This is a genomic window from Novosphingobium sp. PhB55 (assembly GCF_004368805.1).
Classification (GTDB): Bacteria; Pseudomonadota; Alphaproteobacteria; order Sphingomonadales; family Sphingomonadaceae; genus Novosphingobium.
On the sequence record NZ_SODQ01000001.1, the window covers coordinates 1 to 112,812 of the forward strand.

106 protein-coding genes, 3 tRNA genes and 1 pseudogene (1 of these 110 only partly in view) are annotated in these 112,812 nt (G+C 65.8%); 55 read left to right on the plus strand and 55 right to left on the minus strand.

The window, feature by feature from the left end:
• Positions 1 to 270: 270 nt before the first annotated feature.
• The 7 genes and pseudogenes from istB to EDF57_RS00035 all read right to left on the minus strand — a co-directional run bounded on the left by istB (position 271) and on the right by EDF57_RS00035 (position 4,965).
• Positions 271 to 999 (minus strand): IS21-like element ISSsp4 family helper ATPase IstB, encoded by a 729-nt coding sequence (istB, locus tag EDF57_RS00005; protein WP_134092671.1) that lies wholly within the window; start codon positions 997 to 999, stop codon positions 271 to 273.
• The gene (gene istA / locus EDF57_RS00010) at positions 986 to 2,500 is read right to left on the minus strand and encodes an IS21 family transposase (RefSeq protein WP_134092672.1); all 1,515 of its coding nucleotides are present in this window, start codon (positions 2,498 to 2,500) and stop codon (positions 986 to 988) included. The genes istB and istA overlap by 14 nt, the downstream gene beginning before the upstream one ends.
• Before the next feature lie 37 nt (positions 2,501 to 2,537).
• Positions 2,538 to 2,708: pseudogene (locus EDF57_RS00015) on the minus strand (tyrosine-type recombinase/integrase); the annotation flags it as partial.
• Positions 2,709 to 3,251: 543 nt separating this feature from the next.
• Positions 3,252 to 3,467: a DUF2842 domain-containing protein gene (locus EDF57_RS00020; RefSeq protein WP_134092673.1), complete on the minus strand. Its 216-nt coding sequence runs from the start codon at positions 3,465 to 3,467 to the stop codon at positions 3,252 to 3,254.
• 1 nt (position 3,468) lies between these two features.
• Positions 3,469 to 4,071 (minus strand): 5-formyltetrahydrofolate cyclo-ligase, encoded by a 603-nt coding sequence (locus EDF57_RS00025; protein WP_243840804.1) that lies wholly within the window; start codon positions 4,069 to 4,071, stop codon positions 3,469 to 3,471.
• 317 nt (positions 4,072 to 4,388) lie between these two features.
• Positions 4,389 to 4,745, minus strand: coding sequence for a cell division protein ZapA (locus EDF57_RS00030; protein WP_134092675.1), 357 nt, complete (start codon positions 4,743 to 4,745; stop codon positions 4,389 to 4,391).
• 4 nt (positions 4,746 to 4,749) lie between these two features.
• Entirely contained in the window at positions 4,750 to 4,965 is a 216-nt protein-coding gene (locus tag EDF57_RS00035; protein WP_132262146.1) for a hypothetical protein, read from the minus strand.
• A 236-nt stretch (positions 4,966 to 5,201) separates the two neighbouring features.
• Between EDF57_RS00035 and tkt the strand changes: the two genes are divergently transcribed.
• From tkt to EDF57_RS00065, 6 genes are all read left to right on the plus strand, one after another.
• On the plus strand, positions 5,202 to 7,190 hold the full coding sequence (gene tkt / locus EDF57_RS00040) for a transketolase (RefSeq protein WP_132262148.1): 1,989 nt from the start codon (positions 5,202 to 5,204) through the stop codon (positions 7,188 to 7,190).
• Between the two features lie 16 nt (positions 7,191 to 7,206).
• Positions 7,207 to 8,214: a type I glyceraldehyde-3-phosphate dehydrogenase gene (gene gap / locus EDF57_RS00045; RefSeq protein ID WP_132262150.1), complete on the plus strand. Its 1,008-nt coding sequence runs from the start codon at positions 7,207 to 7,209 to the stop codon at positions 8,212 to 8,214.
• 75 nt (positions 8,215 to 8,289) lie between these two features.
• Complete coding sequence (locus tag EDF57_RS00050; RefSeq protein WP_134092676.1) at positions 8,290 to 8,724, plus strand: MOSC domain-containing protein; 435 nt, start codon at positions 8,290 to 8,292, stop codon at positions 8,722 to 8,724.
• Positions 8,721 to 9,920, plus strand: a complete 1,200-nt coding sequence (locus EDF57_RS00055; protein ID WP_134092677.1) for a phosphoglycerate kinase — start codon at positions 8,721 to 8,723, stop codon at positions 9,918 to 9,920. The genes EDF57_RS00050 and EDF57_RS00055 overlap by 4 nt, the downstream gene beginning before the upstream one ends.
• A 146-nt stretch (positions 9,921 to 10,066) precedes the next feature.
• The gene (locus EDF57_RS00060) at positions 10,067 to 11,158 is read left to right on the plus strand and encodes an acyltransferase (RefSeq protein ID WP_134092678.1); all 1,092 of its coding nucleotides are present in this window, start codon (positions 10,067 to 10,069) and stop codon (positions 11,156 to 11,158) included.
• A gap of 79 nt (positions 11,159 to 11,237) precedes the next feature.
• The gene (locus EDF57_RS00065) at positions 11,238 to 12,149 is read left to right on the plus strand and encodes a fructose bisphosphate aldolase (RefSeq protein ID WP_134092679.1); all 912 of its coding nucleotides are present in this window, start codon (positions 11,238 to 11,240) and stop codon (positions 12,147 to 12,149) included.
• A 99-nt stretch (positions 12,150 to 12,248) separates the two neighbouring features.
• Here EDF57_RS00065 and EDF57_RS00070 read toward each other — a convergent pair whose 3' ends face one another.
• Entirely contained in the window at positions 12,249 to 12,653 is a 405-nt protein-coding gene (locus EDF57_RS00070; protein WP_207912790.1) for a hypothetical protein, read from the minus strand.
• 325 nt (positions 12,654 to 12,978) lie between these two features.
• Here EDF57_RS00070 and thiE point away from each other — a divergent pair, with 325 nt between their 5' ends.
• Positions 12,979 to 13,614 carry a thiamine phosphate synthase gene (thiE, locus tag EDF57_RS00080; RefSeq protein ID WP_134092680.1) on the plus strand — a complete coding sequence of 212 codons (636 nt, stop codon included), beginning with the start codon at positions 12,979 to 12,981 and terminating at the stop codon, positions 13,612 to 13,614.
• A 142-nt stretch (positions 13,615 to 13,756) separates the two neighbouring features.
• A complete protein-coding gene (locus EDF57_RS00085; RefSeq protein ID WP_134092681.1) occupies positions 13,757 to 14,599 on the plus strand; it encodes an arylamine N-acetyltransferase in 843 nt (280 codons plus the stop codon).
• A 74-nt stretch (positions 14,600 to 14,673) separates the two neighbouring features.
• Here EDF57_RS00085 and moaB read toward each other — a convergent pair whose 3' ends face one another.
• From moaB to EDF57_RS00100, 3 genes are all read right to left on the minus strand, one after another.
• Complete coding sequence (gene moaB, locus EDF57_RS00090; RefSeq protein WP_134092682.1) at positions 14,674 to 15,201, minus strand: molybdenum cofactor biosynthesis protein B; 528 nt, start codon at positions 15,199 to 15,201, stop codon at positions 14,674 to 14,676.
• Positions 15,191 to 16,927: a lytic transglycosylase domain-containing protein gene (locus EDF57_RS00095; protein ID WP_208324784.1), complete on the minus strand. Its 1,737-nt coding sequence runs from the start codon at positions 16,925 to 16,927 to the stop codon at positions 15,191 to 15,193. Before EDF57_RS00095 ends, moaB begins: the two co-directional genes overlap by 11 nt.
• 136 nt (positions 16,928 to 17,063) lie before the next feature.
• Positions 17,064 to 17,864, minus strand: a complete 801-nt coding sequence (locus tag EDF57_RS00100) for a uracil-DNA glycosylase family protein (protein WP_134092684.1) — start codon at positions 17,862 to 17,864, stop codon at positions 17,064 to 17,066.
• Positions 17,865 to 17,956: 92 nt separating this feature from the next.
• Between EDF57_RS00100 and EDF57_RS00105 the strand changes: the two genes are divergently transcribed.
• The 8 genes from EDF57_RS00105 to EDF57_RS00140 all read left to right on the plus strand — a co-directional run bounded on the left by EDF57_RS00105 (position 17,957) and on the right by EDF57_RS00140 (position 27,086).
• Positions 17,957 to 19,606: an electron transfer flavoprotein-ubiquinone oxidoreductase gene (locus tag EDF57_RS00105; protein ID WP_134092685.1), complete on the plus strand. Its 1,650-nt coding sequence runs from the start codon at positions 17,957 to 17,959 to the stop codon at positions 19,604 to 19,606.
• Between the two features lie 148 nt (positions 19,607 to 19,754).
• Positions 19,755 to 20,576 (plus strand): 4-(cytidine 5'-diphospho)-2-C-methyl-D-erythritol kinase, encoded by an 822-nt coding sequence (locus tag EDF57_RS00110; RefSeq protein WP_134093228.1) that lies wholly within the window; start codon positions 19,755 to 19,757, stop codon positions 20,574 to 20,576.
• A complete protein-coding gene (locus EDF57_RS00115; RefSeq protein ID WP_243654037.1) occupies positions 20,573 to 21,325 on the plus strand; it encodes an N-formylglutamate amidohydrolase in 753 nt (250 codons plus the stop codon). The genes EDF57_RS00110 and EDF57_RS00115 overlap by 4 nt, the downstream gene beginning before the upstream one ends.
• Positions 21,326 to 21,388: 63 nt before the next feature.
• Positions 21,389 to 21,955 (plus strand): DUF805 domain-containing protein, encoded by a 567-nt coding sequence (locus tag EDF57_RS00120; protein ID WP_134092686.1) that lies wholly within the window; start codon positions 21,389 to 21,391, stop codon positions 21,953 to 21,955.
• A 137-nt stretch (positions 21,956 to 22,092) separates the two neighbouring features.
• Entirely contained in the window at positions 22,093 to 23,949 is a 1,857-nt protein-coding gene (gene ilvD, locus EDF57_RS00125; RefSeq protein WP_132262170.1) for a dihydroxy-acid dehydratase, read from the plus strand.
• Between the two features lie 113 nt (positions 23,950 to 24,062).
• Positions 24,063 to 24,437: a hypothetical protein gene (locus tag EDF57_RS00130; protein ID WP_243840805.1), complete on the plus strand. Its 375-nt coding sequence runs from the start codon at positions 24,063 to 24,065 to the stop codon at positions 24,435 to 24,437.
• Complete coding sequence (locus EDF57_RS00135) at positions 24,409 to 25,827, plus strand: NAD(P)H-hydrate epimerase (protein ID WP_134092688.1); 1,419 nt, start codon at positions 24,409 to 24,411, stop codon at positions 25,825 to 25,827. Before EDF57_RS00130 ends, EDF57_RS00135 begins: the two co-directional genes overlap by 29 nt.
• Positions 25,824 to 27,086 carry a class I SAM-dependent RNA methyltransferase gene (locus EDF57_RS00140; protein ID WP_243840806.1) on the plus strand — a complete coding sequence of 421 codons (1,263 nt, stop codon included), beginning with the start codon at positions 25,824 to 25,826 and terminating at the stop codon, positions 27,084 to 27,086. Before EDF57_RS00135 ends, EDF57_RS00140 begins: the two co-directional genes overlap by 4 nt.
• 54 nt (positions 27,087 to 27,140) lie before the next feature.
• On the opposite strand, the gene EDF57_RS00145 is transcribed toward EDF57_RS00140, so the two are convergent.
• The 5 genes from EDF57_RS00145 to EDF57_RS00165 all read right to left on the minus strand — a co-directional run bounded on the left by EDF57_RS00145 (position 27,141) and on the right by EDF57_RS00165 (position 30,675).
• Positions 27,141 to 27,404 (minus strand): hypothetical protein, encoded by a 264-nt coding sequence (locus tag EDF57_RS00145; protein ID WP_134092689.1) that lies wholly within the window; start codon positions 27,402 to 27,404, stop codon positions 27,141 to 27,143.
• 41 nt (positions 27,405 to 27,445) lie between these two features.
• Entirely contained in the window at positions 27,446 to 27,676 is a 231-nt protein-coding gene (locus EDF57_RS00150; RefSeq protein ID WP_132262177.1) for a hypothetical protein, read from the minus strand.
• A gap of 126 nt (positions 27,677 to 27,802) precedes the next feature.
• A complete protein-coding gene (locus tag EDF57_RS00155) occupies positions 27,803 to 28,780 on the minus strand; it encodes a pyridoxal-phosphate dependent enzyme (RefSeq protein ID WP_134092690.1) in 978 nt (325 codons plus the stop codon).
• 16 nt (positions 28,781 to 28,796) lie between these two features.
• Positions 28,797 to 29,441, minus strand: coding sequence for a class I SAM-dependent methyltransferase (locus tag EDF57_RS00160; RefSeq protein ID WP_132262181.1), 645 nt, complete (start codon positions 29,439 to 29,441; stop codon positions 28,797 to 28,799).
• A gap of 10 nt (positions 29,442 to 29,451) precedes the next feature.
• Positions 29,452 to 30,675: a BtaA family protein gene (locus tag EDF57_RS00165; protein WP_132262183.1), complete on the minus strand. Its 1,224-nt coding sequence runs from the start codon at positions 30,673 to 30,675 to the stop codon at positions 29,452 to 29,454.
• A 232-nt stretch (positions 30,676 to 30,907) separates the two neighbouring features.
• Between EDF57_RS00165 and EDF57_RS00170 the strand changes: the two genes are divergently transcribed.
• The 5 genes from EDF57_RS00170 (at position 30,908) to EDF57_RS00190 (ending at position 35,790) form a co-directional block, all read left to right on the plus strand.
• Positions 30,908 to 32,119: a saccharopine dehydrogenase family protein gene (locus EDF57_RS00170; protein WP_134092691.1), complete on the plus strand. Its 1,212-nt coding sequence runs from the start codon at positions 30,908 to 30,910 to the stop codon at positions 32,117 to 32,119.
• On the plus strand, positions 32,119 to 32,559 hold the full coding sequence (locus EDF57_RS00175; RefSeq protein ID WP_134092692.1) for a hypothetical protein: 441 nt from the start codon (positions 32,119 to 32,121) through the stop codon (positions 32,557 to 32,559). Before EDF57_RS00170 ends, EDF57_RS00175 begins: the two co-directional genes overlap by 1 nt.
• A 7-nt stretch (positions 32,560 to 32,566) precedes the next feature.
• Positions 32,567 to 32,917: a DMT family protein gene (locus tag EDF57_RS00180; protein WP_132262188.1), complete on the plus strand. Its 351-nt coding sequence runs from the start codon at positions 32,567 to 32,569 to the stop codon at positions 32,915 to 32,917.
• 88 nt (positions 32,918 to 33,005) lie between these two features.
• On the plus strand, positions 33,006 to 34,184 hold the full coding sequence (locus EDF57_RS00185) for a carboxynorspermidine decarboxylase (protein WP_132262190.1): 1,179 nt from the start codon (positions 33,006 to 33,008) through the stop codon (positions 34,182 to 34,184).
• Positions 34,185 to 34,566: 382 nt separating this feature from the next.
• The gene (locus tag EDF57_RS00190) at positions 34,567 to 35,790 is read left to right on the plus strand and encodes a type III PLP-dependent enzyme (RefSeq protein ID WP_134092693.1); all 1,224 of its coding nucleotides are present in this window, start codon (positions 34,567 to 34,569) and stop codon (positions 35,788 to 35,790) included.
• 104 nt (positions 35,791 to 35,894) lie between these two features.
• On the opposite strand, the gene EDF57_RS00195 is transcribed toward EDF57_RS00190, so the two are convergent.
• The 4 genes from EDF57_RS00195 to murI all read right to left on the minus strand — a co-directional run bounded on the left by EDF57_RS00195 (position 35,895) and on the right by murI (position 40,179).
• Positions 35,895 to 36,995 (minus strand): NADH:flavin oxidoreductase/NADH oxidase, encoded by a 1,101-nt coding sequence (locus EDF57_RS00195; RefSeq protein WP_134092694.1) that lies wholly within the window; start codon positions 36,993 to 36,995, stop codon positions 35,895 to 35,897.
• Between the two features lie 163 nt (positions 36,996 to 37,158).
• Positions 37,159 to 38,373: a 5-aminolevulinate synthase gene (hemA, locus tag EDF57_RS00200; RefSeq protein WP_132262196.1), complete on the minus strand. Its 1,215-nt coding sequence runs from the start codon at positions 38,371 to 38,373 to the stop codon at positions 37,159 to 37,161.
• Between the two features lie 49 nt (positions 38,374 to 38,422).
• Positions 38,423 to 39,307, minus strand: a complete 885-nt coding sequence (locus EDF57_RS00205; RefSeq protein ID WP_208324764.1) for a hypothetical protein — start codon at positions 39,305 to 39,307, stop codon at positions 38,423 to 38,425.
• Positions 39,304 to 40,179, minus strand: coding sequence for a glutamate racemase (gene murI / locus EDF57_RS00210; RefSeq protein ID WP_243840807.1), 876 nt, complete (start codon positions 40,177 to 40,179; stop codon positions 39,304 to 39,306). The genes EDF57_RS00205 and murI overlap by 4 nt, the downstream gene beginning before the upstream one ends.
• Before the next feature lie 182 nt (positions 40,180 to 40,361).
• Here murI and plsY point away from each other — a divergent pair, with 182 nt between their 5' ends.
• The 4 genes from plsY to EDF57_RS00230 all read left to right on the plus strand — a co-directional run bounded on the left by plsY (position 40,362) and on the right by EDF57_RS00230 (position 45,112).
• Positions 40,362 to 40,949: a glycerol-3-phosphate 1-O-acyltransferase PlsY gene (gene plsY, locus EDF57_RS00215; RefSeq protein ID WP_134092695.1), complete on the plus strand. Its 588-nt coding sequence runs from the start codon at positions 40,362 to 40,364 to the stop codon at positions 40,947 to 40,949.
• Positions 40,946 to 42,100, plus strand: a complete 1,155-nt coding sequence (gene dprA, locus EDF57_RS00220; protein WP_134092696.1) for a DNA-processing protein DprA — start codon at positions 40,946 to 40,948, stop codon at positions 42,098 to 42,100. Before plsY ends, dprA begins: the two co-directional genes overlap by 4 nt.
• Before the next feature lie 196 nt (positions 42,101 to 42,296).
• Entirely contained in the window at positions 42,297 to 44,936 is a 2,640-nt protein-coding gene (gene topA, locus EDF57_RS00225; RefSeq protein WP_134092697.1) for a type I DNA topoisomerase, read from the plus strand.
• Entirely contained in the window at positions 44,933 to 45,112 is a 180-nt protein-coding gene (locus tag EDF57_RS00230; RefSeq protein WP_132262204.1) for a hypothetical protein, read from the plus strand. The genes topA and EDF57_RS00230 overlap by 4 nt, the downstream gene beginning before the upstream one ends.
• A 39-nt stretch (positions 45,113 to 45,151) precedes the next feature.
• Here EDF57_RS00230 and EDF57_RS00235 read toward each other — a convergent pair whose 3' ends face one another.
• Positions 45,152 to 46,666: a hypothetical protein gene (locus tag EDF57_RS00235; protein ID WP_134092698.1), complete on the minus strand. Its 1,515-nt coding sequence runs from the start codon at positions 46,664 to 46,666 to the stop codon at positions 45,152 to 45,154.
• A gap of 185 nt (positions 46,667 to 46,851) precedes the next feature.
• On the opposite strand from EDF57_RS00235, the gene EDF57_RS00240 reads away from it, so the two are divergent.
• The gene (locus tag EDF57_RS00240) at positions 46,852 to 48,252 is read left to right on the plus strand and encodes an MFS transporter (RefSeq protein ID WP_134092699.1); all 1,401 of its coding nucleotides are present in this window, start codon (positions 46,852 to 46,854) and stop codon (positions 48,250 to 48,252) included.
• On the opposite strand, the gene EDF57_RS00245 is transcribed toward EDF57_RS00240, so the two are convergent.
• The 4 genes from EDF57_RS00245 to lepB form a co-directional block, all read right to left on the minus strand.
• Entirely contained in the window at positions 48,249 to 49,316 is a 1,068-nt protein-coding gene (locus EDF57_RS00245; protein ID WP_134092700.1) for an SGNH/GDSL hydrolase family protein, read from the minus strand. The two genes, EDF57_RS00240 and EDF57_RS00245, sit on opposite strands and share 4 nt — an antisense overlap.
• Positions 49,316 to 50,209 carry a GTPase Era gene (gene era / locus EDF57_RS00250; protein WP_132262211.1) on the minus strand — a complete coding sequence of 298 codons (894 nt, stop codon included), beginning with the start codon at positions 50,207 to 50,209 and terminating at the stop codon, positions 49,316 to 49,318. The genes EDF57_RS00245 and era overlap by 1 nt, the downstream gene beginning before the upstream one ends.
• 134 nt (positions 50,210 to 50,343) lie before the next feature.
• Positions 50,344 to 51,012, minus strand: coding sequence for a ribonuclease III (gene rnc / locus EDF57_RS00255; RefSeq protein ID WP_132262213.1), 669 nt, complete (start codon positions 51,010 to 51,012; stop codon positions 50,344 to 50,346).
• On the minus strand, positions 51,013 to 51,909 hold the full coding sequence (lepB, locus tag EDF57_RS00260; protein ID WP_132262214.1) for a signal peptidase I: 897 nt from the start codon (positions 51,907 to 51,909) through the stop codon (positions 51,013 to 51,015).
• Between the two features lie 189 nt (positions 51,910 to 52,098).
• Here lepB and pgi point away from each other — a divergent pair, with 189 nt between their 5' ends.
• Positions 52,099 to 53,619, plus strand: coding sequence for a glucose-6-phosphate isomerase (pgi, locus tag EDF57_RS00265; RefSeq protein ID WP_134092701.1), 1,521 nt, complete (start codon positions 52,099 to 52,101; stop codon positions 53,617 to 53,619).
• Positions 53,620 to 53,723: 104 nt separating this feature from the next.
• Here pgi and EDF57_RS00270 read toward each other — a convergent pair whose 3' ends face one another.
• Entirely contained in the window at positions 53,724 to 54,371 is a 648-nt protein-coding gene (locus tag EDF57_RS00270; protein WP_134092702.1) for an alpha/beta hydrolase, read from the minus strand.
• Between the two features lie 243 nt (positions 54,372 to 54,614).
• Between EDF57_RS00270 and gor the strand changes: the two genes are divergently transcribed.
• The 10 genes from gor (at position 54,615) to EDF57_RS00320 (ending at position 66,662) form a co-directional block, all read left to right on the plus strand.
• On the plus strand, positions 54,615 to 55,961 hold the full coding sequence (gene gor, locus EDF57_RS00275; RefSeq protein WP_134092703.1) for a glutathione-disulfide reductase: 1,347 nt from the start codon (positions 54,615 to 54,617) through the stop codon (positions 55,959 to 55,961).
• A gap of 327 nt (positions 55,962 to 56,288) precedes the next feature.
• Positions 56,289 to 57,815, plus strand: coding sequence for an acyl-CoA carboxylase subunit beta (locus EDF57_RS00280; RefSeq protein ID WP_134092704.1), 1,527 nt, complete (start codon positions 56,289 to 56,291; stop codon positions 57,813 to 57,815).
• Positions 57,816 to 57,918: 103 nt separating this feature from the next.
• The gene (bktB, locus tag EDF57_RS00285) at positions 57,919 to 59,100 is read left to right on the plus strand and encodes a beta-ketothiolase BktB (protein WP_134092705.1); all 1,182 of its coding nucleotides are present in this window, start codon (positions 57,919 to 57,921) and stop codon (positions 59,098 to 59,100) included.
• A complete protein-coding gene (mce, locus tag EDF57_RS00290; protein ID WP_134092706.1) occupies positions 59,097 to 59,534 on the plus strand; it encodes a methylmalonyl-CoA epimerase in 438 nt (145 codons plus the stop codon). The genes bktB and mce overlap by 4 nt, the downstream gene beginning before the upstream one ends.
• 50 nt (positions 59,535 to 59,584) lie before the next feature.
• Positions 59,585 to 61,735, plus strand: coding sequence for a methylmalonyl-CoA mutase (gene scpA / locus EDF57_RS00295; RefSeq protein WP_208324765.1), 2,151 nt, complete (start codon positions 59,585 to 59,587; stop codon positions 61,733 to 61,735).
• 89 nt (positions 61,736 to 61,824) lie between these two features.
• Positions 61,825 to 62,877: a biotin synthase BioB gene (bioB, locus tag EDF57_RS00300; RefSeq protein WP_134092708.1), complete on the plus strand. Its 1,053-nt coding sequence runs from the start codon at positions 61,825 to 61,827 to the stop codon at positions 62,875 to 62,877.
• 64 nt (positions 62,878 to 62,941) lie between these two features.
• Positions 62,942 to 63,253, plus strand: coding sequence for a DUF1311 domain-containing protein (locus tag EDF57_RS00305; protein ID WP_279587436.1), 312 nt, complete (start codon positions 62,942 to 62,944; stop codon positions 63,251 to 63,253).
• Between the two features lie 230 nt (positions 63,254 to 63,483).
• Positions 63,484 to 65,508 carry an acetyl/propionyl/methylcrotonyl-CoA carboxylase subunit alpha gene (locus EDF57_RS00310; RefSeq protein WP_134092710.1) on the plus strand — a complete coding sequence of 675 codons (2,025 nt, stop codon included), beginning with the start codon at positions 63,484 to 63,486 and terminating at the stop codon, positions 65,506 to 65,508.
• Positions 65,509 to 65,880: a tRNA-binding protein gene (locus EDF57_RS00315; protein WP_134092711.1), complete on the plus strand. Its 372-nt coding sequence runs from the start codon at positions 65,509 to 65,511 to the stop codon at positions 65,878 to 65,880. It begins immediately after the preceding gene.
• On the plus strand, positions 65,880 to 66,662 hold the full coding sequence (locus tag EDF57_RS00320; RefSeq protein WP_134092712.1) for a thioesterase family protein: 783 nt from the start codon (positions 65,880 to 65,882) through the stop codon (positions 66,660 to 66,662). The genes EDF57_RS00315 and EDF57_RS00320 overlap by 1 nt, the downstream gene beginning before the upstream one ends.
• Positions 66,663 to 66,787: 125 nt before the next feature.
• Here EDF57_RS00320 and EDF57_RS00325 read toward each other — a convergent pair whose 3' ends face one another.
• From EDF57_RS00325 to EDF57_RS00335, 3 genes are all read right to left on the minus strand, one after another.
• On the minus strand, positions 66,788 to 68,182 hold the full coding sequence (locus EDF57_RS00325) for a peptide MFS transporter (protein WP_134092713.1): 1,395 nt from the start codon (positions 68,180 to 68,182) through the stop codon (positions 66,788 to 66,790).
• Between the two features lie 343 nt (positions 68,183 to 68,525).
• The gene (gene aroB, locus EDF57_RS00330; RefSeq protein ID WP_134092714.1) at positions 68,526 to 69,638 is read right to left on the minus strand and encodes a 3-dehydroquinate synthase; all 1,113 of its coding nucleotides are present in this window, start codon (positions 69,636 to 69,638) and stop codon (positions 68,526 to 68,528) included.
• Positions 69,629 to 70,216, minus strand: coding sequence for a shikimate kinase (locus tag EDF57_RS00335; RefSeq protein ID WP_132262242.1), 588 nt, complete (start codon positions 70,214 to 70,216; stop codon positions 69,629 to 69,631). The genes aroB and EDF57_RS00335 overlap by 10 nt, the downstream gene beginning before the upstream one ends.
• A 58-nt stretch (positions 70,217 to 70,274) precedes the next feature.
• Between EDF57_RS00335 and EDF57_RS25345 the strand changes: the two genes are divergently transcribed.
• From EDF57_RS25345 to EDF57_RS00350, 4 genes are all read left to right on the plus strand, one after another.
• On the plus strand, positions 70,275 to 70,448 hold the full coding sequence (locus EDF57_RS25345) for a hypothetical protein (protein WP_166675155.1): 174 nt from the start codon (positions 70,275 to 70,277) through the stop codon (positions 70,446 to 70,448).
• Entirely contained in the window at positions 70,445 to 72,367 is a 1,923-nt protein-coding gene (locus EDF57_RS00340; protein ID WP_134092715.1) for a hypothetical protein, read from the plus strand. Before EDF57_RS25345 ends, EDF57_RS00340 begins: the two co-directional genes overlap by 4 nt.
• A gap of 5 nt (positions 72,368 to 72,372) precedes the next feature.
• The gene (locus EDF57_RS00345) at positions 72,373 to 73,251 is read left to right on the plus strand and encodes a tyrosine recombinase (RefSeq protein WP_132262245.1); all 879 of its coding nucleotides are present in this window, start codon (positions 72,373 to 72,375) and stop codon (positions 73,249 to 73,251) included.
• Between the two features lie 79 nt (positions 73,252 to 73,330).
• A complete protein-coding gene (locus tag EDF57_RS00350) occupies positions 73,331 to 74,836 on the plus strand; it encodes a M48 family metalloprotease (RefSeq protein ID WP_134092716.1) in 1,506 nt (501 codons plus the stop codon).
• Between the two features lie 216 nt (positions 74,837 to 75,052).
• Here the strand turns inward: EDF57_RS00350 and EDF57_RS00355 are convergent, their stop codons facing one another.
• Both EDF57_RS00355 and EDF57_RS00360 read right to left on the minus strand, forming a co-directional pair.
• Entirely contained in the window at positions 75,053 to 75,247 is a 195-nt protein-coding gene (locus EDF57_RS00355) for a Flp family type IVb pilin (RefSeq protein WP_134092717.1), read from the minus strand.
• A 126-nt stretch (positions 75,248 to 75,373) separates the two neighbouring features.
• On the minus strand, positions 75,374 to 75,562 hold the full coding sequence (locus tag EDF57_RS00360; RefSeq protein WP_134092718.1) for a Flp family type IVb pilin: 189 nt from the start codon (positions 75,560 to 75,562) through the stop codon (positions 75,374 to 75,376).
• Positions 75,563 to 75,674: 112 nt separating this feature from the next.
• Between EDF57_RS00360 and EDF57_RS00365 the strand changes: the two genes are divergently transcribed.
• The 4 genes from EDF57_RS00365 to EDF57_RS00380 all read left to right on the plus strand — a co-directional run bounded on the left by EDF57_RS00365 (position 75,675) and on the right by EDF57_RS00380 (position 76,471).
• Positions 75,675 to 76,112, plus strand: coding sequence for a (deoxy)nucleoside triphosphate pyrophosphohydrolase (locus tag EDF57_RS00365; protein WP_279587435.1), 438 nt, complete (start codon positions 75,675 to 75,677; stop codon positions 76,110 to 76,112).
• A 44-nt stretch (positions 76,113 to 76,156) separates the two neighbouring features.
• Positions 76,157 to 76,233 (plus strand) — tRNA-Arg (locus EDF57_RS00370).
• Between the two features lie 41 nt (positions 76,234 to 76,274).
• Positions 76,275 to 76,351, plus strand: a tRNA-Arg gene (locus tag EDF57_RS00375).
• Between the two features lie 43 nt (positions 76,352 to 76,394).
• A tRNA-Arg gene (locus tag EDF57_RS00380) sits at positions 76,395 to 76,471 on the plus strand.
• Positions 76,472 to 76,629: 158 nt separating this feature from the next.
• Here EDF57_RS00380 and EDF57_RS00385 read toward each other — a convergent pair.
• The gene (locus EDF57_RS00385; protein WP_132262253.1) at positions 76,630 to 77,235 is read right to left on the minus strand and encodes a hypothetical protein; all 606 of its coding nucleotides are present in this window, start codon (positions 77,233 to 77,235) and stop codon (positions 76,630 to 76,632) included.
• Positions 77,236 to 77,697: 462 nt separating this feature from the next.
• Between EDF57_RS00385 and EDF57_RS00390 the strand changes: the two genes are divergently transcribed.
• The 3 genes from EDF57_RS00390 to EDF57_RS00400 all read left to right on the plus strand — a co-directional run bounded on the left by EDF57_RS00390 (position 77,698) and on the right by EDF57_RS00400 (position 81,461).
• Positions 77,698 to 79,164 (plus strand): phospholipase D-like domain-containing protein, encoded by a 1,467-nt coding sequence (locus tag EDF57_RS00390; protein WP_347876944.1) that lies wholly within the window; start codon positions 77,698 to 77,700, stop codon positions 79,162 to 79,164.
• Positions 79,161 to 79,769, plus strand: a complete 609-nt coding sequence (gene folE / locus EDF57_RS00395) for a GTP cyclohydrolase I FolE (RefSeq protein WP_132262257.1) — start codon at positions 79,161 to 79,163, stop codon at positions 79,767 to 79,769. The genes EDF57_RS00390 and folE overlap by 4 nt, the downstream gene beginning before the upstream one ends.
• 264 nt (positions 79,770 to 80,033) lie before the next feature.
• Positions 80,034 to 81,461, plus strand: coding sequence for a hypothetical protein (locus EDF57_RS00400; protein WP_134092721.1), 1,428 nt, complete (start codon positions 80,034 to 80,036; stop codon positions 81,459 to 81,461).
• A gap of 2 nt (positions 81,462 to 81,463) precedes the next feature.
• Here EDF57_RS00400 and EDF57_RS00405 read toward each other — a convergent pair whose 3' ends face one another.
• The 7 genes from EDF57_RS00405 to EDF57_RS00435 all read right to left on the minus strand — a co-directional run bounded on the left by EDF57_RS00405 (position 81,464) and on the right by EDF57_RS00435 (position 88,885).
• Positions 81,464 to 82,477, minus strand: a complete 1,014-nt coding sequence (locus EDF57_RS00405) for a type II secretion system F family protein (protein WP_132262259.1) — start codon at positions 82,475 to 82,477, stop codon at positions 81,464 to 81,466.
• Positions 82,478 to 82,496: 19 nt separating this feature from the next.
• Positions 82,497 to 83,468 carry a type II secretion system F family protein gene (locus tag EDF57_RS00410; protein WP_134092722.1) on the minus strand — a complete coding sequence of 324 codons (972 nt, stop codon included), beginning with the start codon at positions 83,466 to 83,468 and terminating at the stop codon, positions 82,497 to 82,499.
• A gap of 28 nt (positions 83,469 to 83,496) precedes the next feature.
• Complete coding sequence (locus tag EDF57_RS00415) at positions 83,497 to 84,783, minus strand: pilus assembly protein CpaE (protein WP_134092723.1); 1,287 nt, start codon at positions 84,781 to 84,783, stop codon at positions 83,497 to 83,499.
• A 3-nt stretch (positions 84,784 to 84,786) separates the two neighbouring features.
• Positions 84,787 to 85,449, minus strand: coding sequence for a CpaD family pilus assembly protein (locus tag EDF57_RS00420; RefSeq protein ID WP_208324766.1), 663 nt, complete (start codon positions 85,447 to 85,449; stop codon positions 84,787 to 84,789).
• Positions 85,450 to 85,463: 14 nt separating this feature from the next.
• Complete coding sequence (locus EDF57_RS00425; protein ID WP_134092725.1) at positions 85,464 to 86,987, minus strand: type II and III secretion system protein family protein; 1,524 nt, start codon at positions 86,985 to 86,987, stop codon at positions 85,464 to 85,466.
• A 59-nt stretch (positions 86,988 to 87,046) separates the two neighbouring features.
• Entirely contained in the window at positions 87,047 to 88,066 is a 1,020-nt protein-coding gene (gene cpaB / locus EDF57_RS00430) for a Flp pilus assembly protein CpaB (protein WP_134092726.1), read from the minus strand.
• Positions 88,067 to 88,225: 159 nt separating this feature from the next.
• Positions 88,226 to 88,885 carry a prepilin peptidase gene (locus EDF57_RS00435; protein WP_243840809.1) on the minus strand — a complete coding sequence of 220 codons (660 nt, stop codon included), beginning with the start codon at positions 88,883 to 88,885 and terminating at the stop codon, positions 88,226 to 88,228.
• 185 nt (positions 88,886 to 89,070) lie between these two features.
• Between EDF57_RS00435 and EDF57_RS00440 the strand changes: the two genes are divergently transcribed.
• Together EDF57_RS00440 and EDF57_RS00445 are read left to right on the plus strand one after the other, a co-directional pair.
• Complete coding sequence (locus EDF57_RS00440; RefSeq protein WP_134093231.1) at positions 89,071 to 90,060, plus strand: alpha/beta hydrolase; 990 nt, start codon at positions 89,071 to 89,073, stop codon at positions 90,058 to 90,060.
• A 7-nt stretch (positions 90,061 to 90,067) separates the two neighbouring features.
• Positions 90,068 to 91,156, plus strand: coding sequence for an FAD-binding oxidoreductase (locus EDF57_RS00445; RefSeq protein ID WP_134092728.1), 1,089 nt, complete (start codon positions 90,068 to 90,070; stop codon positions 91,154 to 91,156).
• Between the two features lie 37 nt (positions 91,157 to 91,193).
• Here EDF57_RS00445 and EDF57_RS00450 read toward each other — a convergent pair whose 3' ends face one another.
• The 4 genes from EDF57_RS00450 to ispH all read right to left on the minus strand — a co-directional run bounded on the left by EDF57_RS00450 (position 91,194) and on the right by ispH (position 94,756).
• A complete protein-coding gene (locus tag EDF57_RS00450) occupies positions 91,194 to 92,252 on the minus strand; it encodes an FUSC family protein (protein ID WP_243840810.1) in 1,059 nt (352 codons plus the stop codon).
• Positions 92,253 to 92,341: 89 nt separating this feature from the next.
• The gene (gene rnhA / locus EDF57_RS00455) at positions 92,342 to 92,779 is read right to left on the minus strand and encodes a ribonuclease HI (RefSeq protein ID WP_134092729.1); all 438 of its coding nucleotides are present in this window, start codon (positions 92,777 to 92,779) and stop codon (positions 92,342 to 92,344) included.
• The gene (thrB, locus tag EDF57_RS00460; RefSeq protein ID WP_134092730.1) at positions 92,776 to 93,765 is read right to left on the minus strand and encodes a homoserine kinase; all 990 of its coding nucleotides are present in this window, start codon (positions 93,763 to 93,765) and stop codon (positions 92,776 to 92,778) included. Before thrB ends, rnhA begins: the two co-directional genes overlap by 4 nt.
• 16 nt (positions 93,766 to 93,781) lie before the next feature.
• Positions 93,782 to 94,756, minus strand: coding sequence for a 4-hydroxy-3-methylbut-2-enyl diphosphate reductase (ispH, locus tag EDF57_RS00465; protein ID WP_134092731.1), 975 nt, complete (start codon positions 94,754 to 94,756; stop codon positions 93,782 to 93,784).
• A gap of 67 nt (positions 94,757 to 94,823) precedes the next feature.
• Between ispH and EDF57_RS00470 the strand changes: the two genes are divergently transcribed.
• Positions 94,824 to 95,486: a hypothetical protein gene (locus EDF57_RS00470; protein WP_132262283.1), complete on the plus strand. Its 663-nt coding sequence runs from the start codon at positions 94,824 to 94,826 to the stop codon at positions 95,484 to 95,486.
• Between the two features lie 84 nt (positions 95,487 to 95,570).
• Here EDF57_RS00470 and EDF57_RS00475 read toward each other — a convergent pair whose 3' ends face one another.
• From EDF57_RS00475 to EDF57_RS00500, 6 genes are all read right to left on the minus strand, one after another.
• Positions 95,571 to 96,365, minus strand: coding sequence for a lysophospholipid acyltransferase family protein (locus tag EDF57_RS00475; RefSeq protein WP_134092732.1), 795 nt, complete (start codon positions 96,363 to 96,365; stop codon positions 95,571 to 95,573).
• Positions 96,362 to 96,799, minus strand: coding sequence for a Fur family transcriptional regulator (locus EDF57_RS00480; protein ID WP_132262286.1), 438 nt, complete (start codon positions 96,797 to 96,799; stop codon positions 96,362 to 96,364). Before EDF57_RS00480 ends, EDF57_RS00475 begins: the two co-directional genes overlap by 4 nt.
• A 121-nt stretch (positions 96,800 to 96,920) precedes the next feature.
• Complete coding sequence (locus EDF57_RS00485) at positions 96,921 to 97,367, minus strand: MucR family transcriptional regulator (RefSeq protein WP_132262288.1); 447 nt, start codon at positions 97,365 to 97,367, stop codon at positions 96,921 to 96,923.
• Between the two features lie 148 nt (positions 97,368 to 97,515).
• On the minus strand, positions 97,516 to 97,989 hold the full coding sequence (locus EDF57_RS00490; protein ID WP_132262290.1) for a GNAT family N-acetyltransferase: 474 nt from the start codon (positions 97,987 to 97,989) through the stop codon (positions 97,516 to 97,518).
• Positions 97,990 to 97,996: 7 nt separating this feature from the next.
• Positions 97,997 to 98,659: a tRNA (adenosine(37)-N6)-threonylcarbamoyltransferase complex dimerization subunit type 1 TsaB gene (tsaB, locus tag EDF57_RS00495; protein ID WP_134092733.1), complete on the minus strand. Its 663-nt coding sequence runs from the start codon at positions 98,657 to 98,659 to the stop codon at positions 97,997 to 97,999.
• 22 nt (positions 98,660 to 98,681) lie between these two features.
• On the minus strand, positions 98,682 to 99,260 hold the full coding sequence (locus EDF57_RS00500) for a NifU family protein (protein WP_132262293.1): 579 nt from the start codon (positions 99,258 to 99,260) through the stop codon (positions 98,682 to 98,684).
• 200 nt (positions 99,261 to 99,460) lie between these two features.
• Between EDF57_RS00500 and EDF57_RS00505 the strand changes: the two genes are divergently transcribed.
• Together EDF57_RS00505 and EDF57_RS00510 are read left to right on the plus strand one after the other, a co-directional pair.
• The gene (locus tag EDF57_RS00505; RefSeq protein ID WP_132262295.1) at positions 99,461 to 102,391 is read left to right on the plus strand and encodes a M16 family metallopeptidase; all 2,931 of its coding nucleotides are present in this window, start codon (positions 99,461 to 99,463) and stop codon (positions 102,389 to 102,391) included.
• 240 nt (positions 102,392 to 102,631) lie between these two features.
• Positions 102,632 to 104,005 carry a 3-deoxy-7-phosphoheptulonate synthase class II gene (locus tag EDF57_RS00510; RefSeq protein ID WP_132262297.1) on the plus strand — a complete coding sequence of 458 codons (1,374 nt, stop codon included), beginning with the start codon at positions 102,632 to 102,634 and terminating at the stop codon, positions 104,003 to 104,005.
• 90 nt (positions 104,006 to 104,095) lie between these two features.
• On the opposite strand, the gene EDF57_RS00515 is transcribed toward EDF57_RS00510, so the two are convergent.
• Positions 104,096 to 104,296 carry a hypothetical protein gene (locus tag EDF57_RS00515; protein WP_132262298.1) on the minus strand — a complete coding sequence of 67 codons (201 nt, stop codon included), beginning with the start codon at positions 104,294 to 104,296 and terminating at the stop codon, positions 104,096 to 104,098.
• A gap of 209 nt (positions 104,297 to 104,505) precedes the next feature.
• Between EDF57_RS00515 and EDF57_RS00520 the strand changes: the two genes are divergently transcribed.
• Both EDF57_RS00520 and EDF57_RS00525 read left to right on the plus strand, forming a co-directional pair.
• Positions 104,506 to 104,778 (plus strand): hypothetical protein, encoded by a 273-nt coding sequence (locus EDF57_RS00520; RefSeq protein ID WP_134092734.1) that lies wholly within the window; start codon positions 104,506 to 104,508, stop codon positions 104,776 to 104,778.
• Positions 104,779 to 104,869: 91 nt separating this feature from the next.
• Positions 104,870 to 106,768: a CocE/NonD family hydrolase gene (locus EDF57_RS00525; protein WP_134092735.1), complete on the plus strand. Its 1,899-nt coding sequence runs from the start codon at positions 104,870 to 104,872 to the stop codon at positions 106,766 to 106,768.
• Between the two features lie 45 nt (positions 106,769 to 106,813).
• Here the strand turns inward: EDF57_RS00525 and EDF57_RS00530 are convergent, their stop codons facing one another.
• The 5 genes from EDF57_RS00530 to dld all read right to left on the minus strand — a co-directional run.
• Positions 106,814 to 108,568: a chloride channel protein gene (locus EDF57_RS00530; protein ID WP_132262303.1), complete on the minus strand. Its 1,755-nt coding sequence runs from the start codon at positions 108,566 to 108,568 to the stop codon at positions 106,814 to 106,816.
• Positions 108,569 to 108,751: 183 nt separating this feature from the next.
• The gene (locus EDF57_RS00535; RefSeq protein WP_134092736.1) at positions 108,752 to 109,546 is read right to left on the minus strand and encodes an SDR family oxidoreductase; all 795 of its coding nucleotides are present in this window, start codon (positions 109,544 to 109,546) and stop codon (positions 108,752 to 108,754) included.
• Positions 109,547 to 109,719: 173 nt separating this feature from the next.
• The gene (locus EDF57_RS00540; RefSeq protein ID WP_134092737.1) at positions 109,720 to 111,147 is read right to left on the minus strand and encodes a globin-coupled sensor protein; all 1,428 of its coding nucleotides are present in this window, start codon (positions 111,145 to 111,147) and stop codon (positions 109,720 to 109,722) included.
• A 161-nt stretch (positions 111,148 to 111,308) separates the two neighbouring features.
• The gene (locus EDF57_RS00545; RefSeq protein ID WP_134092738.1) at positions 111,309 to 112,172 is read right to left on the minus strand and encodes a BadF/BadG/BcrA/BcrD ATPase family protein; all 864 of its coding nucleotides are present in this window, start codon (positions 112,170 to 112,172) and stop codon (positions 111,309 to 111,311) included.
• Positions 112,169 to 112,812, minus strand: partial view of a D-lactate dehydrogenase gene (gene dld, locus EDF57_RS00550; RefSeq protein ID WP_134092739.1) — the end only. The gene runs 1,102 nt beyond the window's last position; the window shows 644 of its 1,746 coding nt (coding positions 1,103-1,746); the start codon falls outside the window, past its right edge; its stop codon occupies positions 112,169 to 112,171. Before dld ends, EDF57_RS00545 begins: the two co-directional genes overlap by 4 nt.

Sequence of the window (112,812 nt, forward strand, 5' to 3'; positions counted from 1 at the left end):
AGCGCCAGATGTTCGGGCGCGCTAAAATCGACCTGCTCAAGGCAAGGGTCATGGCACCAGCATGATACCAAGTGCACGGAATTTGAGTCAGACCCCAAAGTTGACCCCATCTTTGAGCAGTCCGGCGGTTATCCCGGTAGCCCATAGGAGGGGCCCACGGACGACGACGCGCACCGTCAGGTGTGCTGGCGGCGTCGTCCGTGGGAGGTCCCCTGTGGGCCCACCGGGTTAACCGCCGGGGATGGGGGTCCGGGGGAAGGGGTTTGGAGATCAGTTCCGGTTTTTGAACCGCCAGCTGTCGTTGCCCGTCTCGATGATGTCGCAATGATGCGTGATGCGATCGAGGAGTGCGGTGGTCATCTTGGCATCGTGGAAGACGCTCGGCCATTCGCCGAAGGCGAGATTGGTCGTGATGATCACCGAGGTCTTTTCGTAAAGCTTGCTGATCAGGTGGAAGAGCATCTGTCCGCCAGATCGAGCGAACGGCAGGTAGCCCAGTTCATCAAGAGCGACGAGGTCGAGCCGTGAGAGCTGGGCAGCAAGACTGCCGGATTTTCCCTGTCGGGCTTCCTCTTCGAGCCGGTTCACTAGGTCGACCGTGTTGAAGAACCGACCTTTGGCACCGGCGCGGACCACGGCCGCGGTGATGGCTAGCGCCAAGTGGGTCTTGCCCGTGCCAGTTCCGCCGACCAGCACAATGTTGCGCCGTTCCGGCAGGAAGGATCCCGCATGGAGCGAACGGAGCAATCCTTCGTTGATCGGTGTGCCGTCGAACACGAACCCATCCAGATCCTTGATCGCCGGCAGCTTTGCAGCGGTCATGCGATAGCGGATCGACGCTGCGTCCCGATGTGCGGTCTCTGCGCGTAGCAAGTCGCCCAGCATCTCCATGATCGTTCTGTCGCGGCGGATACCGTTGGTGACGGCATCATCGAAGGCAGTGACCATGCCCTTGAGCCCCAGCCCCTTGAGAGCTGCGACGATCTCATGCCGCTGCATCGAGACCTCGCGGCTTATCGTAGCGCGCACAGTCGGCAACCGGCGGGTATCTGAGCTTCAGGTTCACGACCACATCCATGGTCACGGCGTCCTGAGGTTCGCGCCGGCGCGACAGAATATTGAGAATGACCTCATCGCTGACAGTGCCTGCCCTGAGAGCTTCGCGTACAGCGGCCTCCACAGCCTCAAGGCCGTCATCAGGAACGGCAGCCAGCACCTTGACGAAGCGTCGATCAGCTTCGTCTCCCTTGCCCAGTTTGCGGCGTAGCTGGGCAAGCGCAGGTGGAAGATCCCAGTCCTGGAAGGGAGCGCCGTTACGCAGTGCCCCGGGCTTGCGGGCAAGGACTGGAAGGTAGTGCCAGGGATCATGGACAGTCTGGTTCCGGCCGAAGACCCGATCATGTTCGGCCACGACAGCACCCTCGCTGCGGATCACGACGCGTGTTGCATAGGCCCGCACTTGCACAGCCTGATGGGCCGCCTTCGCCATCACAGAGTAGCGATTGCGGTCGAAGCTCACCAGGCACGTCGAACTTGCCACGTGCTCGCTCTCGAAGAATCCATCGAACAGCGCCGGAAGCGCCTGCAGCATGCCGCGCTCCGTCTCCAGCGCCTGCGCGATCGTAGCATCCTCCAGGTCTGGATGCGTGTTCCGCTCTGCCCAGCGTCGGCACTCGGCTTCCAGCCAGATGTTCAGTTCCTCAAGGCTGGCAAAGCGCAGCCGCGGCTTGAACAGACGCTCTCTGCTGGTCTGAACCTGGTTCTCCACCTGGCCCTTCTCCCATCCCGCAGCAGGGCTGCAGGCCACTGGTTCGACGCCATAGTGATCCGTCATGATCAGGAACCGCCGATTGAACAGCCGCTCCTTGCCTGTGAAGACCGTCGTCACCGCCGTCTTCATGTTGTCGTAGATGCCGCGCATCGGGACCCCGCCGAAGAAGGCGAAGGCACGGGCATGCGCATCGAACAGCATATCCTGCGTCTCGCGAGGATAGGCCCGGACAAATGGCGCTCGCGACCAGCAAAACCGCATATGCGCAACCTTCACGCGCATCGGTTTACCAGCGATCTCCACGTCCTCGTGGCTCCAGTCGAACTGGTAGGCCTCACCGGGCCGATACATCAACGGGATGAAGACCTTGCTCATATCCCCCGCATCAACACGCCGCTCGCGCTTCCAGCGGGCCGCGTACCGCCGCACTGCATCATAGGAACCGCCGAACCCTTCTCGCTGAAGCAGATCGTGGATCCGCGTCATCCGCAGCCGATCGCGGCGGGGCAAATCTTCATTCTGCTCGAGGAGTGCCTCCAGGCGTGCGCTGAATGGCCCGGTCTGGGGGCGCGGCTGATCAATCCGCCTGTAACTGGCATCCGCATCAGGTGCGCGCACCGCCTTGCGTACCGTGTTGCGCGACAAACGCAGATCCCGCGCGATCTCCTTGATTGGCTTCCCGTCTTTGTGCTCCCGACGGATTCTCGCAATCGTCTCCACTACCAACATCCCTATCCCCGCCGTTCGGAAACCCAAACGGCGGCGCCTCACAACGGATGATCATACGCTCGCTGTCGATGTCTCCAACCTTTAGGTAAGTGACCTCCGACACACGCAGGCCGGCGCCGTAGGCCACGCTGAAAATCGCTTTGTACTTGATGCCTGGAGCTGCCTCGTTGAGCCGCGCGGCCTCTTCGACGCTCTGGACATCTTGCAGCATCCGCTGGCGCAGCGAACCGATTGGGGCGGCGGTAATCGTGGTGTCCATGGTGAGTTCCTTTGCGTTGAAGGAACCTCACAATCTCATGGCGACTCCGCGCGCCCCAACACCGCGCTATTACGGAGCAACCTCGCGCCAAACGCCATTCCCGCGCAGCGGTTTCGTCCCTGTCCCGGGACGAGACTGAGAGAACGATTACCGTCCCAAACTGTAAGTCTGCGCAAGAGTGGGTGCTGCTCGCGTAATGGCTCAAACGATGAGTTCAAATTCGGTGTGAGGCGACTCGCCAAACCTTGGTCGGTTCGGCGTTCATCAAGCAATGAATTTCTCCGCCGACCGATCGCGCTGGGCTGCCACAGCCTCCGGAATGCCGGCGATTATCGACAAGAGAACGGAAGGCCGAATCGGTGCCGTAAGCCAATCAATGAACGATTCGCCGACCTTAATTGTTCGCTCGCATCCGCGACAGGTTATTTGACGGATATTAGACGAATCAGTGGGAAGAAAATTTAAGTCTAGGAATCTAAAGGAAAAAATCGTTCATTCCCAGCGTCCAGTCTCCATCCAGATCAGGAACCGCTTCAGCGGCAATATCCATACGATGCCGAGGGCTAGGTAGACCGGCGTCTGCAGCAGCACATGCCAGTTGCCGATCACCGGCGGCAGGTAGCGCGCCAGCAGCAGGCCGTAGACGCAGAGCGCCGCAAACAGCGCGAGCACCCCGATGGGGATTCGCCAGGTCGGGGTTTCGCGCAAGTCAGATCTCTCCCTCGTAGATTCTGGTCGGCGTCACGATCGCGTCGAGAATGCGGTCGTGCGGCTCCAGGGGGAGAGTTTCGGCCAACTGGCAGTCCCAGGCAAGGCCGATCGCGGGAACGTCGGGATTGGCTTCGAGCCAGCGGTCGTAATGGCCGCCGCCCTGGCCGAGGCGATGGCCCTGGGCCGTGAAGGCGAGCAGCGGCACCACGACGATGGCCGGGACCACCGGCCGTGCGTCGGGAAGGGGCTGAAGAGCGCCCCAGGGGCCGATCGTCAGCTGTTCCTCGTCGAAGGGATTGGCCCATTCCCGAAACTCCATCGCGCTTTCGCGCTCCGAGAACCAGGGCAGGGCGATGCGCCGGTCGTGTTCGGACAGCCATCGCGCCCAGCCGAAAGCCGGGGCTTCGTCACGCACGGGGGCGTAGAGGCCGATCGTCAGCCCCTCGGGCATCATTTCCGCGACAGGCGCGGGCGGGCGATTGAGGACGAGCGCCCGCATGCCCTGCGGCAGCGAGGCGACATGCTCCGCACGCGCGGCGCGATGCGCCTTGCGCAAGGCGCTTTTCTCGATCGTGGGGGAGAGAGGAGGCGACGAATCCACCGTGAGTCCCATTCTAGAATATCAGGCCAGAAAGTTCGGAACCGCGACAATACCACCGAAGCGCCTTCGCGGCACGGCGGAATTCGGGCATCTGGCGTGCCGAAAGGATAAGGCCGGAAGCGGGCCTTCGGGGGCCTGTGCGGAGTGGGTGACGGGTCCACCTTGGGTCGTTGCCTAGAAATCCTCTGACGCCTCGACGTCAGGTGGGGACCATGTGCGTCGGACCACGGTCCGGGCAGGGACAGACCCCATTGGATTGCTTATAGCCTCAGGGATGTTCGAACGGCTCGTGCCGGGCAGATCCCGTCATCCCCTAGTTAGGCGTTCGAAGCGCTCTGCTCAAGGAGGTCCGCAAGTTTTTCGACATGATCGGCGATCCGCGCCAGTTCCTCGACCAGCACCTCGGGAATTTCCGGTACCGGCGCGGGAGCGGGCGGCGGGGTGGCGACCGGCGCCGCCGCGGGTTGCTGGGCGCGCTGGCGCAGCTCGTGCAGTTCGTCGGCCAGCATCAGCGAGGCGAAGAGCAGCATGCGCGGCTCGGTCTGCCCCACCGCGCCGGCCTGCGCCAGCTTTTCGTCGATCATCTCGGCCAGGCGGGTGAGGTGAGCCTCTTCGCCGTCCGCGCAGGCGAGCATGAATTCGCGCCCGCCGATCATCAGGGAGATGTTTGCCATCGGCTCAGGGCTTCTGCTGCGGGGGGAGATGCTGGGGCTGGCGGTGCTGCGCCAGCAGCGCGTCGATCTCGCCCAGCGTGTCCTCCACCGTGCCGCGCAGGCGGCCGTGGCGGTCCTGCAAGTCGCGGCTATGCGATACCGCGCTTTCCAGCCGCGCGAGTGCGGCCCGGATCCTGTCGATTGCCTGCTCTGTAGCGGCCTCGTTCGTCACCTTTTCCATTGCCGCCTGCGCTACCGTGAAAACGCCAAAAGGCAATCAATTGCCCCGCCTTGTTCACAGTGCATTCGATCAGACGAGACGAATGTGCCACCATATGATTGGCGCATCCCTGTACAAGTCCTCATGTAGGCGGCAGGCCAATCCTCCTTAGGTGAACTTGACGGGAGACGGCCTCGCCCTAAAGGGGGTCGGCAAGTTCGAATCGTCCCATTCTTTCCGTTTCCGGAGCCTTCACGATGACCCTTGCTGCTGACCGTCTCGCGCCGATGGCCAATGCCATCCGGGCGCTGTCGATGGACGCGGTCCAGGCGGCCAACAGCGGCCACCCTGGTATGCCCATGGGCATGGCCGACGTCGCGACCGTCCTGTTCTCGAAGTTCCTCAAGTTCGACCCCGCACAGCCCAAGTGGGCCGACCGCGACCGCTTCGTGCTGTCGGCCGGCCATGGCTCGATGCTGGTCTACTCGCTGCTCCACCTGACCGGCTATGCCAGCCCGACGATGGACGACATCCGGAACTTCCGCCAGCTCGGCTCGGTCTGCGCCGGTCATCCGGAAAACTTCCTGATCGAAGGCGTGGAATGCACCACCGGCCCGCTCGGCCAGGGCCTGGCCATGGCCGTGGGCATGGCGATGGCGGAACGTCATCTCAATGCCACGTTCGGCGACGATCTTGTGGACCACAAGACCTGGGTCATCGCGGGTGACGGCTGCCTCATGGAAGGCATCAACCACGAGGCCATCGGCCTCGCCGGAAATCTCAAGCTGGGCCGCCTCAAGGTGCTGTGGGACGATAACCACATCACCATCGACGGCGATACCGCGCTCTCCACCAGCGAAGACATCCCCGCGCGCTTCCGCGCCGCCGGCTGGGAAACGCTGGACTGCGACGGCCACGACTTCGCGGACATCGAACGCGCGCTGGCCGCTGCCGCCGCTTCGGACAAGCCCACGCTCGTCGCCTGCCGCACGGTGATCGGCAAGGGCGCGCCCAACAAGCAGGGCGGTCATGACGTTCATGGCGCCGCCCTGGGCGATGCCGAAGTCGCCGCGGCCCGCGAATACCTTGGCTGGACCTCGGCTCCCTTCGAGATCCCGGCAGAGATCCTGGCCGACTGGCGCGCCACGGGCGAAGCCGGCGCGGCTGCCCATGTGGAATGGTTCGGCCGCCTGGCCGCTTCCGACAAGGGCGAGGAATTCAGCCGCCGCATGGCCGGCGAACTGCCGGAAGCCGACGCGATCCGCGCCAAGCTGGCCGAATGGCTGGAGGGCGAATCCACCGTCGCCACCCGCAAGGCTTCGGAAAACTGGCTGAACGTGCTGGCCCCGGCCATCCCCGAGATGATCGGCGGCTCGGCCGACCTCACCGGCTCGAACAACACCAAGGCCAAGTGCCAGGATCCGTTCAATCCCGAGAACTACGGCGGCCGCTACGTCTATTACGGCATCCGTGAATTCGGCATGGCCGCGGCCATGAACGGCATGGCCCTGCACGGCGGCGTGATCCCCTACGGCGGCACGTTCCTGATCTTCTCGGACTACTGCCGCAATGCGATCCGCCTCTCGGCGCTGCAGCAGACCCGTGTGATCTACGTGCTGACGCACGATTCGATCGGTCTCGGCGAAGACGGTCCGACTCACCAGCCGGTCGAGCATGTCATGTCCATGCGCCTGATTCCGAACCTCTACGTGTTCCGCCCGGCCGACGTGATCGAGACGGCGGAGTGCTGGAACATCGCGCTCGAATCCGAGGAAACGCCTTCGGTCCTGGCCCTTACCCGCCAGAACCTGCCGCAGCTTCGCAGCAGCGGCGACATGCTCTCGGCCCGCGGCGCCTACACGCTCCGCCATGCCGGCGCCGACCGGAAGGTGATCCTGATCGCCACCGGTTCGGAAGTCGAACTGGCCGTGAAGGTGAAGGACGCACTGGAATCGCAGGGCATCGGCGCCGATGTCGTCTCGATGCCGTGCATGGAACTCTTCGCCGCGCAGGACGAAGCCTACCAGCACGAGATCCTTCCCCATGATGCGTCGATCCTGAAGGTCTCGATCGAGGCCGGAACGACCATGGGCTGGGAACGCTATACCGCACAGAGCCGCAATGGCGGCCTGAACATCGGTCTCGACCGCTTCGGCGCCTCGGCCCCGGCCAAGGACCTGTTCGCGCGCTTCGGCTTCACCGTCGAGGCGATCGTTCCGAAGATTCTCAACAAGCTCAGCGTTTAAAGAGGAGATTATTGCAATGGCGACCAAGGTTGCGATCAACGGTTTCGGACGTATCGGGCGCAATGTCGCTCGCGCCATTCTCGAACGCACGGACCATGACCTCGAGCTGGTTTCGATCAACGACCTGGCGGACGCCAAGGCCAATGCTCTCCTGTTCAAGCGCGACAGCGTCCACGGTACTTTCGAAGGTACCGTGGAAGTTGACGGCACCGATCTCGTCATCAACGGCAAGCGCATTCATGTGACGGCCGAGCGCGATCCCGCCAACCTGCCGCATGCCGCGCAGGGCGTGGACATCGTTCTGGAATGCACCGGTTTCTTCACGAACAAGGAATCGGCCTCCAAGCACATCGACGCGGGCGCCAAGCGCGTGCTCGTCTCGGCGCCTGCCAAGGGCGTGGACCTCACCGTCGTCTACGGCGTGAACCACAAGGAACTGACCGCCGATCACGTCGTCGTGTCGAACGCCTCGTGCACCACCAACTGCCTGGCGCCCTTCGCCAAGGTTCTGCATGAGAAGATCGGTATCGAGCGCGGTCTGATGACCACGATCCACTCGTACACCAACGACCAGAAGATCCTCGACCAGATCCACAGCGATCCGCGCCGCGCCCGCGCCGCCGCGATGAACATGATCCCCACCAGCACCGGCGCCGCCGTTGCCGTGGGCCTCGTTCTTCCGGACCTGAAGGGCAAGCTCGACGGTTCGTCGATCCGCGTGCCGACCCCGAACGTCTCGGTCGTCGACCTGACCTTCGTGCCGAAGCGCGACACCACGACCGAGGAAGTCAACGCGCTGCTCAAGGAAGCGGCCGAGGGCGAACTCAAGGGCGTGCTCGCCTTCACCGAAGAACCGCTGGTCTCGATCGACTTCAACCACGACGCCCATTCGTCGACCATCGACAGCCTTGAGACTTCGGTCCTCGAGGGCAAGCTGGTCCGCGTCCTGTCGTGGTACGACAACGAGTGGGGCTTCTCCAACCGCATGGTCGATACGGCCGGCGTGATGGCCAAGTTCCTCTGATGCGCCTGCTCTGAGGCGTTGATGGAGGCGGGCCGCCTCATCGGTATCGCGCGGCGCAAACGGCCGCGCGCGCCGATGGAGGAATTACGGTCCGCCGCCGTAACTGCCGCCGCGGGAGTCCAGGGGGACTTTCGCGGCGCGGTGCGTCCGGGCCGGGTGCCGCGCCGACAGGTCTCGCTGCTGGCAGCCGAAGACTGGCTGGCCGCGCTGCGCGACCTGGGATTGGCGGAGGGCGATTGTCCGCCCTGGCATGCACGGCGCGCCAACTTGCTGGTCGAAGGCCTGCGGGTGAACGGGATGCACCTTCCGCGCGAGAAAGGCTGCGTCATCGCCATCGGCGAAAGCCTGCGCATCGCAGTGACCATGGAATGCGACCCATGCAGCCGCATGGAAGAAGTGGTGCCGGGGCTCATGGCCGCGCTCCTGCCGGATTGGCGGGGCGGCGTGCTGGGCACGGTGCTGACAGACGGCACGATCGCCGTCGGTGACGAGATAAGGATCGAGCAATGAGCGCTTTCAAGACCCTTGACGACCTTGGTGATGTGACGGGCAAGGTCGCGCTCGTGCGCGTCGACCTCAACCTGCCGATGAACGACGGGCAGGTCACGGATGACACTCGCATCCGCGCCGCGGCGCCGACAGTGCTGGAACTGGCCGAAAAGGGCGCCAAGGTGCTGCTGCTGGCCCACTTCGGCCGCCCCAAGGGTGAGCGCGTCTCGACCATGTCGCTGTCGATGGTGGTCGGCGCGGTCGAAAAGGTGCTCGGCAAGGAAGTGATGTTCGTGCCGGAGATCGCCGGCGACGTCGTCAAGCAGACGGTCGGCATCCTGCGCGCGGGCGACATCGCCATCCTGGAGAACACGCGCTTCTGGAAGGGCGAGGAAAAGAACGACCCCGAGTTGGTCAAGGCCATTGCCGCCAATGCCGACTTCTACGTGAACGACGCCTTCTCCGCCGCCCACCGCGCCCATGCCACGACCGAGGGTCTTGCCCATGTGCTGCCCGCTTATGCCGGCCGCTCGATGCAGGCCGAACTCGAGGCGCTCGACAAGGCGCTCGGCAAGCCCGAGAAGCCCGTCGCGGCCGTCGTCGGCGGCGCGAAGGTCTCCTCCAAGCTCGACGTGCTCAAGCACCTCGTCACCCAGGTCGATCACCTCATCATCGGCGGCGGAATGGCCAACACGTTCCTGGCCGCCAAGGGCGTGGACGTGGGCAAGTCGCTCTGCGAGCACGACCTTACCGGCACGGCCAACGAGATCCTCGACGTGGCCGACCAGTCGGGCTGCACCGTCCACCTCCCTTACGAAGTGGTCGTCTCGAAGGAATTCGCCGCCAATCCGCCCAGCTTGCGCACCTGCAACGTTCATGAAGTGGCCGCTGACGAGATGATCCTCGACGTCGGCCCGCTGGCCGTCGAAGCCCTGGGCGACGTGCTCAAGACCTGCCGCACGCTCGTGTGGAACGGGCCGCTGGGTGCGTTCGAGACGGTTCCCTTCGATGCGGCCACCGTGGCCCTGGCAAAAACCGCTGCCGCGCTGACCCGCGAGGGCTCGCTGGTTTCGGTTGCCGGCGGCGGCGATACGGTTGCGGCGCTTCACCACGCGGGCGTGGCGGAAGACTTCTCGTACATCTCGACGGCAGGCGGCGCCTTCCTCGAATGGATGGAAGGCAAGGAACTTCCGGGCGTGGCCGCGCTTTCGGCCTGAGTCGATTACACCATCGGTCCCGGACCTGATCCGGGACCGATGACAGGTCTTTGGGCGGGGATGCGAAGCGCGCCGCCGCGAAGGGGCCGTTCAGGGCCGGCGGTCCCGGATCAGGTCCGGGACGTCGAGAGGGGGATGCCGCAGGAATGAGCCACCGTGACCAAGTCGCGCCGCCGTGGCACGGGCGTTACGTCACGTTGGACGGCATGCGCGGGATTGCCGCGCTGGCGGTGGCGCTGTTCCACTTCAACATCTCCCAGGCACCGCACGGCTACGTCGCGGTGGATTTCTTCTTCGCGCTCTCGGGCTTCGTGCTTTGCACCAGCTACCTGCCGCGCTGGCAGGGAGGCATGGGCGCGGGCGACTTCATGACCAAGCGCCTGGTCCGGCTCTATCCGCTGTTTCTCGTCGGTGTGCTGCTGACGACCACGGTGGGCCTGGTCCGCCACTATACCGGCGGTGACACTTCGCTGCGCGTGCCCACGATCGTGATCAGCACTGCCGTCAATGCGCTGATGCTGCCGTCCCCGCTGACGAACACCCTGTTTCCGCTCAACGTCCCGGCCTGGTCGCTGTTCTACGAGCTTGTCGCCAATCTGGTGATGATCCTGGTGCTGTTCCGCCTGCCGCGGTTCGCCCTGCTGGCGGTCTGCGCGGCTTCGGCATGGTGGTTCGCCCCGGCGGTATTGGAGAACGGCTCGGGCAATATCGGTGCGATCTGGAACGAGTGGTCGGTGGCGCTGGCCCGCACGCTCTACTCCTTCTGCGCCGGCATGCTGATCGCGCGCCTGCGCCAGCCCGCGCACCGGCCGGCGACGCTCGGCGGGCTGGCCTGCCTCGCCGCGATCGCTGCAATTCTGCTGGCCGATCCTCACTGGCTATCGGCCAGCCACTACGACCTTGCCTGCACGCTGTTGCTGTCCCCCTTGCTGGTCTGGCTGGGATCGCGCGTCGAACCCTCGCGAAAGCTGGCGCCTGCGGCCTGGTTCGTCGGCGAGGTGTCGTTCGCGCTCTATGCCGTGCACTGGGCGCTGATAGAGCCGATGCGCTACTTCAAGGACGACCTCCATTACAACGAAGTGCTGATGGCCTTCGCGTTCCTGGGCGCGTGCCTCCTCGTCGCCTGGTTCTGCGTGCGCTGGATCGACGTTCCCGCGCGCATGCTGCTGTCCGACATGCTGCGCCGCCGCAAGCGCGCGCGCGTCTTCGCCGGAACGGATCACCCAACCGACGGATAGCCTTTTGCCGCAGTTGCGAAACGGTGGCTCGGGGAATAAGCCCGTTTCAGGTTGTCGATACAACTAGGAGGAGAAAACCATGCAATATTCGGAAATGGCGGCCAAAATGGCCGGCGGGAACGGCTTTATCGCCGCGCTCGACCAAAGCGGCGGCTCCACGCCCAAGGCCCTGAAGGGCTACGGCATCGAGGAAGGCGCCTGGTCGAGCGAAGAGGAGATGTTCGGCCTGATCCACCAGATGCGCGCCCGCATCATCGCCTCGCCGGCCTTCACCGGTGACAAGGTGATCGGCGCGATCCTGTTCGAGCGGACCATGGATGGCGAAGTCGCCGGCGTGCCCACTCCGCAGGCGCTGATCGCCAAGGGCGTGGTTCCCTTCATCAAGGTCGACAAGGGCCTGGAAGACGAAGCCAACGGCGTTCAGCTGATGAAGCCGATGCCGACCCTCGATGCCCTGCTGGAGCGTTCCAAGGCGCTCGGCGTGTTCGGCACCAAGGAGCGTTCGGTGATCAATTCGGCCAATGCCGAAGGCATCGCCGCGGTGGTGAAGCAGCAGTTCGAGATCGGCAGCCAAGTGCTTTCGCACGGCATGATGCCGATCATCGAGCCGGAAGTGAACATCAAGAGCGAGACTCGCGCCGAGTGCGATTCGCTGCTCCTGGCCGAAATCCTCAAGAACCTCGATGCCCTGCCGGAAGGCACGCGCGTCATGCTCAAGCTTTCGCTGCCGATCGTGCCGGGCACGTTCGACCCGCTGGTCTCGCACCCCAAGGTGCTGCGCGTGGTGGCGCTTTCGGGCGGCTACAAACGCACCGAAGCCTGCGCCGAACTGGCAAAGAACAAGGGCATCATCGCCAGCTTCAGCCGCGCGCTGCTGGAAGACCTGCGCTCGCAGATGAGCGACGCGGAATTCGACGCCGCGCTGAGCGAGGCGATCGACGAAATCTTCGCGGGCTCTACCGAAAAGGTCGACGCGGCCACCGCCGCCTGATCCTGCCCGCGGATTTTCGCTTGAAGGAAGGGCGGTGCCGCAAGGCGCCGCCTTTTTCCGTTACGGCCTTTCGTCAGGTCCTTGGCTGCTTGGCAGCGGTCAGAGGCCGCCCATGAAACGGAAGCCGAACTGATAGGCGAAAGGCGCCGGTTTCCTGCCCGCAGTGGGCCGGGGCAGGGCATCCAGCAAGTCGAGCTGTCCATCCGCGATCTGCACGGGCTGTCCCAGCGTCATCTCCACTTCGCGCGGCCCCGAACCCAGGTCCACGCGAACGCGAACTCTCAGGCGGCCGGCCCAGACGCATTGGGTGCCTTCGGCGCAGCGGCTGTCCTCCAGCAGGGCGAGCGGGGTCACCTTGGGGCCGTCGACGAAGACCGTCTCGCCGATGCGGGTATAAGCGAGCGGTGGTCCCTCGTAGGGCGCGCGCGGCGGGGGGGATTGCGGGGTGTAGAAATCGGTGGCCGGTGGGCCGCCTGCATGGACATCCGGTTCGGGGGCCAGCACTTCCGGCTCCGCGGCGGTCGGCGGCGGGAGCGGGGCAGGGGCCGATGCTGGTGCCGGAGTCGAGGCGGGCGCATGGGGCCGCACAGGGGAGGCTGGAATGATCCGGCAGGCAGACAGCGCGACCAACGCGGTCGCGAGCGAAAGAGCAGTCGTCAGGGCGCGGCTTCTCATGATCCTCACACGATAGGGGGAGAGGGACTTGGGGCGGCTCCTCGCCGAGAAACCGCATCGCGCCTGAACCTTGCCCGAACTGAAGCCCTTGCGCCAATGCCTCATCGGACGAGGAAGCCTTTTCCTGAGCCCGAGGACGCGCTAGGGCCGCGGCATGGACGAAAACGAACGCGAACCGACGCAGCTTTACCTTATCTCGCCGCTCGAAGTGGGCGGCGGCTTTCCCGATCGCCTGGCGCGTGCGCTGGATGCGGCGCCGGTCGCGGCGTTCCAGTTCCGGGTCAAGGACCTCGACCAGCACGAGGCCGCGCGGCTGGCGGAACCACTGCAGAAAATCTGCGGGGAACGGGACGTGGCGTTCATCGTCAACGATTCGATCAGCCTGGCCAAGCGTCTCGGCGCCGATGGGGTGCACATCGGCCAGGAAGACGGCACGGTGGAAGAGGCGCGCAATGCGCTCGGCCGCGATGCGCAAGTCGGCGTGACTTGCCACGACAGCCGCCACCTGGCCATGGATGCGGGTGAGGCCGGCGCGGACTACGTGGCGTTCGGGGCCTTCTTCCCTACGACGACCAAGCAGGTGAAGCACATGGCGGGCGTCGACCTGCTCGAATGGTGGCAGGCGATCTTCGAGATCCCTTGCGTGGCCATCGGCGGGATCACGCCTGAAAACTGTGCTCCTCTGGTGAAGGCCGGCGCGGACTTCCTGGCCGTATCGGGCGCGGTCTGGAACGGCGACGAAGCCGCCGCGATCAAGGCTTTCCACGAAGCGCTGACCGCCGCGAACTGATCCTGCCGGAGGGGGCGGGGCGAAGCGGGAAACCCACAGGATTTCCACTGTCGCTCCACCGGCTTTCCACGGCCAGTCCCCAGGCTTTGCACAGCTTATCCACAGGCTTGCCCCGCGGGGGCGAGCGGCGCAGAAACGGCACATGGACATCGATCGTTACTTCGCCCGTATCGGCCTTTCCGAGATGCCGGCCCGCTCTTCGGACGGGCTGGGCGCGGTGCAGATGGCGCATCGCCAGTCGATCGGTTTCGAAAACCTCGCGATACCGCTGGGACAGGGCATCCGCATCGACAGTGCCAGCGTCTTCGAAAAGCTCGTGACGCGCGGTCGCGGGGGCTATTGCTTCGAGCAGAACCGCCTCTACGCCGACGCGCTTTCGGCCATGGGGCTGGTCAATCGGCCCCTGCTGGCCCGCGTGCTGCTGGGGTTGGGCGAGGGCGTGGTTCCGCCCCGTACCCATACCCTGCTGCTGGTCAATCTGGACGGCGAGGCATGGATTGCCGATGCCGGCTTCGGCGGCAGCTACGTTCCGCCGCTCCCGCTAGAAGACGGCGCGCAAGTGCAGACCGGCGACGGCGCCTGGCACAGGCTTCTGCGCGGCGGAGAACGCGGATCGTTGGGCGGTGAATGGCGGCTCGAACGCGCCGGTCCGGCAGGCGCCACCGATGGACGCGGCGCTCCCCACGGCGACTGGCAGCCGCAATATGTGTTCGATCTCGATGATGTCGCGCAGGACGACCTGGAGATGAGCAACCACTGGACCTCGACCCGGCCCGGCACGCGCTTCACCACGCTCTGCGTCGCCAGCGTGGTGCTGGAAGGCGGCTTCGCGTCCCTGAGCGACCGGCAGTTCACGATCGGCCGTCACGGCAAGAGCGAAGTTCGCCAGATCGAAACCGCTGCCGAATATGCCCGCCTTCTGGGCGAGACGTTCGGCATCGCGCTCAGCGAGGAAGACGCTGCAAAACTGCCGATTTTCGCCTGAGCAAGCAGTCCCTTACGAGAGGCTCATTTTGTCCGCCAAGCGGTGATGCGCCGGGCGGCTGAGAGGCGCCCAGCTTACTTCTCTCGCAGCCTCGGCATCAGTTCCACGAAGTTGCAGGGCCGGTTCCGGCTGTCGAGCTGCTCGGCCAGAATGCCGTCCCAACCGTCCTTCACTGCACCGTTCGAGCCGGGGAGAGCGAAGAGGTAAGTGCCGCGCGAAACGGCGGCGCAGGCGCGGGACTGGACGGTGGACGTGCCGATGGTCTTGTACGAAAGCCAGCGAAACAGCTCTCCGAACCCCGGAATGTCGCGCTCCTTCACCCGGTCGATGGCCTCGGGCGTGACATCGCGCCCGGTGAGCCCGGTCCCGCCGGTGGAGACGATGGCGTCCACGTTCGGATCGTCGATCCAGGCGTTCAACCTTGCGGCGATCACGTCGGCATCGTCGCGCTCGATCGCGCGGTCGGCCAGGGCATGGCCGGCGTCGCGAATGCGCTGAACGAGGATGTCGCCCGAAGTGTCGTTTTCGGGGCCGCGCGTGTCGGAGACGGTCAGGACGGCGATGTTGATGGGCTTGAAGACACGCTCGGGATCAATGGCCACGCACGATTGCCCCGTTGGCCGTCATCCGGACGGCCTGCGAGCCCGAGAGGCCGGGGAACGTCGGCCACATATCCTGCGCCAGCGCCATGCGGCTTTCGGACTGGCCGCCGGCCTGACGCTCGTACATCCAGTAATTGCGCAGCACGATGTTCACGTAACCGCGCGTCTCCCAGTACGGCAAGGATTCGATCCAGAGCAGCGGATCGCCCTGGCAGTTCACTTCGGAGTTCCAGCGGCGCACCGGCAGCGGACCGGCATTGTAGGCGGCCATGACCTTTGGCAGCAGGCCCTGCGTACCCGGATCGTTGCGCAGCATCTCAAGATGGCGTTGGCCGAAGGCAAGGTTCACTTCCGGCTTGTTGAGATCGGAAGCGTTGCCGGTGTAGCCGAGCGAATTGGCATGATCGCGCGCGGCCGCGGGCATGATCTGCATCAGGCCGCGCGCGCCCGCCGGGCTGACGACGCTGGTCTGGAAGATCGATTCCTGAAGGGCATGGGCATAGACCAGTGCCGGATCGACCTTCCAGCCGCCCACCGGGTTCCACTTGGGGGTGGGGAACCGGCTTGCCGGCTCGGGCTTGCCGCCGAAGGGCGCGTTATAGGCCATCCAGAGCTGGGTGGAGGGCAGGCCGAGATCGCGGGCAAGGCGCGTGATCGAGGCATATTGGTCCGGCGTGCCGATGCGGGCCTGGTGGCGCAGCACTTCGTCGGCCAGGCTGTCCTCGCCGATCTCGGCGAGTTCCACGGCCGTGCGGATGTTGGTGTTGGTGCGCAGCACCTGCCAGTCGTTCTGGGTGAAGTCCGCCGCGGCATGCTGTTCCGGCAGCTTCATGCCCAGCTGCTCGGCGGCCAGCATGCCGTAAAGCGTCTCGTCGCGGGCGGCGGCGAGGCGCAGGGCTGCCGAAGCCTGTTCCGGCTTGCGGCAACGCACGAGCGCGCGGCCGCGCCAGTAGTGCGCCGCGCTGGTCAGTTCGGCGTTCTCGGAAGACTTGGCGGTCTTGTCGAACGCGTCGGCCGCGCCGTCGCAGTCGCCCAGACGCCAGGCGGCCAGGCCGGCGGTCCACCACGCTTCGCCGACCCAGGGACCAGTGCCCATCGCGGCAAGCTGCGCCAGCTGGTAGGCCTGCGCATCCTGGTTCTCGATATAGAAGCTCCAGGCTACCTTCTGGCGCCATTCGGCTCGTGTCGAGGGGCTGAGGCCAGCGTCGATGCCGTCCAGCAGCATGCGGGCGCCGGTGGGATCGTCGGCCTTGATGCGGTCGTTGATGCCACTTGCGATCATGGCGGGCATCGTGCCGTCGTCGATCGAGGAGGGCCGCACGCGCTTCACCATGGTCGGCAGGCGGGCGAATTGCTGCTCGGCGGGAAGCGAAGGCACGTTGAGCGCGCCGCGCTTCAGGGCCAGGCGGCTGATCTGGTCGGCGCCGGGCAGGTCGGTGCCTTCGGCCAGCCACGATTGCAGCGCGGGAAGCTCGATCTTGGGAGAGCCGGACGCAAGATAGTAAGCGGCGCGCAGCTGCTGGTGGAGCGGGCCCTCGGGACGGTCTGCCAGCAAGCGCTGGACCGTGGACCAATCCTTGGAGTCCACGGCGTCGAAAGCCTGCTTGTAATAGGCGCGGTCATCCTGGCTCAGCAGCGAGGGAACCGCGGTATTGTCCGCGCGCGAGCGAAAATATTCCACGGCCGCGCTGTTGGCGATGGCCGGGCTTGCGCCCAGGACGGACATGACGGTGAGAACGGCAAAAGTGACGCCTGTGGCTGCGCTGGCGCGCCAGGGTCCCTTGCGGTTTCTCTCCATGCCGGATCTTTTCAAATTCATTCCCCGCATCGTGCGACCTAATCGCCGGCGGAAATCGGTCCTTTCAGGACTTCTGATCCTCCGGCGCGGTTGATACCGACTTGTCAGTTTCAGACTTTGACCACTCTAGCCAGGCGCTCCAGAAGCTCGCCTTCGCGCGCGGTTGTTGCATCAGCGCGGCGAGCCCCCACCCGGCCAGAAGCGGTATAACACATCCTTCATGATGAAATTGTCTTAAAACGGCAGCGCGTTGCGGCGATTCGTGGCCAATGAGCGACAGGACGTTTCCGCCCAGCACCATGAGTCGCTGCGGGGCCACAAGGTTAACGTGCCGGGCCAGCGCATCGCCCAGGCCGCGAGTCTCCGCGGCGCGCCAGTCGGGCAGGGCGTCGTGGCGGGGCAGGGCGCTGGCGAGGTAAACTTCCTCGCGCCGGGTGCCGAAGGCGGCCAGCATCGCGTCCAGCAGCTTGCCCTGGGGCCCGGTCAGCAGCGTCTCGCGGTCCTGCGGCTCGGGAGTCTCGACGACGATCATGAGCGGCGCGCCGCTTTGCCCCGAGGGCAGGATGCGCCCGGCGGATCCGCCGTCGTCCAGCAGCGATTCGCGCATCCACCAGTCGCGGAAGGCCGGAAGGTCGGCCGGCAGCAGCGCCGGATCGATCCGCGAAGGCAGGGCCGGCGGCGCGTCGACTTGCACCGGGGGGCGCCGCCGCGGGGGAATCCGGCCGCCGTTTTCGTCGCGTTCTTCCTCGGGCACGATCCACTGGCGCGGCGTGTCCAGGAAGTCGAAATCGACCCCAGCCTCGCGCCACCAGTCCAGCGCACCTGTGATATCGTCCAGAAATTGCCGATTTGAGGCCTGATCCATCGGCTGGGTCTTGACCTCTTGGCTTCCACCAATCAAGGCAATTCGAGAAAATTAATCGAGCGACTAAATTAGGGGCAGGCTCAGTGGACGCAATGATTGAACGCGAAGAGATGCCGTATGACGTCGTCATCGTCGGCGGTGGGCCTGCCGGCCTTGCCACGGCGATCCGGCTGAAGCAGGTCGATCCGGCGCTGTCGGTCTGCGTGCTGGAGAAGGGGTCGGAGATCGGCGCGCACATTCTTTCGGGCGCGACGATCGATCCCAGGGCGCTCGACGAACTGCTGCCCACCTGGCGTGAGGACGGCTGCCCGCTGGCGGAAACGCCGGTGACCGACAACTGGCACTGGCATCTCACGAAGAAGAAGAATTTCGGTCTGCCGCATCTGGTCATGCCGCCGTTCATGTCGAACGAGGGCAATTACACCGGCTCGCTGGGCAACCTCTGCCGCTGGCTGGCCGAACAGGCCGAGGCGCTGGAGATCGAGATCTTCCCGGGCTTCCCGGCGGCCGAGATCCTCTATGACGAGAGCGGTGCCGTGATCGGCGTGCAGACCGGCGACATGGGCGTCGACCGCGAGGGCAATCCCAAAGCCGACTTCCAGCCGGGCATGAACCTGCTGGGCAAGTACACCGTGTTCTGCGAAGGCGCGCGCGGCCACCTGACCAAGCGGCTCAAGGCCAGGTACGACCTGGAGGCGGATTGCCAGCCGCAGATCTACGGTATCGGCATCAAGGAACTCTGGGATATCCCCGCCGACAAGCACGTCCCCGGCCGGGTCATCCACACCCAGGGCTGGCCGATGAGCGAGACCGACAGCTGGGGCGGCGGATTCCTCTACCACCAGGCCAACAACCAGGTGGCGCTCGGCTTCGTGACCGCGCTCGATTACAAGAATCCCTACGTCTACCCGTTTGAGGAATTCCAGCGCTGGAAGCAGCACCCGGAAATCCGCGCGATCCTGGAGGGCGGCAAGCGCGTGGCTTACGGTGCGCGTGCGATCAACGAGGGTGGCTGGCAGTCGGTGCCGATGCTGGCCTTCCCGGGCGGCGTGCTGGCAGGTTGCTCGGCCGGTTTCGTCAACGTGCCGCGCATCAAGGGCACGCACACCGCGATGAAGAGCGGCATGCTGGCGGCCGAGGCGATGGCCGCGGCGATCAACGCGGGCCGCGCGCAGGACACGCTGGGCGAATACGATACGGCGGTGCGCGAAAGCTGGATCGCCAAGGAACTGAAGCTCGTCCAGAATGCCGAGCCGATGGTCGCCAAGTGGGGCGGAGAAATCGGCACGGTGCTGGCCGGCGCCGACATGTGGCTGCGCACGCTGTTCGGCTTCGGCCTTGCCAAGCCGATGAAGCATCACACCGATGCCTCGACCCTGCAGCGCGCCGATCTCTACCAGCCGATCGCCTATCCCAAGCCCGACGGCGTCATCAGCTTCGACCGCCTGACCAGCGTGTCCTACTCGTTCACCAATCACGAGGAAGACCAGCCGGTCCACCTGAAGCTCAAGGATGCCAGCATCCCGACCGCGATCAACCTGCCGCTCTATGCCGGGCCGGAAGCGCGCTATTGCCCGGCCGGCGTCTACGAGTTCGTCGATCCGGACGGTGCGGGCGCCAAGCTCCAGATCAACGCGCAGAACTGCGTCCACTGCAAGACCTGCGACATCAAGGACCCCACCCAGAACATCGAATGGGTGACGCCGGAAGGCGGCGGCGGCCCGAACTATCCGAATATGTGATCGAGAAGGGGAAGGCCAGGCCTTCCCCTTTTTCGTTGCCGGTCGGGTGACGGAAGCAGTCTGTCGGTGCGTATTGGCGAATAATGCGGAGTACCGGCCGGCGAAGCTCAACTTGCCTCTCCGCGCGCGGCGCGGCATGGACGGTGCGATGCTGACCGAAATCGCCTACGCCAAGATCAACCTCGCGCTTCATGTCCGCAGGCGACGCGAGGACGGCTATCACGAGCTGGAAACCCTGTTCGCTTTCGTCGATGCGGGGGACGCCCTGGCTGCGACCCCAGCAGAGGCGGACCGGCTGACCACGCACGGCGAATTTGCCGGGAAGATCGACGATCCTTTCGGCAATATCGTCGCCAAGGCGCTGCTGGCGCTGCCGCATGGCGAGGGGAAGCAGGGCTGGGCGGTCGATCTCGAAAAGCGCTTGCCGGTTGCGGCGGGGCTGGGCGGCGGATCGGCCGATGCCGGCGCGGTGTTCCGCATGGTCGAGCGTGCCCATGGCCTCCCCGAGGATTGGCATGCGCGGGCGGCAAGACTGGGCGCGGACGTGCCCGCCTGTGTGCTGTCGCGGCCCTGCATCGGCACCGGCACGGGCACCGACCTTGCCGAAGTGGCGGAGAACGACCTCGAAGGCTGCCCCGTCCTCCTGGTCAACCCGCGGGCGCCCGTGCCGACCGGGCCGGTGTTCAAGGCCTGGGACCAGCGCGACCGCGGGCCGATGCAGAGCGGAACCTTGCGGCAGATCGCCCTGGCCGGTCGTAACGACCTGGAAGACCCGGCGATCGCCCTATGCCCGGTGATAGCCGAAGTGCTCGCGGCCTTGCGGGACACCGCGCCGTTCCTGGCGCGCATGTCCGGCTCCGGCGCGACGTGCTTCGCCCTCTATGAGAGTCAGGAAGCCTTAAGCCAGGCCGCGGCAAGGATCGCGGCAGACCATGCCGATTGGTGGCAATTATCCGGGAAGCTGCGTTGAAAACTTCCGATATTTCAGACCCCGAAGCGGCGGGTGAAGTCTACCGGGTGCTCGGCACGCCGGCCGCGGGCGGCATTCTCGTCGTGGCGGACCATGCTTCGAACCATGTGCCGGAGGGGATCGATCTCGGTATTCCCGCCGAGCTGATGAACCAGCACATCGCCATCGACATCGGCGTGGCAGGAGTGGCGCAGCGCATGGTGGCTCCGGGCGTGTGGGGCTGGCTCGCCGGGATCAGCCGCCTGGTCTGCGACCTGAACCGCGATATCGGCATGCCCGGCATGTTTCCCGAGATTTCGGACGGCTATGCGATCCCCGGCAACATGATCGGCGATGAAGGCCGGGCAGCGCGCGTCGCGGCCTATTTCGATCCCTATCACACGGCGCTCGAACAGGCGCTGGAGCAAGCCGCGCCCGCCCTGATCGTCTCGCTTCACAGCTTCACGCCCGGCCTGGCGACGTGCGACAAGCCGCGCCCCTGGGAAATCGGCATTCTCTACAACGAGGACGATCGCGCCGCCCGTCTCGCCATTCCGCTGCTGGAAGCCGAAGGCCTGACAGTGGGCGACCAGGAGCCTTACTCTGGCAGGGTGCTCAACGCCTCGATGAACCGTCACGCCGAAAGGCATGGCCGCCCCTACCTTTCCATCGAGATCCGGCAGGACCAGATCGCCGATGCGGCAGGGCAGGCGGTCTGGGCGGAACGGATGACCCGTATCTGCAGCGCGGTCGCCGACGGGCTGCGTTGATTCGTCCGGGTTGTCGCGAAGGCGCGGCGCGGATAGGCTGCCGGAGATTGATCCGGGGGCAACATGATCGGCTATCACCTTGTGCGACTGGCGAAATTCTCCGGTCGTGAAACCCGCGCGGCATTCTGGCCATGGGCGGCCGTGGTGGTCGGGCTGGTCCTCCTTGGCGGCGTTGCCGCGATGACGCCGAAAGTGCTCGCGTCCATGGCGAAGATGCGCAAGTTCGCGCTGGAGCACCCCGATCAGGCGACGATCACTTCGGGGCCGGGCCACTATGAGATCAGCATAGAGGGCCATCATCCGGAACTGATGCCCGACATGGGCCCGTTCGTGGTGGCGCTGGAGGGTATGATGGCCGTGTTGATCGTGCTGATCGCCGCCGCTGCGGTGCGCCGCCTGCATGACACGGGGCGTTCGGGCGCCTGGGCACTGCTGCCCTTGCCGTTCCTGTTTTTCGGCTTTTCCAGGATGCCCGTGCTCTTTGCCGATCCGGTGTTCGACACTCGGCTGTTCGGACTGCTGTTCCTCAACAATCTCTGCTATCTTGCAGCCCTTGGCGCGCTAATCCTGCTGCTCGCCCGGTCCGGCAAGCCCGGTGAAAACCGTTTCGACCCGGAGCCGCGAGGCTAGTTCCGCACGATCCGAAAAGCGAAAAGCGCGTTTTTGGAAATTTTATGCCTCGCAAAAGCCAGGCACTTGTCGTAGGGGCGCGGTCGAGACGGTAGCTGTCCCGCGCCGTGCCCATGAAAAATCCCGGAGTTCGCACAATGCCCGCCTATCGTTCACGCACTTCCACTCACGGCCGCAACATGGCGGGCGCGCGTGGCCTCTGGCGCGCGACGGGGATGAAGGATGGGGACTTCGGCAAGCCGATCATCGCGGTGGTGAACTCGTTCACGCAGTTCGTGCCCGGCCACGTCCACCTGAAGGACCTGGGCCAGATGGTCGCGCGCGAGATCGAGGCGGCCGGCGGCGTCGCCAAGGAATTCAACACCATCGCGGTGGATGACGGCATCGCCATGGGCCACGACGGCATGCTCTATTCGCTGCCCAGCCGCGACCTGATCGCCGACAGCGTGGAATACATGGTCAACGCTCACTGCGCGGACGCCATGGTCTGCATCTCCAACTGCGACAAGATCACGCCGGGCATGCTGATGGCGGCGCTGCGCATCAATATCCCCGTCGTTTTCGTTTCCGGCGGCCCGATGGAAGCGGGCAAGGTCGTTCTGCGCGGCAAGGAGCAGGCGCTCGATCTGGTGGACGCCATGGTCGCCGCCGCCGACGAGAGCTACACCGACGAGGAAGTCCAGGCGATCGAGCGTTCGGCGTGCCCGACCTGCGGCTCGTGCTCGGGCATGTTCACCGCCAATTCGATGAACTGCCTGACCGAAGCGCTGGGTCTCTCGCTGCCGGGCAATGGCTCCACCCTGGCCACCCACTCCGATCGCCAGCGCCTGTTCCTGGAGGCCGGCCGCCTCGCCGTGGACCTGTGCCGCCGCTATTACGAGCAGGACGACGAGACGGCCCTGCCGCGCAATATCGCCAGCTTCGGCGCGTTCGAGAACGCCATGAGCCTGGACATCGCGATGGGCGGATCGACCAACACCGTGCTCCACCTGCTCGCCGCCGCCGTGGAGGCGGGCGTGGACTTCACGATGGAGGACATCGACCGCCTCAGCCGCAAGGTGCCGTGCCTGTCCAAGGTCGCGCCGGCGAAGAACGACGTCCACATGGAAGACGTCCACCGCGCCGGCGGCATCATGGCGATCCTCGGTCAGCTTGACCGCGCGGGCCTGCTGCACACCGACCTGCCGACCGTTCACGCGCGCACCCTGGGCGACGCGCTGAACCACTGGGACATTTCGCGCACGAACGCGCCTTCGGTGCAGGAATTCTTCAAGGCCGCGCCGGGCGGCGTGCCGACGCAGACCGCGTTCAGCCAGAGCCGCCGCTGGGAAGAACTCGATCTCGACCGCGAGAACGGCGTGATCCGCAGCAAGGAGCACGCGTTCAGCCAGGACGGCGGTCTTGCCGTGCTCTACGGCAATATCGCGCAGGACGGCTGCATCGTGAAGACGGCGGGCGTGGATGACAGCATCCTGAAGTTCACCGGCACCGCGCGGGTCTACGAATCGCAGGATGCGGCTGTTGCCGGCATTCTTGGCGCGCAAGTCGGCGCGGGCGACGTGGTCGTGATTCGCTACGAAGGGCCGCGCGGCGGGCCGGGCATGCAGGAAATGCTCTATCCCACCAGCTACCTGAAGTCGAAGGGCCTGGGTAAAGCCTGCGCGCTGCTGACCGATGGTCGCTTCTCGGGCGGCACCTCGGGCCTGTCGATCGGACATGCTTCGCCGGAAGCGGCCGAGGGCGGGGCCATCGGGCTGGTCGAGAACGGCGACACCATCGAGATCGATATCCCCGGCCGCACCATCAACCTGATGGTTTCGGACGAGATTCTGGCCCATCGCCGCGCCCAGCAGGAAGCACGCGGGGCCGATGCCTGGTCGCCGGTGCATCCGCGCCCGCGCAAGGTTTCGGCCGCGCTCCAGGCCTATGCCGCGATGACCACCAGCGCCGCCAAGGGCGCGGTGCGCGACGTGACCCAGCTCAAGCGTCGCTAAGGCATGCATGCCGCCTCCCCGGATGCGATCCGGGGAGGCGGTGTCCCATTTTGGTCTGCCTTGCACATGGCGTTGGCGCCGCGCTGCTCGCGCCTGTAGCAAGGCGCATGGCCATGAAATTCCTCACCGTCCTGCCGCTTTCCCTTGCTCTTGCGGCATGCTCTGCCGGGCATGAGGTGCCGGAGCAGGCCGAAGGCGGAGAGCGCATTCCCTGCGCCGTCGCCGGTTCGGCGGAACTTAAACCGGTCTGCGCGGTAGAGCGCGTGCGCGAGCAGGACCGGTTGGTGCTGGTGGTCCATCATCCGGACGGCGGGTTCCGGCGCTTCATGGTCATGACCGACGGCAGTGGGCTGGCGGTTGCCGATGGGGCGCAAGTGGCGGTAACAAGGCTGGACGGTGATCGGCTCGACGTCAGCCTCGGGGCGGACCGTTACCTGTTCCCGGTCACGAGGAAGCCCCATGCCGCAGAGTCCAAGCCCGCACGATAGCCAGATCCTCACCGTGTCGCAGATGCGCGGCGCGGAGGAGGCGTTGATGGCGGCGGGTTCTTCCGTCGATGCGCTGATGCAGCTGGCGGGGCGCGGCGCGGCGGAGTGGATCTGGCGGATTTGCGCCGGGCGGCGGGTCACGGTGCTGTGCGGCCCGGGGAACAACGGCGGTGACGGATATGTCATGGCCGAGGCCATCCGCGAGCGCGGGGGCCAGGTCGCCGTGGTGGCCGCCGGCGAGCCGAAGTCCGATGCAGCGCGGCATGCGCGCGCGCTCTATCAGGGCCGGGTGCTGGACGCCGGACAGGCGGGCGCAGCCGAAGGCGATGTCTTCGTCGACTGCCTTTACGGCAGCGGGCTGACGCGGCCGCTCTCGGCGGAACAATTCGCGCTGCTGAACCGTCTGGCCGAGGCGCATCACCACCGGGTCGCCATCGATCTGCCCAGCGGCGTACAATCCGATACCGGCATGGTGCTGAACGAAGTGCTGCCGCGCTATGACCTCACCCTGGCGCTTGGGGCATGGAAGTTCGCCCATTTCCTGATGCCGGCGACCGCCAGGATGGGGGCTTTGCGCCTGGTGCCGATCGGTGTCGAACCGGTGTCGGGCGCGGCCACGGCCGTGAGCAAGCCGCGGATTTCGGCGCCCGGGCCTGACGCGCACAAATATCGGCGCGGCTTGCTGGCCGTGGTGGGCGGCGCAATGCCCGGCGCGGCCGTACTGGCGAGCCTGGCCGCGCAGGGAGCAGGAGCGGGCTATGTGAAGCTGTTCGCAGACAGCAAGCGCAATGTTCCCGCGGACCTCGTGGTCGACCAGGGCAAGTTGATCGACGTACTGGCCGATGATCGCAACACGGCCATTCTCGTGGGACCGGGCCTCGGCCGCGACACTGCCGCGCGCGAACGACTGGCGATCGCCCTGGCCGATTCGGCGGCGGCCCTGGTGGATGCCGATGCCCTGGTGCTGCTGGGCCCGCGCCATCTGGCTGAGCGCAAGGCGGCGACCGTGGCGACGCCGCACGAGGGCGAACTGCTGGCGCTCGAACGTGCTTTCGGTCTCGACGGCACGGGCAGCAAGCCGCGCCGAGCGCTGGCGCTGGCGAAAACGGCGGGGCTGGTGGTCGTCGCCAAGGGGCCGGATACGGTGATCGCCGCGCCCGATGGCCGACTGGCCTGCGCCCCGCGCGCGACATCGTGGCTCTCCACGGCCGGAACCGGCGATGTGCTGGCCGGCTGCATCGCCAGCCGCCTCTCCGCCGGAGCGGATGGCTTTGCGGCCGCCTGCGAGGGCGTCTGGCTCCACGGAGAGGCCGCGCGGCGGTGTCCGCCTGCCTTTACTGCCGGTCAGCTTGGACAAATGGTCCCGGCTGCGCTAGCGGCCTGCCTGTGACTACCGAAACCGAAGAAATCCTGAGAATCGCCTCCAAGGGCGACGGCGTAACCGCGAGCGGGCGTTTCGCCTGGGGCGCCGCGCCGGGCGACCTGCTGCGCGAAGACGGCACCCTGGAATGGGGGCCGCACCATATCCAGGCCGCGTGCACCCATTTCGGCCGCTGCGGCGGCTGCCAGCTCCAGCAGCTGGACGAGGAAAGCCTGGCCGCCTTCGTCGAAGGGCGCGTCGCCAATGCCTCGGCCTCGCAGGAACTGGGCGCGGAGACGATCTCCGCTCCGTACTTGTCCCCACCGGGCGCGCGCCGACGCGTGTCGCTGCGCGCCGAAAGCTCGGGCGGGCGCATCGTCATCGGCTTCCGCGAGGCAAAGTCCCACCGGCTGGTGGAGCTCGACGAGTGCCCGGTCATGGCGCCGGAGCTTTTTGCCGTGCTCGGTCCGCTGCGCAAGCTGCTCATCATGATGGGCAAGGCGGCACCGGCGAAGAAGGGCGGCAAGCCCGGCAAGTCGGCCCGGCACCAGCAGGCGCGCATGGCCGCCGATATCGAGATGACCCTGACTGACCAGGGCGTGGACCTTGGCGTGAAGGGACTCACTGCCGAGGGGTTGGCCGCGACCGAAGCGATGCTCGACTTCTCGCGCGAACATGGGCTCGCGCGCCTTACCATGGACGGCGGCTACGGCTTCGAAACCGTGTGGGAGCCGGTGCCGGTCACCGTGAAACTCGGCGGCGTGCATGTGCCGTTTCCGCCGGGCTCGTTCCTGCAGGCGACGGTGGACGGCGAGGAAGCGCTGGTCGAAGCGGCGCGCGGCTGGCTTCAGGGCGCCGCGACCGTTGCCGATCTCTTTTCCGGGCTTGGCACTTTCGCGCTGGCATTGGCCGGACCGCAGACCAAAGTGCTGGCAGCCGAAGCCGCGCGCGATGCGCATCTGGCCTGCAAGTCTGCCGCTGACCGGGCCCAGCTGCCGGTGTTCAGCGCGCACCGCGACTTGTTCCGCAACCCGCTCCAACCCGACGAACTGAGCAAGTTCGAGGCCGTGCTGCTCGACCCGCCGCGCGCCGGTGCGCGCGAGCAGGTGGAATGCATCGCCGGGTCCACGGTGAACCGCGTCGTCTATATCTCGTGCAATCCGTCGAGCTGGTCGCGCGATGCCGCGCGGCTGATCGAGGCGGGCTTCAGATTGGTGGAACTGCGCCCCGTGGGCCAGTTCCGCTGGTCCACCCACGTCGAACTCGCGAGCTATTTCGAGCGCGCCTGAAGCTGCGGGTTACCTGAAGCGCGGATGTGTGCTGACTGAACCGGCGGCGCCGGATCAGTCAGCCTGTTGCGCTTTCGCCATCATGTCCATGAAATCCCGCGCGGCGTTGCGGTCCTCATCATTGTCGAAAGCGACGTCGAGGTCCGGCGAGGCGTTGAACAGATAGAGCAGGGACCACAGCGCGAACCGGCGGCTCCGGTCCTTCTCCATGCCCAGATCGACGCGCATGCGATCGATGCCGGTTTCCAGCGTGGTGGGTGCGATGGTCGAAAGGTCGTCGGTGCCGAAATAGCGGCGGAGCTGATCGTCGAAATCCATGCCCCGGCCCTAGCACCGGAAGATCGGATCGCGAAGACCCGTCAGGAATCGCCGTCCTTTTCGGCCATCTGGGCCGCGACGAGCTGGTAGATCACCAGAGCCCAGGTGCTGCCGATCATGCCCACGAAGAAAGTCGACCAGCTAAGTCCCCAGTCCGCGTCCAGCAGATTATTGGTGAGCGCAGCCAGCGTGACCAGCACCAGAAGCGTTTCCAGAGTAGCGAAACCCCAGCGCATGGAGACGACCGAATATGACTCGCTGCGTGTGCTCACGCCCGTCTCCCAACCCAAAGTTATCCCTTTGGGGCAAGAATAATACGGAGCAGGGGCCTCGTCCAGAAAATACGTTCAGATGAAAGCATCTCGAAACGGGATTCCGCCAAAGGCGGAGCGCTGGGTTCAGGTGTCTTCTTGAAGGACGCGTGCGAAGGCTTCGGCATCGGTATTGCCGCCCGAGAGGATCACGGCGGTGCGATCGGTCAGGTCGACTTTGCCTGCCAGCACGGCCGCCAGCGCCGCGGCGCCGCCCGGTTCGATCACGAGACGCAGTTTGGCGAAGGCCAGGCGCTGGGCAGCGCGGATTTCGGCCGGCGTCGCCACGAGGCCAAAGGGGCAGCGGGCTTTCATGATCTCGAAATTGACGGGCCATGTCGCCGGCGTCTGCAGAGCGTCGCAGGCGGTGGGAGGGGCATCGGCGGCCACGCGCTGGATCTCTCCCGCCGCCAGACTGCGGCAGACATCGTCCCAGCCTTCCGGCTCGACCGGGACGATCCGGGCGTCCGGCAAGGCGAGGGCGAGGCCGGCCGTGAGGCCACCGCCGCCGCAGGGCGCCACCACCTGATCGGGGGCCTCAAGGCCCAGTTCCGCCATTTGCGCGGCGATTTCTGTGCCGGTGCTGCCCTGTCCCTCGATCACCCAGGGGTCGCCGAAAGCATGGACGAGGGTGGCGCCGCGGGCGGCGCAGATCCGACCGGCCACCGCATCGCGGTCCTCGCCGCCGGGGCGATCGTAGAGGATGACTTCGGCGCCCAGGGCGCGCGTGTTCTCCAGCTTCACGGCGGGCGCGTCGATGGGCATGACGATGGCAGCGGCAATGCCCAGGCGGCGCGCGGCCCAGGCCACGCCTTGCGCATGGTTGCCGCTGGAGACGCCGACGACGCCGCGCGCCCGCTCCGTTTCGCTCAATGCGGTGAGCCGGTGCCAGGCGCCGCGGATCTTGAAGGCGCCTACGGGTTGAAGGCTCTCGGCCTTGCACCAGATCGTGCGGCCCTCGACCTCTAGCGGAAGCAGGGGCGTGCGCGGCAGGATTTCCGCGACTTTGCGGGCAGCCAGGGCCACGCCTGCGGCAGTGGGGCGATAGTCGGGCGAGTGCGTCATGCCCGGGGGCATAGCCTCAGCGGATCAGGCGCACCATCTGATAATAGCCAAGCGGTCCGCGCTGGACCTCGATCCGCAGGCCATGCTCCCCCGCGAGGCGCGCAGCGACCATCGGCAGGTCCAGGCGCGGGGATACGTGGAATTTCCCCAGCCAGGCCCTGAGCGCCGCGCGCAAGGGAGAGGGCAAGCCGGAAAGATCGCCGAAATCGACCGCATGGAGGACGCCGCCGGGCGCCAGCGCCGCGGCAGCCTGCGTCAGCGCCGCCTGCCAGCCGGGGATCATCGAGAGGGTGTAGGAGAGCACGACCCGGTCGAAGCCTGTTCGCCCGAACAGCGCTTGCGAATCGAACCGCGTTGCATCGCCCAGCGCCAGCTGCGCCTGCGGGCCCAGCCGGGCGCTCGCGCTTTTCAGCATCTCGCTGGAGATGTCGAAGCCGTGGCACTGCACGTCCGGCCATGCCGCTGCGATCAGTTCGAGATTGCGGCCCGTGCCGCAACCCACTTCGAGCACGGCCATTCCGGGGCGCGCATCGAGTTCGCGGATCAGGCGATCCCGGCCGAACAGGTAATATTTGCGCGTGAAGTCGTAGATGTGGCGCTGGCCGCGATAGACTTTGTCCATCAGGGCCGCATGATCCTGCGAAACGGCGGTTCCGGTCATCGTCCGGCGCTCAGCCGCGCAGCACGTAGAGGTGGACGCCGCCATAGATCGACGAGCGATCCGCCTGGGTTGCCGCCCGCGATTCGTCCTCGCGATAGTCCCAGCGCGACAGGATTTCCTCGGGCACACGGCCCGGCAGGAGCGTCGGCTCCGCGGCCGTGCGGAACAGCACGCGCGAGCCGGGGCGGGCGGTGCGGGTGATTTCGCTCCAGAGTTCGGTCAGCTGCGCGTCGCTCATCCAGTCCTGCGCGTCGAGCAGGATATAGCGGTCGAGCGAGGCTTCGGCGCTTTCCTTCAGCACCTGGGTGAAGTTCGCGTGGCGCAAGGTGAGCCGGCCCAGCCGTTCGCGTACCAGCTCGACATTGGCTTCCTGCAGATAGGGGGGCAGCGGCGCCTTGGCCTCACGGCCATAGCCACGGCCAAAGGCCTGCCAGGCGAAGTAGTTGTCATCGAGCGGGAAATGGCAGGCCAGCTTCTCCAGCCGCGCGCGCAGCACGTCAGCCATGCGGTTGCCGCCGGCCAGCGCGTCGTATTGCGCAGGCGGGATGCCAAGGCCGAAGAGCGAGGCTGGCTGGTCGGTCAGCCAGCGCACGAGCTTGCGCTCGAAGATCGGCGCGAAGCGTTCGTCGAACACCCGGCGCTGCTCCTCCAGCGTTTCCGCGCCGAGGATCTCGCTCGGGTCGATCTTGTAGAGCTTGGCAAGGACGTGGGCGGCGCCGATGAAGTGGCCGAGCAGGCCCTGCTTGTAGATGCCGCGCGTAAAGCCCTTGATGCGCCGGCGGCCCACCAGGTCGCGGCCTTCCCAGTAGCGGCGGGTGGCCTCGTCGAGATGGGGCGCAAGACGCTCGCGATAAGTCGCGAAATTGCCGGGATGGTCGGCCTCGCCGATGAAGCGGCGCAAGTCCGCATAGTCCGTCAGGTTGCGGATCGCAGCGATCTTGAGGCGGCCGAGCGCGATATGCGCGGTGTTGAGGTCCACGCTGGTGATCGCGGCCGGGTCTGCCGTGAGATAGGACAGTGCGTTGCAGCTGCCGCTGGAAATCGTGATGATCCGGCTGTCCGGCCCGATCTGCAGGGCTTCCATGTCGGCGACGGGGTCCTCCCAGATCTGCGCGTAGACCAGGCCCTTGAAGGCGAGCGCGAAGGCCTTGTCGAGCAGGCGCGCACCGCGCCTGGTCTCCTGCCGGACGACGGCGCCTTCGATCAGGTTGGATGCGGGATGGGCATTGGACATCGTTCGGCGGACCCCCGGGCCGTAAGAAGCTTGTGCGGCTCCAATGCCTCCGCGGCGTGACCGCGCGATGACGGGACGATGGCGGATTATGACAGTCTTTTGTTTGGTACCCCTGCGACCTCCATCGTTTTTGCCCCGACCGCCAGTTCGGGCAAAAACTCTCACAGTTGAGTTGTCACACAGGGCCTCTATATGCGGCTGTTCGCGAGCATCGCGTTAAGGAGACAGATTGGTGAGCAAGGTTCTGGTGATCGGCGCAGGCGGCGTCGGTTCGGTCGCGGTCCACAAGATGGCGATGAATCCCGACATCTTCTCGGACATTCACCTCGCGAGCCGCACGGTCTCCAAGTGCGAGGCGATTGCCGAGTCGGTCAAGGAGCGCACCGGCGTTTCGATCAGCACGTATGCGATCGACGCTGATGACGTGGCCGCGACGAGCGCGCTGATCCGCTCGATCGGGCCGGAACTCGTCGTCAACCTCGCGCTGCCTTATCAGGATCTCGCGATCATGGACGCCTGCCTGGCGACCGGCGTGAACTACATGGATACCGCGAACTACGAGCCCAAGGACGTGGCCAAGTTCGAATATCACTGGCAGTGGGCCTACCAGGACAAGTTCAAGGAAGCGGGCCTCACGGCGCTGCTCGGCTCGGGCTTCGATCCGGGCGTGACCTCGGTCTTCGCCATGTGGCTGAAGAAGCACAAGCTCAAGACCATCCGCACGCTCGACATTCTCGACTGCAACGGCGGCGACCACGGCCAGGCTTTCGCCACCAACTTCAACCCGGAAATCAACATCCGCGAAGTGACCGCGCCGGCCCGCCACTGGGAGAACGGCCAGTTCGTCGAAACCCCGGCGATGGGCGTGAAGCAGAGCTTCGACTTCGAAGCCGTCGGTCCCAAGAACATGTACATGATGTATCACGAGGAACTGGAAAGCCTCGCGAAGTTCATCCCCGAGATGGAGCGCGCGCGCTTCTGGATGACCTTCGGCGATGCCTATATCCAGCACCTTACCGTGCTGCAGAACGTGGGCATGACCCGCATCGACCCGGTGATCTACAACGGCGTCGAGATCATCCCGCTCCAGTTCCTCAAGGCCGTGCTGCCCGAGCCTGCTTCGCTCGGCCCGACGACCAAGGGCAAGACCAACATCGGCGACATCGCCACCGGCGAGGCGCTCGACGGCTCGGGCGAGAAGACGTTCTACATCAAGAACATCTGCGACCATGAAGATGCCTATGCCGAAACCGGCAACCAGGCCGTCAGCTACACCACCGGCGTTCCGGCGATGATCGGCGCGGCCATGCTGCTGACCGGCAAATGGAGCGGTGCCGGCGTGTTCAACATCGAGCAGTTCGATCCCGATCCCTACATGGACATGCTCAACCAGCATGGCCTGCCGTGGACGGTCGAGGAACTCGACGGACCGCTGGCGTTCTGATGGCAGGGCTGCGGACCGTCCTCGTCGCGGCCTTCGGCGCTCTCGCGCTGGTCGGCTGCGCGCCGCAGGACGGTCCGCAGCCGCCTTCCACCCCGGCACCCGCCACCCCGACACCGCCGACCCAGCCGGCCGGACACAAGGGCGAGGGGCAGGACTATAACCGCGACATGAGCGCGGACGATCGCGCAGCCTGCCAGTCCGCAGGCGGCACCGTGCAGCGCCGCGGCATGCTGGGCATGGAGCAATGCGTCCATCCCTACGCCGATGCGGGCAAGCCCTGCACCGATTCCGCGCAGTGCCAGGGCAAGTGCGTCGGCAGTGCGGGCGCCTTGTCTCCGGACAGGGCCGCGAGCGGGACCTGCCAGGCCGACGACAAGCTCTATGGCTGCTATGCCGAGGTCAAGCAGGGCAAGGCGGTCAACGCCATCTGCGTCGACTGAGGCGGCCGTGAACTGGACCTTCGTTGCGCCCGTGGCCATGCTGGCGGGCTCCAATATCTTCATGAACACCGCCTGGTATCTCCATCTCAAGATGCCGGGCAAAGCCTTGTGGGTGGCCGTGGCGATGAGCTGGGGCATTGCCTTCTTCGAATATTGCCTGGCCGTGCCTGCCAACCGGATCGGCAGCCAGGTCTATTCGCTGGGCCAGCTCAAGGTGCTGCAGGAGGCCATGTCGCTCATGGCTTTCGTCCTGGTGGCCTGGGCGCTGTTCGGTCAGAAGCCGGGGTTGAACGAGATCGTCGGCTTCGCGCTGGTCGGGGCAGGGGCCTGGTTCATCTTCAAGGGCCCGTTCGGCTGACGTGTTCTTGAAGCCGTGCGCAGGCAGGGCCATCTGGTTGCAAATTCGGCTCCCTTCGCGGGGGCCATCCGAAAAGGACTGAACGAACATGGAAACCCGCGCCGGTGATCCGGGAGCTTTCGCCCATTTCGACCTGTCGCGCGTCGACAGCCCCAGTTTCGTGGTCGATGCGGCCCGGCTGCGCAGCAACCTGCGCGTGCTGGCCGATGTCGGCGAACGATCGGGCGCCAAGGTCCTGTCCGCGCTCAAGGCCTTCTCGATGTGGTCGACGTCGCAGATCGTCGGCGAATATCTCGACGGTGTCTGCACCTCGGGCCTGTGGGAAGCCCGTCTTGCCTCGGAATTCTACGATGGTGAGATCGCGACGTATTGCGCGGCCTACAAGGAACAGGATCTCGACGAGATACTGCGCCTGTCGGACCATGTGATCTTCAATTCACCGATGCAGATCGAGCGCTTCTGGGCGCAGATCGAGGCGGCGCGCGCGCGCGGAGAGGACTTCGACATCGGTCTGCGCGTCAATCCGATGCATGCCGAAGGCGAAGTGCCGAAGTACGACCCCTGCGCACCGCATTCGCGCCTGGGCTTCCCGATTGACCAGCTCACCGAAGAGCATGTCGAGATGATCGACGGCATCCACATGCACACATTGTGCGAACAGGACTTCGAGCCGCTGCGGCGGACCTGGGACAAGGCCTTCGATTACCTCGAACCGTTCTTCGGCCAGTTCAAGTGGATCAACCTGGGCGGCGGCCACCACATCACCCGCGCCGACTATCAGCGCGACGAGCTGGTGGAATTCCTGATCGACCTTCAGGAGGACACCGGCGCCGAAGTCTATATCGAGCCGGGTGAGGCCGTCGCGCTCGATGCGGGCATCCTGGTGGGGTCCGTGCTCGACGTGGCGCATAACGGAATGCCCGTGGCGATCGTCGACATTTCCGCGACCTGCCACATGCCGGACGTGATCGAAGCGCCCTATCGGCCCGCGATGCTCGGGGAAAAGGAAGAGGGCGAAGGCGAGCCGGTGCGGCTTGGCGGGCCTTCGTGCCTGGCCGGCGACGTGATCGGCGATTACGTCCTGCCCGTCGCGGCCGAGCCCGGAGCACGTTTCGCGTTCCTCGATCAGGCCCACTATTCGATGGTGAAGACCACGACCTTCAACGGCGTTCCGCTTCCCTCGATCTGGCTCTGGGATTCCGAGACCGACTCGCTCGAATGCATCCGCCGCTTCGGTTACGAGGATTTCCGCGACCGTCTCAGCTAAGGGAAGCCCCTGAAATCAACGCGGGACGGCTCGATCCGTCCCGCGATTCCCCCACTCGGTCCCCTCCTGGTCGACTCGAAAGAACTCGGCCGGTCTCTCCTGCATTGTAGCTGTGAAACCGGCATATCCAGGTGTCTCTTTCATGACGGATGACCGGTTAGGGTTGCGCGAGCTAACGCTCTGTAAAGTCGCAGAAAAACCAAGTGGAGAGGCGGCATGGTTTCACGCCCAATTTCCGATTATGACGTTTCTGTGAAACGGACCTTTTTTCACTTGCGATTCAGCTTGAGAGCCCTATATCCCGCCCCTCGCTGCCCCATGGGGACTTCCAAACCGCAAGGCAGCTCTTGTCATTAACAATTCCGTTTGGGGGTCCCTTGAGTTGCTCGAATTTCTTGACGCACCGGCTGTAGCGCGCGCAATCGCGCCCGACGAACCCGTTATTCTCAACCGCCCGCATGCTGCTGCGCGCGCGGCCCGTTTCTTCGCAACGAAGTTTCCGGGCAAGGCGCTCTATGCCGTGAAGGCGAACCCGTCGCCGGATCTTATCAAGATCCTCTGGGCGAACGGCATCACGCATTACGACGTCGCTTCCATCGGTGAAGTGCGCATGGTTCGCGGGGCACTGCCCGACGCGACCCTGTGCTTCATGCATCCGGTGAAGACGGCCAGCGCGATCCGCGAATCCTACTTCGAACACGGCGTCCGCACCTTCAGCCTCGACACGATCGAGGAAGTCGAGAAGATCCTCGAAGCGACCACCGACGCGGAAGGCAACCGCGCGACGGACCTGCGCCTCTGCGTGCGTCTGCGCGTCTCTTCCGAATATTCGGAACTGAGCCTCGCCTCGAAGTTCGGTGTCGATCTTGCCGATGCCGGAGAGCTGCTCCAGGCCACCCGTCAGGTTGCTGACTGGCTGGGCGTATGCTTCCACGTCGGTTCGCAGGCGATGACGCCTTTCGCCTACGTCCAGGCTCTCGAGCGCGCACGCGCCGCGATTGCCGACGCCGGTGTCGTCATCGACATGATCGACGTTGGTGGAGGTTTCCCCTCGGTCTATCCGGGCATGGAGCCGCCGCCGCTGGAAGACTATTTCCAGGTCATCCACCGTCACTTCGAAGCCCTGCCGATCGCCTACAACGCCGAACTGTGGTGCGAGCCCGGTCGTGCGCTCTCGGCCGAGTACAGCTCGATGATCGTCAAGGTCGAGAAGCGCCGCGGTGATGAGCTTTACATCAACGAGGGTGCCTATGGCGCGCTCTACGATGCCGCCCACGTCGCCTGGCGCTTCCCGGTGAAGTGCATCTCGCGCGAGGCCGCCGTCGGTGGCGAGCGTTCGGACGATCTCGAGGGCTTCTCGTTCTACGGCCCGACCTGCGACGACGCGGACTTCATGGAAGGCCCGTTCATGCTCCCGGCCGACATCAAGGCGGGCGACTGGATCGAAGTCGGCATGCTCGGCGCTTACGGCGCGGCCATGCGCACGGCCTTCAACGGCTTCGGCACGGGCGAAGTGCTGAACGTCGCCGACGAGCCGATGGCGAGCCTCTACACGGGCGAGCGCAAGGATCCGCGCGTCTCCGACAACGTGGTGTCGCTGCGCTGATCTGAGCCGTCCGGTTACAGAAAAGCCCGCCGGGAGCAATTCCGGCGGGCTTTTTCATGGTTGCTGCCGCCCTCCCGGATCGCGTCCGGGACGGCGGCGCTGCCTCAGGCCTGGACGAACAGCTCCTTGTAGGCGCGTGGCTGGCTGCGCAGGAACTGCGGGGCCGCCTTGACCTTGGCGCCCAGGGCCGCGGCCGCATGCCAGGGCCAGCGCGGATCGTAGAGCACGGTGCGGGCCAGCGCGATCATGTCGGCCTCGCCCGTCGCGATGATGGCTTCGGCCTGCTCGGGCTCGGTGATGAGGCCGACGGCGATCACCGGCATCGACACCGCGTCCTTGACCTTGCGGGCAAGCGGAACCTGATAGTTCGGGCCGACCGGGATCGTCTGCGCAGCGTCCAGTCCGCCGCTGGAAACGTGGTAGGCGGCGCAGCCGCGCGCTTCCAGCGCCTTGGCGAATGCGATGGACTGTTCCACGTCCCATCCACCCTCGACCCAGTCGGTACCGGAAACGCGCATCGTCACCGGCTTGTCGGCCGGGAAAGCGGCGCGAACGGCATCGTAGACTTCGAGGGGGAAGCGCATGCGGTTTTCCAGGCTGCCGCCATATTCGTCCTCGCGCTTGTTGGAGAGCGGCGAGAGGAACTGGTGAAGCAGATAGCCGTGAGCGCCGTGGATCTGCACGGCATCGATGCCGAGGCGGGCAGCGCGGCGGGCGGCGTCGGCGAAGGCGTCGCGAATGCGGGCCAGCCCTTCGCGGTCGAGCGCTTCGGGCGGGTTCTCGTCGAGCAGGAACGGCAGGTCCGACGCCGAGACGGTCTGCCAGCCGTTCTCGTGATCGGGCGCGATCTGCGCGCCGCCGTCCCAGGGCTTGGCCGTGCTGGCCTTGCGTCCGGCATGGGCAAGCTGGATGGCAATCGGCATGTCGGACCAGCGGCGCACGCTTTCCAGCACCTGGCCCATCGCCTGTTCGGTGGCATCGTCCCACAGCCCGACATCAGCGTAGGAAATGCGGCCCTCGGGGCTGACGGCGCTGGCCTCGATCGTCAGGATGCCCGCGCCGGACTGCGCCAGATTGCCGAGGTGAATGGTGTGCCAGTCCGTCATCCGGCCATTTTCGGCGGAATATTGGCACATCGGCGCGATGACGATGCGGTTGTCGAGAGTGAGGTTGCCGATGGTGATCGGCTCGAACAGCTTGGCCATGGAAGTCCTTCTGGTCACGTCGTCGCGGGGGAAGGCGTCGGGAGAGACGCGGGGAGGCGACGGGAGGAACTTGGGGGCCGATGCGCAAATGAAAAGGGCTCCGCCGTGCGAACGGGGAGCCCTTTGCAAAAGAAAATGTTGCGACTGCGAAAGCGCGCGGCGGTCAGGCCGCCAGGCGCATTTCCAGCCGTTCCCAGATTTCGACGAGGGCTTCGGTGAGGCTCTGCATCATCGCCTCGGTATGCGCCGGGCCGGGCGTGAAGCGCAGGCGTTCGGTGCCGCGCGGTACGGTCGGGAAGTTGATCGGCTGCACATAGGCGCCATATTCCGCGAGCAGGATGTCGCTGATCTTCTTGGCTTTCACCGGATCCCCGACCATCAGCGGCACGATATGCGTGGTCGAATCCATGACCGGCAGGCCCGCATCGCGGAACATCTGCTTCATCAGGGCGGCGGACCGCTGCTGGCCTTCGCGCTCGGCGCTGGAGCCCTTGAGGTGCTTCACCGAGGCGAGCACGCCCGCAACGAGCACCGGCGAAAGCGAGGTGGTGAAGATGAAGCCCGGTGCGTAGGAGCGGATGCAGTCGATGATCTTCTGGTTGGTGGCGATATAGCCGCCCATCACGCCGAACGCCTTGCCCAGCGTGCCTTCGATGATGTCGATGCGGTGAGCCGCTTCGTCACGATCGGTGATCCCGCCGCCCCGCGGACCGTACATGCCGACCGCGTGGACTTCGTCGATATAAGTGAGGGCGTTGTACTTCTCGGCCAGGTCGCAGATCGCGTGGATCGGTGCGACGTCTCCATCCATCGAATAGACCGACTCGAAAGCGACCAGCTTGGGCAGCGCGGGGTCGGTGGCGGCCAGCAGTTCCTCGAGATGTTCGAGGTCGTTGTGGCGGAACACCTTCTTTTCGCAGCCCGAATTGCGAATGCCGGCGATCATCGAGGCGTGGTTGAGTTCGTCCGAAAAGATCACGCAACCCGGCAGCAATTTCGCCAGGGTGGAGAGCGTCGCGTCGTTCGAGACGTAGCCCGAAGTGAACAGCAGCGCGCCTTCCTTGCCGTGAAGGTCGGCCAGCTCACTTTCGAGTTCGATGTGATAGTGCGTGTTGCCGCCGATATTGCGGGTGCCCCCGGAACCGGCGCCCACATCGTGCAGCGCCTCTTCCATGGCCTCGATCACCTTGGGGTGCTGGCCCATCGCGAGATAGTCGTTCGAGCACCAGACCGTGATCGGCTTCGGTCCATTGTGACCGGCAAAGCAGCGGGCATTCGGGTAGGCACCCTTGTTGCGCAGGATGTCGATGAAAACGCGATAGCGGCCTTCCGAATGGAGGCGCTCGATCGCTTGATCGAAGATGTTTTCGTAGTTCACCTAGGCTCTATCCTGCGTTCGCCTTGAAGGGGCTGTTACCCAAGGGCTATTACCCGTTGCTGCGGGCAAATACATGATCGATCGGGACATGGCCAGAAGCTTGTCCTGCGGACTGTGATCGATCTTTTGCAAATCCGCTTGCAATCCCCGCCACGTCTCGCGGTTCATGGCCGGACACCACGATCATCGCCGGGGCGGCCCGCTTCAGGGCCTTGATGGTCATGAGCCAGGAGACGGTCAGGCGGCGCTCGTCGCCGTTTCGCATCGTCGCGAAAGTGCGGGCCGGCGGGCGGCCCTCCATCCAGTTGGCATCGATCTTGGCGACATCGCCGGTGAAGAGATATTCGCGGCCGTCCTCAAGCCGGATGTAGACCATCATCGCGCGGTCGGGCAGGCCCTTCAGCGGGATGGCGACCACGCCGGGGGCCACCGCGCGCGGCTCCCCGTCACCGAGATCGGGAAGCGGCACGGCATCGGGCGAGGCCAGCGCCGGATTGCCCCGGTGGAGCGGCCGATCTAGCAGCACCAGCTTCATCGTGGCGATTTCGGCCGCTTCGTCGACGCGCCTCTGGGCGGAGAAGTTGAAATCCTCCACGTCCCGCTTCCTGGCATCGACGGGCGTGGTGCCGGCATCGATCAGGATCGGGGCACGGCCCGGAACGACCAGCTCGAAAGCGCGCAGGGCCAGCCTCACCGGGCGCAGGCCGCTGCCGGCGGCGATGCGGTTGTAGAGTTCGGAATGGTAGCCCAGGACTTCCTGCCGCAAGGCGACAGGGGCAGGCCCGGGAATGCCCTCGGCCAGTTCGCGCAGGCGCGACATGGTGATCGGCAGCGGTTTGGCGCCAGGGGCGCTGGCGTCGAACTGGAACCAGTAGAGCGGCACGCCCAGCAGGAGCACCAGGATGAGCAGCAACAGGTTCAGTCGCGGCGTCAAAACCGTCCACCCTCCGGCAACCCGTAGCGAGCCAGCGCATCGCCATACGCTCCGGGAAATTCTCCCGATCCGGTGAATAACGCGCGGTCCGGCTGCTGGCGAGCGTATTCCTGGCCCTCGGTAAGCTGGGCGATGCGCCGGGCGATACCCGCGGCGCCGTGGATGAAGCGGACGCCGGGGCCGAAAGCCTGCGCCAGTTCCTCTTCGAGCAGAGGGAAATGAGTGCAGGCCAGCACCAGCGTGTCGATATCCTCGCCGCCGGGCATGGCGCGCAGAGCCTCTGCGGCCCGGACTATCGCGGAGAGGTCGACCGGCTCGCCGCGCAGCTTGGCTTCGGCGGCTTCGACCAGGCCGGGGCCGCCATAGCGCAGCAGGCGCTTGCCCGGCGCAAATTCCTGTTCCAGCCTGTCGACATAGGCCTGCCGGACGGTCGCCTGGGTGCCCAGGAGGCCGATGACGCCGGTTCGGGTCATCGCGGCGGCAGGCTTGATGGCCGGGACCGTGCCGACAACCGGCACTTCCAGCACCTCGCGCACCATGCCGAGCGCGATCGTGGATGCGGTATTGCAGGCGATGCAGACCAGACGCGGCGCAAAGCGCTCCGTCATGCGGCCGAGCAGCCCGGCGACGCGCGCGGTGACTTGCGCCTCGCTCTTGGTGCCATAGGGCAGGCCGGCCATGTCGGCGGCATAGATCACCGGCGCCTGCGGCAGGATCTTGCGCAATTCGCCCAGAACGGTGAGCCCGCCCACGCCCGAATCGAAAAGCAGGATCGGCGCGCCCCGTTCGACGGAAATGGGTTCGACGGAAGTGGGATCGACGGAAGCGGGAGCGACGGACGTCGCGGGCAGCGCATGGGGCATTGGAGACATCGTTTTTCCTGGACCTTGTACCCTGTTAATCGCTCGGCACGGGAAAGAGCAATGTTCAAAGCTGCAAGTCCGCTCGCGATTTGCGCGTAACCGGGTAAGACTGCGCCGAAATGGAGCCATCGAACAGCGGCGCGGCGAATGCACCTCTGGCGGATTTTCACGCAGGCTCTTAAGAGGCGTTCATGGATTGGATTCTCGCCCTTTTTATGGGTTATGCCCTCGGTTCGGTGCCCTTCGGCCTGTTGATTACGCGCATGGCCGGGGCCGGCGACTTGCGCTCGATCGGTTCGGGCAACATCGGGGCCACGAATGTCCTGCGCACGGGCCGCAAGGGGCTGGCGGCCGCCACGCTGCTGCTGGATCTGCTGAAGGGCCTGGCCGCGGTCCTGATCGCGGCTCATTTCCTGCCGGAATGGACCTGGCTGGCCGCGCTCGGCGCGTTTCTCGGCCACTGTTTCCCGGTCTGGCTGGGCTTCAAGGGCGGCAAGGGGGTCGCCACCACCGCCGGCATCGCCTTCGGGCTCGCCTGGCCAGTGGGGCTTGCCTATGCCGTGACCTGGATCGGGCTGCTGCTGACCTTGCGGATTTCCTCTGTTGCAGGAATGACGGCCGCCGTCGTCGCGCCGATTGCGGCCTTGTTGCTGGGCCATGGTGAGGCGGCCGGCGTGCTCGCCGTGATCGCCGCTATCGTGGTGTTCCAGCACCGCGAGAACCTCGCCCGCCTGCGCGCCGGAACGGAACCCAGGATCGGGAGCGGCAAGAAGCCGTGACCGGGGCGGGGGGCGCGGAGCAGGGCGTACCGCCAGGGGAGGCTGCTGCGCTTTCGCAGGAGGAAGCCTTCGCCCGCATTCGCCTGCTGCGCTCGCCGAATATCGGCCCGATCACGTACAGGCAGCTTCTCGGCCGATTTGGGGAGGCGCGCGCGGCGCTCGGCGCGCTTCCGGATCTCGCCGGACGGGCAGGACGGCTATACGAAGCGGCGTCCGAACACCGGGTCCAGGCGGAAATCGCGGCGACGCGAAAGGCCGGCGCGCGTTATCTTTTTCACGATTCGCCGGATTATCCGCAGCTTCTCGCCCATAGCGACGGCGCCCCGCCGATCCTGACCTATCGCGGCGATCTTGCCGTTCTGGGCCGCCCGGCCGTGGCTATCGTGGGCGCGCGCAACGCTTCGGCAGGTGCCGTGCGTCTGGCGCGGGACTTCGCGCATGGCCTTGCCGAGGCGGGTTTCACGGTAGTTTCCGGGTTGGCGCGCGGCATCGACGGCGCGGCGCATGCCGGCGCTCTGGCGGGCGGCTCGACCATAGGCGTGATCGCCAGCGGGATCGACATCGCCTATCCGCCCGAACATGCCGACTTGCAGGCGCGAGTCGCCAGCGAGGGCCTGCTGCTTGCAGAGCAGCCGCCGGGGACGGAGCCGCTGGCCCGTCACTTTCCCACTCGCAACCGCATCATTGCCGGGCTGGCAACGGGTACCCTGGTGGTTGAGGCGGCGCCGAAGTCCGGGTCGCTCATTACCGCGCGGCTCGCCGGAGAGATGGGGCGCGAGGTCATGGCGGTGCCGGGCTCGCCGCTCGATCCGCGCTCGCATGGTTGCAACCAGCTCATTCGCGACGGGGCCGTGCTGGTGCAATCGGTGGAGGACGTCATCGAACTGCTTTCCGGTTTCGACGGGATACCCGGATCGCGGATGAGCGCCAGCTTGCAGGAAGCCCAGTCGCAGTGGCAGGACGAGGATCGGCTGCTTGTGGCGCCGCGCGAAATCTGCGTGGCGGACCTGCTGACGAGCGCGCCGGTAGCGGTCGACGAATTGATTCGCCAGTCGGGCGCGGGCGCGCCATCGGTGCAGATGGCCCTTCTCGAACTCGAAATCGGTGGCCGTCTGCAGCGTCATGCGGGGGGCAGGGTCAGTCTGTGCTGAGCGTCCTGGTCGCGGTGAGCGGCGGGAAAGGCGGGTTTCCCGCAGCCAGGGCAGAAACCTGACCTGAATTCTGGTTTGAAATGAAGATGCCACATCTGGGCGCTTGACGAGTGCCCCAATCGCTTCCCACCCTATGCGTACACGTATATGCGCACGTAAGGCGCATGTCGCCCAGGGGCACACAGAGTCTGAAAGAATGCAGCTAGTCATCGTAGAATCGCCGGCAAAGGCGAAAACCATCGAGAAGTACCTCGGCAAGGACTACAAGGTTCTCGCCAGCTACGGCCACGTCCGCGACCTTCCGCCGAAGGATGGCTCCGTCCGTCCCGACGAGGGCTTCGAGATGGACTGGGAGCTTTACGGGGACAAGCAGAAGCAGGTGAAGGCGATCACCGACGCCGCGAAGGGGGCAGACCGCCTGATCCTCGCGACTGACCCTGATCGCGAAGGCGAAGCGATTTCCTGGCACGTGCGCGAGCTTCTGGCCAAGCGCAAGGCGCTGCCCAAGGACGTGCAGCGCGTGACCTTCAACGCCATCACCAAGGATACCGTCACCAAGGCGATGACCCAGCCGCGCGAGCTGGATCAGGATCTGATCGACGCCTATCTCGCCCGCCGCGCGCTGGACTACCTGTTCGGCTTCACGCTTTCGCCGGTGCTCTGGCGCAAGCTGCCGGGTGCCAAGTCGGCCGGCCGCGTGCAGTCGGTGGCCCTGCGCCTGATCGTCGACCGCGAGCGCGAGATCGAGGCTTTCAAGCCGCAGGAATACTGGTCCGTAGCGGCGCAGATGGCGCATGACGGCACCGAGTTCGCCGCCAAGCTGGTCGCTTTCGAGGGCAAGAAGCTCGATCGCCTCAGCATCGGCGAAGAAGGCACGGCGATGCGCGCCAAGGCCGCTGTCGAAAACGGTGCCTTCACCGTCGAATCGGTCGAGACCAAGCCGCACAAGCGCAACCCGCAGCCGCCGTTCACCACGTCTACGCTGCAGCAGGAGGCGGCGCGCAAGCTCGGCTTCTCGGCCAGCCAGACCATGCGCGTGGCGCAGACGCTCTATGAAGCCGGCGCGATCACTTACATGCGTACCGATGGCGTGCAGATGGACCCCAGCGCCATCTCCGCCGCCCGTGCCGCGATCACGGACCGGTTCTCGGGCCATTACCTGCCCGAGCAGCCGCGCATCTACCAGACCAAGGCGAAGAATGCGCAGGAAGCGCACGAGGCGATCCGGCCGACCGAGTTCACCCGCGACCGTTTCGGCTCGGGCGACGAGGCGCGCCTCTACGACCTGATCTTCAAGCGCGCCATGGCCAGCCAGATGGCCTCGGCCGCGCTCGAACGCACCACGGTCACTCTCCGGGACGGTACCGGCCAGCACGAGCTGCGCGCTTCGGGCCAGGTGGTGAAGTTCCCGGGCTTCCTTGCCGTCTACGAGGAAGGTCAGGACAACAAGTCCGAAGATGACGACGGCGGCCTGCTGCCGTTCATGAAGTCGGGCGACATGCCGGCGAAAAAGGGCGTCACGGCCGAGCAGCACTTCACCCAGCCGCCGCCGCGTTTCTCGGAAGCCAGCCTGGTCAAGCGCCTCGAAGAACTCGGCATCGGCCGTCCGTCGACATATGCGGCGACGATCCAGGTCATCAAGGACCGCAACTACGTCCGCACCGAGAAGAACCGTTTCTTCGCAGAGGAATCGGGCCGACTTCTCACCTCGTTCCTCGAACGCTTCTTCCAGCGCTACGTCGCCTACGAATTCACGGCGGGCATGGAAGACGAGCTGGACGACGTTTCGGGCGGCCGCCAGGAATGGAAGGCGCTGCTCGAAGCCTTCTGGCGCGACTTCAAGCCGAAGTCGGACGAAGTCATGGAAAAGAAGCCCTCGGAAGTGACCGAGGCGCTGGACGAATTCCTGTCCGACTACCTGTTCCCGCCCAAGGCGGACGGTACCGATCCGCGTCTTTGCCCGAAGTGCGGCGAGGGCCGCCTGTCGCTGCGCGGCGGTCGCTACGGCGCATTCGTCGCCTGCTCGAACTACCCGGAGTGCAAGTTCACCCGCAAGTTCGCACAGCCCGGCGGCGCCGCGGATGGCGGCGATGACGAAGGCCTGGGCAAGGACCCCGAAACCGGCCTTGAGATCATGCGTCGTTCGGGACGTTTCGGTCCCTACATCCAGCTCGGCGAAGGCAAGGAAGCCAAGCGCGCGTCGATCCCCAAGGATATCGATGAACTCACGCTGGAATGGGGGATCAAGCTGCTCAGCCTGCCGCGCACGATCGGGCCGCACCCGGAAACCGGCAACGACATCACCGCGAGCATCGGCCGTTACGGCCCCTATCTTGCACATAACGGCAAATATGCCCGCCTGCGTTCGACCGCTGAAGTGTTCGAGACGGGCATGAACATGGCCGTGACCAAGCTTGCCGAAGCGGCGGCGGGCGCGGGCGGGCGTGGTTCGCGTGCGGCAGCCGAGCCGATCAAGGTTCTGGGCGCTCACCCGACATCGGGCGGCGAGATCAAGGTGCTGGCGGGTCGCTACGGGCCTTACGTCACTGACGGCACGACCAATGCCACCCTGCCGCGTGACCAGAAGCCGGAGGACCTGACGGCCGAGCAGGCGATCACGCTGATCGACGAGAAGGCTGCCAAGGGCCCGGCGAAGGGCAAGAAGAAGGCTGCGCCCAAGAAGGCCGCGGCCAAGAAAGCGCCTGCAAAGAAAGCGGCCGCAAAGGATGCCGGGGACAAGCCTGCTGCAGCCAAGAAGCCCGCAGCCAAGAAGCCTGCCGCAAAGAAAGCCACCGCCAAGGCTCCGGCAAAGCCCAAGAAGGAAGCAGCCGAATGAGCGACAAGATCGCCAAGCACAAGCAGCCCTGGAAGCCGGAGGAACTGCAGAAGCTTCAGACCCTGGCCGGTAAGGGCAAGGGTCTGAAGGAAATCGCCAAGGCGCTCAACCGCACCGAGGAATCGACCAAGGATGCCGCGCGCCAGCACGGCTTTGCGGTCGCCAAGGCCCGCTGACCCGCCAGCCGGGCCCGCCTTTGAACCTGCGGGCCTGGTTCAGAAGGCCGGTTTCAGCCGGTAGAGCCCGAATTTCCGGGTGCCGACGATGACGCCCTCGTAGCGCTCATATGAGTGCGCGAGGGCTTTTCGTATCTGCGCGCGGGTCCGCAGATTGGGCAGGTTGGGACGGCTCGATTCCGAGACCACGATCACGCCGGGGCGGCTTTGCAGGATCCGGCCGACTTCCGCCTCGGGATCGACTCCCAGCGCGCCGGCCTCGTTCATCGCATTGAGATGGCTTGGGTAGGCGAAGCGCGTGGGAATGCAGGCATTGGTGGTGCGGTAGAGGGCGCTGTCGCCTTCGTAGACATAGAGGCAGCGGCCCCGCAGTTCGCGGGCGACCGCCTGGCTGGCGGCGGCAAAGTCCGCCGCCGTGCCGCGTTCGCGCACTTGCAGGGCGGGAACCACCAGAGCGCCCAGCAGGCCGAAGCCCAGCAGGAGCCGCCCGTACCAACGCTCGCCGCGAGCCTCGCGGGCGAGGGCCGGGGCCGACAGCAGGCAAAGCGGCACGAGGACCGGCCCGAGATAATGGTCGTACCAGGTGCCGAAAACCAGGAACCCCAGCACGGCGACGAGCGCCCAGACGCGCATGCCCGGAAGCATGGCAGGACAAGTTCCGCCTGGAAGCGTATGACGTCGCGGCGCGAGCAGGATGGCGAGCGCGAAGGGCGTCATCGCCAGGCCCTCTTTCGCCAGTTGCGCGAAAGCGTCTGCCTGATCGACGGCGCGGCCGAATATCGAGAGGAAATTGGCCTGGACGAATGCCGCGCCGTCCCCGGCCGCGGCATAGCCGGCCCAGACGGCGAGAGTGGGGGCGAGGGCGGTTCCGGCCCAGACCGGGCCGGTCAGAGCCAGCCGCAGCAGGCCCCACCCGTCCCGCCGCCCGCGAAGCAGCAGCATCATGCCGAAACCCACGCCCTCGAAAACGACGCTATACTTGATCTGCAGGGCCAGGCCGAGCAGCAGCATGGCGGCGCATCCCCGCAGGACCAGCCTTGCATCCCGGTTTCGCGGCATGGCCCGAAGCACGATCAGGGCGGCCAGCGCGACGGGGAGATTGTAGAATACAGGCGCCTGTCCCAGTGCCACGTTGAACACCGGCTGGTAGAGCAGGTAGGCAAGGCCCGCGGCCTGCGCTGCCCGGGCAGGCGCGATGGCGCGGGCCATGCGTTCGATCACCAGCGCCGTGAGAACCGAAAAGACCAGGCCGGCGAGCTGATATGCCAGCACCGGGTCGATGGGCAGGGCGAACAGGCTGCGATAGAGCAGGAACAGGCCGTAAGGCTTGCGGTCCCAGATATCGACGAAAGGCAAGGCGCCCTGCGCCATGCGCTGGCCGACCAGCAGGTAGAATTGCTCGTCCGATTGGAAGGCCGGCTTGCCGAACATCATCAGCCGGAGGATCAGTCCCGCGGTCAGGTAGAGCAGGGGCGAGGCGACCGCCGGCCGTGCCGGTGCGACATTGCCCGCGCGGGCGATCCTCGCCGCCGTCAGCCGCGCGATTCCGATCATTGCTTCGACCCTTTTTCACTCGCCCTCGTGCCCCGATACGGCGGGCAGGCGATGGCGCGGCCGTGTCATGCCGGGGGAAGGTTGCGGTATGGAGACACCGGCGCCACCCACCCTTCGGATGGCTTGCGACAATTTCTTACCCGAGCCACCTTGCGACCGGAGCGGAACTCAGGCGTTGGAAGATAATGCTGCGAATGCGAGACGATGAAGGCGTGACCCCGGCCGCCTTGAAGGACGAGGACGATAGCGGCCTGCCGATGCCGCGCCGCATATGGGCGATCGTGGCCATCTCGTTCGGCACGGCGCTGTTCGTGCTGGACGGGACGATCGCCAATGTCGCCCTGCCGACGATTGCGGGCGAGCTTTCGGTGGAAGAGGGCGTCGTCGTCAACGTGGTGACGGTCTACCAGCTCGTCATGGTCATGGCGCTCCTGCCTTTCGCCAACCTGGGGGAGCGCCTGGGGCTGCGACGGGTCTACCAGACCGGGCAGGTGATCTTCATGGCCGCTTCGGCGCTGGCGTTCCTCGCCAATTCGCTGCCGATGCTGCTGGTGATCCGTGCCGGTCAGGCGCTGGGTGCCGGCATGGCCATGAGCGTGGGCACCGCGTTGATCCGGCAGATCTACCCCAAGGCAAAGCTCGGCAGCGGGCTGGGCATCAACTCGGTGATCGTGGCGTCGTCGAACGCGCTGGCGCCGGTGCTGGGAGGCTTCATCGTGGCCCATGCGGACTGGCGCTGGGTCTTCGTGGCGGCAGTGCCTTTCGCGCTGATCTCGCTCGTCATCGGGCGTTTCCTGCCTGAGCCGCAGCGGGGAGAAACCCCGTTTGACTGGGCCGCCGGGCTGTGGAGTGCGGCCAGCTTCGCCATGCTGATCGGCGGCCTGGAACTCGCGGCACATGGCGGCATGGTGGAACTGGGCATCGTCGTGGCGCTGGGCGGTCTGGGCTCGGCCCTGCTGCTGGCACGGCGGGAGCGGGGCAAAGCCAATCCGGTTTTCCCGGTAGACCTCATGGCCCGGCCGGCCATCGGCCTCTCCACGATCGCCGCCGTGGCCGCCTTCATCGGTTCGGCGGCGCTGATCGTGGCACTACCCTTCCGGCTGGAGCAGGGCATGGGCTATAGCGCCCAACAAGTGGGCCTGCTGGTGCTGCCGTTCCCGTTGACGATGCTGGTGGTGGCGCCCGTGGCGGGATGGCTCTCGGACCATGTCTCGCCCTCGATCATGGGGCTGGTCGGAATGGGCATTGCCGTCGCCGGGCTGGTGCTGCTGGCGTTCCTGCCCGCGCAACCCGGTGCCTTTGCGATCGCCTGGCGGCTGGTCGTCGCAGCTTTCGGGTTCAGCCTGTTCTTCTCGCCCAATGCCCGCATGGTCGTGGGCAACGCCCCGCGCGCGCGGTCGGCAGCGGCAGGCGGATTGCTCGCCACCGGACGCCTCTTCGGCCAGACGCTGGGCGCGGCGATGATCGGGACGATGTTGTCGCTCGGCGCCGGACAAGGCCCGGCGCCGATGCTCATGGCCGCTTCGCTGGCGGTGGTGGCGGCCCTTGCGAGCCTGGCCCGCTGGCGCCTGGCCGAGAAGGCCTAGCGCCGCGACTTGACGCCGGTCTGGCTCTTGATGCCGGGCTTGGCCGCGCTGCCGGTAGGTGCGGGCGTGGGCGTTGCCTGTGGAGCCGGCGGGGGCGGGGTGGCGATCATCGGCGCGGGCGCCGCCTGCGGCTGCAGGGTCAGCGTCGGCCGCGGCGCCTTCACGCCGCTACGGGTCAGCCACCAGGCGATGTCGTTGGCGGTGGCCTGCATGCCGGCGAAGTTCAGGTGCCATTGCAGGCCCTGGCTGCCGTCATAGCCTTCCGGCGATCCGATCATCCAGGGCAGCGGATCGCAGGGCGTATGCGCGGAGGAGGACTGGTTCATCTCGACGACGATGGCATTGTAGGCCTGCGCGACGCGCGCCGTGATTTCCGAAAGGCGCTGGCCGGTACGGCGCACCACTGCGGCGTGATCCTCGCTGACCGGCGTGACGGCGCACAGCGATCCTGCCTGGGGCAGGGGCGTGAGGTACTGCACGAAGACGAGCCGCGCGCGCGGAGCGACCGTGCGGATGCGGCGCGCGATCTCCATCATCTGCATCTCGTCGCGCGCGTAGTCGACCTCGGTGGGGACCTTCACGGCGCCGCAGGCGGCCCGCTTGCTGCCCGCCGGCATCTGGCTGGCGCGATAGAGGCAGGTCGCGGTGAACAGATTGCCGATGTAGTTGAGGTCGTTGCCGCCGATCGTCACCGTCACCAGCCGTGTCTGCGGGGTGACGGCATTGATCTGCGGGCCGATCTCGCCCCAGGGGCCAAGGACATTGTTGGTCGTGGCGCCCGAGCAGGTGCGGTCGGTCAGGATCATTCCGAAGCGCTCTGCCAGCAGCGTCGGATAGTTGTTCATGCTCTGGCCGCAGCGTGCCGGAGCGCCGGACTTGGCCGGCGGCAGCATCGGGCCGGCCGCGAAGGAGGAGCCGATCGCCACGTAGCGCTGCCCGACGAGGCTTTCCTCGACGGCAACGGTCTGTTCGGCCTCGGCAGCCCGGGCCTGCGCGGCCGATAGCGCCAGCGTGCCGGAAATCATGACGGCGGCTGACAACGCCGTCGACGTGAAACGTGCCATCACTTGACCCAGTCCAACCCCATCTCTTCGTAGAAATCGCGGGCGTCGGCCCAGTTTTCCTCGACTTTGACGTGGAGGAACAAGTGGACCTTCTGCCCGAGCACTTCGCCCAGTTCCTTGCGCGCCGCCTCGCCGATGGACTTGATCTTCGAGCCGCCCTTGCCCAGCACGATGGCGCGCTGGTTGTCGCGGGTGACGACGATCTGCTGGCGGATCTCCACCGAGCCGTCCTTGCGCTGCTCATAGGCTTCCGGGCGCACCGCGGCGTCGTAGGGCAGTTCCTCGTGAAGCTGCTTGTAGAGCTGCTCGCGGGTGATCTCGCAGGCGAGCAGGCGCTCGCTCGCGTCGGAGACCTGGTCTTCCGGGTAGTGCCAGGGGCCTTCCGGCATGAGCCCGGCGAGATGGGCCTTCAGCTCGGGCACGCCGTCGCCCGAGAGCGCGGAGACGAAGAACACTTCGTCGAACTGGACTTTGCCGGTGAGTTCCTGGGCCAGCACCAGCAGCGGTTCCTTGGCGCCGGCATCGACCTTGTTGATCACCAGGATCTTGCGTTCGGGACGCGTCGCCAGCGCTTCGAGCAGGGGTTCCAGCTCGTGGCGGCGCTTCTTGATCGGGTCTACCACCAGCAGGATGGCGTCGGCCTCCTGCGCGCCTTCCCAGGCTGCAGCGACCATCGCCCGGTCCAGGCGGCGCTTCGGCTCGAAGATGCCGGGAGTATCGGCCAGGATGATCTGAACGTCATCGGCAAGGGCGATGCCCAGCAGGCGCGCGCGGGTGGTCTGGGCCTTGGCCGAAGTGATCGCCACTTTCTGCCCGACCAGCGCGTTGACCAGCGTGGACTTGCCGGCATTTGGCGCGCCGATCACGGCGACGAGTCCGCATTTTTGAGTCATTGTCATTCCTTTGGTCAGGCTCGGCGCCTGCGTGCTTTGGGTCTTCGGCGATTTTCGTTTTCGACAGGTCCAGGGCTAAACGCGGGACGTTCCGATTGGTGTCCCGGCTCGCTCCAGTCGGTCCTGCCGAAGGATCAGCCGAATTTTCTCATGAATTCTTCGGCAGCGCGAGTCTCGGCATCCTGCTTGGAATTGGCCGTGGCGCGCGCGGCGCCGACATTGTGGACCGCGACCTCCACCGTGAACTGCGAGGCATGGTCCGGGCCGGAGCGTTCGACCAGCTTGTATTCCGGCATGCGGCGGCGGTTTCCGGCGGCCCATTCCTGCAATGCGGACTTGGGGTGCTTGCGCTTGCCCGCCTTGCCGTGCATCGATTCGGACCACAGCTTGCGCACCATCACGCGCGCCGCTTCGAAGCCGCGCTCAGTGAAGCAGGCGCCGATCAAGGCCTCCATCACGTCGCCCAGGATATTGTCGCTGTCCAGCCCGCCGTCGTCGCGCGCCTGCTTGCCGAGGCGCATGTGCGGGCCGAGGCCGATCTGCCGCGCGACTTGCGCGCAGGTCTGGCGGCTGACGAGCGCGTTGAGGCGCTGCGAAAGGCGGCCTTCCGCTTCCTCGCTGTTTTCGAAAAGCCATTCGGCGACCGAGAGTCCGAGGACCCGGTCGCCGAGGAATTCCAGTCTTTCGTAGTTGCGCTTCTCGCCGGTGCTGCCGTGAGTGAGGGCGGCCAGCCAGAGCGTTTCGTCGCCCGGAAGGTTGCCCGTGACTTCGGCGAGGAACTCGCGGTCCTTTGCTTCAAGCACTCAGATCACGCTCCCGATCCGGCTCCAGCGGGCGGCAGTGAACCAGGTCCAGGGCTTGAGCCATTCTGCATCGCCGTCGGTGGAGAACATCATCACCGCGGCCTTGCCCACCAGGTTGTCCTGCGGGACGATGCCGATACCCTGGCCCTCGATCGCCGGGAAGCGGCTGTCGAGCGAATTGTCGCGGTTGTCGCCCATCAGGAACATGTGGCCTTCGGGCACGATGTAGACGCCGGTGTCGTCCTGCGGGGTCTGGCCAAGGTCGAGCACGTTGTAGCTCTTGCCGTTCGGCAGGGTCTCGCGGAACTGCGGGTAGTTGCAGACCGGGCCGCCGGCGGCATCCTTGCCTTCGAACTCGGGGGCGTAGCAATGGGTGTTCGCAGTGACCGGCAGCGCGAAGTCGGGCTGTTTGACGCGCGGAACCGCCTTGCCGTTGATCCAGACCTGTCCGCCTTTCACCTGCACTTCATCGCCCGGAAGGCCGATGACGCGCTTGATGTAGTCGACATCGTTGCCGGGGGGCGCCTTGAAGATCACCACGTCGCCGCGTTCCGGCTGGCCGGCGAAGACGCGGCCGGGGATCAGCGGCAGGCTGAAGGGCAGCGAATACTTCGAATAGCCGTAGGACCACTTGGAAGCGAACAGGTAATCCCCGTTCAGCAGCCGGGGCAGCATCGACTCGCTGGGGATGTTGAACGGCGAGATGATGAAGCTTCGCAGCACCACGACGCCGAGCACCAGCCAGAGCAGGAAGGAGAAGAAGCCTTCATCCTTCTTGGCATCCTTCTTGGCGTCCTTCACGACCGGCTTGCCGCCGCCGCTTGAGGCAGGCCCCGATGAGGGTAGTTCAGACTTGTCGGATGCGGGGCCGGAAGTCGCGGTTTCGATGTCGCTCATGGCTCGAACCCTTGTTGCGCGCGAGGCCATCCGTCAAGTGACATACCGAGCAGAGACACATCCGTATCGACCAAAAACGTCATGTTCCTGACGTGCGTCCTGCGCAGAGATGGGTACAAGAATGACCTTGGCCTTCTGCCGCCTGCTGGGCATAAGGCTGGCCCCCAACCCGAACAAAGGAACCATGGCATGAGCGAAACGGTATGGAACAAGCTGAAAGGATTGCCCAAACCGACGCTTGCCGAGCTGTTCGACGCCGATCCGGCCCGGCTCGACCTGCTCGCCACTCGCCTGGAGCTGGGTGACGAGACCAGCCCCGGCGCCATGCGGTTCGACTGGTCGAAAACTCACCTCGATGCCGCCCATATCGCCGCTTTCGAGGAACTGGCCGAAGCCACCGACTTCGCCGGGCGCCGCGCGGCGCTGTTTTCGGGCGAAATCGTCAACCCGACCGAGGGTCGCGCTGCCGAGCATACCGCCCAGCGCGGCGTCGGCAGCGACGAGAGCGTGGCACTTGCGCATGAGTTCCACGCCCGCATGGCCGCCATCGTCGAGGCCATTCACCGCGGCGCCATGGGCGAAGTGAAGCACCTGATCCACGTCGGCATCGGCGGCTCGGCCCTCGGCCCGGCGCTGGCGATCGACGCGCTCGCCCGCGACGGCGCCATGGTGGACGTTCAGGTCGTTTCCAACATCGACGGCTGCGCGCTCGAAGCGGCCTTTGCCAAGTGCGACCCGGCAACGACGATGCTGGCCGTAGCGTCCAAGACCTTCACCACCATCGAGACGATGACGAATGCCGAAAGCGTCCTTTCGTGGATGCGCGAGAACGGCGTGGAAGACCCCTACGGACGGGTCGTCGCCCTCACCGCAGCGCCGGAAAAGGCCGTGGAATGGGGCGTGGACGAGACTCGCATCCTGCCGTTCTCGGAAAGCGTCGGCGGGCGCTACTCGCTCTGGTCGTCGATCGGTTTTCCGGTCGCCATGGCGCTGGGCTGGCCGGATTTCGCCGAATTTCTCGACGGCGCGGCGGCAATGGACATGCACTTCCGCGACACCGACGGTCTCGCCAACCTGCCGCTGCGCGCCGCTTTCGCCGACCAGTACTATACCCGCCTGCGCGGCTGCCAGACCCGCGCCGTCTTCGCCTATGACGAACGACTGGCGCTGCTGCCGGACTATCTCCAGCAGCTGGAGATGGAATCGAACGGCAAGAGCGTGAAGTACGACGGCTCGCCGGTCGACGGGCCGACGGCGCCGATCACCTGGGGCGGCGTGGGCACGGACGCGCAGCACGCCGTGTTCCAGCTGCTCCATCAGGGCACCAACCTGGTGCCGGTGGACTTCATCGCCGCGATTGCCCCGGGCGACGATCTCAACCCCGCGCATCACCGCATTCTCCTGTCGAACTGCTTCGCGCAGGGCGCGGCGCTGATGGCCGGCAAGGCGAGCGAGGACCCGGCGCGGGCCTATGCGGGCGACCGTCCTTCGGCGACGATCCTGCTGGACGAAATCTCGCCGGCGACGTTCGGCGCCTTGGTGGCGTTCCACGAACACCGCACTTTCGCCAATGCCGTGCTGATGGAGATCAACCCCTTCGACCAGTTCGGTGTCGAGCTGGGCAAGGAAATCGCCAAGCAGATCGAGAAGGGTGGCACCACGTTCGATCCCTCGACCGAGGCGCTGCTGCAGCTTTCGGGAATCGCCTGAGGTAGGGGGGGGCGAGACAAGGCCCCCTGAAATTACGGCTTCATGAGAAACGGGGCAGGCCGCATGGCGACCTGCCCCGTTCTCCATTCCCGGGCCTGTGCGCTTCAGGAACGGTATTCAAGGCCTTCCGACCAATCCGCATGAAGCGGCGTGTGCGCAGGCTGCGGCGAAGCGGCACCTCCGGCCAACTGGCGCAGCAACTGCTTGCCGTCCTCCCAGCTGCCGATCTTCGAATCCGCGTTGATATGGCCGGTATCGCCCGCATCCACGAACTGGCTGCCCCATTGCCGTGCCAGCAGGCGGGCGGTGGGGAAGCCGATCCACGGATCGTTGCGGCTGGCCACGAGGATCGAGGGGAAGGGCAGTTCGTCGCTCGGCGTCGGCGCGAAGCCGTTGAGCCGGTCGTCGCGCGGGAAGAAGTCCACTTCCGGCGGGGCGACCAGCAAGGCGCCGATCACCGGTGAAGACCAGGCGGGCTGCTCGAATTTCGCCCACCAGGCCGTGAGCAGGCATCCCAGGCTATGCGCCACCAGCACCACCGGCCGACCCGCGCGCTGGACCGAGAGGTTCAGGCGGTTGATCCAGGTATTGCGATGCGGTTTTTCCCATAGGCCAAGGTCGACCATCTGGGCATTGTCCATCTCCTCGGCCCAGCGGCGCTGCCAGTGGCCGGGCCCGCTGCCGTCAAGACCGGGGATCAGAAGCACGAGAGGCTCCTGCGGGGATGCGGGATGTTGGTTCGTCTTTGCCATTTCGCTCGTCTCCCGAAACTAGGAGTAGGCCCGCAATGGGGCTTTTGCCGATGTCCGCTGGCGCAGGCTGTCCTGTAGGTATGCGGAACGTGATGCGACTCCGATAAACTCAACTCTTTTAGTTGACAATATCTTTGCGCTCAACGGAGGTCGTGTTCCGACAAAACGTCCGTTGGCAATCGAAGGCACCATGCCCCATATGCGCCGTGCCCGGACGCAAGCCGGCGCAGCAGGAGCAAGTGCATGTCAGAATTCGACTACGATCTCTTCACCATCGGCGCCGGATCGGGCGGCGTCCGCGCCAGCCGGATCGCAGCGGCGCATGGCGCGCGCGTGGCGGTGGCGGAAGAGTACCGGGTCGGCGGCACTTGCGTCATCCGGGGCTGCGTGCCCAAGAAGATGCTCGTCTACGGCGCCCATTTCGCCGAGGATCTGGAAGATGCCCGTCACTTTGGCTGGGAAATCCCGGCCTGCCACTTCGACTGGGTGAAGCTGCGCGACAACGTGCTGGGCGACGTCGACCGGCTCAACGGGATCTACACGCAGACCCTGGAGAACAACAAGGTCGAGATCTTCCACGAGCGCGCCACGATCACCGGCCCGCACGAGATCACGCTGGCGAGCGGCGCGAAGAAGACCGCGAAAGTCATCCTCGTCGCCACCGGCGCGCGGCCCCATGTGCCGTCCTGCCCGGGTCACGAACTGGGCATCACCTCAAACGAGGCGTTCCATCTGGACGCATTGCCGAAGCGCATCCTGATCGCGGGCGCTGGCTATATCGCCAATGAATTTGCCGGCATCTTCCACCAGTTCGGCTCGAAGGTGACCCTGATCAACCGCTCCGACCAGCTTCTGCGCGGTTATGACGAAAGCATGCGCGATCGCCTCCTGCAGATCTCGCTCACCAAGGGCATCGATTTCCGTTTCAATGCCGATTTCAGCGGCATCGAGAAGAATGCCGACGGCTCGCTGACCGTCACGATGACCAACCACGAGCCTCTCGAGGTCGACTGCGTCCTCTTCGCCACCGGCCGCGTGCCGAATGTCGAGGGGCTGGGGCTGGAGAATGTCGGCGTCGCGCTCGATGACAAGAACGCGATCCGGGTCGACGAGCATTCGCGGACCAATGTCGATCACATCTACGCCGTGGGCGATGTCACCAACCGCGTGCAGCTTACCCCGGTGGCGATCCGCGAGGGGCAGGCCTTTGCCGATACCGTATTCGGCAACAAGCCGACCACGCTCGACTACGCCTGCATTCCCTCGGCCGTGTTCAGCCATCCGCCGATCGGCGCCGTGGGCATGACCGAAGCGCAGGCGCGGCAGGAACTCGGATCGGTGGAGATCTACACCAGCGACTTCCGGCCGATGAAGAACGTCATGGCGCACCGCAACGAGCGCTCGCTCTACAAGATGGTCTGCGAAGGCACGACCGGCCGGGTCGTCGGCCTGCACATGATCGGGCCTGACGCACCGGAGATCATCCAGGCCGCCGCGATTGCGGTGAAGGCCGGGCTCACCAAAGCCGATTTCGACGCTACCGTGGCCGTTCACCCGACCATGTCGGAGGAACTGGTGCTCATGAAATAAGGCGGCCGGGCGGGCGGCTTTGCCCGCCACGCGGTCATTGCCGCAATCTGTCGGCCGATCCGCCAAGGCGGAACGAAAGGGCGTCGCCACCGTCGGTTCGGTCGCGGCGCCTTTCGTTTGCCGGTCAGGCCGGGAAAACCCCGCGGCAGCGCGATAACGCGCCGGGACGATCGAACCGCACCCAAACACATCGGTGGGGCGAAATCCGCGCGAACCTGCCACTTTTGTCATTTAACCGATCACTTAAAACTATTGACCTTCCCCCCTCGACCTGCCTAGCAGGGGCAATAATTCGTGCCGCCAAGGTCACTTGCCAAGGGAACCCGGATGTCAGCCAATATCGCCGAAATGGAGAAGCGCCGCGACGCAGCGAAGCTGGGAGGCGGTGAAAAGCGCATTGCCGCGCAGCATGCCAAGGGCAAGCTGACCGCGCGCGAACGCCTCGACATTCTGCTGGACGAAGGCAGCTTCGAGGAATTTGACCTCTACGTCGAACACGACTGCACCGACTTCGGCATGGAAAGCCAGCGTATCCCCGGCGACGGCGTCGTCACCGGATCGGGCACCATCAACGGCCGCCTCGTCTTCGTGTTCAGCCAGGACTTCACCGTGTTCGGCGGTTCGCTGTCGCACCGTCACGCGCAGAAAATCTGCAAGCTGATGGACAATGCGATGAAGGTCGGCGCGCCCGTCATCGGCCTCAACGATTCCGGCGGCGCGCGCATCCAGGAAGGCGTGGCCTCGCTTGGCGGTTATGCCGAAGTGTTCCAGCGCAACGTGCTCGCTTCGGGCGTGGTGCCGCAGCTTTCGCTGATCATGGGTCCCTGCGCGGGCGGCGCGGTCTATTCGCCGGCGATGACGGACTTCATCTTCATGGTGAAGGACAGCTCGTACATGTTCGTTACCGGGCCGGACGTGGTGAAGACGGTCACCAACGAAGTGGTCACGCAGGAAGAACTGGGCGGCGCGATCACGCACTCCAGTAAGACGTCCGTGTCCGACCTCGCGCTGGAAAACGATATCGAGGCGCTGCTGGCGGCACGCGATTTCTTCGACTTCCTGCCGCTCAACAACCGCGAGGAAGTGCCTGAGCGTCCTAGCGCCGATCCCTGGGACCGCGCCGAGGAAAGTCTCGACACCGTCATCCCGCCCTCGGCCAACCAGCCTTACGACATGCATGAGGTGATCCGGAAGACCCTCGACGAGGGTGATTTCTTCGAGGTTCAGCCGCTCCATGCGGGCAATATCATCGTCGGTTTCGGCCGGATCGAGGGTAAGACCGTGGGCGTCGTCGCCAACCAGCCGATGGTGCTGGCGGGCGTGCTCGACATCAATTCCTCGAAGAAGGCCGCGCGTTTCGTGCGCTTCTGCGATGCCTTCAACATCCCGATCATTACTTTCGTGGACGTTCCGGGCTTCCTGCCCGGCACCGACCAGGAGCACAACGGCATCATCAAACACGGCGCCAAGCTGCTGTTCGCCTATGCCGAGGCGACCGTGCCCAAGATCACCGTGATCACCCGCAAGGCCTATGGCGGCGCTTACGACGTTATGGCTTCGAAGCACCTCCGCGGCGATCTCAACTACGCCTGGCCGACTGCCGAAATCGCGGTGATGGGCGCCAAGGGCGCGGTGGAGATCATCTTCCGCGGCCTCTCGCCCGAGGGCATCGCCGAGAAGACCAGGGAATACGAAGACCGCTTCGCCAACCCCTTCGTGGCGGCGAGCCGTGGCTACATCGATGAGGTGATCTACCCGCACTCGACCCGCAAGCGCATCGCGCTGGGTCTGCGCAAGCTGCGGACCAAGAGCCTCGAAAATCCGTGGAAGAAGCACGACAACATTCCGCTTTGATGGCGCATGAGGATCGCGGGACACCTCCTTTTTGAGAGTTCCGCGATCTCTTCCAGGCCGCGAAAGACGGCATGTGTCAGAAGCAAGATTGGGAAGTCAGGTCATGGAAGACATCTACATCGTCAGCGGCGTGCGCACGGCAGTCGGTGACTTCGGCGGTTCGCTGAAGTCGTTCATGCCGTCCGATCTCGGCGGCAAGGTCGTGACCGAGGCACTGGCCCGCGCGGGCGTTTCGCCTGAAGACGTCGGCCATATCGTCATCGGCCAGGTCATGCCCACCAGCGCCAAGGATGAGATGCTCAGCCGCGTGATCGGCATCAATGCCGGCGTGCCGTTCGAAGTGCCCTCGCTGACGCTCAACCGCCTGTGCGGATCGGGCGTGCAGGCGATTGTCTCGGCCGCGCAGATGATGAAGCTGGGCGAGGCGGGGATCACCGTCGCGGGCGGCGCGGAATCGATGTCGAACGTGCCTTATCATGACCACGGCGTGCGCTGGGGCAAGAAGATGGGCGCCAACACGCAGGAAGACGCGCTGACCGTCGGCCTGTCGGACGCCATCGGCGGCTATCACATGGGCATCACGGCGGAGAACGTGGCGGAGCGCCACTGCGTCACCCGCGAGGACATGGATGCGCTCTCCGCGACCAGCCACCAGCGCGCCGCCCGCGCCATCGCGGAAGGCCGCTTCAATGACCAGATCCTTCCCATCGAAGTGAAGACCCGCAAGGGCGTCACCGTGTTCGACACCGACGAGCATGTCCGCGCCGACACCACGGCCGAGACGCTGGCGAGCATGAAGCCTGCCTTCAAGAAGGACGGCGTGGTCACGGCGGGCAACGCTTCGGGCATCAATGACGGCGCTGCCGCAGTGGTGCTGGCGACCGCCTCGGAGGTCGAAAAGCGCGGCCTCAAGCCGATGGCGAAGATCGTCGCCTGGGGCCATGCCGGTGTCGAGCCTGCCTACATGGGCGAAGGCCCGATCAAGGCGGTTCCGGTGGCCCTGAAGCGCGCCGGGCTTTCGCTGGGTCAGATCGACGTGATCGAGAGCAACGAGGCTTTCGCTGCGCAGGCTGCTGCCGTTTCCAAGGTGCTGGGCTTCGATCCGGAGAAGGTGAACCCCAACGGTTCGGGCGTCTCCATCGGCCACCCGGTCGGCGCCACCGGCACGATGCTCGCCATCAAGTGCATGTATGAGCTGAAGCGCACCGGCGGGAAGTACGGCCTAGTAACCATGTGCATCGGCGGCGGGCAGGGCATCGCTCTGGTGCTGGAGAATGTGGCGTGAAGCTGGGTCGTCTCAACCACATCGGCGTCGCCACGCCCGATCTTGACGCCTCGATTGCGTTCTATCGCGAGGTGATGGGCGCTACCGATATTACCGAGCCGTTCGTGCTCGAAAGCCAGCAGGTTCGCGTCTGCTTCGTCAATACGCCGGGCGAGGGTGGCACGGCAGGTACGCAGATCGAACTGCTCCAGCCGACCGCGCCGGACTCGGCCGTGGGCAAGTGGCTGGAGAAGAACCCGCTCGGGGGCCAGCACCACATTTGCTACGAAGTGCCCGACATTCATGCCGCCAAGGCCTGGTTCGAAGGCCTCGGCAAGCGCGTGCTGGGTGAGCCGCGCATGGGCGCGCATGGGACGCTGATCTTCTTCGTCCACCCCAAGGACATGGGCGGTCAGCTTACCGAGATCATGGAAACGCCCAAGGGCGCTCACTGAGAAAAGATTGCGGCCCGCCGCAATGAAGCGGGCCGAAAGGGATGCGGACAATGGCAGACATCAATGACTGGAAGGCGGCCGCCGACAAGGAGGTCAAGGGTAAAGACCTGACCTGGAACACGCCCGAGGGTATTGCGGTGAAGCCGCTCTACACCGCCGAGGACGTGACCGTCGATCCCGGCCTTCCCGGCTTCGCGCCGTTCACGCGCGGCGTGCGCGCGTCGATGTATGCCGGTCGTCCCTGGACCATCCGCCAGTACGCGGGCTTCTCGACGGCAGAGGAATCGAACGCCTTCTATCGCCGCAACCTTGCGGCGGGGCAGAAGGGCCTTTCGGTCGCCTTCGACCTTGCCACGCATCGCGGCTATGACAGCGATCACCCGCGCGTCGTGGGTGACGTGGGCAAGGCCGGCGTCGCCATCGATTCCGTCGAGGATACGAAGATCCTGTTCGACGGCATTCCGCTCGACAAGATGTCGGTCTCTATGACGATGAACGGAGCGGTCATTCCGATCCTGGCCTTCTTCATCGTCGCGGGCGAAGAGCAGGGCGTCGATCGCAAGCTGCTCGACGGGACCATCCAGAACGACATCCTCAAGGAGTTCATGGTCCGCAACACCTACATCTACCCGCCCGAGCCGAGCATGCGGATCATCTCGGATATCTTCGGCTATACCAGCCGCGAGATGCCGAAGTTCAACTCGATCTCGATTTCCGGCTACCATATGCAGGAAGCCGGGGCGACACAGGTGCAGGAACTGGCCTTCACCATCGCGGATGGCGCGGAATACGTGAAGTACGGCGTGGCCTCCGGCCTTGATATCGACAAGTTCGCAGGGAGGCTGTCGTTCTTCTTCGCCATCGGCATGAACTTCTTCATGGAAGTGGCCAAGCTGCGCGCCGCGCGCGTGCTGTGGCACCGGGTGATGACGGAGCTTGGCGCCAAGGACGAGCGTTCGAAGATGCTGCGCACCCACTGCCAGACTTCGGGCGTGAGCTTGCAGGAGCAGGACCCCTACAACAACGTCATCCGCACCACGATCGAGGCGATGGCCTCGATGCTGGGCGGCACCCAGTCGCTGCACACCAACGCGCTGGACGAAGCGATTGCGCTGCCGACCGACTTCTCGGCTCGTATCGCCCGCAATACGCAGATCATCATCCAGGAAGAGACCGGCATGTGCAATGTCGTCGATCCGCTGGGTGGGTCCTACTATATCGAATCGCTGACACAGCAGCTGGTCGACCAGGCCTGGGAGATCATCGAGCGGGTTCAGGCAGAGGGCGGCATGGCCAGGGCCGTCGCCGCCGGCTGGCCCAAGGCGATGATCGAAACCGCCGCAGCCGCCCGTCAGGCCCGGGTGGACCGGGGCGACGACGTGATCGTCGGCGTCAACAAGTACCGTCTCGCCAGCGAAGACCTGCTGGAGACGCTGGAAGTCGACAACGCCAAGGTCCGCGAAGGCCAGATCGCCCGCATCAACAAGATGAAGGCGGAGCGTGACGAGGCCAAGTGTCAGGCCGCTCTGAAGGCGCTGCGCGACGGCGCGGCAGGTGCGTCCAGCGTCGAGAACAACCTCCTCGCGCTCGCCGTCGAGTGCGCCCGCGCCCGCGCCACGCTGGGCGAGATCAGCTCGGCCATGGAAGACAGCTTCCAGCGCTATGGCACCCAGCCGACCCCGGTGAAGGGCGTCTATGCCGCGCCTTACGAGGGCGACAGCCGCTGGCAGCAGGTGCTGGACGGTGTGCAGGCGGTGGAGCGCCGTCTCGGTCGCAAGCCCAAGGTGCTGGTCGCCAAGATGGGCCAGGACGGCCACGATCGCGGCGCCAACGTGATCGCCTCGGCCTTCGGGGACATGGGCTTCGACGTCGTTTCGGGCCCACTGTTCCAGACGCCGGAAGAGACCGTCGTGCTCGCGCTGGACAGCGCGGTCGACGTGGTCGGTGCGTCCAGTCTGGCGGCCGGTCACAAGACGCTGATCCCCGAACTGATCCAGAAACTGCGCGAAGCGGGCCGGAGCGATATCAAGGTGATCGCTGGCGGCGTCATCCCGCCGCAGGACTATGAGTTCCTGCGTAACGCCGGCGTTCAGGGCATCTACGGCCCCGGCACCAACGTCGTCGAATGCGCGGCTGACGTGCTGCGCCTGCTCGGCCACAACATGCCGCCGCTCGGTTCTTCGCTGGAAGCGGCGGAATAAGGATGGTCACGCTGGATCGACGCCGCGCTTGCCCCTATGACCGGGGTTTGGCCGCGCGTCATCCCGCGCGCACTGCCTGAGGAATGACTATGACCGAAACCCCTTCCATCAGCCCCCGTACCGACTGGACCCGTGAGGAAATCGCGGCACTGTTCGACCTGCCGTTCACCGAACTGGTGTTCCGCGCGGCCGAAGTGCACCGTGCCAACCACAAGGCCAACGAAGTGCAGCTTTCCACGCTGCTTTCGATCAAGACCGGCGGCTGCGTGGAAGATTGCGGCTATTGCTCGCAGTCGGTTTCGGCCAACAGCGGCGTCAAGGCGACCAAGCTGATGGAAGTGCAGCAGGTGCTGCAGCGCGCGGCGCAGGCGGCGGACCAGGGCTCCACCCGCTTCTGCATGGGCGCCGCCTGGCGCAACCCCAAGGACCGCGACATGCCCGCCATCATCGAGATGGTGAAGGGCGTGCGCGCGATGGGCATGGAAACCTGCATGACGCTGGGCATGCTGACGCCCGATCAGGCGGACATGCTTTCTGACGCCGGGCTCGACTACTACAACCATAACATCGACACTTCGCCCGAGCGGTACGATCAGGTGATCACCACGCGCACGATGGATGACCGTCTCGACACGCTGTCGAACGTGCGCATGGCGGGCATCAACGTCTGCTCCGGCGGCATCGTCGGCATGGGCGAGACGCGTGCCGACCGCGTGGGTTTCGTCCACACGCTGGCGACCCTTCCGGATCACCCGCAGTCGGTGCCGGTCAACGCGCTGGTTCCCGTGAAGGGCACCGTGCTGGGCGACATGCTGGCCGACACTCCGCTGGCCAAGATCGATGACGTGGAATTCGTGCGCACGGTGGCGGTCGCGCGCATCACCATGCCGCTGTCGATGGTGCGTCTCTCGGCGGGCCGCGAATCGATGTCGGAAATGACGCAGGCGATGTGCTTCATGGCCGGCGCGAACTCGATCTTCACAGGCGACCAGCTGCTCACCGCGCCGAACGCGGGCGACGACAGCGACATGGCGATGTTCGCGCGCCTCGGCATCAAGCCGATGGCCATCGAACTGACCGAGGCGCAAGTCGAAGCCCAGCGCATGCCCAAGGGCTGCGCGAAGCTGGAAGCGGCCGAGTGACCCACGCATGATCCTGCCGATCCTTCTCCTGGCCTCGCAGCCCCCGATCGTTTGCGCCAATGCGATGACGCAGACGGACATGAACGTGTGTTCGTATCGCGACTTCCAGTCCGCCGATCGGCTGATGAACGAGGCTTGGGGGAAGGCGGTGGCCAAGGCGAAAGCTGCCGACAAGCAGGGACCCGTTGGCAATTTCAATCGGCTGCTCGATGCGCAGCGCAAGTGGCTCGCCTGGCGCGACGCCCAGTGCCTTTCGGAGAATGGCCCGCGTGAGGAAAGCGGCACAATCTGGCCGCTTCAGCAGAACGGCTGCCTCAAGGAATTGACCGAGGCGCGCACGAAACAGCTGCGCGCTTATGGGAGCCCGGGGAACTGATGCCCGGCGCTCTCCGCTTGCAAACCCGTCATGCTGAACGCGCTGCAGCATCCATTTCGCGCCTCGGGCCGATGGCCTGTGCGGCGCGATGGACCCTGAAACAAGTTCAGGGAGACGAACGATGAGTGTGCCGGCGGGGATATTCATCCTCGCCGCGACGCTCTGAGCGATGGTTTTGGTGATCGACGCCGGCTTCTTCATGCACGGCGGCTGACTTGGGAGTTACGGGGTTGTTCAAGAAAATCCTCATCGCAAACCGGGGCGAGATTGCCTGCCGCGTGATCAAGACCGCGCGCCGCATGGGCATCCAGACCGTCGCCGTCTATTCCGACGCCGATGCCCGCGCGCCGTTCGTGCAGATGGCCGATGAGGCGGTTCACATCGGTCCCGCGCCCGCTGCGCAGTCCTACCTGATTGCCGACAAGATCATCCAGGCCTGCAAGCAGACCGGCGCCGAAGCGGTGCACCCCGGCTACGGCTTCCTCTCCGAGCGCACCTCCTTCGCCGAAGCGCTGGCCGCAGAGGGCATCGAATTCATTGGGCCTCCCGTTGGCGCGATTGCCGCGATGGGCGACAAGATCGAGTCCAAGAAGCTGGCCAAGCAGGCGGGCGTCAACGTGGTGCCCGGCTTCGTCGGTGAGATCGAGGATACCGAACACGCCGTGCGCATCTCGAACGAGATCGGCTATCCGGTGATGATGAAGGCCAGCGCGGGTGGCGGCGGCAAGGGCATGCGCCTGGCCTACGACGAAAAGGACGTACGCGAGGGCTTCGAAAGCGTGAAGCGCGAAGGCCTCAATTCCTTCGGCGACGACCGCGTCTTCATCGAGAAGTTCATCCTCAATCCGCGCCACATCGAAATCCAGATCCTCGGCGATAAGCACGGCAACATCCTCTACCTGAACGAGCGCGAATGCTCGATCCAGCGCCGCCACCAGAAGGTGGTTGAGGAAGCGCCGTCGCCCTTCGTGACCCCCGCGATGCGCAAGGCGATGGGTGAGCAGTGCGTCGCGCTGTCGCGCGCGGTGGGCTACTATTCGGCAGGCACCGTCGAACTGATCGTCTCGGGCGCGGATGCGACCGGTGAGAGCTTCTATTTCCTCGAAATGAACACCCGTCTTCAGGTGGAGCACCCGGTTACCGAGGCGATCACCGGCGTCGACCTTGTCGAGCAGATGATCCGCGTTGCCGCGGGCGAGAAGCTGGAGATGACGCAGGCGGACGTGAAGATCGATGGCTGGGCCATCGAAAACCGCGTCTACGCCGAAGACCCCTATCGCGGCTTCCTGCCCTCGACCGGCCGCTTGGTGCGCTATCAGCCGCCGGTGGACGGCTGGGATGACGACGGCGCCGAGAACGGCCGTCGCGGCATCGATGGCATCCGCGTGGATGACGGCGTCTACGAAGGCGGCGAAGTTTCGATGTTCTACGATCCGATGATCGCCAAGCTCATCACCTGGGGCGAAACTCGCGACGAAGCCGCCGACAAGCAAGTGGCCGCGCTCGACCTGTTCGAGATCGAGGGCCTTGGCCACAACATCGATTTCGTCTCGGCCATCATGCAGCACCCGCGCTTCCGCTCGGGCGAACTGACCACGGGCTTCATCGCCGAGGAATATCCCGAAGGCTTCACCGGCGCGCCCGCGTCGGAGGACCTCAAGAGCAAGCTGGCTGCCGTCGCCGCTTTCGTCGCCACCGCGCGGGCGGACCGGGCGCGCCGGGTCGACGGGCAACTGGCGCCGCATCGCCTGTCGCCGCCCTCGGAATGGACCGTCACCATCGACAAGGCGGCCTACGAAGTCGTCATCGACGACGAGGACGTCACGGTGAACGGCGCCTTTGTCGAACTGGCAATGGAATACACCCCCGGTGACCGGCTGATCGAAGCCGAGATCGATGGCGAGGCCATCGGCATCCGCGTCGCACCGACGCGCACGGGCCTCAGGATGACCACGCGCGGCTGCATCCATAATGTGCAAATCCTGCCCAGCCGCGTGGCTTCGCTCAGCAAGCACATGATCGAAAAGATCCCGCCGGATCTCTCGAAGTTCCTGATCTGCCCGATGCCGGGCCTGCTTGTCGCGCTTCATGTGGGCGAGGGGGACAAGGTCGAGGCCGGCCAGCCGCTGGCCGTCGTCGAAGCCATGAAGATGGAAAACATCCTGCGCGCCGAGAAGTCGGGCGTAGTGAAGGCGGTCAATGCCAAGGCAGGCGAAAGCCTTGCGGTGGACGCCGTCATCCTCGAAATGGAATAAATGCACCTGGACCACGACCCCGCCGCGCCCGCGGCCGAGCAAGTCAGCTTCGACGACTTCCTGAAAGTGGACATCCGCGTCGGCACAATCGTCGCGGCGGAAGTCTACGAGGGCGCGCGCAAGCCGAGCCTTAAATTGCGGATCGATTTCGGTCCCGGCATCGGCGAGCGCAAGAGCGTGGGGCAAGTCGCCGCGCTCTATTCTCCCGAAGGATTGATCGGCCGGCAGGTGGCGGCGGTCGTGAACTTTCCCTCGCGCCAGATCGGCAAGGCCGTGTCGGAGGCGCTGACGCTCGGCTTCGCGGACGAGGAGGGCCGGGTGGTCCTTTTCGCACCGGACCAGCCGGTGCCCAACGGTTCGAGGTTGTTCTGATGACGGGGTTTGCTGCGCTTCTGGCGAGCGCGGAGGAGATCGAGGGCGGTTTCGTTTTCGATATCACCGAAGACTGGCTTCAGGGCCGCACCGCTTACGGCGGGCTGACTTCGGCGGTTGCGCTGGCGGCGGCGCAGCGGCTCGATCCCGAATTGCCGCCGCTGCGTTCCGGCCAGTTCGCGATGATCGCGCCGCTGGCGGGCCGCGTGGAAGCGCGGGCGCGGATCGTGCGCAGGGGGCGCAATGCCACCTGGGTTGCCGCCGAGCTTGCGAACGAGAAGGGCGTGGGTTTCACCGCCAGTTTCGTGTTCATGCGCCAGATCGAGAGCGCGGCGGATATCGCCGGCTATCCGATGCCGGAGGGCGTGAACCCGGTGGCCGATGCCAGGCCGGTGCCGCTGGACGTGGCGCCCGAATTTCTGAAGCGAAACTTCGATGCGCGCTTCGCCTTGCCGAAATCGGCGCTGGGCGAGGCGGATATGTGCTGGTGGGTGCGGCTGAAAGAGCGCGACGGTCTCGATCCGGCGCTGGAAGCGGTGCTGGTCGGCGATGCCTTGCCGACGGCGGTGCTGCCGCTGCTCAATTTCCGCGTGCCGATCAGTTCGATGCACTGGCACATCAATCTGCTGGAACCGGCGCCGGTCACCGAGGACGGCTGGTGGATGCTGCGCACCACCAGCGCATTTGCGCGGGACGGCGGGGCCAGTGAGCATATTCTCCAGTGGAGCGCTGCGGGCGCGCCGGTGATTGCGGGGATGCAGTCGGTGGCGGTTTTCGGCTGAGTTGCCCAGCCCATTTCGTCACCTGCAAGGAGGCGCGGCCCACGAAGCAATCCGGAGCGGCGTAAACCGCCCTGGATCGCTTCGCTAAGTGCGCGATGACGAAAGTCGGGTGGCGTCCTGCCTTGTCAGGCTGGCGCCGGCTCACCTGCCAGGGTCTTGCCCAGCGCGATCTTGAAGGCCGAGAACGCGATCAGGCCGACGGCTGCGGCAGCGACGTGGATCAGCCAGAACGACACGGTGTCCATCGAGGAATACCAGCCGCCCACTTCGCCCACGATCTTGTTGGCGCCGAAGAAGGCCAGGTAATAGATGCCGACGACCGTTGCGTTGAGCGCGCGCGGCGCGATCTTGGTGAAGAGCGCGAGGCTTACCGGCATGATGTGCGCGAAGCCGATCGAATTGAACAAGTGGAACATGACCGGCCAGAACAGGCCGATCCTGGCGTCCCCGGCCGTTGCGGCGGCGATGACCAGGCATGACCCGCCGATGATCGAGAAGACCGAGCCGATGATCATCTTGCCCAGTTCGTCGGGCTCGCGGCCGGTACGATCTGCGTACCACTTCCAGAAGGCGGCGACGGCCACCAGCATGGAGAAGCTGAGGGTCGCATCCACGGTGATCATCCAGCTCGTCGGCAGGGTGGTGCCGAAGAAAGTCAGCTGGAACTTGGCGTCAGCCCATACGAGATAGGCGTTGAAGATCTCCTGGTTGGTCATCATCGCGATGGCGAGCACCGGCACCAGCACGGCCAGCGCGCCGAGGCGCGGCCAGTCGCCGCGGGCGAGACGTGAGCGGGGTGTCTTGTCGCCCTTAGCCGCGCGGTTGTCGGCGGGCAGCCAGTGCCCGGCCTTGAGATAGATGACGAGACCCAGCACCATGACGATCCCGGCCGTGCCGAAGCCGTAGTGCCAGCCCACTTCTTCGCCCAGCGTGCCCGCGATCAGCGGCGCGACGATCACCGAGACGTTGATGGCGATGTAGAAGATCTGGAACGCCATGGCGCGGCGCAAGTCGCCGGGCTTGTAGAGTTCGCCGACCTGGCTGGCGATATTGCCCTTGAACAGGCCGACGCCGACCACTAGCGAGATCAGGGCGAAAAGGAACATGCCCTCGAACGCCATGAGGAAGTGGCCGAGCGACATGACCACGGCGCCCGCGATCAGGGTGGCCTTGCGGCCCAGCCAGCGGTCCGCGACGATGCCGCCCAAGATCGGGGTCAGGTAGACGAGCGAGGTGTAGTCACCGAAGATCGCCGAAGCCAGCGGCTGTCCCTCCAGCCCGGCGTAGTGCCAGCCGCGCAGCCAGGACAGGCCGGCGACTTTGCCGACGTTCTCCGGCAGCAGCAGGTACTTGACCATGTAGAGCACGAGCAGGGTTTGCATCGAATAGTACGAGAAGCGCTCGCATCCCTCGACGAAGGAGAGATAGCCCAGGCCCTTGGGGTGGCCCAGGAATGCGCGGTCGTTGCGCTCGATTTCCTCGGGGAAGTCGAGTTCGGGAGTGGCTTCGGAAAGTGTCATGGCGGTCTGGTGCGGCCCGGTACTTTTGTTATCCAAGCGCGCACCATAGTGGCGCGTCATGGTAATGTCACGTCAGGCAAAGGATTGCGCGGCCCGCGAGGCCCAAGCGCCTCTCTCCAAACGGGAAAAGGCGACAGACCCGATCGACCTGTCGCCTTCCCGTACGCCCCCGGACCTCCCAAAAAAGGGTTTGCGATCGGCGCCACATTCCCGCGTGGCGGGACAGAATTAGAACGTGCGGAAAGGCATCGGGTTTCGGCAGTCACCGCGCGCGAGGCACGGGACATCGGAACATTTGCGCGTGAAATCAGTCGGTCGGGCGCGGATATGCGCCGAAGGCCGATCAGTCCGGGCGGGCGAGTTCCTCGTCGAGGAAGGCGGCGACGTCCTCCAGCGACACCTGCTTGTCGAGGTAGGTCTGGCCGATTCCCTTGAGCAGCAGGAAGGGCAGGGTGCCCGCGTCCATCTTCTTGTCATGGAGCATGTGATCGACAAGGCGGGCGCCGTCGCAGTCCAGACCCAGCCGCGCAAGCCCGGCAGGCAGGCCGATCTCCCCGATATGACGGGCGATATGCTCGGCGCTGGCGCGCGGCATGAGTTCGCGGCGCGCGGAATAGCGTGCGGCCAGCACCATGCCGAGCGCCACGCCTTCGCCGTGGAGCAGGCGGTCGGAAAAGCCGGTCTCGGCTTCCAGCGCATGGCCGAACGTGTGGCCGAGATTGAGCAGCGCGCGCTTGCCGGTGGTCTCGAACTCATCCTCGGCAACGATGCGGGCCTTGCTCGCCACGGAATGGGCCACCGCATATTCGCGCAACTGGCTGTCGCCGGCGATCATGGCGGCCGCGTTGGTGTCGCACCAGGCGAAGAAGTCGGCATCGTCGATGAGGCCGTACTTCACCACTTCGGCATAACCGGCCAGGAAGTCTCGCTCTGGCAGCGTTTCCAGCGCGGAGAGGTCGGCCAGGACGAGCGAAGGCTGGTGGAAGGCGCCGACGAGGTTCTTGCCGGCGGGCGTGTTGATCGCGGTCTTGCCGCCCACGCTCGAATCGACCTGGGCCAGCAGCGTGGTCGGCACCTGGATGAACTTGCAGCCGCGCTTGAGCACGGCGGCACAGAAGCCGGTGAGATCGCCGATGACACCGCCGCCCAGCGCGAGGATGTGATCGCCGCGCTCCACTTCCAGTGAGAGCAGCCAGTTCACGGTGGCGGCCAGTTCTTCCCAGGACTTGATGGCCTCTCCGGCGGGCAGGATGCGCCAGTGCGGCTCATGGCCGTTTTCGCGCAGGCTGGCCTCTACCACGGCGCCCCAGGCGGCGTGGACATTGACGTCGGTGATGATCGGCACGCCGCGCTTGCGCAGGAGGCCGCGGCACTGCGGGACCAGTTCGGCCAGGAGGCCGGCGCCGACGCGCACTTCGTAAGGGCGGCCGGCGATATCGACGGGGATTACAGCCATTGCGAAATTCCCTGCAGGACGTTGTTGATCGTCTGGACGTGCGGCCCGCTGTGACTGAGCACATGGATCGGGGCCTGCGAATAGTGCGGCCGCCGGTCGTCACGCAGCCTGCCGAGGATCTCGTGCGGGTCGCCGCCCTTGAGCAGGGGGCGGTTGTCCTTGCGCGCGGTGCGCTCGACCAGGGTTTCCACTTCGCTGTCGAGCCAGACCGTGATGGCCTTGTCCAGGATCAGCTGCCGCGTGATCTCGTTGCAGAAAGCGCCGCCGCCCGTGGCGATCACGCAGCGTCCGACCCTGGAATCCGGCCCGGATTCAATGAGGCGGGAGATCACCCGGCGCTCGCCGTCGCGGAAATAGGATTCGCCGTAGGTTTCGAAGATTTCCGGGATGGTCATCTGCGCGGAACGCTCGATTTCCTCATCCGCGTCCACGAAAGGACATTCGAGAAGCGTCGCGAGCCGCTTGCCCACGCTGGACTTGCCCACGCCCATCATACCCACCAGCACGATGGGGCGATCGATGCGCCGCGCGAGTGCGGCAATTTCCTGCGCGGAAAACCGGGTTTGTTGAACGTCCATTGCTCCATCGCCTATAGTTGCGCTAGGTCGCAGCGCAAGCATCGGTGAAGGAAGGCGAGTGACGATACAAAAACGCAGGCGCAAGTTCTCAGGCGTGGCTGCCGTTTCCATCGTCGCTCCGGTGGCAGTCCTGGGGGCGGTCCTGTTGGGCGCCTGGGCATGGTCGGATGGCGGCCGTTCGCCGGTGCGCGATATCGTCGAGCCGATTCCGGTGCCGGAGCTGCCCCGATGAGCCTGGGTGTAAGGTCCTGGCATCTGCTGGCCGGCGTTTCGCTGACGCTGACTTCGGTATGGGCAGTGGCGCAGGATGCGCCCGAATCGCTGCTGCCGAAGATGTTCGACGAACCGCCCGCGCGCGCCACACCCAGCGCCGCGCCTGCTGCGCCGCCGCGGCCGTCCAGTCGCCCGGCGGCAAGCCCTTCGGCTGCCGCACCGGCATCGCCGTCGAGCGCGCCGCGCTCGGTATCGACCCCGGTGATCCAGGCCTTGCCGGTGGAGGATGCGCCGAGCTTCCCCACCAGCGGCTTCGTGACGACCGACGCCAGCGGCAAGAGCACGCTCACGCGCATGCCCACGCTTGAAGAACTGCAGGGCATGTCGCCCGAGGCCTTCGAACAGTTGCTGACCGACAAGCTAGATCTCGACATGCCGGCGGGCGCTCGCCGCTCGATGGAGCAGATCGGTCTGGTCGACGAGAGCGAGGGCGGGATGGCCGCAGCTTCGCTCTCCGCCCAGAACCCCTATCTGGTGCAGACCGCCATCGCCGCCAATCGCGGGGCGCTGGTCTCGCGCTGGGGGCATATCCTGCTGCGCCGCGCGCTCGCCTCGCGGCTCCAGGCGCCGCCGGGCATGAGCCCGCAGCAATTCCTCGGCCTTCGCGTAGGCCTGCTGATTCGAATGGGCGAAACGGATGCCGCCCGCGCGGTCCTGCAGGGGCTGGATATCTCGAACTTCACGCCGGGTATTACCCGCGAGGCTTTCGACATCTACCAGCGCACGGCCGATTTCACCGGCATGTGCCCGGTGCTCTCGATCCAGGGCATGCAGGACGACACTGCCGAATGGAGCGCCGCGCAGTCGATCTGCGATGCCTTCCGGGGCAGCGGCGCCGCCGCGCTCGCCCGGCTGGAGCGGGCCCGCGTCAGCGGCAAGATGCCGCGGATCGATTCGCTGCTCGCGCAGAAGTACGCCGGCGCTGCGGGACGCTCACGCAAGGCCGTGACGATCGAGTGGGACGGTGTCGATACGATGACGCCCTGGCGCTACGGCCTGGCGATCGGCGTCGGTCTCACCCCGCCCGATAGCGCCATGTCCGGCGCCGGGCGGATGTACGACTATGCCACCGCCCTTGCGCCGATGGTCGGCCTGGAGCGCCGGGCCATTGCCGCCGACCGGGCGGCGGCCAGCGGCGTGCTTTCCAATGCCGCGATGGTCGACCTCTATTCGCAGGTCTATGCCGATCTCGAAGTGACCGGCGAATGGCAGAAGCGCGCAGAAAGCCTGCGCGATGCCTATACGCTGGAAGCGCCCGGAGCGCGCCTTTCCGCGATGCAGAACCTCTGGACCGGCACGACCGGAGAGGCTGCCTATGCCCGCCAGGTGCTTACCGCCGCAGCCGCAGCGCGCATCGCGCCGAGCAAGGACATGGAGGACGATGCCGCTGCGCTGATCGCCTCGATGCTCTCGGCGGGTTACGACACCAATGCGCTGGCCTGGTCGCCGATCGTGGCGTCGGGCAGCGAGGGCTGGGGCCTGCTGACGCTCGCTGCGCCGGGCCGTATCCGGGCCGTGGATTCGGGCGCGGTGGATACCTATTACGGGGCCGACGACAGCCAGAACAAGCGCCGCAGCGCTTTCCTTGTCGCCGGACTTGCCGGACTGGGCCGGATCGATGAAGGCGCGGCCTCGCGCTATTCGGGCGACTGGGGCATGCAGCTGGACAGCGCGACCCGTTTCACCGCCGCCATCGACAAGGCGGCCACGGACGGCGATGCCGCCAGCGTTGCCCTGCTGGTCGGTCTCGGCATGCAGGGCAGCAGTTGGCAGCGGATGACGCCGCGTTACCTCTACCACATCGTCTCTGCGCTTCGCACGGTCGGCCTCGATGCCGAGGCGAGGATGATCGCCGCGGAAGCCGTGGCACGGGCCTGACCGGAATGGCGGGCGGAAGCCACGCCGAACGGTTCCTGGCGATGCTGGCGGCCGAACGCGGGGCCGCGGCCAACACGCTCGCCGCCTATCGGCGCGATCTTGCGGCCGCCGAGGCGGTGCTGGGCGATCTTGCCGCTGCCGACGGCGATTCGCTGGCCGGGCTGGGAGAGGCCTGGACCGGGCTCGCGGCATCCAGCCTTTCGCGCCGCTGTTCGGCGCTCCGGCAATTCTATGGCTTCCTGGTGGACGAGGGCCTGCGTGCAGACGATCCCTCGGGTTCGCTGCCGCGTCCCCGCACGCGCAGGCCCTTGCCGCGTCTGCTTTCGCATGCGGAAGTGGAGCGGTTCCTGGCCACGGCCGAGGCAGAGGCGGCGGGAGAGCGCTCCGACGCGGTGCGACTGCTGGCTCTTTTGGAATTGCTCTATGGCTCGGGCCTGCGGGCCACCGAACTCGTTTCGCTGCCCGTCGCCGCGGTGCCGCGCGATGCGCCTTTCCTGCATGTGACGGGGAAGGGCGGGCAGCAGCGCATGGTGCCGGTGAGCGGCCGTGCGCGCATGGTGCTTTCGCGGTGGCTGGCGGTACGGCGCGGCACGTCGAAATTCCTGTTCCCCTCCACCGGGGAAAGCGGCCATCTGACGCGGGTGCGCCTGTTTCAATTGCTGCGGGCGCTGGCGGTGCGCGCGGAGATCGATCCTACGCGCGTTTCTCCGCATGTTCTGCGCCATGCCTTTGCGACGCATCTGCTCGAAGGCGGGGCGGACCTGCGCGTTCTGCAGATGCTGCTGGGGCATGCGGATATCGCGACGACCCAGATCTACACGCATGTCGACAGCGCGCGGCTGGTGGCGCTGGTAAACGCGCGCCATCCACTGGCGCGCGGCTGAGCGGAGGGAACCTCGCATTATCCTTCCCGTTGCTTCACGGGAGAAACGCGAAGAATTGCCATCGTCCGAGGGGAAGAAGATGTCTGCATACCAACCGGTTCGGGCGCTCAGGGGCGCTTTCGCCGCGACTTGCGCGGGCGCCGCGCTGCTGGCCCTGGCGCCAAGCACGACAGGCGTTGCCGTCGCCGCCGCGGCCCGCCCGGCCACTGTCAACGCCATCAGCCGTGCCGACAAGGCGGAAGGCGCCAAGGCGCACCCGGATCTCCTCGCCGAATTCGGCGGCGCCGTGACCGGCCCTCAGGCCAGTTATGTCGAGCAGGTCGGCAAGAACATCGCCATCCAGTCCGGCCTTTCGAACGCGCGCGGCGACTTTACCGTCACGTTGCTGAACTCGCCGGTGAACAATGCCTTCGCGATCCCGGGCGGCTATATCTACGTCACCCGCCAGCTCACGGCCCTGATGAACAACGAGGCGGAACTGGCCGGGGTGCTCGGGCATGAGGTCGGTCATGTCGCCGCACGGCATTCGGCCAAGCGACAGGAAGCCGCCTCGCGCAACCAGTTGCTGGGCGTGCTGGGGTCCTTGCTGTCGGGCGTCCTGCTGGGGGACAGCGCTTTCGGCAGGCTGGGGCAACAACTGGCCTCACAGGGATCGCAAATGCTGACGCTGAAATATTCGCGCAGTCAGGAACTGGAAGCGGACCGGCTTGGCATCACTTACCTCAAGCGGGCGGGCTACGATCCGCGGGCCATGGCGACCGTGCTGGATAGCCTCGCGCGCCAGACGGCCCTGGAGGCGCAATTGCGCGGCACATCGAATCAGGTTCCGCAGTGGGCCTCGACGCACCCGGACCCGGCTTCCCGCGTGCGCGATGCGCAGGCCCAGGCAGGCGCATCGGCGACGGGCATGACCAACCGCGACGAATTTCTCACCCGGATCGATGGTCTGGTCTACGGCGATGATCCCAAGCAGGGAATCATCGACGGCAACCGTTTCACCCATCCCGAGCTGCGCCTGGCGTTCCAGGCGCCCGAGGGGTTCTACCTCGTGAACGGAACCCAGGCGGTTTCGATCAACGGCGATTCGGGGAAGGCGCAGTTCTCGGGCGGTCCGATGGGGATGGGGCTGGACGCTTATATCCAGACGGTGTTTTCCAGCCTCACCGAATCAGGCCAGGCGCGGATCGTGCCGTCCAGCATCGAGAGCGCGAACGTGAACGGCATTCCGGCGGCCTATGGCGTGGCGCAAGTGCAGGCGTCCAGCGGTCCGGTGGATGTAGCCGTGTTCGCCTACGACTTCGGCGGGGGCAAGGCCTATCACTTCCTGACGATCACGCGCGTCGGCGGCGCGGGCGCGTTCAACGCGATGTTCAAGAGCATGCGCCGGATTTCCGCAGGCGAGGCGGGCCAGGTCAAGCCGCGAAGGCTGGCGGTCGTGACTGTAAAGGCTGGCGACACCGTGCAGTCGCTGGCATCGCGCATGGCGTACAGCGATGGGGCCGTGGAGCGGTTTCTGGTGCTCAACGGACTGGGGAGCGGTGCGCGGCTGGCTCCGGGGCAGAGGGTGAAGCTGGTGACTTATTGAAGCCTGGTTTCGGTAATTGCCGGCGTTGTCTTGAACGCGATTCAGGACATGTGCTGCACAAGACACCGCGGTTTATGGCCTGCCATGGATCCTGAAAACAAGTTCAGGATGACGTCGACTAAGGTTGATCGCGGCGTTGGCCTCAAACATACGACTTATAAAAAAGGGCGGCAGGTTTCCCTGCCGCCCTTAAATCACACGGAGTGAGGTTTTGTTTTATTCGCCGCCGGGCGTCGTTGCCTTGTTGCCTTCGGCGATCGAATTCGACGTCTTGGTAAAGGTCGTGTTGAGCTGCGAGCCCAGGCCCTGCATGGCGGCGATCGCGGCGACGGCGATCAGAGCGGCGATCAGGCCGTATTCGATTGCGGTGGCGCCTTCTTCGTTGCGGCGCAGCTTGGCGAGAAACTTCATATCATGTCTCCTGAATGAAAGCAGTCTTGTGTACCCGGTCCGCCCCGCCAGGCACTCGCTTCGGCGCTTTGGACAGATTGGGATCTAAGCTGGAAGTGTTGAAAAAAACTTAAACAGAGAAAGTAATTACTGACCGGATGTAGCCGCTGCAGACTTGTCGCTGACGGATGTCCACAGGGCGATCGTTTCCGATGCAAGGCTGTTGAGCGCGACAAGTATGGCGAGCACGATCATGGCCAGAATCAGGCCATACTCTATTGCAGTGGCGCCATCTTCATCTCGAAGAAGGCGGGCAAGAAATGATGATTCTGTCATGAATACTTGCAATGCCCCCAATCATTTATTGAATTAGAGGCTTAGCGTTAAAGAGTTCCTAAAGGAGGGCGTTTCCCTGGAAAATTTCCTTACACCCTTGCTGGTCGTCGCCGTGGCTCTGCTACGCGCGGACGGGCGCGTGCTGATGCAGCAGCGGGCTCTGGCGTCGCAGCACGGCGGGCTCTGGGAGTTCCCCGGCGGCAAGGTTGAGGCAGGCGAGACGCCCGAGATGGCTGCCGCGCGAGAGCTGCATGAAGAGCTGGGCGTGGCGCTGGCGCCGGAAGCGCTCATGCCGGTGGGCTTCGCGAGCGGGCCGGGGAGCCTGCCGTCCGGAGACGAGGCTGCCAACGTCGGGGCCAAGAGCGGGGGCGGCCGTGCGATCGTCATTCTTCTTTATGCGTGCCGTGCCTGGGAGGGCGAGCCGGAGGCCCATGAGGCCGAAGCGCTGGGCTGGTACATGCCCGGCGAGATCCCGGGTCTCGACATGCCGCCGCTCGACTATCCGCTTGCCGCAGCCTTATCCACAATCTTGGCGCAGAACGCGATATAGGCGTTGACGGCAAGGCGAAGCGCTCCTATTGGCGCCTCTCCAACGCGCCCGTAGCTCAGCTGGATAGAGCATCAGACTACGAATCTGAGGGTCGGACGTTCGAATCGTTCCGGGCGCACCATTCTCCTTCGGGGCATGGTCTTTGGTTGGAGAATGAAATTTGCGCCCGTAGCTCAGCTGGATAGAGCATCAGACTACGAATCTGAGGGTCGGACGTTCGAATCGTTCCGGGCGCACCATTCTCTCCTTCGGCAGGGAATGGAACCACATAGGGCAAATTGTGCGCCCGTAGCTCAGCTGGATAGAGCATCAGACTACGAATCTGAGGGTCGGGCGTTCGAATCGCTCCGGGCGCACCACTTGCACCAATGCACTGAAAACCCCGCGGAGCCTGGCTCCAGCGGGGTTTTTCGTATCCGCGATGACAGGCGGGCTGAGAGGCTGGAGCAAGCTGAAACGAAAAAGGCCGGAAACGCAGCTGCGCTCCCGGCCTTTCGATCAGATTGCCCTCAGGCGATTACTGGCCGCTGGGGGTCTCGCCCGCGGCGGCAGTGGCCGAGGGAGCCGCCTGGGCATCCGCACCCGGCTGGCCGCCGGCGCTGGCCTGCAGCTGCGAGTTGAACGCCGTGGAGGTCATGCCGAGCGTCAGCGACTTGTCTGCGCCGAGCCCGAAGTAGGACTTCTTGAGCTGGGCGACCGAGCCGTTGTTGAGCGCCACGAAGACGTCGTCGCCTTCGACCTTGCTCACGGTGCCGAGAACGACGCCGTCGCTGCTCTTGATCGGCTTGTCGGCCACGAAGGCGGTGGCGAGTTCGGCGCTGCTCTCAGCCTTGGCGCCGTTCACGGCGGCTTCGAGGTCGGCCTTGTTCATGCCGATGGTCAGGCCCTTTTCGCGCATGGCGAAGGCGGTGCCGGGCAGGCCGGCGCGGGCCGTGCCGGTGTTTACGGTGACGACACCGTTCTGGACCGCTTCCACGGTACCGACTTCGGAGCCATCGGGGGCATAGACCTTGGCACCTACCGTCGGGGCGGCGGTGGCGGCAGCAGCCGTGCCCTGAGCCATGACGGTCACCGGGGACAAGGTCGCGGCGGCGATCGCGGCGGCGATGAGAGATTTCTTCATGGCATACTCCTTCTCGATGCGGGAACCGACCCAACGGTTCCGGCTCGGAGGCTTCCGACGCGCAATCGCTGCGGAAGCGTGAATGGTGGTCCGGAAAATTCACGACCCGGACGATTTGTTCCAACCCGAAAGTTGGAAGCCCGTTCCGCGTGGGTTAGCACTGGGAAGGAACGGACTTTGACGGTGCATGTTGCACACTTGCAACGGAATGGCCGCTGAACGGTGCCGGATCAACCGTCAAAGGGGCTCTTTTTTACGGTGAAGTGGCGGAAATCGGCCATTCGCAGGTTTCAGGGGCGGCGGGTCGTGTCACATGTCGGACAAATGCCCTTCGGAACATCCCTCGATCTCAACCCTTGATCGCGGGCGACGGCTGATCCAGCAAGGTAAGTGATGATACAAAACTCGGCTAACGGGGGAGGCCAGGACCCAGCGGCTTCGCCATCGGTCTGGCGCTACGCCATGGCGACGCGCGCCTATGTGGTGATCGACGCGGCCGACTATTTCGAACTGATGCGCGGCGTGATGGAGGAAGCCCGGCAACGCATCTTCCTGATCGGCTGGGATTTCGATTCGCGGATCCTGCTCGCCTCGGGCCGCCGCTGGTGGCAACGCGGGCGGCGCCAGAAATTTCCCGCGCGGCTCGGTTCCTTCATCATCTGGCTGGTCAAGTCGAACCCCCGGCTGGAGATCCTGCTGCTCAAGTGGAACATCTCGCTGGTGAAGTCGCTCTTTCGCGGGACGATGGTCTTCGACCTGGTCCGCTGGGCGTTGCAGGCGCGAATCGATTTCAAGTTCGACGGCGCGCATCCGATCGGCTGCAGTCACCATCAGAAAATCGTGGTGGTGGACGATGTCTTCGCGGCGTGCGGTGGTATCGACATGACTTCCGATCGCTGGGACACGCCGGATCATCTGCCCAAGGACCCTCGGCGCCGCCGCCCGACCGGAGGGCTCTATGGCCCCTGGCACGACGTGACGATGGTGATGGAGGGCGAAGTGGCCGCCGCGCTGGGCGAATTGGGGCGCGAGCGCTGGAAGGTTGCGGGCGGTGCGGAGATCGCGCCTTGCGTGCCGCAGGACTTCAGCCCCTGGCCTGACAAGCTCCGCGCCGAATTCGAGGATGTGGAGGTCGGCATTGCCCGGACCCGCGCCGAATATGGCGAGTGCCCCCAGGTCAGCGAGATCGAGGCCCTGTTCGTGGAGCAGATCCGCCGCGCCCGCCGCTTCGTCTATGCCGAAACTCAGTATTTCGCCTCGCGCGCGATAGCCGAGGCGATCTGCGAACGGCTGCTGGAAGACGATCCGCCGGAGTTCCTGATCGTCAATCCGCTGACGGCGGACGGCTGGCTGGAGCAGGTGGCGATGGATACCGCGCGCGTCGAACTGGTGCGGACGCTGGGCGAGGCGGACCATGCCGGTCGTTTCCGCATCTACTACCCGGTCGCCGCGGACGGCACGCCGATCTATGTCCATGCCAAGCTCATGATCATCGATGACGAAGTGCTGCGGGTGGGTTCGGCCAACATGAATAACCGTTCGATGGGGCTCGATTCCGAATGCGATGTCTTCATCGATGCGGCGCGCCCTGCCAACGCCCATGTGTCGCCGGCGATCGCGGGTTTGCGCCATCGCCTGCTCGCCGAGCATTGCGGCGTGACCGAAGAGACCATCGCCGAGGCGCTGGATCGCCATGGCTCGATGCTGGCGGCGGTCGAAAGCCTTGTGCCCACGGGCAAACATCTGGAACCCTTGCCCTTGAAACATCTCTCCGAAGCTGAAAGAGCGCTGGGTGAAAGTGCTCTGCTCGACCCGGAACGACCCGGAGAGATGTTCGAGCCGATCGAGCGGCGCGGTCTCTTCCGCCGCAAGGGGCAGCTCATGCGGCTGCGCCTCATGGACAGATTGCGAAGGAGTAAGAAGGGATGAGCAGCCTTGACGGTCCCGACGAGGACAACCCGCTGGGCAAGCCGGCCGTCCCCGACCATGTGCAGCAGGCCATCCGCACGCTGATCGAGTGGGCCGGAGACGATCCCGCGCGCGAAGGGCTGATCGATACGCCCAAGCGCGTGGCCCGCGCCTGGAAGGAATATTGCCAGGGCTATGGCGAGGATCCGGCGATCCACCTCAGCCGCGTGTTCGAGGAAGTGGGCGGCTATGACGAAGTGGTGCTGCTGAAGGACATTCCCTTCCAGTCGCACTGCGAACACCACATGGCGCCGATCATCGGCAAGGCGGCGATCGCCTATCTGCCCAAGGACCATGTCGTGGGCATTTCCAAGCTGGCCCGCGTGCTGCACGGTTTCGCGCGCCGCCTCCAGATCCAGGAACGGCTGACCGCCGAAGTGGCGCAGTGCATCTGGGACCATCTCCAGCCGCAGGGCGTGGCGGTGGTGATCGAGGCCAGCCATGCCTGCATGACCGCGCGCGGCGTGCGTACGCCGGGCGTCAGCATGATCACCAGCCGCATGATGGGGACTTTCCTCGACGACGAACGCAGCCGCAAGGAAGTGCTCAGCCTGATGGGCTACTGAGCCGGGCATTTCGGCCACGCTGAGCGCGGCCTTGTCCGGTGCCAACGTTCGGGATAGCCGTCCGAACCCGATTATCCCCGCTTCCGCAGCGCAGGGGGCTTGAACAGCCTCTCGCGCTGCGGTGAAGGAAAGCGCGTGCCATGCAGGTGATGGGCATGCGCGGGGCATGAGCCGGGGGACAAGGTGAGCGGACGGATCGAGACGAGCGAAGGACGGCCGGTCGCCGCCGCGGCCCCCACGGCCGAAGCCGGGACGACAGCGCACGTGTCCTGGGCGTGTTGGGCCGCGGCGCTCGTGCCGGCGGCAATGCTCGCCGTGCTGCTGCTCCGCCGGGTCTGGGATGTCGACATTTTCTGGCAGCTCAAGCTGGGCGAGATCATCCTGGCCCATGGCGGCCCGATCTCGCGCGAGCCATTCGCCGCGTTGCATCTGGGCGAGCCGCTGCCGGCCATCGGCTGGCTGGCGCAGGCCAGCATGGCCTTCGTTCGCGCCATCGGCGGCTGGGACGGCCTGCGGATCTACGATTCGCTATGCTGGCTCGGCGGGTTCTGGGCGGTCGCGGCTGCCTGCCGCCTGCGGGGCGCCTCCAGGCTGGCGGTCGCCGCCGCGCTCGTGCTGCCGTTCATTGCCGCGCTCGCGACGGCCAGCATTCGGCCGCAAAGCTACGCCTCGCTCTGTTTCGGTCTGCTCCTGGCGCTGCAGCGCCTCGAATTACGACCGCTCCCGGCCATCGCGCTGGGCGTGCCCTTGCTCCTGCTCTGGCAGAACCTGCATCCCTCGGTCAGCGTCGGCGCGCTCGCATTGGGCATCCAGACAGCCCTCGGCCTTCTTGCCTGGCTGCGCGACCGCAGCCGCCCCTTGCCGATCGGCCCGGCGATCCTGAGCCTGGCCGCGATCGGCGCGGTCTTCGCCACGCCCGACGGCGTCTCGATCCTGGCGATTTCGGCGAAGAATGCCGAGATGAGCCTTGCCATCGGCGCCAGCGAATGGCGCCCGCTCTGGATCGAAGGCAACTGGACCAATGCCGTGCCGGTCCTGGCCGTGGCCATCGTTGCCCTGTTCCTTGTCCTGCGCCAGCAGGAGCGCCGTGAGCCGCGCGAACTGTTGCTGGCGCTGGCCCTCTTCATCCTGACGGCGACTGCCTATCGCTTCGTGCTGTTCTGGGCCCTTGCCCTCGTTCCGGTGATCGCGCGGGCCGTGACGCGGGCCATGACAGGGAGCGAAGAGTACGCGAACACCCAACGCACCGCGCCGCGGGGTCTGGCCGCAGCCGCCGTGCTGTTCGTGGCGGCGATCACGCCGATCGTGGCACCGACGCGCTTTGCGCCTACTCTGCCGCTGGGTGCCATCGCCTATCTGAAGACGCTTGACGTACACGGCACCATCTACGCCGATTTCCCTTATGGCGGCCCTGTCATCGACGCGGGCTGGCCGGCCTGGCACGTCGCTTATGACGGTCGCTACTATCGCTACGCGCGCGAGGAGTGGCAGTACAACGGCGGGATCGAGAACGGCTACGTTCCCCTCGTCGACGTGATCGCCAAGTGGCATCCGGCTGCGTTCCTCATCCAGGAGGAGCACAATGCGCCGCTGGCGGGGGAACTCGCCCGGTCGCGGCGCTGGCAGCGGGTCTATCGCGGGCCGGACGGCGTGGTCGTCTATGTCCCCCGCCGCCCGTCGCAGCGCCGCTAGCTCTACTTCGGCGCGTGGGGCTCCCCGCCCGAGAAGGCATCGGCGATCGAGCAGGCGGCCGGGCCGAGAATGACGATGAACAGCGTCGGCAGGATGAACAGGATCAGCGGCACGGTCATGATCGCGGGCAGGCGGGCTGCCTTTTCCTCGGCGCGCATCATCCGTTCGTTACGGAATTCGGCGGATAGGACGCGCAAGGCCGAAGCCAGCGGCGTGCCGTAGCGCTCGGTCTGGATCATGGTGGTGACGACGCCGCGCATGGCGTCGAGATTGACGCGGTAGGCAAGGTTTTCGAATGCCTGCCGGCGTTCGGTGAGGAACGACAGTTCGATCGAGGCGAGCGAGAATTCCTCGCCCAGTTCGGGATAGGCGCGGCCGAGTTCGCGGGCGACACGGTCGAACGCGGCGTCGACGGTCAGGCCGGCCTCGGCACAGATCACCAGCAGGTCGAGCGCGTCGGGCAGGCCCTTGCGGATCGCGTCAGTGCGCTTGGTGACCATGTTCTTGATGAAGATATCCGGCCCCTTGTAGCCGGCGATCAGCATCCCCGCGAAGCCCATGAACTTCTTGAAGCTGCTCCATTGCGGGAAGTAGTCGATCCCGTAGATCACCAGAGCAGCGGTGCCGCCCATCAGGATCGGCGCGACGAGGCGGGCGAAGACCACTGCGACCGCCCATTCCTTGTTGCGGATGCCGGCCTGGGCCAGTTTCTGCTCGATGGTGCGAAGCTGGCTGTCCTGCAGCATCTTCAGCTTGCCGAGGAAGGCGCCCATGCGATCGGTCGTCTCGTTCCGGCGCACGACGCTCTGGCGCTTGCGCGGGGCGGTGGCGATCCCGGCCTTGAGCGCTTCGCGGCGCTGGTTGAGCGCCTTGACGCGCTTGGCCATGGGATCGCGCACGGTGACCGCGGCATAGATCGCCAGCAGCACGGCCGCCGCCGCGACGGCCGCGAGCAGCGTGCCGACCATGATGACGTCGAAACCGAGAAGGGTGGGACCGGCAGGTTGGTTTGGCATCGGACCGTCTATCTTTCGCTCAGATCTCGAAACTGACCATCTTGGCCATGATGAAGGCGCCGATGCCCATCCAGACCGCGCCTCCCATGCCCGCCACGATCAGGCGGTCGTCCGTGAAGAACTTGCCGATGTAGCCGGGGTTGATCCACCAGATCATGCCGAAGACGATGAAGGGCAGGGAGCCCACGATATAGGCCGAGGCCTTGGATTCCGAGCTCATGGCGCGGATCTTGAGCTTCATCTGCGAGCGCTTGCGCAGCACGTCGGACAAGTTCGCCAGGGTTTCGGCCAGGTTGCCGCCGGTCTCGCGCTGGATGGCCAGCGTGATGCAGAAGAAGGCGAATTCCGGGATGTCGAGACGGTCGGAAGTGTCCTGGAGGGCATCCTCCATGGTCTTGCCGATCTTGATGCGTTCGGTGACGAGCTTGAACTCCTCGCCCACCGGGCCGGGCACTTCCTTGGCGACGACGCCGAGCGTCTCGGTGACCGGCAGGCCCGAGCGCAGGCCGCGTACCAGCAGTTCGATGGCGTCGGGGAACTTGGCGTTGAATGCGTTGGTGCGCCGCGAGATGAGTTTGTTGAGCACGAAATGCGGAATGCCCGCGCCCATGAACAGCCCGAAGGCCAGCGCCAGGATGAGCGCCTTGGTCTTGAGCAGCACCAGCAGCGTGACGAAGAGGCCGACGCCGCCGGAAACGTAGAGGTACTGGTTCAGCGACCAGCTCACGCCCGAGCGGTGCAGGCGCAGGGCCAGGGCGTCGATCCGCGAGCCCGAACCCGCGGTCTTGTGCATTTTCGGGCGGCGCGCGGCCACGGCCTTGCGCATCTGCGCCTCGACGCGGTCGGTGGTGCTCTGCGAATGGCGGTAGCGCACCGACTTCAGCCGGCGCGTCGATTCCTTGGCGGGCGAAGGGCCGGAGAAGGCGACCCAGACAAGCGCTACCGCGCTCGTCAGGCCGATCGCCAGCAGCAGCAACTGCATCATGTTCATGGCCGCTTTTCGCCCCTTTCGCGGCCCCTCAGCGAGGGGCCGTTTCCTTCTTCGCCGCGGCCTTGCCCATGAAGGCCTTGAGGTCGAGCTTGCCGAGCAGCGAAGGCTTGGCGGCAGCGCCGCCCGGCGCCGCGCGGGCCTCTCCGGTCTCTTCGAGGATCAGGCGCGACAGGTCGCGGATTGCGGCACCGGCCCGGTTGGTGCGGTTGGTGTCGGCGAATGTCTGGCCCAGCTTCGCGGCCATCGATGCGGCCTTGAGGTCGTAGGGAATGGCAATCTGCACCGGGGTTTCGATCGAGGCTTCGAAATCGGCCTTGGTGATCTCGGCCAGGCTGGGCTGGATCTTGTTGGCGACCACGAGCACGCGGGCATGCGGGGCATGGGCCTTGAGCCAGGAGAGCATGCGGATCGTGTCGCGGGCCGAGGCCAGCGTCAGTTCCACGACCAGCACGACCACGTTCACATTGGCCAGAAGCTGCGGGAAGTTGATCAGCATGTTGCGCGGCAGATCGATGACCGTCATCTCGAAGGCCTGGCGGAATTCTTCCTCAAGCTGCACGAAGGCCGCGCCGTCGGTCATCAGCGGCGTGCCTATGGGGGCTTCGGCCGAGAGGATCGCCAGGTTGTCGTTGGCGCGGATCATCGCGCGTTCGATGAACAGGCCGTCGATGCGGCTGGGGTTCTCGATCGCGTCGGTCAGGCCTCGGCCGGGCTCAAGGTCGAGGCAGAGCGCGCCGGTGCCGAAATGGATGTCGAGATCGAGCAGGGCGGTCGGCAGCTTTTCGTCCGCGCTGAACAGCCAGGCAAGCGATGTCGCCAGGGTGGAGGCACCGACGCCGCCGCGCGTGCCGATCACGGCCGTGGAAAGGTGGGACTTGGCCGCGCCGGGCTCATGGCCGCGCGGGGCCGAGAACACGGCCTGCGCCTGCGCCAGCGTATCGCGCACGGTGCCGGGGGAGAGGGGCTTGAGCAGGTAGTCCTGAATGCCGCTGGCCAGCAGGTCGCGGTAGAGGCGCACGTCGTTCACCTGGCCCACCGCGATGACGACGGTGCCGGGCTCGCAGACTTCGGCCAGGGCATTGATGTCGTTCAGCGGGTCGCCGCTTTCCGACAGGTCCACCAGGAGGATGTTCGGGCTTGCGGTGATCGACAGCGACTGGACCGCGTTGCGCAGGCCGCCCTTGTTGCACTTCTCCGGCTGCCAGCCCATTTCGAGCGCAATGGGGCGCAGCACGTCGAGCGATGCCTCGTCGCACATATAGGCGGCGAACTGGTCGCGGCCGCCGGGGCCGCCGGATTTCCAGGGTGCGTTCATGGCTCAGTTCGCCTTGCTGGAGGTGGCGGCGACGGTGTTGCCGCCCGTGGGTGTGGCGCTGCGATAAGCCTCGATCGCCTTGGACGCGCTCATGACGGTGGTTTCGCCGGTCGACTGGGCGCCGTGCACCAGGTCTTCGGGGTTGGCGACCATGGCCGCGATATTGGCATTGGTGGCGCAGCCGTAGTTGCTGGTGAGGCCGTTGTTGGGATTGAAGTCGTTATGGGCGGACCAGTCCGGGCAACCCGGCACCGAAGCCTTGGTGCGGGCGACGACGATCCGCGCATTGCCGGCATCGACATAGCCGTCAGTGACCGGCGCGCCTTCGGTGAGGATCAGGCCATAGCGTCCGGCCACAGCTTCCACGGCGCTGCGGACGGCGGGATTGCCCGAAGGATCGTCCACGAAGATGCGGTCGCCGTATTTGAGGCCCATGGCCTCGAACCAGCCGGCCAGCCGTCCCTGCTCCCCGGATCCGAGACCCGAGCCGTCGGTGCGCACGTCCAGCGTGTAGTTGACGCGCTCGATCACGGGCTGATGCACGCTGTTCATGGAACGGTTGGTGGGCATGCCGCCGCAACCGGCAAGGAGGAGGCCGAACGAGAGGACGAGCGAGCCGGCAGCGAGACGGCCGAGGCCGGAACGACGCGCGATCTGGTTGGACATCGGGATCATCTTTCTCAGTTCAGGCTGAAGCCGGGGCGAACGGCGGTATCGGCGGCCGAGCGCTTGCCGGACGTGGCGGGCGCGGTGGAGGCATCGCTCGCTCCCGGGGCGGCAGCGGCGCCGCTCACGGCTTCCGAGCGCTTCTTGCCGCTGGTGCCGTCGTTTTCCATGTTGCCGAGCAGGCGCTGCAAGTCGTTCGGGGCGTTGAAGCCGTCGGTCGGCAGCGCGATTTGGGAGGCGTCGACCGGATTGACGAGGTAGGGCGTCACCACGATCACCAGTTCGGTCTCGCCGCGCTTGTAGCTGGTGGAGCGGAACAGCGAGCCCAGGATCGGCAGGTCGCCGGCGCCCGGCAGCTTCTGGATGGTATTGGTGGAATTGTTGCTCAGCAGGCCGGCGATCATGAAGCTCTGGCCGGAGCCGAGTTCCACGGTGGTCTCGGTACGCCGCACGGTGAGGGCGGGAACCTCGTAGCCGTTGAAATTGACGGCGCCCTGGCTCGACAGCTCGGAGACTTCCGGGCGGACGCGCATCGAGATGCGGCCATTGGCGAGGACGACCGGCGAATAGCTGAGGCTGACGCCGTATTTCTTGTATTCGATCGACGTGGTGCCGAGCGCCTGGCTGATGGGGATCGGATATTCGCCGCCCGCCAGGAATTCAGCCGTTTCGCCCGACAGCGCGGTCAGGTTCGGCTGGGCGAGGGTGGTGACGAGGCCGATGGTCTCGCCGGCGTCGAGCGAACCGAGGATGTTTACGCCGAACAGCTTGCCTGCCGCAGCCAGCGTGCTGCCGGCCGTGTTGGTGGTGACGCTGCTGCCGGGAACCGTCGTCCCATCGGGCAAGGTGATGGATACGTCTCCGCCGACACCCATGGCGCGGCCGGGATGGAATTCGTTGACGGTTCCCTGCCCGATGCCGAACTTGAAGCCGCCGGTGCCGTCGATGGTGGCCATGTTCACGGCCAGAGATTTGACCAGCGAGCGGCTCACTTCCGCGATGCGGACCTGGAGGTTGACCTGCAGCGGGGTCGCCATGCGCAGGCGGCTGATGACATTGGCATCCTTGCCGACATAGGCCTGGACGAGGCGCTCTGCTTCCGCGGCGTCTTCCGGGGTCTTGACGGTGCCGGTCAGCAGGAAAGTGCTGGAACCCATCGTCGAAACGCCGATCTTAGCTTCCGGCATGGCCAGGCGCAGCATGGCGTCCACGCTGTCGAGGTTCGAACCGACGCGGATGGTGGCAGACCAGATCACGGCGCCTGCCGCGTTGCTGGCATAGACCGTGGTGGTGCCGCCGGCCTTGCCGAAGACGTAGAGCTGGCGCGCGGACTTGACCTGCACGTCGGCCACCGCGTCATTGGCAACGAAGACGTCGGCCATGGCGCCGGGCACGTTGATGAGCTGGCCGTTGCCGATCGACAGCGAGAGGTCCTGCGCGGGATGGACGATCGACTGCGCGCAGGCGGGCGCGGCGGCCGCGAGCGGCGCCAGCGCGCAGGCCGCGATCAGCAGGGACTTGAGAAGGCGCGGTTGCATCGTGAGACCCTTCGTCGGATGGATGCGCTTTGCGGAGAATGCGTTCTGCGGGCGGATCATCAGTGGCTGCCGACGGGTTCTTCGGTCGTGTCCTTGCCGCGCGTGACGCGCACGACGGGGCCGGTACGAACGGGCGCTGCGGAAGCGGTCTGGGGTGCACCGACGACTGGAACGGTGCGGGCCGCCACTTCGGGGCCGGTGGCCGGGCGGCTGGAGCGCTGGAAGCGCGAGACGTCACCGCCGGTCATATAAGTGGAGGTGCCTTCGATGGGGCGGTTCATGGCATTGCGCATGAGCTGCTCCTCCTGTTCGCGGGTGGCGCCTTCCGGCACCTTGACGTCGCCGCTGGCGAGGATGCGCTCGAATTCGTCCTGGTTGTCGGCGATGGCGCGCAGCGAGAGGCTGAGCGTGCCGATTTCCTGCGCCACGGCCACCTTTTCGGCAATGCGCGGCGTCACTTCGAGCGTGACCGTGCTGAAGGCGTGGACCACCGTCTTGCCGTCCACCACTTCGTTGTCCGTGGCCTGGTCGGTGGCGAGCACGCGCAAGTTGCGCAGGATCGTTTCCGATGCGCGCAGGGCCTGACCGCCGTCGTTGCCGGTGACCTGCTGGGTGAGCACGAGGTCAACGTGGTCGCCGGGGAAGACGAAGCCGCCGACGCCGGTCTTGGCGGAGACGGGAATGGTCACCGCGCGCATGCCCGGCCCGAGGGCGGCGGCCAGGAAGCCGCGGTCCCCCGGCGCGACGAGGGCGCCCTGGGTTACCGGCTGTCCGGCGGTGATCTGGAAGCGGACCACGGTGCCGAGCAGCTTCTGCATGTCGGCCTGACCGTCGATGAAGTAGGCATCCTTCACCAGCTCCTTCGGCCAGTCCTGATAGGAGACGGCGTCGGCGGTGATGATCGTGCCCACGGGCAGGGCGCGCTGGGCGACGAGGACCTTGGGTCCGGTCGGCTGGGCAGTCGCCACGGCCTGCGCCTGGGGCGCTGCCGAACCGGCGAACATCGAGCGGGCGCCCATTGCCGTCACCACTGCTATCAGCAGCGCGGCAACCAGCAGCACCAGCTTCTTCCTATCCATGTCTAAGCGACCCCCTGAAAGCCCTGGAGCGGCAGGCGCCGCCCCGAAGGCCGAAATGCGGCGTCAGAAACGCCCTGTGCGAAACCCCTGCGCCCGAAGTCACTGCGTTCGTGACTGGGCAAGTGTCAGTAGAATCGCGTAAAATGGTTAAAATCGAGTTCATCGAACGAGCGTGCTGGAAAGCACCTGCTCGCCCATCACCCAGAGCGCCGCCGCCGAGATGGCCACGCCGTAGGGAATGGGCAGGCGCGACTTCTGGCGGCGCATGATGTGGCGGAAGCCGAACAGGAACAGCGCGACCACGGCCAGCGCGATAAGTGCCAGCAGCCATGCCTGGGGAATGGCAGCGTGCACGGCGCCGAGCTGGTCGGGCGAGATCACCGGGCGGTGCATGGCCAGCGCAAAAACCACCGCGCTCGCAGCGAAGACCCAGCCCAGGGCGACGATCCAGCCGAGCGCGTCGCGCACCGCCTCGCCGGGCCGCCGTTCCATGTTGAAGGCGGCCATGGCGATCGAGGCTCCGCCGCCGATCATGGCCATGAGGACGATGACCTGGCCGAAACCGGCAGGCGCAAACCACAGCGCCAGCGCGGTCAGCAGCTTGACGTCGCCGCCGCCCATCTGGCGCAGTGCAAACAGCAGGCATGCGACGACAAAAGTGATCAGGGCCAGGCCAAGCTGCCAGGCCATGTCGGCCCAGCCCAGACCGATCGACCACCACCAGAACGGCGCGGCCAAGGCGATCGCGAGATTGAGCGTATTGTCGATCTCCCGGCGCTTGAGATCGGTGAAGGCTGCGACAAGCAGGGCGATTGCCAATGCCAGCAGCAATGCATACGAAAAGGCTCCGCCCGGCATTCGTGAGTTCCCCCTTGGCCCGGGGCACGATCTATCGGACATCGCTTACCAAACAGTAACCACAGTATCGAGGCCGAGCTTAGCCCCATGACTGCAAAATCGTGACCATTCAGGCAACCGAGAGCGAGCCTGTGCCCGGTGAAGGCATGCCGTCCCCCGCCGAGATCGCGCGGCTGGCGGCGAAGGCGCGGCGGGCGATACCCGAGGGCGTCGTCGAAAGCTTCTGGACCGGGCCGAGCGGACCGGAGCCGCTGCGCCGGATCGACTGGCCCGCACATGCTGCGGGCCTGCCGCAGGCGCGCGGATCAATCCTGTTCCTGCCGGGACGCGGTGACAGCTATGAAAAGTGGCTGGAGACGCTTGAGCAGTGGCATCTGGAAGGCTGGGCCGTCAGCTCGATCGACTGGCGCGGCCAGGCGCTGAGCGGGCGCTTCGGCTTCGACGCCGCGACCGGCCATGTCCCCGACTTCGATGTGTGGATCGAGGATCTCGCCGCTTTCTGGCGCGGCTGGGCGGCGGACAAGCCGGGGCCGCATGTGCTGATCGGTCATTCGATGGGCGGGCATCTTGCCCTTCGCGCCGTGGCGCAAGGCAAAGTCCGGCCCGATAGCCTGGTGCTCTCGGCGCCGATGCTGGGCATTCACCCCGCCTGGCTGCCTGCCGGGCTGCTTCACACGGTGGCGCGGGGGATCGCAGGGCTTGGCGATTCGCGGCGCCCCGCCTGGAAGCACAGCGAGAAACCGGAACTCCTGCCGCAGGCCCGCTCGCATCTGCTCACGCATGACAAGGGGCGCTATTCCGATGAGGACTGGTGGCGCCAGCGCCGGCCCGGCATCGCCATGGGACCGGCAAGCTGGGGCTGGATCGAGCGGGCGCTCGCCTCGATTCGCCTGCTTGAGGCGCGGGGCGTGCTGGAAGCGGTGGACCTGCCGGTGCTGCTGTTGGCCACCCGGTATGACGGGCTGGTCTCCTGGCCGGCGATCCGGCGTGCTTTCCGCCGTCTGCCGCGGGCGGAACTCCTGGCTTTCGGCCACGAGGCGCGCCACGAAATCCTGCGCGAAGCCGATCCGGCACGCGATCGGGCACTCGCGGCCATACGGGACTTCCTGAACCGGACTGCGCGCGTTAGGGGCTGAAACCCTTATGGATGCGAGGTTCGATATCGTCATAGTGGGCGCCGGCATGGCCGGTGCCTCGCTGGCCGCCAGACTGGCGGACCATGCGCGGGTTCTGGTGATCGAGGCCGAGGAGCGCCCCGGCTATCACGCCACCGGCCGTTCGGCCGCGTTCTGGACCGAGAGTTATGGCGGCCCGCGCGTCAAGCCGCTGACGACGGCATCGGGACCGGAACTGCAGCGACTGGGCGTGCTGACTCCGCGGGGCGCGCTGACCATCGGCCGAACCGGGCAGGAGCGCGACATTGCCGCTTTCGCCGAGACTTACAGTGCCGTCGGCATCGACGTTTCCATTCTGGAAGCTCCCGAAATCGCCGCGCGCATCCCCGATCTCCGTCCCGAGTGGACGTGCGGCGTGCTGGAGCCGAGCACTTGCGACATAGACGTCGCCGCGCTCCACCAGCACTACCTGGTCGAGGCGCGCAAGGCGGGCGTCGCCTTGTGGAGCCGTGCCGGGCTCGCTGCCGCCGAACGGGGGCCGCAAGGCTGGTCACTCACCCTTGCCGATGGCCGCCGCCTCGGCTGCGACGTGCTGGTCAACGCTGCGGGCGCCTGGGCGGACACGGTGGCAAGCCGGGCGGGCGCCCGGCCGCTCGGCATCGCGCCTTATCGGCGCACCATTGCCCAGGTGGCGATCGAGCCGGCCGCGCCGGACACGCTGCCACTGGTCCTCGACGTGGCCGGCCAGTTCTATTTCAAGCCCGAAAACGGCCGCCTCTGGTTGAGCCCGCATGACGAGACGCCCAGCGCGCCCTGCGATGCGGCGGCGGAGGAAATCGACGTGGCGCTCGCGGTGGACAGGTTCGAGCAAGTGGTCGATCGCCCGGTTCGCCGCGTCGAGCACCGCTGGGCCGGGCTGCGCTCCTTCGCCCCGGACCGGCTGCCGGTCTACGGTTTCGATCCGGCAGATCCGGCCTTCTTCTGGTTTGCGGGGCAGGGCGGCTTCGGCATCCAGACCGCCCCGGCCGCGGCGGAACTGGGCGCCGGGCTCCTGCTGGGCCGGGCGTGGGGCGAAGTGGATCCCGCCCCCTTCGCGCCGGATCGGTTCGGGCGCTAGGCCAGGGCGCCCGCCGCAGGCTTCGTTCCGGCGGGCATCACTCGTTGTTTTCCGCATCGCCGACCCGTGCCGATGCCTTGCGGCCGGGCGCGACGAAGTGCCATGCCAGCAGCACCGGTTCGAGCACGGCCATGCCCACGAAGATGCTGACGAGGCGGTGCACGGCGGGCATGATCTGCGCGTCGGCATAAGAGTCCGGCACCAACACCACCAGCACGGCGAGCGTGAACTGGAGCCCGAGATAAGTCACGTTCGGCAGGCCGTTTTCGATATGGCGCCCGATGACGATACCCAGGCAGGTGCCCGCCACGAGCACCGCGGTATTGCCCTGCGCGACCAGCAGGATCGCCAGCGACAGGCCGCCGCCCGCAAGGCAGCCGAGCGTGCGCTGGAACAGGCGGCGCGTCACGGGCACGAAGCCGCTCGCGCCGATGCCGCTGACCGGCACGATCATCACGGCCATGACGGTGACGGCGGCCTGCGCCATCTGCGGCAACTGGAACACCGCGTGCAGCACCGGCAGCACGGCGATGGCGATACCCGCCTGCGCCGCGTGGCGTGCGGCGTGAGGGTGCCATTTCATCCGGTCCGGCGCGGGCTTGCGTCCCGCGAGCCACTTCCTTCCCGCCAGGGTCGCCGCCGATAGGCTGACGATCACGCAGGCCAGGGTGCCGGCGATCACTTCCAGCAGGCGGGTCTGCGCGAAATGTATGGTGTCGAGGTCGGGATGCTCCAGCTTGTCGAGCAGGATCATCTCGAAGGTCAGGCCGAACAGCAGCCAGGCATAAGCGCGCCGCGCCGTGATCATGCCGTAGAGGCCCACGGCACCCACCAGCGCCGCGCTGGCCATGGCGAGCGGAAGGGCGTGAGCGGCATAAGGCACGATCGCCAGGGCCAGCAGCGAGCCGATGGCCGTGCCGACGATGCGAAGCACCCCGCGCAGCAAAGTCTCGGCGGTCTCGCTCTTGAGCAGGACGAAGGCGGTGAAGGCTGCCCAGGCGACCATCTGCGCGCCGATCAGGTGAGCGATCAGGATCGCCAGCATGACCGAGGCGACGCAGGCCCATTCGTCGGCCATGCGCGGGCCGGGCGTCACCAGGGCACGGGCTTCCTCGCGAAGGCGTTCGCGAAGGACGGGGAGCGGCGGAAACCGGGGCGGTTCGGAAGCAGGCAGGTCGCGCCTCCCTATTTGCCTGCCGCCACCGCCGCGTCGCTGGCCAGCTTGTCCACGCGCTCGTTCTCGGCATGGCCGGAATGGCCGCGCACCCATTCCCAGTGGACCTTGTGACGTGCAACCGCCTCGATCAGGTCATGCCAGAGATCGGCATTGCGCACCGGCTGCTTGCTGGCATTGATCCAGCCCTTCTTCTTCCAGCCGTGAACCCACTTGGTGATCCCGTCGATCACGTACTTGCTGTCGGTCTGGAGCGTGATCTCGCAAGGCTCGGTAAGGGCGTTGAGGCCCTTGATCACGGCCGTCATCTCCATGCGGTTGTTCGTGGTGTCCGGCTCGCCGCCCGACATCTCCTTCTCGTGGACGCCCATGCGCAGAAGCACGCCCCAGCCGCCCGGCCCCGGATTGCCCTTGCAGGCGCCGTCGGTGAAGATCTGAACCTTTTTCATGCGCCGAAGATGCCAGAATTGGCCGGATCGGCATAGAATTCGAGGCGCCGGGCAAAGGCCATCGGGTCCTTGGGCGTGACGAGCGCGTCATCCGGCGTGTTCAGCCAGTCATAAGCGCGGGTCGCCAGGAAGCGGATGGCCGCGCCGCGCGCCAGCAGCGGCAGGGCGGTGCGCTCGGCCTCGGAAAGCGGTCGCACGGCTTCGTAACCCTCGATCAGCGCGCGCGAGAGTTCGGCATCGAACTGCGTGCCGTCGTTGCTGAAGCACCAGGCCGAATGGGTGACGGCGACGTCGTAGGCCAGGATGTCGGTGCAGGCGAAGTAGAAATCGATCAGGCCGGTGACCTGGCTGCCCAGCATCAGCACGTTGTCCGTGAACAGATCGGCATGGATCACGCCGCTGGGCAGGTCCGACGGCCATTTTCCGGCCAGCTCGGCCAGTTCGCGTTCGACCAGGGCGCCGAGCGCGGGGTCGATCGATTCCAGCCCTTCGCGGCCGCAGTCGCCCAGCAGTTGCTGCCAGGCGGGCAGGTCCAGCGCATTGACGCGGCCATGTCCGAAGTCGGCGGCGGCAAGGTGGATCTGCGCCAGGGCCGAACCGACCGCGCGGACTTGCGCCGCCGTGGGTTCGGAAACCGAAACCCCGGGCAGGAACTCGATCAGCGCCAGCGCCTTGCGGTTTTCGCCTTCGCCAATGAAGCGGTGGCTCGCCCCGTCGCGGTCATGCATGGTGCGCGGCACCGGGCAGTCGCGCGCGGCCAGATGGTCGAGCAGGTCGAGGAAGAAGGGGAGATCGGCCACATCCGTCCGGCTTTCGTAGACAGTGAGGATGAAGCGGCGCGCGTCTTCGCCCTGCCGGGTCTCGATCAGCCAGTTGCTGTTGGACACGCCTTCCGCGATGCCCTTGGCCGAAATGAGCGTACCGACGCCGAACGTCTCGATGATCGCGGACATCTCTTCCGCGCCGAGTCGGGTATAAACTGCCATGACGAACTGGATTCCTTCAGCGGGCGAGCTGGCGCGGCAGCTTGAACGTGATGGTTTCCTCGGCGGTCACACGCTCTTCGGATTCGACTTCGCGCAGTTCCTTGATGCGCGCGACCACCTCGTTCACCAGCTCCTCGGGGGCCGAGGCACCGGCGGTCAGGCCGAGGGTGTCGATGTCCTGCAGCCATTCCGGCTCGATGTCGGTCGCCCGCTGGATCATTACGCCGCGCGAACCGGCGCGCTCGGCCACTTCGACCAGGCGCATCGAGTTGGAGCTCTTGGGTGAGCCGATCACCAGCACCAGATCGCAGTCCGGGGCGATCTGCTTGACGGCGCCCTGGCGGTTGGACGTGGCGTAGCAGATGTCTTCCTGCTTCGGCGCCACGACTTGCGGGAAGCGCGCCTCGATCGCGGCGATGATCGCCGCGGTATCGTCCACCGACAGCGTGGTCTGCGAAAGATAGGCGAGTTCGCTGCCTTCGGGCACGTCCACTGTCGCCACGTCGCCCACCGTCTCGATCAGGGTCATGTTGCCTTCCGGGACCTGCCCGAAGGTGCCGATCACCTCGGGATGTCCGGCATGGCCGATGAAGAGGATATGGCGCCCGTCCGCGATCTGGCGCTCCGCCTGGCGGTGCACTTTGCTGACCAGCGGACATGTGGCGTCCAGCCATTCGAGACCACGCGCCGTGGCCTTGGCCGGCACCGACTTGGGCACGCCGTGGGCGGAGAAGATCACGGGTACGCCGTCCGGCACCTGGTCCACGCTTTCCACGAAGACCGCGCCCTTGGCCTTGAGACTGTCGACCACGAACTTGTTGTGCACGATCTCGTGCCGCACGTAGACCGGGGCGCCGTAGATATCGAGCGCGCGCTCCACGATCTCGATGGCGCGATCGACGCCGGCGCAGAAGCCGCGCGGGGCCGCGATCAGAAGGCGCAGGGGCTTGCCGGCGCGGGACGGGTTGGGAGACGGAAAGGGCGCGTTCATGAATGGGCCTCTAGCGCTTTGCCGCTTGCGCCGCTAGGGCAAGCCGACGTCTTCGAGGAACCTCACGATGAATGCACGCCGCCTGACTGCCACTGTTCTCTGCTCCGCCGCCGCGGTGACCGCGCTGAGCGGCTGCGCCAAGAAGGGAGAGATCGTGGTCGATTCGGGGGTTGGCATCACTGCCGTGCGTTCGGCCTGTCCGGCCGTGGGTATTCCCGACTATACCGGCGACATGACGCTGTTCCGCGCGGCGAACGATCGCACCGCCAACAATATCGACCTCGAAGCGGCGATGACCAATGTGCGGACGAGCTGCAACGACCAGGGCACCGACAAGGTCTTCGCGAAAGTGGAGTTCGACGTTCTTGCGCGCCGCAACGACAAACAGGGCGCGCGCCAGGTGACGCTGCCGTTCTTCGTCTCGGTGCTTCAGGGCGGCACCGCCGTCGTTTCCAAGCGCGTCGGCCATGTCACGTTGAACTTCGCAGACGGCCAGGATCGCGCGCAGTTCCACGCCAACGGCTCGGCCTATATCGATCGCGCCGCCGCCACGCTGCCGGCCGACATTCGCGAGAAGATCACCCGCAAGCGCAAGGCCGGCGACGCCGATGCCGCTGTCGATCCGCTTTCGGATCCGGCCGTGAAGGCCGCCGTTGCCCGGTCGAGCTTCGAAGTCCTCGTGGGCTTCCAGCTCGACGAGGCGCAGCTCGCCTACAACGCCACGCGTTAAGGGTGTGACGAGGGCGCTCCGGCGCCCTCGCAATCATGGGGACCGGGGTTGATGCGGCAGGAGCCGTAGCTCCGCTCCGAAGGGTCAGCGCCTGGCCTGGCCCAACTCGTTTCTGGCGGTTTCGATCGCGGCCTCTGCGCTGCGCGCCATGGCCTTGCGATCCCGGCGTTCCTCGCCCTCCAGGGGTTGGAGGAAGTGCAGCGTCACCCGGACGGGTCGCAGGCGTGCGAGAATGCGCAGGGCGTTGTCGAGGCCGGGTTCGTCGCCCACCCATGCGATTTCTTCCGCTTCGCTGCCGTAATCGAGCCAGACGGGCTGCACGGTCAGGCCCGCGTCTTCCGTGCCGATGGCGGAAAGCAAGGACGATTTGAACGGCAGCAGATCCGTGCCGTTGGAGGTGGTGCCTTCGGGAAAGATCGTCAGCGCGCCGGTTTCCTTCAGCGCCGTGCGAATTTGCTCCACTTGCGCAGCGACGGTGCTGCGGCGATTGCGCGCCACGAAGACAGTATCGTTGAGTGTGCAGAGCCAGCGCAGCGGGCCGAAATCGGCGAGGCCGTCATGGGCTATGAAGGCTGTCCCGCTGGCGCCGGAGAGCGCGGGGATGTCCAGCCAGCTGACATGGTTCGCCAGAAAGAAGCTGCCGGGTGCTGGCCGGCGGCCCCGAACGGTCACGCGCAGGCCGGAGATGGTGCCCACCAGACGCAGGAAAAACGGCGGCACCGGATTGCGCGCCGTGAAGGGTGATGCCGCATAGTAGGCGGGAACGCAGACCAGCAGCAGCGCCAATAAAGCGAAAAGGCGGATCGCGATCAGGGGCCAGCCCCAGATCGCGATCCGCCTGATCGGTTCGGAAGCCCTGGCCGAAGCCTCTGGCTTCACTTGCGCGCTTCGCCTTCCTCGCGGCCGATCCGCACGCCGAAAAGCTCCATGCGGTGATCGACGAGACGGAAGCCGAGCTTTTCCGCAATCTGGCGCTGCAGCGATTCCAGTTCGGGATCGACGAATTCGATGACCTGGCCGGATTCGACGTCGATCATGTGGTCGTGATGCGCTTCGGGGGCGGCTTCGTAGCGCGCGCGGCCATCGCCGAAGTCATGGCGATCCAGGATGCCGGCTTCTTCGAAAAGGCGTACGGTACGATAGACCGTTGCGATCGAGATGCCCGGATCCAGCGCGGTGGCGCGTTCATGGAGCTTCTCGACGTCGGGGTGGTCGGTACTCTCAGACAGCACACGGGCGATGATGCGGCGTTGTTCGGTAATCCGAAGGCCGCGTTCTGCGCAGAGGGCTTCGAGGTCGATAGGTTGATGCACGTTTGACCTGTATCAATGAAAAGGCACGGCAACCTAGATAGGCGGCCGTGCCTTCAATCACAACCGGAGAACGTCGATTACGAAAATCGACGAAGCTCGTGACGGTTCTGTTCGCAGCCGATCAGGCGGCGACGGTCTTCGGCTTGCGGCCGCGACGCGCGTTGGGCTTGCGACCCAGGCCGATCTTCTTCGCCAGTTCGCGGCGCTTCTCGGCATAGTTGGGGGCGACCATCGGATAGTCGGCGGGAAGGTTCCAGCGCGCGCGATACTCTTCCGGGGTCATGTTGTAGTGCGTCATGAGGTGACGCTTCAGCATCTTGAGCTTCTTGCCGTCTTCCAGGCAGACGATGTAGTCGGGCTTGACCGAAGCGCGCACCGAAACGGCGGGTTCAGGCTTTTCTTCTTCGACCACGGGAGCACCGCCAAGTCCGGCGAGGGCGCCGTAGACATTGGTGATGAGGGCGGGGAGATCCTCTACGCCGACACTGTTGTTGCTGACATGAGCAGCTACGATGTCCGACGTGAGCGTGATCAACGTCTCGTTGGCATCAGCCTGGATGGTTTCCATTATTTTACGACCTCTTTTTTGCGACCATTTTGGAATCGGCGGCCATTTAAGGCCTGCACTTGTCTTCTGAACCATTTTGTTCAGGAATTCAAGGTCTATTAGAAGTCGTCCCTAATTGTGACAGTTGTAACATTAGGTATCGACATCTTTATTCAGAAGGCGGGCAACCAATGTCGCAAGCAAAGGTTAGTGCGTCGATTCTGTCACCGCCAGGTGTACGGTAGTACTCCCTGCGTTCGCCGATCTGGTAGAAACCGAAAGCGGAATAGAGAAGTTCCGCAGGGTTTCCTTTTCTCATTTCAAGTAAAAGTCGTTTAGCCCCTCTTGCCGCTGCGGCAAGTCGAAGCGAGTCCAATATGGAGCGTCCAAGTCCTAGACGCCGATATTCGGGGTTCACGGCCAGAAGCAGCAGTTCCTCTTCCTCGTAGCCGGTACGCGAAAGCGAAAAACCCGCCGCCGCTTCGTCTTCCGCGACAGGCGTTCCTTGTGCGGAAATGAGGAAATAGTGGCAATTCCCGAAGGCCAGCGCATCTTCGACCTGGCGCCGGTTCCAGGCTTCACCCCAGGCGGGTTCGAAAGCCTGCGCCATGACAGCCATGATCCTGTCGAGATCGTCGATCATCGGCGCCTCAGTTTCCGGGAGCGGGAAGGCCGCCCGGCAGGCGCGCATCGGGTGCGCGGCCGTACAGAGGGCGGGTGTCGGATGTCAGCGCCGTGGCCGGCAGCAGCGGGAACGCGCGCGCATCGGGCCAGACGGGCAGGGCCGTGCCGCTTCCGCGCGCCGTGACGAGGGCTTCGGCCTGGGTGCCGGCGATCACGGTTTCGATTGCGCTTGCTGCGGCAGCTTCGGGCCGGAGCGACACGAGCGGACGGGCCACGTTGCCGTCGCCCGCGAAGCCTTCGATGAACCATTCCCCGTGCCCGCCGGTCATGGCCACGCCCACGGGGACGTTGCCCGCCTGGTCGCGCGCGATCGCGGCAACCATGGCGAGCGTCGAATAGCCGGCTATCTCAGAGCCCCAGGCCAGGGCGAGCGCGCGCGCCGCAGCCAGGCCCACGCGCACGCCGGTGAAGCTGCCGGGGCCGAGTGCCGCCACGATGCGCGGCGCGCGGCCACGATCGGGAAGGGCGGCGATCATCGGTACGAGGGCTTCGGCGTGGCCGCGGCCCAGCATGCGAAACTCGCCCGCCACCAGCCTGTCGCCATCGAAAAGCGCGACCGAGCAGGCCTCGGTCGCGCTATCGATCACCAGTGTCAGGCCGCCGAAAGGCGCATCTGTCGCTTCCGTCATGTCTGGTCAGTCGTTCCCGGGATCAGGCGGCGCGGACTTCGGTGACTTCGGGGACGTAATGCTTCAGCAGGCTTTCGATGCCGTGCTTGAGCGTCGCACTGGAGGAGGGGCAGCCCGAGCAGGCGCCCTGCATGGCGAGGTAGACCACGCCGTCGCGGTAGCCGCGATAGACGATGTCGCCACCGTCGTTGGCCACGGCGGGGCGGACGCGGGTTTCGATCAGGTCCTTGATCTGCTCGACGATGTCGGCATCGGCCGGATCGTCACCATAGTCGGCGTCCTCTTCGGCCGGGACCGAGAAGCCGCTGGCATCGCCGCCGGAAAACAGTGGGGCTTCCGATACGAAATGGTCGAGCAGGATGGAGACGACCTGCGGCTTGAGGTCGGACCACTCCGCGCCGGGCGCGGCGGTCACCGAAACGAAGCCCTGGCCGAAGAACACGCCGGTCACGTCGCCCAGGTCGAACAGCGCCTGCGCCAGCGGCGAGACTTCCGCGTCTTCGGGCGAAGTGAATTCGCGGGTGCCGGACGCCATGACCTGCCGTCCGGGCAGGAACTTGAGCGTGGCGGGATTGGGCGTGGCTTCGGTTTCGATATACATGATCCACGCGATTTAGGTGCTGCGCGGATAGGGTCAAGTCCACAAGCCGCAATTGACTTTGCGCGGCGCGGGAACAAGGCTGCGATTTGCCTCTTTCTAAGCCGCGACTTCACACGCTTGAATCCCCTGACGACCGGCGCTTCCTAATCACCCGCGCTATTCACTGGCCCTTAATCGAACCGGAACCTATACCCCTCCCGATGACGAAATCTTCGCGCGCCGCCCGCTCGCTCGCTTGCCTGCTCCTGCTGGCTCCCCTCCCGGTTCAGTCCGTTCTGGCGCAAGTGCCGAACGCCCCGGCTCCGGCGGCAGACACGCTGCCCGGAGACAGCAATCCGTGGCTCTATCGCGGCAGCGACATTCCGCGCGATCCCGAATGGCATTTCGGTGAACTGCCGAACGGTCTCAAGTATGCCGTGCGCCGTAACGGCGTGCCGCCGGGGCAGGTTTCGATCCGCATCCGTGTCGATGCCGGTTCGCTCTACGAAACCGATTCGGAGCGCGGCTATGCGCACTTGCTGGAGCACATGCTGTTCCGCCAGTCCAAGTACATTCCGGAAGGCACGGCCATTGCCGCCTTCCAGCGCCTGGGCGCGACCTTCGGTAGTGATACCAATGCCGTGACCTCGACCACGCAGACCGTGTTCAAGCTCGACCTGCCCAACGCGACGCCCACTTCGCTGGACGAGACGTTCAAGCTGATGAGCGGCATGGTGACGGCGCCGACGCTGTCGGCCTCCAACCTCAAGTCCGACTTGCCCATCGTGCTGGCCGAAATGCGCGAGCGGGGCGGCGCCGCCAAGCGTGTGCAGGATGCCATGCAGAAGACGCTCTATGCCGGGCAGCCGCTCTCCGTGCGCGAGCCGATCGGTACGGTGGAATCGCTGACTTCGGCAACGCCTACCTCGGTGCGCGCCTTCTATTCGCGCTGGTATCGCCCTGACAACGTGGCGGTGATCGTCGCGGGAGATGCCGATCCGGCCACGCTGGAAAGCTACGTGAAGAAGTGGTTCGCGGACTGGAAGGCCAATGGCAAGCTGAGCCAGGCGCCCAGCTTCGGCGATCCGGTCGCGCCCAAGGATGCCGATCGCAGCAATCCCGTCGGCGAGACGAAAGTGCTGGTCGAGCCTGACCTGCCGCCTTCGCTGATGTATGCCATCTTGCGCCCGTGGCGTCAGGTTACGGACAATATCGTCTATAACCAGGGACTTATGGTCGATTCCATTGCCCAAGCCGTAATCAACCGCCGTCTTGAATCGAAAGCACGGGCCGGCGGCAGCTTCCTCTCGGCTTCGGTGAACCAGGACGACGTCTCGCGCTCGGCCGACGCCACTTTCGTGTCGGTGACGCCGCTCGGCGATGACTGGGAGGCGGCCTTGCGCGATGTGCGCGCCGTGATCGCGGATGCCACGACCAAGCCGCCCACGCAGGCCGAGATCGACCGCGAAGTGGCCGAACTGGATGTCGCATTCCAGGTTCCGGTCGAGCAGCAGCGCATCCTGCCGGGCTCGAAGCTGGCCGACGACATGGTCAATGCGCTCGACATCCGCGAAACGGTGGCCGCGCCGAACGACGTGCTGCGCATCTTCCGCGAATCGAAGCACTTGTTCACGCCCGCGGACGTGCTCAAGCACACGCAGCAGCTGTTCAACGGAACGGTGACGCGGGCGCTGTTCACCACGCAGAAGGAAGGCGGCGCTACCGACCAGTCGCTCCGCTCCGCCTTGCTCCAACCCATCAAGCCCGATGCCTCGATCCGCACCGCCGGCAATGAAAAGCCGGTGTCCTTCGAGAAGCTGCCCGCCATCGGCGCGCCTCACAAGGCGACCGCCCAGACCTCGACGGGACTGCTCGATATCGAGCAGCTGACTTTTGCCAATGGCGTGAAGGCGCTGCTCTGGCCGGTTCAGGAAGAGCCCGGCCGCGTCACCGTGAAAGTGCGGTTCGGCGGCGGCAAGCGTTCGATCGACCCGAAGGACGCGCCCTATATCGCGCTGGGCGAGTTCGCGCTCGTCGGCTCGGGCCTGGCCACGCTCGGCCAGGAGGATCTCGACCGCATTTCGACCGGGCGCAAGATGGGCTTCGACTTCGAAGTGCAGGACGCCAGCTTCCAGTTCCAGGCGGAAACGCGCCCGCAGGACCTGGCGGACCAGCTCTACCTCTTCGCGGCCAAGCTCGATCTCCCGCGCTGGGATCCGCAGCCGCTGGTCCGCGCCAAGGCCGCGGCGAAGATCCAGTATGCCACTTACTCCACCTCGCCGCAGGGCGTGCTGAACCGCGACCTGGAATTCTACCAGCGCGGCCAGGATCCGCGCTTTGCAACGCCGAAGCCCGAAGCGATCGAGAAGACCACGGCGGCCGGGTTCAAGAAAGTCTGGAGCAAGGCGCTGGCCAGCGGCCCGGTCGAAGTCCAGATCTATGGCGATTTCGACAAGGCTTCCACCATCGCCGCGCTGGAGAAGACCTTCGGCGCGCTCAAGCCGCGCACGCCGGCGCCTTCCACCGCCAACCTGGCGGATGTCACCGTGCCCAAGCCTTCGGACACACCCATCGTGCTGCAGCACCATGGCGATCCCGACCAGGCGGCGGCGGTGATCTCATGGCCGACCGGCGGCGGCTCTATGGGCATCCGCGAATCGCGTCAGCTTGAAATCCTGACGCAGCTCTTCACCAACCGCCTGCTCGATGCAGTGCGTGAGAAGCTGGGCGTGGCCTATGCGCCCTACGTCTATTCGCAGTGGCCCGTGGACATGGCGGCCGGCGGTTCGATCACCGCCATGGCGCAGCTCGACCCCAAGTCGACCAAGGTGTTCTTCCAGACCGCGGACGAGATCGCGCAGGATCTCATCAACAATCCGCCGACGGCGCAGGAACTGGCGCTTGTGACCGAGCCGATGCGTCAGCAGGTGACGCGCGCCGCCTCCAGCACCTCGTTCTTCATGGGCCAACTGGAAGGTGCGACTTACGATCCCTCGCGCATCGGCACCGTTCGCACGATCCTTTACGATTATACCGCCACGACGCCGCAGCAGATGCAGGCGCTTGCCGCCCGCTATCTCGGCAAGAACAATTCGTGGCAGCTGGAGGTCATGCCGGAAGGCAAGGCGGTCGGCGCGGTCGCCGTGAAGTAGGATCAGGTTGAACGCGGGGCAGGATTGTTCGCAAGTTACGCGCGCAATCCTGCCCGCGACACCTTGTTTCGCCGCGCCGGGGCGTTGAAGGCGCAATCGATCACCCTGATCGTCTAAACCGGCTTTGCAAAAATTGCCCGGGGAGGCTATGGCCCGCCCCTTGTTTGCGGTTCTTGCCGGTTTGGCCCCATGCATTCGGCGCGGGGAGAGAGGGCGAAGGAACCGCCGGGAGTACGTAACGTGGCTAGCAATTGGACCCCGGAAAGCTGGAAGGCTCAGGAAGCCCGCCATCTTCCGGTATACGGCGATGCGGAGAAGCTGGGCGAGGTTGAGGCCACGCTTGCGAAGTTTCCGCCGCTGGTCTTTGCGGGCGAGGCGCGTGCTCTGAAGGCGGATCTCGCCGAAGTCGCCGCCGGTCGCGGTTTCCTGCTCCAGGGCGGGGACTGCGCGGAAAGCTTCGCCGAATTCAGCGCAGACAATATTCGCGATTCCTTCCGCGTGCTGCTGCAGATGGCGGTCGTGCTGACTTTCGCCAGCAAGCAGCCGGTGGTGAAGCTGGGCCGCATGGCGGGCCAGTTCGCCAAGCCGCGCTCGGCCCAGACCGAGACGATCGGCGGCATGGAACTGCCCAGCTACTTCGGCGACATCATCAACGGCATCGAGTTCGAGCCGGAAACGCGCCGCAACGATCCGGAGCGGATGCTGAAGGCCTATGGCCAGTCCTCGGCCACGCTGAACCTGCTGCGCGCTTTCGCGCATGGCGGTTATGCGAACCTGCGCCAGGTTCACCAGTGGACGATGGAGCACATCAACCGCAGCCCTTGGGGCCAGAAGTTTGAACAGATGGCCGATCGCATCGGCGAGGCGCTGGACTTCATGGCGGCCTGCGGCGTGGACCCGACTTCGGTTCCCCAGCTTCAGGGCACCGAGTTCTACACCAGCCACGAAGCGCTGCTGCTGCCCTATGAGCAGGCGCTGACCCGCCGCGATTCGCTGACCGGCGACTGGTACGATTGCTCGGCCCACATGCTGTGGATCGGAGACCGCACGCGCTTCGAAGGCTCGGCCCATGTCGAGTACTTGCGCGGCGTCGGCAATCCGATCGGCATGAAGTGCGGACCCAGCCTCGAGCCCGACGCGCTGCTGCGCATGCTCGATACGCTGAACCCGGCACGCGAGCCGGGCCGCATGACGCTCATCAGCCGCTACGGCTATGACAAGGTCGAGGCCGGCCTGCCCAAGCTGGTGCGCGCGGTAAAGGCCGAAGGTCATCCGGTGGTGTGGTCGTGCGACCCGATGCACGGCAATGTCATCAAGGCCGAAAGCGGCTTCAAGACCCGTCCGTTCGACCGCATCCTGGCCGAAGTGCGCGGCTTCTTCGCCGTCCACCGCGCCGAGGGCACGCATGCTGGCGGCATCCATATCGAGATGACCGGCCAGGACGTGACCGAATGCACCGGCGGTGCCATCGCCATCACTGACGAGGCGCTGAAGGACCGCTATCACACGCACTGCGATCCCCGCCTCAACGGTGCGCAGTCGATCGAACTCGCGTTCGAGATCGCCGACCTGCTCAACCTGGAAGCGACGGAGCGGCAGAAGCAGGCGGCCTGAACCACTGCTTTCGATAAAGTTGCGCGGGCAGGAAAGTCTTGGCTTTCCTGCCCGTTTTCTTGCCGGAAGCCTGAGCGGTGGGACCGAAGCTCAGGTGCAGGGTTGGCAGGCGGCGGATCGGCTTTCCCGCACTTGCGCGCGCAGTGCTTCGATCTGGGCCGCCTGACGACGCATCACCGCGGCGGCCTGAAGCATGGTCGCCTCCGCTGTGGACCATTCCTTCACGGAACCGCCCAGCGCCGCCCACATTTCGAGCGTCTGCGCCAATGCCTTGACTTCGGCTTCGTCCACCGCCCTCATCCCCGGCGCCCAGACGGGCCGCCGTGCAAAATTGATTGTAACGGGGCGGGACTCTTCCTTCAGCTTCGCAAAATCGATGTGAAATCTACGAAAAGCCGATAGGCTTGGACGAGCGTCGTCCGTCCTGACGCCTCTTGAGCAGCCCGTCTGGAATGCCGGGGGCAACGGATTGGCGGGATGTTTCGGTGGGGAGGGGCGTCATGAAGAAGTTCGCGTTGCTTGCGCTGGTCGTGGTTTTCGCGATCGGGACTCCGGCCTTGGCAAAGGGCCCTGCGGCGTCCGAAAAGGCGGCGGAGAAGAAGCCGGGGATGGGCCAGGCCGATCCGATCGAATGCCGCAAGTTCCAGGAAATCGGGTCGCGCCTTAAGATCAAGCGGGTCTGCATGTCCCGCAGTGAGTGGGCGGCCCAGGCGCGCGAAGACCGGATGAACATAGAGCGTTCGCAAGTGGCGCGGGGACTTGGTCCCACCTGAATCCTGCCGCGCAAGTGGGATGCTCTATCCGGTGGAGATCGGTCGAGAACCCGCTTGACCGCTCGAAATGCACGGGCCACCAAACGGGTCCATGACAAAACATTTCCGGATCGCCGCGGGCCTCGCAGTTGCGCCGTTCGCTCTTGCCGCCGCTTCGCAACTCTCGGCGGCGCCGCCCACCGATACGATGATGAACGATCAGGTCGGCTCGTATGACTGGGTGCGCCCGCAGGCGGATTATATCCGCCGCGAAGTGATGATCCCGATGCGCGACGGCAAGAAGCTGTTCACGGTCATCGTCATGCGCAAAGGCACGAAGGACGGGCCGATCCTGCTCAGCCGCACGCCCTACAATGCCGGCGGCATGACCAGCCGCAACCGCAGCCAGAAGATCGAGGAAATTCTTCCGATCATGGACGCGGACTTCGTCAACGACGGTTATATCCGCGTCTACCAGGACGTGCGCGGGCTGGACGGCTCCGAAGGCGACTACGTGATGAACCGGCCGCTGCGCGGGCCGCTCAACAAGACCAAGGTCGACCATGCCACCGACGCCTACGATACGATCGACTGGCTGGTGAAGAACGTGAAGGAGAGCAACGGGAAAGTCGGCATCACCGGCTCGTCCTACCTCGGTTTCACCTCCCTGATGGCGCTGATCGATCCGCATCCGGCGCTCAAGGCTGCCGTGCCCCAGAGCCCGATGGTCGATGGCTGGATGGGCGACGACTGGTTCCATAACGGCGCCTTCCGCATGTTCGGTTTCGACTATGACCTGGGCCAGACCGTCAAGAAGGGCGGGGGCGCGGTGCCCAAGGGCACCGGCGACGAATATCAGGCCTATCTGGAAGCCGGTTCGGCCATGGATTATGCCAAGGCGTACGGCCTGCTGGACCTTCCGGTGGTCCGCAAGGTGCTGGAGCATCCCAGCTACGACGCCTGGTGGCAGGGTCAGGCCGTGGACAAACTGCTGGGCGCGCGCAAGCTGACGGTGCCGACCATGCTGGTCGTCGGTCAATGGGACCAGGAAGACAGCTACGGCGCCCCGGCCGTCTATCAGGCGCTCAAGGCCAACGGCACGCCCAGCGACATGGTCAGCCTGGCCATCGGCCCCTGGCGCCATTCCCAGGTCAATTACGAGGCGCGCGAACTGGGCCCGCTCAAGTGGGAAGGCGATACCGGTGCACAGTTCCGCCAGCGCTACATGAAGCCGTTCTTCGACTGCCACCTGAAGACCGATGCCCCGAAGTGCGATACCCCGCCGGTCGTGACTTACGCCACGGGCGAGAACCGCTGGGAAGTATCGCAAAGCTGGCCCGCAGGCAGCTACACGCCGCTCTACCTCGCGGCGAACTACGGCCTTTCGTGGAGCAAGCCGGCGGCGGGCAGCGACAGCTACGTTTCCGATCCGGCCAAGCCCGTGCCGCTGCTGCCGCGCCCCGTCCACATGCAGGGCGAGGAGTGGAAGACCTGGCTCGTCCACGACCAGCGTTTCGTCGACGGCCGCACCGATGTGCTGAGCTACAGCACCGGCGTGCTGGACAAGCCCGTCCATATCAGGGGCGCCCCCAAGGTCGAGCTTCATGCTTCCACCAGCGGGCAGGACAGCGATTACGTGGTCAAGCTGATCGACGTCTATCCGCAGGAGAACTCGGCCAATCCCGCCCTGGCCGGCTATCAGCTCGGCATCGGCATCGAGATCTTCCGGGGCCGCTACGTCCACGGTTTCGACAAGCCGCAACCCCTTGAGCCGGGCAAGGGCTACACGTTCCAGTGGTCGCTGCCCAATGTCGATCACGTGTTCCTGCCGGGACACAAGATCATGGTGCAGGTGCAGTCCAGCCTGTTCCCGCTTTATGACCGCAACCCGCAGTCCTGGGTATCCTCCATCATGGAAGCCAGGCCCAGCGACTATGTGAAGGCGACGGAAACCGTGACGTACGGCGGCGATGCGGCGAGTGCCGTGTGGCTTCCGGTTGCCGGTGACTGAGCAAGCGGCCTCGTTCCGGACCCGATCCGGGACGAGGTCACGCGGTCAGCTTTCCCCGAAGAGTTCGCGCTGCGAGGCTTCGATTTCCTCGAAGTAGCGCCGACGTGCATGGCGCTCGGTGACGACGCCGACCACCCGGCCGACGCCATCCACCACCGCCAGTTCGTCGGCCACGGCCACGTCGAAAGCCTTTATCATCGCGCGGATGTCGGTGGTCGGGGAAAGGGTGGTGCCCTTCAGCGAGGCGAGGGAGCCGATCGCGCTGTCCTGCGGCAGTTCGGGATTATAGGCAGAGGACGTGGCGACGATGCCGGCGTAATGCTCGTCCTCGTCCAGCAGGATCGCCTTGCTTGCCGAGCCCAGCGGAACGCGCGCGCGGAAGTCGGCCACGGACAGCGTGGCCGGTGCCGAGATCCAGTCCTTGCGCATGATGCGTCCGGCCGTAAGGCTGAGCATCCAGCCGATGTCCCGCGGGGAGCGGATGATCGAGCCGCGGATGTGCAGGCGCCAGGTCGAGAACGAATAGCCGAACATCTCGCGCGTGAAGGCGCTGGAGACGAGCGAGGCGGTCAGCACCACGCCCATCAGCGCGAAGTCGTGAGTCGTCTCCAGCATGAGCATGGCCAGCGTCATCGGCCCGCCGACGATGGAGACCGCCAGCGCGCTCATGCCGACGAGGGCGGATTGGGTGGGATCGAGTTCGATGCCCAAAGGCAGCAATTGCACGGCGGCGGCGAAGATCAGGCCGACCAGCGACCCCAGGAAGAGCGAGGCGAAGAACAGCCCGCCGCGAAAGCCGAAGCTCAGCGAGATGACCGAAGCGGCGATCTTGAGCGCCAGCACCATGAGCAGGAAATGGATCGCCGGCTGCATGGCGAGGTTGAGGTGCATCGCACCGTGGCCCGCTGAAAGCGACTGCGGGGAGACCCAGGCCAGCGGCATCAGCAGCAGCCCGCCCACCAGCGGCTTCCAGCGCGCGAAGCGGGTCAGGCGCTGGACGTGCAATTCGGTGAAGGTCACCAGCCGCATGATGAGTATGCCCACGAGGGCGCAGACCAGGCCGAGCACGGCGTAGATGAAATAGTCGCCCGTGGTGAGGTCGCGCGCGCTGGACGCGGCGATCAGGTACGGTTCGACGCCGAGTTCGCGGGTGATGAACGCCGCGCCGAGGGCGGCGGCGATGACCGGGGCGATGGCGGAGGGCGTATAGGCACCGATCACGATCTCGAACGCGTAGAAAGCACCGGCCAGGGGCGCGCCGAAAGCGGCGCCAACCGCGGCTCCGGCTCCGGCGCCGACCAGTGTGCGCATGTCGGCGCGGCGCAGCTTGAACCATTGGCCCAGCACCGAGGCGACGCCGCCGCCCATCTGGGCATAAGCTGCCTCCAGCCCCACCGAGGCTCCCGCGCCGTTGGAAATGATGGTCTGGGCGGAGATGATGAGATTGTCGATGAAGGGAATCCGCCCGCTGTGCAGCGCGTTGGCTTCGACGACGTCGATTGGTGCGCGCCGGCGTCTGCGAAGCAGATAGGCGATGCCGATCAGGACCAGGCCGCCGAAAGGCAGGGCGAGCAACCGCCAGGGATGGCGGATTTCACCCAGTGCGCTCAGCCGGTTGCCGTCGATCGCGTAGAACAGCTGTTGCAGCGTGTGGGCGAGAAAGCCCTGGAGGTTGGTGAGCCATCCGGCGGCTATTCCTGCCATGACGGCCAGCACGATGAACGCCAGCTCGCTCTCGCGCATGCGCTGCCGCTGGCGGATGACCAGGGCTTTCAGGGCGTTAACGGCGGGACGTCGCATCGATTGTCGATTGGGCCTGCGCATGCGCGGCTGTCAAGGCGGGTATCGGGAGGAGGGGCAAGAAAAGCGAGCGTGCAGAGCGGCGGTCACGGGGCCGTCGTGCGGAGGGAATCCGTGTCCGCGCCCTCGTTCTTGCGGGCGTGCGGCAGCCGCACCCGCTTGTGCCCGAGTTCTGCGCCTATCTCACTTCGGAGGCATGCGGATGCCGCCGTCGAGGCGGATGCACTGGCCGTTGAAGTACGTGTTGCGCACCAGTTCGAGCACGAAACTGGCGAACTCTTCGGGATTGCCCAGGCGCTTGGGGAAGGGGACGGCCCGCCCAAGGCCTTCATAGACCGCCTCGTTCATCTCCTTGACGCGCAGCATCGGCGGGGTGGCGAATGTGCCGGGCAGGATGGCGTTGACGCGAATGCCGAGGTCCATCAGGTCGCGCGCCATCGGCAGCACCATGGCATTGACCGCGCCCTTGCCGCCGCCATAGGCGACCTGGCCGATCTGCCCGTCCTGCGAAGCGGCAGAGGAAGTGAAGACGATGCAGCCGCGTTCGCCGTCGGCATTGAGCGGCTCGGCTGTCGCCATGCCCAGCGCGGCGATCGCGGCCACGCGGTAGGACGCGGTGAACACGCCCTCGGCCGTCTTGGCGATCTGTTCGGTGGCCATGCGCTTGAAGCCGCCCGTGGCCTTGTCGAACGAGACGGTCTTGCCGCCGCCGGCCACCACGGCGCAGTGGACGACGACGCGTTCCTGGCCATGGGCGGCGCGGGCGCGGGCGAAGCCTGCCTCCACGCTCTCCTCGTCGAGAATGTTGACCTTGCAGAACACGCCGCCGATCTCGGCCGCGAAAGCTTCGCCTGCCTCCTCGCTGATGTCGAAGATGGCGACTTTCACGCCTGCATCGGCCAGCGCCTTCGCGCTGGCGCGGCCAAGGCCCGATGCACCGCCCGTGACGACGGCGGCCAGCGTGTTGTCGATCTTCATGGCGAAGGTGTCTCCCGCGATTCGTGTTTGGCCATGGGCTAGCGCACTTCCCGCCAGTGCCGCGCGGCCGGAATGCAGCGCGCGGCCAAGTATCGCTCTGGCGCGGTCAACGCCCAGGGAGCACGCGCCGCCCCCTCGCGGCAGGGCGGCGCGCGAAGATCAGGCGCGGGCGATCAGGCCGCGCAGGTCCTGACGGGTGGCTCCTCGCCGATCTGGAATCGCCCGGCCTGGTTGGCAAGCGTCGTCGCGTCCGAGATGAGGGTGCGGGCGGCGGCGGAGGTCTGTTCGACCATGGCCGCGTTCTGCTGCGTCGTGCGGTCCATCATGCCGACCGTGGAACTGACTTCCGAAATGGCCGTGGCCTGGGCATCGTTGTCCCGCGCCATCGTCTCGACAAGGGCGTGGACCCGGCCGACTTCGCCCGCGATGGTCTCCAGCGAACGATCGACGCGCGAGACGGTGGCGACCGCCTGGTCGATCTCGGAACGGGTGGCGGAAAGGCCGTCGCGCGCCTTGCGGGCTTCTTCCTCGGCGCGCATGGCCAGGGAACTCACGAGATCGGCAACGACCGCGAAGCCGCGCCCGGCGCTTCCGGCCCGACCGGCCTCCACGGCCGCGTTCATGGCCAGGACGCGCGTCTGGAAGGCGATCTTGTCGACCCCCTCGATCACGGCATCGATGCCGCGCGCGCTTTCGTGCACGACGTGCATCGCCTGCACCGCGTCGCCGGCCACTTCGCGCCCCTGCTCGACGGAATCGAGCGCTTCCCCGGCAATGCCCAGGGTTTCCTGCGCGCCCGATGCCGTGGCCTTCACGCGTTCCTCGACGCGCAGCAGCGTCGCGGCCGTTTCCTCCAGGTTCGCGGCGCTGCTTTCCGTGCGCTGCGCCAGATCTTCGGAGGCCCGCGCGATGGCGCCGGATTCGCCGTAGATCGCATGGGAGGCCGTCACCACCGATCCGATCGTCTCGCGCAAGTTGGCGAGGCTGCGGTTGTAGGAGGTCTTCAGCGAGAGGAACCCGGCGGGCAGGTCGTCGATGTCGTGGAGAAGATCGCCGCCCGCCAGCCGCGACATGGCGCGATCGAGGGCGGCGATGGCCTGGTTGCGCTCCGCTTCGGCTTCCTCGAAATAGATCGAGATCGACAAGTCCATGTCGAGCATGGCCGCTTTCATCAGCGCGCGGTTGAGCTTGCCCGGGCTGACGCGGCGCGTGAACAGCTGCCAGGGGCTGGCGCTGCGTTCGACGGCGGCCATGATCTCTTCCAGGATCAGCGCATAGCCGCCGATGTACCAGCGCGGTTCGAGGCCGATCTTGGCGTGGACTTTGCCGATCCGGCTGACGGCGGCGTAGTATTCGGCGTCGAACCGGCCAGTGGCGATGCCCAGCCAGTGGCCGACTTGCGCGCCTTTGGCGGCGTTGATGTGCGCATCGCTGCGGAACATGCGCGCCATCTCGGGGGTCGCGCGGACCCGCCGGTAGAAGTGATCGAGCGCTGGCTGGATGCAGGTGCGGAGAAATGGTTGCGCAGCGGTGAGAATACGGCGCTGCGCGGCATCGAATTCGAGGAACTCCAGACGTTCCTCGACGGTCTTGACTGTCAAGTTCAACTCCTGCCCGGCGGATCTTGTCCGGCCGAATGAAATCGTTTTTCCTGACCTATTATAGAACGATGCGGGCGGCTTTCGGCTCGGGAGGGCCGGGATTTTTGCGCCGTTCGGCCGATGCCGGCAGCGGCAAAGATGCCCGGCAGGGACGGCAGGCGTCAGGCGGGTTGGAAGCCCGCCAGACGCAGCGCCCCGTCAAGGGAATCGCCGAGGGCCGGGCTCAGGCGCTCGACCGTGCGCGAACGCAGCCAGGGCTGCATGCGCGGCGCCAGGCCGCCGACGAGCGTGCAGCGGGTGGCGCCGCGCTCGAAGATCGTCTCGATGAAACGCTCGATATGGCCCGCGGCATGTTCGACGATGGAGCGGGCGATGGCGTCGTCCGCTTCGGCATAGTCCATGACCAGCGGCGCGAAAGTGCCGTAGTCGCGCGGAGTGGCGTGGTCCATCCAGGCGATGGCCTGCGCCGTGTCGTGTTCGAAACGCTCGGTCACGGCCGCGCTCAGCGGCGTCTTGCGGGTGCGCCCGTCGAGCGCGCGCAAGGCGTGGCGCATCGCGCTGAGGCCGAGCGCGGCACCGCTGCCTTCGTCGGAGATCGGGAAACCGTAGCCGCCGATGGTGAAGTCCCGGCCGTCCAGCCGCACTTGCGCGGCGCTGCCGGTGCCGATGATGAGGATCGCACCGTCCTGCCCGGCATGGGCGCCGAGGTTGGCGATCTGGGCATCGGTGGCATAGCGCACCGCGGCGAAGCCGAAGTCAAGTTCCGCCAGCGCCTCACGCACGCCGGGGCGGGTGATCCCGGCAATGCCCATGCCCGCCTGGATGGTGGCGCGCTCGGCCGTGGTAAGCCCTGCTTCGGCCACGGCCTGGTCGACCGTGTCCTTCAGCGTTTCGTAGAGTGCCTCCATCCCGATGCGCGCATTGGCGGTGCCGGACTTGCCGTGGCCGATCTCCTGGCCCTGCGCGTCGACAAGCCGGGCGCGGCAATTGCTGCCGCCTGCGTCGATGCCGAGGAAATAGGTCATGGATGTTCTCCGGTAGCCCCGATGCCTGGGTGATCTCCCCAGTCGCGGCCACGGGGGGTATGGCCGATTCCGGGGTTGAGCTGGTTGCGCGGGTCGATCTCGCGGTAGAACTGCGCGAGTTCGGGCCGGGCGACATAAAGGTGGCCGACATTGTGCTCGGCCGGATACTGCGCGCCGCGTGCGTCGAGCAGGGCCCAGAGCGCATGCTCGAAGGCAAGCGGATCGGTGCCCTTCTTCACGATGTAGTCCTGGTGGAATACCTGGCAGAAGAAGTGCCCGTAGTAGAGCGTGTGGACCGTGTGCGCCGCAAGTTCGGACGGCAGGCGTTCCACCCATTCGCGGGTGTTGCGGGGCAGGGCGACGTCGAGCGCGACGATGTCCTCGACCGTGTCCGGGTGGACGGCGCGGTATCGCACGGCAGCGCCCGCCGCCACGAAGCGGTGGAGGAAGGCCTTGGCGCTTTCCTGCGCCGTGCATTCGAAGTGCCCGCCGTCAGTGCCTGTATCCTCCGCGTCGCCGGGGAAGAGGTCGTGCAGCAGCACGCGCGCGGCTTCCACCTGGTCGCGCGGCACCTTGAGGATAAGGTGATGCTCGAAGCGCGCGCGATAGTCGCGCATGCGGGCCGGGAGATGGTCGGGGA

Excerpts from the sequence above, each read along its gene's own strand:
- EDF57_RS00325 (WP_134092713.1), bottom strand. The coding sequence starts at position 68,182 with ATGACACTTTCCGAAGCCACTCCCGAACTCGACTTCCCCGAGGAAATC.
- EDF57_RS00105 (WP_134092685.1), top strand. The coding sequence starts at position 17,957 with ATGATTGAACGCGAAGAGATGCCGTATGACGTCGTCATCGTCGGCGGT.
- rnhA (WP_134092729.1), bottom strand. The coding sequence starts at position 92,779 with ATGAAAAAGGTTCAGATCTTCACCGACGGCGCCTGCAAGGGCAATCCG.
- EDF57_RS00530 (WP_132262303.1), bottom strand. The coding sequence starts at position 108,568 with ATGCGACGTCCCGCCGTTAACGCCCTGAAAGCCCTGGTCATCCGCCAG.
- EDF57_RS00270 (WP_134092702.1), bottom strand. The coding sequence starts at position 54,371 with ATGGCAAAGACGAACCAACATCCCGCATCCCCGCAGGAGCCTCTCGTG.
- EDF57_RS00315 (WP_134092711.1), top strand. The coding sequence starts at position 65,509 with ATGCACCTGGACCACGACCCCGCCGCGCCCGCGGCCGAGCAAGTCAGC.
- EDF57_RS00055 (WP_134092677.1), top strand. The coding sequence starts at position 8,721 with ATGAGCGCTTTCAAGACCCTTGACGACCTTGGTGATGTGACGGGCAAG.
- EDF57_RS00235 (WP_134092698.1), bottom strand. The coding sequence starts at position 46,666 with ATGATCGGAATCGCGCGGCTGACGGCGGCGAGGATCGCCCGCGCGGGC.
- EDF57_RS00240 (WP_134092699.1), top strand. The coding sequence starts at position 46,852 with ATGCTGCGAATGCGAGACGATGAAGGCGTGACCCCGGCCGCCTTGAAG.
- tkt (WP_132262148.1), top strand. The coding sequence starts at position 5,202 with ATGACCCTTGCTGCTGACCGTCTCGCGCCGATGGCCAATGCCATCCGG.
- EDF57_RS00085 (WP_134092681.1), top strand. The coding sequence starts at position 13,757 with ATGGACATCGATCGTTACTTCGCCCGTATCGGCCTTTCCGAGATGCCG.
- folE (WP_132262257.1), top strand. The coding sequence starts at position 79,161 with ATGAGCAGCCTTGACGGTCCCGACGAGGACAACCCGCTGGGCAAGCCG.
- EDF57_RS00230 (WP_132262204.1), top strand. The coding sequence starts at position 44,933 with ATGAGCGACAAGATCGCCAAGCACAAGCAGCCCTGGAAGCCGGAGGAA.
- gap (WP_132262150.1), top strand. The coding sequence starts at position 7,207 with ATGGCGACCAAGGTTGCGATCAACGGTTTCGGACGTATCGGGCGCAAT.
- EDF57_RS00305 (WP_279587436.1), top strand. The coding sequence starts at position 62,942 with ATGACGCAGACGGACATGAACGTGTGTTCGTATCGCGACTTCCAGTCC.
- tsaB (WP_134092733.1), bottom strand. The coding sequence starts at position 98,659 with ATGACGGAAGCGACAGATGCGCCTTTCGGCGGCCTGACACTGGTGATC.
- EDF57_RS00545 (WP_134092738.1), bottom strand. The coding sequence starts at position 112,172 with ATGACCTATTTCCTCGGCATCGACGCAGGCGGCAGCAATTGCCGCGCC.
- EDF57_RS00525 (WP_134092735.1), top strand. The coding sequence starts at position 104,870 with ATGACAAAACATTTCCGGATCGCCGCGGGCCTCGCAGTTGCGCCGTTC.
- EDF57_RS00145 (WP_134092689.1), bottom strand. The coding sequence starts at position 27,404 with ATGGATTTCGACGATCAGCTCCGCCGCTATTTCGGCACCGACGACCTT.
- bioB (WP_134092708.1), top strand. The coding sequence starts at position 61,825 with ATGACCGAAACCCCTTCCATCAGCCCCCGTACCGACTGGACCCGTGAG.
- EDF57_RS00175 (WP_134092692.1), top strand. The coding sequence starts at position 32,119 with ATGGCAGGGCTGCGGACCGTCCTCGTCGCGGCCTTCGGCGCTCTCGCG.
- EDF57_RS00280 (WP_134092704.1), top strand. The coding sequence starts at position 56,289 with ATGTCAGCCAATATCGCCGAAATGGAGAAGCGCCGCGACGCAGCGAAG.
- EDF57_RS00505 (WP_132262295.1), top strand. The coding sequence starts at position 99,461 with ATGACGAAATCTTCGCGCGCCGCCCGCTCGCTCGCTTGCCTGCTCCTG.
- EDF57_RS00345 (WP_132262245.1), top strand. The coding sequence starts at position 72,373 with ATGGCGGGCGGAAGCCACGCCGAACGGTTCCTGGCGATGCTGGCGGCC.
- EDF57_RS00410 (WP_134092722.1), bottom strand. The coding sequence starts at position 83,468 with ATGAACATGATGCAGTTGCTGCTGCTGGCGATCGGCCTGACGAGCGCG.
- EDF57_RS00520 (WP_134092734.1), top strand. The coding sequence starts at position 104,506 with ATGAAGAAGTTCGCGTTGCTTGCGCTGGTCGTGGTTTTCGCGATCGGG.
- EDF57_RS00470 (WP_132262283.1), top strand. The coding sequence starts at position 94,824 with ATGAATGCACGCCGCCTGACTGCCACTGTTCTCTGCTCCGCCGCCGCG.
- EDF57_RS00445 (WP_134092728.1), top strand. The coding sequence starts at position 90,068 with ATGGATGCGAGGTTCGATATCGTCATAGTGGGCGCCGGCATGGCCGGT.
- pgi (WP_134092701.1), top strand. The coding sequence starts at position 52,099 with ATGAGCGAAACGGTATGGAACAAGCTGAAAGGATTGCCCAAACCGACG.
- bktB (WP_134092705.1), top strand. The coding sequence starts at position 57,919 with ATGGAAGACATCTACATCGTCAGCGGCGTGCGCACGGCAGTCGGTGAC.
- EDF57_RS00185 (WP_132262190.1), top strand. The coding sequence starts at position 33,006 with ATGGAAACCCGCGCCGGTGATCCGGGAGCTTTCGCCCATTTCGACCTG.
- scpA (WP_208324765.1), top strand. The coding sequence starts at position 59,585 with ATGGCAGACATCAATGACTGGAAGGCGGCCGCCGACAAGGAGGTCAAG.
- EDF57_RS00110 (WP_134093228.1), top strand. The coding sequence starts at position 19,755 with ATGCTGACCGAAATCGCCTACGCCAAGATCAACCTCGCGCTTCATGTC.
- EDF57_RS00355 (WP_134092717.1), bottom strand. The coding sequence starts at position 75,247 with ATGAAGTTTCTCGCCAAGCTGCGCCGCAACGAAGAAGGCGCCACCGCA.
- EDF57_RS00415 (WP_134092723.1), bottom strand. The coding sequence starts at position 84,783 with ATGAACGCACCCTGGAAATCCGGCGGCCCCGGCGGCCGCGACCAGTTC.
- EDF57_RS00340 (WP_134092715.1), top strand. The coding sequence starts at position 70,445 with ATGAGCCTGGGTGTAAGGTCCTGGCATCTGCTGGCCGGCGTTTCGCTG.
- EDF57_RS00535 (WP_134092736.1), bottom strand. The coding sequence starts at position 109,546 with ATGAAGATCGACAACACGCTGGCCGCCGTCGTCACGGGCGGTGCATCG.
- EDF57_RS00420 (WP_208324766.1), bottom strand. The coding sequence starts at position 85,449 with ATGTCCAACCAGATCGCGCGTCGTTCCGGCCTCGGCCGTCTCGCTGCC.
- EDF57_RS00360 (WP_134092718.1), bottom strand. The coding sequence starts at position 75,562 with ATGACAGAATCATCATTTCTTGCCCGCCTTCTTCGAGATGAAGATGGC.
- EDF57_RS00095 (WP_208324784.1), bottom strand. The coding sequence starts at position 16,927 with ATGTCCGTCCTGGGCGCAAGCCCGGCCATCGCCAACAGCGCGGCCGTG.
- EDF57_RS00035 (WP_132262146.1), bottom strand. The coding sequence starts at position 4,965 with ATGGAAAAGGTGACGAACGAGGCCGCTACAGAGCAGGCAATCGACAGG.
- EDF57_RS00165 (WP_132262183.1), bottom strand. The coding sequence starts at position 30,675 with ATGTCCAATGCCCATCCCGCATCCAACCTGATCGAAGGCGCCGTCGTC.
- EDF57_RS00385 (WP_132262253.1), bottom strand. The coding sequence starts at position 77,235 with ATGAAGAAATCTCTCATCGCCGCCGCGATCGCCGCCGCGACCTTGTCC.
- EDF57_RS00350 (WP_134092716.1), top strand. The coding sequence starts at position 73,331 with ATGTCTGCATACCAACCGGTTCGGGCGCTCAGGGGCGCTTTCGCCGCG.
- ilvD (WP_132262170.1), top strand. The coding sequence starts at position 22,093 with ATGCCCGCCTATCGTTCACGCACTTCCACTCACGGCCGCAACATGGCG.
- lepB (WP_132262214.1), bottom strand. The coding sequence starts at position 51,909 with ATGAGCGACATCGAAACCGCGACTTCCGGCCCCGCATCCGACAAGTCT.
- EDF57_RS00390 (WP_347876944.1), top strand. The coding sequence starts at position 77,698 with ATGGCGACGCGCGCCTATGTGGTGATCGACGCGGCCGACTATTTCGAA.
- EDF57_RS00490 (WP_132262290.1), bottom strand. The coding sequence starts at position 97,989 with ATGATCGACGATCTCGACAGGATCATGGCTGTCATGGCGCAGGCTTTC.
- EDF57_RS00320 (WP_134092712.1), top strand. The coding sequence starts at position 65,880 with ATGACGGGGTTTGCTGCGCTTCTGGCGAGCGCGGAGGAGATCGAGGGC.
- EDF57_RS00030 (WP_134092675.1), bottom strand. The coding sequence starts at position 4,745 with ATGGCAAACATCTCCCTGATGATCGGCGGGCGCGAATTCATGCTCGCC.
- murI (WP_243840807.1), bottom strand. The coding sequence starts at position 40,179 with ATGTCTCCAATGCCCCATGCGCTGCCCGCGACGTCCGTCGCTCCCGCT.
- EDF57_RS00160 (WP_132262181.1), bottom strand. The coding sequence starts at position 29,441 with ATGACCGGAACCGCCGTTTCGCAGGATCATGCGGCCCTGATGGACAAA.
- aroB (WP_134092714.1), bottom strand. The coding sequence starts at position 69,638 with ATGGCTGTAATCCCCGTCGATATCGCCGGCCGCCCTTACGAAGTGCGC.
- EDF57_RS00130 (WP_243840805.1), top strand. The coding sequence starts at position 24,063 with ATGAAATTCCTCACCGTCCTGCCGCTTTCCCTTGCTCTTGCGGCATGC.
- EDF57_RS00050 (WP_134092676.1), top strand. The coding sequence starts at position 8,290 with ATGGAGGAATTACGGTCCGCCGCCGTAACTGCCGCCGCGGGAGTCCAG.
- istB (WP_134092671.1), bottom strand. The coding sequence starts at position 999 with ATGCAGCGGCATGAGATCGTCGCAGCTCTCAAGGGGCTGGGGCTCAAG.
- EDF57_RS00100 (WP_134092684.1), bottom strand. The coding sequence starts at position 17,864 with ATGGATCAGGCCTCAAATCGGCAATTTCTGGACGATATCACAGGTGCG.
- thrB (WP_134092730.1), bottom strand. The coding sequence starts at position 93,765 with ATGGCAGTTTATACCCGACTCGGCGCGGAAGAGATGTCCGCGATCATC.
- EDF57_RS00155 (WP_134092690.1), bottom strand. The coding sequence starts at position 28,780 with ATGACGCACTCGCCCGACTATCGCCCCACTGCCGCAGGCGTGGCCCTG.
- EDF57_RS00425 (WP_134092725.1), bottom strand. The coding sequence starts at position 86,987 with ATGCAACCGCGCCTTCTCAAGTCCCTGCTGATCGCGGCCTGCGCGCTG.
- era (WP_132262211.1), bottom strand. The coding sequence starts at position 50,209 with ATGACTCAAAAATGCGGACTCGTCGCCGTGATCGGCGCGCCAAATGCC.
- EDF57_RS00195 (WP_134092694.1), bottom strand. The coding sequence starts at position 36,995 with ATGGCCAAGCTGTTCGAGCCGATCACCATCGGCAACCTCACTCTCGAC.
- EDF57_RS00335 (WP_132262242.1), bottom strand. The coding sequence starts at position 70,216 with ATGGACGTTCAACAAACCCGGTTTTCCGCGCAGGAAATTGCCGCACTC.
- ispH (WP_134092731.1), bottom strand. The coding sequence starts at position 94,756 with ATGAACGCGCCCTTTCCGTCTCCCAACCCGTCCCGCGCCGGCAAGCCC.
- EDF57_RS00405 (WP_132262259.1), bottom strand. The coding sequence starts at position 82,477 with ATGCCAAACCAACCTGCCGGTCCCACCCTTCTCGGTTTCGACGTCATC.
- topA (WP_134092697.1), top strand. The coding sequence starts at position 42,297 with ATGCAGCTAGTCATCGTAGAATCGCCGGCAAAGGCGAAAACCATCGAG.
- EDF57_RS00245 (WP_134092700.1), bottom strand. The coding sequence starts at position 49,316 with ATGGCACGTTTCACGTCGACGGCGTTGTCAGCCGCCGTCATGATTTCC.
- EDF57_RS00060 (WP_134092678.1), top strand. The coding sequence starts at position 10,067 with ATGAGCCACCGTGACCAAGTCGCGCCGCCGTGGCACGGGCGTTACGTC.
- gor (WP_134092703.1), top strand. The coding sequence starts at position 54,615 with ATGTCAGAATTCGACTACGATCTCTTCACCATCGGCGCCGGATCGGGC.
- plsY (WP_134092695.1), top strand. The coding sequence starts at position 40,362 with ATGGATTGGATTCTCGCCCTTTTTATGGGTTATGCCCTCGGTTCGGTG.
- EDF57_RS00440 (WP_134093231.1), top strand. The coding sequence starts at position 89,071 with ATGCCGTCCCCCGCCGAGATCGCGCGGCTGGCGGCGAAGGCGCGGCGG.
- EDF57_RS00485 (WP_132262288.1), bottom strand. The coding sequence starts at position 97,367 with ATGGAAACCATCCAGGCTGATGCCAACGAGACGTTGATCACGCTCACG.
- cpaB (WP_134092726.1), bottom strand. The coding sequence starts at position 88,066 with ATGGATAGGAAGAAGCTGGTGCTGCTGGTTGCCGCGCTGCTGATAGCA.
- EDF57_RS00500 (WP_132262293.1), bottom strand. The coding sequence starts at position 99,260 with ATGTATATCGAAACCGAAGCCACGCCCAATCCCGCCACGCTCAAGTTC.
- EDF57_RS00120 (WP_134092686.1), top strand. The coding sequence starts at position 21,389 with ATGATCGGCTATCACCTTGTGCGACTGGCGAAATTCTCCGGTCGTGAA.
- istA (WP_134092672.1), bottom strand. The coding sequence starts at position 2,500 with ATGTTGGTAGTGGAGACGATTGCGAGAATCCGTCGGGAGCACAAAGAC.
- EDF57_RS00135 (WP_134092688.1), top strand. The coding sequence starts at position 24,409 with ATGCCGCAGAGTCCAAGCCCGCACGATAGCCAGATCCTCACCGTGTCG.
- thiE (WP_134092680.1), top strand. The coding sequence starts at position 12,979 with ATGGACGAAAACGAACGCGAACCGACGCAGCTTTACCTTATCTCGCCG.
- EDF57_RS00065 (WP_134092679.1), top strand. The coding sequence starts at position 11,238 with ATGCAATATTCGGAAATGGCGGCCAAAATGGCCGGCGGGAACGGCTTT.